The organism is Paenibacillus tyrphae, assembly GCF_027925525.1.
In the GTDB taxonomy this organism is placed as follows: domain Bacteria; phylum Bacillota; class Bacilli; order Paenibacillales; family NBRC-103111; genus Paenibacillus_G; species Paenibacillus_G tyrfis_B.
Genome location: NZ_BSDJ01000002.1, coordinates 230,686 through 346,028, shown reverse-complemented (window position 1 = coordinate 346,028; position 115,343 = coordinate 230,686). Strand labels below are relative to the sequence as shown.

The following is a 115,343-nucleotide window of genomic DNA, read 5'->3' as shown; positions in this document are numbered from 1 at the left end:
GGCGATGGGGGGAGCGAGCCGAGTCTGGAAAAGCTGAATCAATTGCCTTTGCTCGAAGGCGTGGTGAAGGAAAGCTTGCGCTTGCTGCCGCCTGCGCCGATCGGAGCCCGGGTGACGACGGCTTCGTGTGAGCTGGGAGAGATGACGATACCGCCGAAAACGAATGTTTACTTCAGCCAATTCATCACGCACCGGCTGCCCGAGCTCTATGAAGAGCCGAATCGCTTTATACCCGGGCGCTGGAGCACGATCAAACGGACTCCTTATGAATTCCTGCCGTTTAGCGCAGGACCGCACATGTGTATCGGCTGGGGCTTCGCCATGCAGGAGATGAAGGTGGTGCTGTCGATCCTCTTACGGCGTTACCGATTTTCCGTTGTGCCCCACGCCAAAATTAGCCCGAATCTGGTCATGCGTCCCGTGAACGGAATGCCGATACGCATCGTTCCCCAAGACGGCAAATTCGGGCGGGAGCCGGTTCGAGGAACCATTCGTCAGCTCGTCGATTGGTAGCCTCCTATCGCAGCCCTATTGCAGCCCAAGCTCTTGACAAAGCTCGACCAATTGATGGACGCCGTAAAACTGCTGGCGATTGCGGTGATGGATGCTTACCAGCGCATTTTCCGCGACCTTCTTCGCTTGCTCGATGCTATGATGCTCCACGGCATGAACGATTTCCTTCATATTTTCCAAGAAATAGACGGTCCGGCGCAGTGTGCGTATGAGCAAAATTTGCCGTACGTGTATCGGCGTGAAAATCCGGTAGCCATTCTCGGGATCGCGCTCCGGCGAGATGAGTCCTTCCTTCTCCCAATGCCGGATGGCCGAATCCTGTACTCCGGTGAAAGCAGCGACTTCGCCGATGCTCATGTGGGTTTTCAGCTTTTTGTTCGCTGCGAGCGGGAGCTCCGGATTTTGCAGCAACTCCAGCGTCTGGTCGGCAATGGTCTTTTCGTGATGCAGGTTCGCTTGCTCTTTGTTGACGAGCCAGAAGGCGGTGTCCACATCTCCGTTTTGAATGAGGCGAAGCACTTGGCAGGTGAGCCCAACGCCAAAGGCAGGGAACATCGCGCGAAGGCAGCGAAAGTAGGCCAAATGCACCTTAGTATACAGGCGGTATCCGTTGGGAGCGCGGTCAGGGGCCGGAACGATGCCCCAAGACTCGTAATGCCGCAAAGCGCTCGTGCTAATGTGCAGTTCCCTGGCAATCTCAATCGGCTTGTAATACCTCATCTCCGGGCCTCCTTCACGATCGAAGCAAAAGTAGATTTCTACTATATCAAAAGCGTCTCGTATAAGTAAACTAGGCTTTTTCTATACCAAATAAATGATCGGGCCCACGAAGGTAATGTTAAGTTAACCGCGTTGTTGAAATTTGAAAAATAAGGAATGTTCGTTCTATAATAAAGGCGACAAGCGCAGCAGGCCGCGACAACCCCTGCCAATACAGCATAAAGGAGTCGGGTACCGAATGAACGAACCGGACTGGAAGGAAGTAGAGGAAAGGCTATTCCAAGAGAGTGTTTCCGCCATAAAGCAGTTTTCTGCTGAGCATACAAACGAAGAAATCTGTTATTTCGCCTTTGATTCCGAGCCTTACTATGGTTACGTGCTCCTATGCTTTGATACAACGGAGAATTCTGTTATGGAGGCGAAACGTTCTGCCGAGAGGGCGCTTAACTTTACCGCTCAATCCATCGAGAAAGGCATGAATTGGCAAATGGCCAATTCGTACATGACCAGCGCCAATTTGCTGCCATTTACCAATAATACCGGCGATTTTAAATATCAGGGCTACACGCAGGTCGACTTTCAGGGCTGGCAGGAATTTGCAGACAGCGACGCATATCCGAAGGGATATTCGGAAGATCAGGATTATTTGGAAGGCAATCTGTCCATTGTTTTCTGGAAAGTGATTGACCGGCTGATCCGGGAGAACCATTTTTCCGTTCTGAAAATGGCCTCTCCATTTTTCGCAGGTTACGGGTTTCATGATCGGGACCAGGTTCTGCTTAGAATTATCAATTGGGGCAATGAAGAGGGAATCGGAAAACACGATTGAAAAAAGAACGCTCCCGGTTCCTATTAATAAAGTGTTGAGACCGGCTTATGCAGAGAATTTTCCATGCGAAGCGGGTATCTCAACAACGTCAGAGACCTTCAAATCCTCGAAGGTTTCTTTTGCGTTGTCCAACTTGCCAGTTCAGGACATATGTCCTTTCCCAATCCTTCGATCTGTCATTTAATAATGGAAAAATGTATAGTTGGGGAGAGGGAAAACATGCGAGGGAGTTTATTTGCGTTTTTGGGCGGGGGTTTTATTACCCTGCAAGGAGTGGCCAACTCCCGGATTAGTCAAGATATCGGCACATGGCAAGCGGCGACGCTCACCCAGTTCACCGGATTCGTTGCGGCGCTGCTGATCCTGATCTTTGTCCGCGACGGGAGTTTGCAGGGGCTCAAGCAAGTGAAGCCGCTATACTTGACCGGTGGCGCTTTCGGAGCGGTCGTTATTTTCAGCAACGTCACGGCGATACATCAGATCGGCGTTACCTTGACGATCGCCGTTTTGCTGATTGCGCAGCTAAGTCTGACCTTCGTCATTGACTGCAAAGGTTGGTTCGGCGTGGCGAAGCAGAAGATGGGGCTGCCGCAGTTCATCGGGATCGCGATGATGATCGCCGGTGTGGTTATCCTGAAATTTTGATTGCTGCAAGTTGAAGCTGGAGGCCGGAGTATGAAGGAAATTCAAGATCGTGAGCAATTGAATCATTATTTGCGGGCATTTCAGCTCGACTCCGTATTTCACGAACCGTTGCTGCCGCATTTGTCGCTGTACGGCTTCGAGCAGGGGGATCTCATCTGCACCCAAGGCCAAGCACCGGAGTATCTGTACGTGCTTGTGAACGGGAAGATCAAGATCTATACCACCTCGTCGGAAGGCAAAACGCTCGTTCTTTCTTTCAAGACGCCGCTTGAGGTGATCGGGGACGTCGAATACGTGCGCGGGACGCCCATTCTCAATACGGTTGAGGCCGTATCGTCCGTCCATATGATCGGCATCCATTACCGCTGGCTGCACAAATACGGAAAAGATCATGCGCCGCTGCTGCGGTTTTTGCTGGAAATCATTACGCAGAAGTTTTACATCAAATCCAATTCGCTCAGCTTCAATCTGATGCATCCGGTGGAAGTGCGTTTGGCCAGCTATCTATTGTCCGTCACCTCCGACGAATCCGCTTCCCGATTGGAAGGGCAGCAAAGCGCGGTCAGTCTGTCGGACGCGGCGAATTTTATCGGAACAAGCTACAGACATTTGAACCGGGTCATCCGGCAGTTCTGCATCGAAGGTCTCGTTGAGCGGGATAAAGGGATTATCGTGGTGAAAGACAGGAATGGATTAAGCGCGCTGGCAGGTCATAATATTTACGAGCACAATCGGGGAAAAGGAGAGACGCGATTATGATGGTAGGGCTGTCCTTGTCGCTTATCGCAGGATCGCTGGTCGGGCTGCAAAATATTTTTAACAGTAAGGTGAACGAGCGCGCGAGCTCTTGGGCTACGACGACACTGGTGTTGGGACTGGGCTTTCTGGCTTCGCTGACGCTCGGTCTGATCGCGGAGGGAACGCATTTATTTGCCCCGCATCCGATGCAGACCTGGTACTGGTTTAGCGGCTTGATCGGCGTAGGGGTGGTCACCTGTCTGGTGCAGGGGATAAGGCTGCTTGGTCCTACGTTTGCCGTCTCGATCGTTATGGCGGCGCAGCTCGGGTTTGCATTGCTGTGGGACTCGATGGGATGGCTGGGTCTGGACAAGGTTCCTTTTACGTTCAGCAAGCTGATCGGAGTGCTGGTTATCGTCGGGGGCATCGTTGTGTTTAAATTGGGCAGCAAACGCAGGGCGCCGCGGGCAGCGTCCAAAATGCCTGCGGGCCATTCTTGACAAGAAGCTCCCGCGGCGCCTTGGCGGAAACAGACCTTTGCCTGAGAGCGAAGGTCTGTTTTTTTTGGATTGAACGTCCCGCTGTATCAATCCGCTGCCTCCGGCTGCTCCACATGCATTCGAAATAGCTGAATATATAGCGCGATACTGACGCATGCAACCACCAAAATGATACTGAATATTCCCATAGGCGGCACCCAGCTGGACAGGAAAACCGTCATCGGCGCCAGAAATCTCCCGATCGTCGCCTGCAAGCTGTCGGCTGCCATGTACTGTCCTCTTGCATGATCGGGGGCATAGTCGCTAATAAAGCTCTGGGTGACCGGAGAGCGTACAATTTCACCAAAGGTGAAGATGATCGTTATGAAAAACAAAAACCATATATTAGTGCCCAGTCCGAGGGCGAATGTGCCTACTCCGGACAACAGCGACGACAGAATGAACACATTTCGCTCTTTCCAATGGCGGAACCATTTTGTCACAGGAAGTACAAACAGGACAAACAAAAGACCGTTTAGCCCCAGCACCCAGCCAAAGATCTCCGTACTCGACAGCAAAAGGGAATCATCCTTCCATGTGAACAGAGGCTGGGCAGGGACCTCATTGATCACGTATACGGCCAAATACAGATCCAATTGCATAATGGGGATCAGGGCAAAGATACCTGCCAAAATGTAAACCAGGAACACTTTGTCCCGAAAAATAATGCCATATCCCTTCAGTTGATCCTTGAAAACGCGGGTAATCGGGACGGAGCTTTCCGGGCTGCTTTTCGCCGAATGCGGCAACGTTTCATGGACTACGATATACATTGCGATGAAATACAGCAGCAGGACCAAGGCGCAGGTCCACAGCAGCTCTTGCCGGTAATGGAAGAAGAAGATCGCTCCCAGCGCAGGTCCGAGCACGGCACCAATGTTATTCGCCGTCACGAACGTTGCGAAGAGCTGGCGACGTTCGTGCGCGGGCACCAGATCGGCCACCATAGCGGAGCTTGCAGGCCTGTATATGGCTCCACCCAGCCCAATGCCGATAAACGCGATATAATCCATCCAATGGGACGACGACATCGCGAATAAGGCAAACATCACCGTCTGAAGCGAAGCGCCTAGCAGCATCACGGGACGCCGTCCTAACCGGTCGGCCAAAGCTCCTCCGAGCAGGCTTCCCATGATGCTGAATATCGGAGGGATGGCCATCAAAATGCCTGCAATATGGCTGCCTAATGCCGTGCCAAAATAGACAGTGATAAATGGAAAGTACATCCAAAATAGCAGGTTAAACAGCCCTTCGCCGATTAACCGGACTTTCAAATTGGGATTCCATAAACGGATATGCACAAGACCTTTTCCTTTCCACAACGAAACTTGTTAGGTTTCCCGGCCGGGTATACAAACTATAGAACGATATCCAGAAAAAGTATAGACTTATAATTACGAATGGTTTATACTAATAATAATGAAAATCGAATTCGCAGATTTTTATTTTAACTGCTTCAAAAATCGAACACTTGTTCTGAAATGTAAAAGACGCTTCCATCGGGAGCGTCTTTTTTGCCATAAAAGAAAGTATAAGTTTTGAGGGAGGGATTCAAGCTGCTGGTATGCAAAGGGTGCCAGGAGATGAAAGTGGTGCCCTATCGCTGTAAGGGACGGTTCTGTACTACATGCTCCTGCGGGGAAACAGAGGAATGGAGCCGTGTACTGGCGGAAGAGGTATTCCAAGTGAAACATCGCCACGTCAACGTAAAACCGTGACCGTAGAAGAATTTATAGCTCCGCGAAGCACGGAGATGGATTGTGAAAGCGAAACGGGTGATGAGACGTAGAACATGGAGTGAGAAGATCAAGGAGGACACAAGAAAAGATCCTATGGTCTGTCCAAAATGCGAGCAGCACAAAAAGGAGCGTCCGGCGATTTTTTCGGATGGTTTTTCTTATAAGGGAATAAATTGACAATTAACTGTTACAAGTGTAATATTAAATTCGCAAGGAAAAATTACAAACGTAATAGTTCAATTGGGAGGAGAGAAGAAGCATGAGCAACGTTCCGAAAATATCGGAAGCCGAATGGGAAATTATGAAGGTTATATGGAAGCAAAGCCCTTTGACCGCGGAGCAAATCGTTCTCCGGCTGCCCGCCGGGATTGAGTGGAGCGATCAGACGGTGCGGACGTTCATTAACAGGCTTTTGAAAAAAAAGGCGATCGGATTTGAAAAATCGGGAAGAAGCTATTTGTATTTTCCTTTATTGTTAGAGAAGGAATGCATTCGGGCCGAAAGTCAATCGTTTCTCAAAAGGGTGTTTAACGGTGCGGCCGATATTATGGTGACGAACTTTTTGGAGGAAACCGACTTGTCGCAGCAAGAGATCGATAAGCTTCATAAGCTTTTGACAGAGAAAAAAGAGAGAAAGACCAAGGAACGAGGATCAGATGAAGATCAGATAAAGAGGTAATCGCACATGAATATGGTGAGCGGCATTTTTTTATGGTTTTGTTACGCGACATTGGCGGCAAGCGTCGTCGGGCTGCTGGTTATGGCGATTCAAGCGTTGTTCCGCCGGCATATGAGCCCGCGAATGCGGCATGCGCTGTGGCTGATTGTGCTGATACGGCTTCTTCTGCCCGATTTTCCCAACAGTCCTGTAAGCTTGTTTAACGCTTTGCCATTTGCATCAAGCACAGAAAAGGCGGCTTCGGAAACGCAAAATTTGGAAGAAATTGAATCGCCCACATGGTTATCACAACAACACCGGGAGAAACAGCTTCCTGTTCAGAATGAGAACAACTTGCCGCTCCAGAGCCATGCTCCGTTTCCGATAGCTCCATTACCTCAAGAAACTGAAACCGCGGCACCGTCTTCTGTAAATACACACCCGCCGGCTTTACAAATCATTTCGATCGTATGGCTTGCAGTCGCGGTCGCCATCCTTCTTTACTTGTTGTTTTATATGTGGAAGCTTAGTAGCAAACGCAAGGCGTTCCAGATGGTAACAGATCCTCGTATCCTGTCCGTTATGAACGATTGCAGGAGAAAATTCGGCATTAAACAGGCAATTCCGCTGTATTCGGGATACGAAATGAAAAGCCCTTATATTTCCGGAATCATTGCTCCATGGATTTATATTCCCGAAGCGCTGGGGAGCCAACTGAACGATGCCCAGCTTAACCATCTTTTCTCGCATGAACTGGCTCATTACAAAAGAAAAGATATTGCCTGGAATACGATCGGCAGCTTCGTTTTGGCGATTCACTGGATGAATCCTTTCATCTGGATCTTCATCGCGAAAATGAAAGCAGACAGAGAGCTGGCCTGCGATGCCTATGCATTGGAGGTTCTTGGAGAAGACGAGGCCATACCGTACGGGATGACGATTGTTGAGTTTTTGAAGCTCTATTCTGCGAACCGCGATCAGCCGAGCCTGCTTTATTTCAATGGATCAAACAATCGGAATCTGGTGATAAGGAGAATTACGATGATCAAATCGTTCAAGAAAGGGACGTATAAGTTTTCAACCATTGCCGTTTTATGCGTCGCCGTCATGAGCGTCATGTCGCTAACGAATGCAGCAGAGCCGGAAGCGCCGAAAAAATATGCCGAAGGCGCGGTAGGAACCTTCCAAGAAGTCAATGCCGCTCCATCGCCGGATTTGACCGACAACCGGGAAAATGCGGTGCAGGCTGCAGATGCTATGGAATGGAAGATCCCTGAAGCTTTGCCTGCGGAAAGCCGTCGTGAGGAGGTTAAGGCGAAGCTGACTGAAGCCGGCCCGCATGCCGAAAGCGCGGCAGAAGCCGTTAAGGAAGGAAATGCCGTTCCATCGCCAAGCTTGGCCGACAACCCGGAACAACCGGAACCGCATGCAGAAAGTGTAGCGGCAACCGTCAAGGAAGAACAAGCCGCTCTCCCCGATCCGAAGGCAAACCGTTTGGAGAAAGCAGTTAAAGACGTCGGCTTCCAATTTAAAGTTCCGGATGCAATGCCTGCAGGGTATCGCTTTGAGCAGGTCAATGTTAATACGAAAGAAGTTAATGGAAGTAAGCGTACCGAAGCGGCAATACGCTTCGTTCAGCGCAAAGGAGAGACCGTTTCCGGGAATTTGGAGTTTTTCGCCATTCATGGCGGCGACGACTTGAAAACGGTATACAAACAGATTGAACAATCAGCGAATAAAAGCGGCGAATGGTCGGTAAGCTTAACGTCGCTGCAGATGAAGGAACAGTATGCGATGAAGGTGACTGAGGCTGTCTCGGGTCAAAGCGAAAAGCGGTACTATATTTGGGAAGATCAAGGAGTCCAGTATCAATTTCAAGTAACGGGCAGCGTAACGGATCAAGAAATCATAACGATAGTATCCTCTATGAAACAGCCGAATGCAGATATGTATAAACGATATGCAGACGATAAACATTCCGCTTAAGGAGAAGAGAAGGAATGAGTTGCCATCAAACAAACCCGTCGGGAAAGGATTGTTGTAAATGATACCTGTATTCAATGCGATGAAAAATAAAGTATGCCGTTTGGTCGCAATTTCTGCGGCTGCACTGATCGCTTTTACCTCATTTGGGGTCTCGTCCGTTACGCCCACAGCCGTGGCAGCAGAAGCTTCCGCCTCGGTGTACCCGTTTCAGTGTTTCTTCGAACGTGAGCAGGATCTTCTTGGCGAGAATGGAAAGGTGTCTCCATTTCATCATTCCATGGACTGCGAGCTGAAACAAGCCGTTAAAAACGGGACGGTGTCCCAGATCAATCAAAGCGTTACTAAAAACGGCGTTAAGATTACCGTGAAGGAAATCTTGTTCGATGATGCGCGATTGTCTGTCGGTTATGTGGAGCATCATGGTCAAGAACCTACTGCGACAAACCCGATAATTATGCTCGACGGCAAGGAGATCGGAAGTTCTATTCGCCACCGGTCCGAGCCGATTGACAAACAAACCACGATGCATAGCGTAACCTGGACCAATGCCGGCCGGTTTCCCGATGAGTTTGAGATGAAGTTCCAGGATTATCGTTCTCTGTACCTAACTTCGCCGAACAGTATGCCGGAGCCGTGGGAACTGACGATTCCTGTCAAGAAATCCGTTTATAAAGAAACCAAGGTGCTTAAGCCGATGATCATAAAGAAGTCGGGTGAATTCACGTACACGGTCAAGGAGATAGCGATGACCCCGAACATGACGGCGGTCAGGTCTGAGATTAGCTTTCCGAAGCATTTGGATAGCGGTTTTTATCAAAATCACATGAGAATAGAAGATGAGAAAGGAACGAAGTACCTGTCGGGAGGAGCAGGCTGGATCAAGTTCGAACCTACGGAAACCGGATATTCCTTAGAATCTATTGATTCATTCAGTCCTTTCCAGACGGTTCCCGAATCGATCAAGATTGACTTTACCCGAGAAGAATCGGAATATAATTTACCAGTGTTTCACAAGGCGAAAGTAGAGTATAAACCGACAGCCGAGAAGCCTATTGTATTGAAAAGAAGTACGTCGGGATTGGTGAAAATTACGGATATCAGCTATGGCAGCGATAAAACCGAGGTTCGTTTTCAAACGGAAGGTCCTCACCCATATTATATGGATTTATTTATTGAAGACGAAGCTGGACAGAAACTGTATGGACAAAGAAGACTGGTTGATAGGAAAACCAACTCGTATGTTGAGGTCTACCCTATCATCGATCCTCAATCGGATGTAACGTTCGTAACAACCGTCTTCGAAAACACCGAGCCGAAGTATGACCCGGAGCTGGAAATAACGCTCCCTCTCAAGCCTTAATCCATTGGCTGTCCCGATTGCGGGGCAGCTTATTTTTGTTCTTTTTTTACATTCAAAAAAACCGGAGGTTTCTGCCATGATGCAGTTGCATTAGGGGAGTGATATGTTAAAATTATCCTTATTCGGCATGGACATACATAAAGGGGGAACGTGAATGACGGCGGGAGTTTGTATGGAACGAGGTGATCCGGCGCATGCGGAGCATTCCGGCAAATCCATTGACCAGAATGAGCGTGAATTACCAGCTGATTTTGCTGTTTTTACTCATGGTTAGCCCTGTTTTTATGCTGCAATGGTACGGAAATATGAAGGCCGAGCAAATTTTGAAGCGGAACGTGACGAACGCCTATCTGGAATTAAACAAGCAGAATCTGAGTCTGCTCAATCGGGACATGGATTCGATCAATCGCATCACCATGACGATTATCCAAAATCCGCTTACGCAGCAGATGCTTCCGGACGGTACGGACACGGTTTTGACGCGGGTCGGCAAATACGAAGCATTGGACAAGCTGCTCAAAAGCTACTCGATCGGGGGAGACGGCGGCGGAGCCGTAGCTTTCTCCTTGTACGTCAATGATCCCAACGACGATTATTCGTTTGCTCCGAAAGTCAGGCAGGCCGCGCAAGCAGGCGTTTTTTTCGTTTCGGATCGGAATCAGCCGGAATGGTTTCGGGAAGCGCTTCAAAAGCAAGGCAAGGGCGAGCTGAAAATTATCGATCATTTCGATCCGTCGTCCGACCAAGGAACGCTAAGTTACGTCCGTGCCGTGAACAATATCTCGCATGGAAACGGCGTGATCGGCGTATTGGTGGTGACCAAGCTTGAACGGATGATCGAAAACGATTTTCGCAGCGTCCAATTGCCGGACGGAGAAATTTATTTAACCGACTGGTCCGACCGGATTCTTGCCTCAACGACGAAAGGCGCGGGAAGCACGCTGCCGCTTCCGCCCGCCGCCAAGGTGACAGCCATGGAAGGCATTTTGGACACCGTGCACTCGGATTATATTTACGTCGTCAACTACAGCTATTTGCTCCAGCAAAAGCTGGTTTACCGCATTCCGATCCACTCCTTGCTTCAGCAGCAAAACGAGCTGAAACGGGTCATTCAGCTAATTTCCGTCGTTTATTCGATGCTGGCGTTTATCGTCGTGATGTATTTCTGGAGATCGTTAATGAATCCGATGCAGAAGCTGGTTCATGTTATAAGGAGCTACGTTCCGGGCAAACCGGTGCGGAAAACGGCCGCGCGCAGGAGAAACGACGAGCTCGGCGTGCTGATTTCCTCCGTCTATGACATGGCCGATCGGCTGAATCATCTCGTGAAAGACAAGTATCAGCACGAAATTAAGCAGAAGGAAGCGCAGCTGCAAATTTTGTACCAGCAAATCAACCCTCACTTGCTGTATAACACGCTGGAGAGCATTTATTGGAAAAGCACACTGGAAGGCAAGGGCGAATCCGCCGAGATGATCAAGGAATTGTCCAAGCTGATGAAAATCGGGTTAAGCAGGGGCAGAGAGCTGATTACGATCGGTGAAGAGATGGAGCACGCCGCCGCCTATATCAGCCTGCAGCAGCGGAGATACGAGCATAAGTTTCGCGTGAAATGGAAGATCATGGAGGACGTGCGTCCGCTGCTGATCCCGAAGATTACGCTCCAGCCCTTAATTGAAAATGCGATTATCCACGGCGTGAAAAATATGGGGGAAGACGGGGAAATCGTCATATCCGCCGAGCAGCTGGGCGACGGCAAGGTGGTAGTCCGCGTGGAAGATAACGGCTTTCGGGAAGCGGATCTTGCCGCGATCCGCCGATCGCTGCACGAGGAGCAGCCGGATCCGTCCATGGGCTACGGCATACGCAACATTCATCAGCGGGTCCGGCTGCATTTCGGCGCTGCTTACGGGCTCGACTATACGAGAAATCAACCGCACGGAACGGTCGCCACGATCACTTTGCCCAAGTGCGAAGCCGTTCTAGCCGGACAATAAACTGACGAGGTGGCCTGGAATGTACAATATTTTGCTTGTGGACGACGAACCGCTGATTTGCCAAGGTTTAAGCCAGCTATTGGCTTCTTCGGGATTAAATATCGATCAGCTCTTTATTGCGCAAAGCGGCTACGAAGCGATGGACTATATCCGCATGGAAGAAGTGGACCTGCTGATCACGGACATCCAGATGGGCGAAATGAGCGGGATCGAACTGATGCATCAAGCGAAAATGGCCAAGCCGTCGGTGCAATCGATCGTCGTTTCCGCTTACGAGACGTTTCAGTATGCGCAATTGGCGATGAGATTGGGAGCCAAGGATTACTTGATCAAGCCGCTGAACAGCAGCCATTTTCTGGATACCGTGCGCAATGTACTGCTCAAAATGGACAAAGCGGCGGCTGCAGCCCACGATGAATTTATCGCCGAGCTGAGCGACCGGTTCCGGATGGAGGAGCCCGACCGGGCGAAAACGGAGGCGCTGAACCGGCTGCTGGCCGACCCCGATTCAGCCTGCGCTTCGGCTGAGCGGCTTGTGCCGATGGCCTCCTTGCAAGGGCCATATTTTGCCGTCCTTAAAATCAAGCCGGTTGTTCCACCCTCCCAAGAAGGGACTCGATTCCCCGAAAAGGATCTCGCCTTATTGCAGTATGCCGTATTGAACATTGCGAGCGAGCTGCTTGACAGCCAGTGGAATCATGTCGCTTTTTATTCGCCCGATCACGAGATTTCGATCATTCTGCAATGGGACGACGAAGCCTACGGAGATAAGAGCATCAACAAAATCAACCAACTCGACATGATTGGCAGATCGCTGCATGCGAATGTGCGGAAGTATTTGTCGCTGCAATGCGTGGTTGGCATAAGTCAGATTATGAAAGGAATCGAGTTTCTGGGCGCTTTGAACGAGCAGGCGCGGAAAGCGATCCGCTTTCACCGGGAGCATCAGGATCATTACGTGTTTTATTACGGCGATTTTAGCTGGAATCCGGCTTCCCATGAGGCGACTGAGGAGGAAATGGTCGTACATCACAATCAAATTGTGGACACGGCCAAGCAATATATTCATCAGCACTTTGGGCAAAAGGGGCTTACGCTTCAGGAGGTCGCTCAGCAAAGTCACGTGAGTCCGAATTACTTGAGCTATTTGTTCAAGAAAAAAACAGGCTACAACCTTTGGGATTATGTCGTGAAATTGCGAATGGAAGAAAGCCGGAGGCTCATCACAAGCACGGATATGCGCCGTTACGAAATCGCCGATAGAGTAGGGTACGAATCGCCGGAGCATTTCAGCAAAATATTTAAAAAATATTACGGCGTCAGTCCGAGCGAATTGAAAAAGTAAAATCGCCAATGATCCCGATAGGATCGCACATGTTCAATTTCCTTTCGTCTTCTTACAATGTGGGCAAGACCTGTGAGAAATGAGGGAAATCCGCTGTGTATCTAGTCGCGAAAAGACATCTGTGGGGTTATTTGTTTATTTTGCCGGCTGCCGTTATTTTCGGTTTGTTCTTATGGACGCCGATTGTCAAAGGCTTCGTCTACAGCCTGTACCACGTTGATTTTATGAAAGGCAACGCTTTTGTCGGTTTCGACAATTATGTCAAAGTGCTTCGCGATCCTGATATCGGGCGCGCGGTGAAGAATACGATATATTATATGTTTCTCGGTCTTGTCATCGGCTTCTGGGTGCCGATCGTCTTTGCGATCGCCATTTCCGAGCTGAGGAGGTTCCAAGGGTTCGTCCGCATCGCCGCTTATTTGCCGAATGTGCTTCCTGTGGTCGTCTTGTACGGGCTGTGGCGATGGATTTTTGACCCGGTCGGCCCGATCAATGCGGTGCTGAGCAAGCTGGGCTTCGAGCCGATTTCGTTTATGACCGATCCGAGCTGGTCCATGGCCTCGCTGGTCTTTATGGAAACCTGGCAGCAGTTCGGTGGCGCGCTGCTGATTTATTTGGCCGGCTTGCTCAGCATTCCCCGGGATTGGTACGAGGCGGCGGAAATCGACGGGGCCGGCGTCTGGCAGCGGATTCGATACATTACGCTTCCTTCGATCAAAAGCTTGATCTTGCTTTTATTAATTCTGCAAATCATCTCGACCTCGCAGGGTTATCAATCCCAGTATGCGATGCTTGACGGCGGTCCGAACAAAACGACGCTCACCTATGTTCTGCTTATCGTGAAGTATGCGTTTACGAGCCAGGATTACGGCGCGGCGTCCGCCTTGGGCGTGCTGATGTTTTTCGTGCTGGGCGGATTGGCTCTGGTTCAATCCAAGCTTACCGGCAAGGAGGGGGCTTGAGCATGAACAAGCACGAACGCGGCATTCTTTCGAGCCACGATTTGCGGCAGGGCTCCACCCGGATCGGCTATGCGATCATGATCGCGGTGATCCTCGTCATGGTCTGCACCATGATCTATCCGATTCTCATTACGTTTTTTAACGGGGTCCGGCCCAATACGGAGATGAACTCGTTTCCGCCCCGGTTTTTCCCTTCGGAATGGCATTTCGAAAATTTCGGGCAAGGCTGGAATTATATCCATCTGCTGTTGTTCCTTCGCAATACGTTTATTATTTTCGCGGGCAACTTAATCGTGACGGTCGCCGTGCTGGGGTTGGCGGCATTCAGCTTGGCGCACTTGAACGTGCCTTACCGGAAGCAGATCGGCGCCTTTTTCTGGATTACGCTCTTTATCCCGCCGACGACCTATATTATTCCGAATTTTATGAATTTGAAGGAGCTCGGGCTGCTGAATCAATTTGCGGCGTTCTGGATGCCTGCTGCGGCCAACGCTTTTTACTTGCTGCTGCTGAAAAACTTCTTCGGCGGCCTCCACCCGGAAATCTTCGAAGCGGCGAGAATGGACGGCGCGTCCGACGGAAAGTGCTTTTTCCGGATTGCCTTTCCTTTGTCCGTGCCGATTTTTGCGACGTTATCGATCTTTATTTTTTCCGCGGTGTGGAACGATTGGTTCTGGCCGTCGATCGTGATGCACAGCGACAACGGGTATCCTCTGGCGACAGCCATCTACAAGTATGTCCTGCAAGCCCGCAGAATGAATTTAAACCTGAAGTTTGCGATCTTGTTCATGGTGATGCTTCCGCCGGTCGTCGTATTTCTCCTGTTCCAAAAGTTTATTTTGCGCGGCGTGCAGTTGGGAGGCGTTAAAGGGTAGCAGGCGACTTTATCGTAAACCTGCGCATCATCCGGATAGGAACACGCCTCGTTTCGGAGGAAGGGTCCGATTAAGATGGAGATTAGATACACATCCAACAGTTGGAAAGGGGAATTCCAATGCGCGAGCGCAACGCACTACTGGCATCGCCGATGTCACTCTTTATGCTAGGTTTCATGCTCACTGCATGCAGCCCGGACGCAAGTCCGGCCACCGACGGCGGGAACAATTTAGCTTCGTCCGGCAAGGGAAAAATTACCATAAGCGTCTACTATCCGACGCCCGATCTTGTGGAAAAGCGGGCGCTGGAGGACGATAAAATCCGACGGTTTACGGAGAAGTATCCGGACGTGGAAATCGTAAAAAGCGACTGGCACTACGATCCGAACCAGATCGGCATCAAGATGGGCGCCAACGAAGCGCCGACCCTGTTCAATACGTATGCGACGGAGGGTAAGTTTTTGGCGGAAAAAGGCTGGGCGGCCGACCTTACGGGCCTATTCGACGCATATGAGTTCAAAGATCAGATGAACCCGATTTTGCAGCAGCAATTCGGCATCGGCGGCAAAATTTACGGGATCGCCCAGCAAGGCTATGTGACCGGGACCATCGTCAACAAAAAGATGCTGGAGGATAAAAAGATCGCGGTACCGCCGCTCGATTGGACGTGGGACGATATGTACAACACGGCCAAGGCGGCAGCCGATCCTGCCAAGGGCATCTCCGGCATTGCTCCCATGGGGAAGGGGAACGAAGCCGGATGGAACTGGACCAATTTCCTGTTTGAAGCGGGAGGAGACATCCAGAAGGTGGAGAACGGCAAGGTCACGGCGCTCTTTCATTCCGAGGCGGGTGTGAGAGCGCTGCAATTTTACCGAAGCCTGGCTTGGGAGGCGAAAGCGATTCCGAAGGACTGGGCGCTCGGTTGGGGCGACGCTGTCGGAGCTTTTGCCCAGAGCCGGACGGCCATGGTGATCGCCGGACCGGACGGTCCGATCGATCAGGCGCTCAACCAGGGCGGCATGAAGCCTGCCGACGTGCTCTTTTACCCGATGCCGGCTGCGGCCAAGGGTGGCAAGCATACCGGCGTGCTCGGCGGCGACTATCTTGTCATCAATCCGAAAGCGACGCAAGAGGAGCAAGAGGCGGCATTCCGTTACGCAACGTTCGACTATTTCTCGGACAAAGGGCTGGCTTCCATCGAAGCGAGCATCCAACAGCGGAAAAAGGACGACAAATATTTCGTGCCTCCGGTGATCGATTATTTCACTTCCGACTCCGCTTACGGCAAAAAAGTGAAGGCCGTCTACGACAAATACGATAACGTCTATCCGTACTCGCCCGACATCACGAAGTACCTCGACGGGAAGCCGGAAGCGCAGTTCAATACGCAGGATTACTACGCGACCATAACAAGTGTCGTGCAGGATGTCTTTTCGCGCAAAGACGCCGACCCGAAAACGGTGCTGGATGCGGCGGCGAAGCTAGTTCAGGAAAAATATTACAACTCGATCAAGGTGGAGTAGTAAGCCGCTAGATGATGAGGTTGGCCGGGATATCCGGTCAGCCTTTTTTGCTTTAGCCTGCGGCTGCCGGGCGCGCGAGGTCCGTAATATTGCGCCTGATCTTCATAACATGCAACCTTGAAACGAAGGCGCGAAATATTAGAATGGTAATCAGCACAGCCGCTTCTTCCTTGCATCTTGTACAGCCTGTCTGCTGTGTATCCAAGGGGAGGGGAGGTGCGGACAGACGGTAAGCTAAGCATGAAATCGTTGAGGGGAGGCGATAAAGCGCATTGAAGCAGAGGCCGAGCAAGCTGGTTCTGGATATTGAACAAGGAGGCAGGGTTATGAATATGGCGTTTCACTTAAAAGTAAGAACGTTTGTTCCTGTGTGGATACTCGTTTTTTGTTTGGTGCTTACCCAGTTCGGATGGGTTACTGAGAAGGCTGAAGCCGCAACGAATTTGGCAGCAGGTAAACCGATTACCGCAAGCAGCTCCGTCGATGTCTATCGTGCGGCGAATGCGAACGACGGCAATTCGTCGAGCTATTGGGAAAGCGCGAACAACGCTTTTCCGCAGTGGCTGCGTGTCGATCTCGGCGCCGTCAGCACGATCAACAAAGTCGTTCTCCGTCTGCCGCCCGCCTGGGAGAAGCGCTCCCAAACCTTGTCCGTCACGGGCAGTACGGACGATGTCAACTACAGCACGTTAGCCGCTTCTGCCGCTTATTCGTTCGATCCCGCCGGTGGAAACACCGTAACGATCTCCTTCGCGAACGCGGGCGTAAGATACGTGAAGCTGCATTTTACCGCCAATACGGGCTGGCCGGCGGCACAAGTATCCGAGCTGGAAGTATACGGCCAAACGACACCGCCACCGCCGGGCACCTATGAAGCGGAGTCGGCCCAATTATCGGGCGGAGCCAAAGTCAACACCGATCATGCCGGCTATACGGGGACGGGATTTGTCGACGGCTACGGGAATCAAGGAGCAGCGACGCAGTTCACGATAAACGTAAGCTCCGCAGGCAAATACAACGCCATTTTGCGATATGCCAACGCCATGGGAGGAGACCGCTCGCTCAGTCTGTACGTCAATGGAACGAAAATCAAGCAAACGGCACTGCCTTCCTTGGCGAACTGGGACACCTGGTCGACCAAGTCGGAGAGCGTGAATTTAAACGCCGGCAGCAATACGATAACGTACAAGTATGATCTCGGCGATTCGGGCAATGTGAACCTGGATCAGCTTCAGATCGCCGAAGGAACCGGATCGGAGCCAAGGTCCGCTTTTGCCACCATCGAGGCTGAAAGCTATGACAGTCAATCCGGCGTGGAGACCGAAAGCTCCAGCGAAGGGGGATTGAGTATCGGTCATATCGATGAAGGGGATTACGTCGTCTATAAAAATATCGACTTTGGAAGCGGAGCATCGATTTTCGAAGCCAGAGCAGCGAGCAATACCGGAGGTGGAACGATCGAGGTCCGGCTGGACGGCCTCACAGGGACGCTCGCCGGTACGTGCGTCTTGCCGGGCACGGGCGGATGGCAGACATGGATCACGAAATCATGCGGAATCAATCCCATCAGCGGGGTGCACGACCTGTATCTCAAGTTTACGGGCGGCTCCAACCTGTTCAATCTGAATTGGGTTAAGTTTTCCAATCCGACGACTCCGATCCCGACAAGAGGCGCAAACATGCCTTACGATATTTATGAAGCGGAGGATGGCGTGATCGGCGGCGGGGCGGCTATCGTAGGTCCGAACCGCAATGTTGGCGATTTGGCCGGCGAAGCTTCAGGACGGAAGGCGGTTACCCTGAATACGACGGGCAGCTTCGTGCAGTTCACGACGAAAGCCGACACGAATACGCTGGTGATGCGCTTTTCTATTCCCGACGCTCCCGGCGGCGGCGGAATCAATTCCACGCTCAATATTTACGTCAATGGCACGTATACCAAATCGATCGACCTGACTTCCAGGTATATGTGGCTTTACGGCAGCGAAACCTCGCCGGACAATTCCCCTGGCGCGGGTGCTCCAAGGCATATCTACGACGAAGCGAATATGATGTTCGATCAAACGATTCCCAAAGGAAGCACCATCAAGCTGCAAAAAGACCCCGCCAACACAACGACATACGCCATTGATTTTGTCAGCTTGGAGCAAGTATCGCCCATTGCCAATCCCGACCCGGCCAAATATGTCACGCCGGCCAACACGTCGCACCAAGCCGTCCAGAATGCGTTGGATCGGGTGCGTATGGACCCAACCGGCAAGCTCGTCGGCGTATATCTCCCTGCGGGAACCTACGAAACGGGCTCGAAATTCCAGGTCTACGGCAAACCGGTGAAGATTACCGGCGCCGGCCCCTGGTATACGAGGTTCGTGGCTCCGGCGAATCAGACGAACACCGATATCGGCTTTTATGCAGGCGCCGGCTCCAACGGCTCCACCTTTGCGAACTTTGCGTATTTCGGCAACTATGTTGCGCGGATCGACGGACCGGGGAAAGTATTCGGCTTCACGAACGTCTCTGACATGACGATTGACAACGTTTGGGTAGAGCACCAGATTTGCATGTTCTGGGGGCAAAATGTCGACCGCACGGTGATCAAAAACTCCCGAATCCGCAACGTATTCGCGGATGGTATCAATTTTACGAACGGCAGCACGAACAATCTCGTCAGCAATGTCGAGGCCCGCGGAACGGGAGACGACAGCTTCGCTTTATTCAACGCCATCGATGCGGGAGCGCCGGATGACAATGCGGGCAACGTATTCGAAAATTTAACCTCGCTGCTCACCTGGCGCGCAGCAGGCCTCGCGGTATACGGAGGCACCGGCAATACGTTCCGTAACATCCATATCGCAGATACGCTCGTTTATTCCGGCGTGACGCTCAGCTCCCTCGATTTTGGCTACCCGTTCCGGGGCTTCGGCGCTTCGCCGCAAACGACCCTCGAAAACATATCGCTGGTCCGCACGGGCGGGCACTTCTGGGGAAATCAAACGTTCCCTGCGATCTGGCTGTTCTCGGCCTCGAAAGAGTTCCGGGGCATCCGCATACGCGATATGGATATCGTCGATCCGACCTACCACGGAATCATGTTCCAGACGAAGTACAACGGTGCTTCCCCTGAAAATCCCGTCACGGACACGGTCTTTTCCAATGTGACGATTTCGGGCGTTCGCAAGAGCGGGGACGCGTATGACGCCAAGTCGGGCTTCGGCATCTGGGCCAACGAAATCGAAGGAGGACCGGCCGTAGGTTCCGCCGTATTCAACAATCTAAAGTTCCTCAATATGGGGCCCGGCACAACAAACATCAAGAACACGACTTCCACCTTTAGGGTTACAGTCAACCCGTAAACCTGAAAACAGACCTTTGCCGTACGTATGCAGGCGAAGGTCTGTTTTTTCCGTTGGCAAACGGTGCAGTCTGATGTGGGAAAATAAAGTTCTTTTCTTGGAATTTCTGTTTCCCGAGAACGGCACAAATGACGGTTGTATACTAGGGGGGAGATGTTATTTGGAAAAGTAAAGGCTCCCTCCTTCTCAATTAACATGATGATAGCCGAAATGGATTCGGTGTTGTGCGATTTCTTAACGAACGAAGACGAGTCAGCTTAATAAAGCAGCGGCAATCCAGGACGTATTTTTCCAGTCCAAGGCTGCCGCTGCTTTCGATTTTCGAGTCATTCTAATCCGGGCTTATCGAATTACGACTACATCCACTTTAAACGGCCAATCACAACAAATAGGGCAAACGCTAAGAAAATGATGTTCACGACAATTTCCCTATATTCGCCTCGCATAATATGGAATACGGCACCGAAAAGCACGATTGCGGCAAGTCCCGCCGCAGCAATCGGCGCCAAAACAGGGACGATTTTTGTAGCTTGAGGCAAAATTAAACCTATTGCTCCAAGCAATTCCACTAAACCAATAAAGAAAACGAGATCTTTGGGAACATCACTTACCCATGTCCAGGACGTTTTCGCTACTTCATACTGAAACGCCTTCAACCAACCGGAGTAAATAAATCCTAATGCTAATATCCCTTGTACGATCCATAAAACGACATTCATGAATTACGCCAACTCCTTGTCATTTTCATCTATTAATATCCCAGCCTAGCTAACGTTAATCCATACTGCTTTCTCTTCAATCGCCTCCTCTTGTGTCTATTGAGCTCTAGGTGCATAATAATCTATAGCAATCGCTTTAGGAAGTAGTTACTTAAAATAAACGTAGTATACAAAAAGAAACCTAAGGCCAGCAGAGAAGGGGAGGGTATATTCATGTCTACCTTTTGTAAATTCGAGACGGCGTTGGAGATCCTTGTCGGGAAATGGAAGCCGGTTATTCTGCTTCGCCTTTTTTCAAACGGAACCATGAGATTTAGCGAGCTTCAAAAAGCGATACCGGAGATAACCAAAAAAATGCTGACCCAGCAATTACGGGAGTTGGAGTATCACGATATTGTTCATCGTGAGATCTATCGCCAAATTCCCCCCAAGGTGGAATACTCCATCACAGAATACGGTAAAGGGATGGCAACCATTTTGCAGGCGTTAAATGATTGGGGAGTAGCTCATATCGAGCATTTAAATGAGTTATACGGTCCGAATCATTCCGTGGAACCGCATAGAAGTGATGCAATGGATAAATAGTATACGTGAACGGGTAACGTTAGTTGAATAAAGCAGCGGTAGTCTGGAACTTCATTTTCGTGTTCCAAGCTACCGCTTTCCCATTTCTCAGGGTCAGTCTAAAATTTGTCACCTTGCCGGTCAGGCGATTCGATTCGTTTGCAGAATGTTAACAAAGATTGTGAAAATAATCACTACCAAAATTACCCAAAGTAGATAATAATATGAATTACGGGCCCTGATCATTGTAGCATTCGGGAAGGAGGCTTTCGGTGAACATTGCAGTCTGCGTCAAACAAGTGATGCTGCAGGAGATGGCGGACGAAAGCAAAGAAACGGACGGTGCAAGCCGGGAAGCGAGCCGGTTGGTCAACAACGCGAACGATTACTATGCCGTGGAAGAAGCGCTGAAATGGAAGGACCGGTACGGAGGGACCGTGACGTGCCTGTCGATGGGACCGGAAAAATGCCAAGAGCAGCTTCGCGACATCGCCGCTTTGGGCGTCGATCGGATCGTCCTGCTGTCGGGCCGGGAATTTGCCGGGGCGGATACGTTGGCCACTTCGTATACGCTGGCGGCAGGAATTCGCAAACTGGGCGGCTTCCAGCTTGTACTGACCGGCGAGCAGTCGCTCGACGGAGAGACCGGCCAAGTCGGCCCGAGCTTGGCCGAGCAGCTCGGCATCGTGCATGTGGCAAACGTAAGCGAAATCTGCTCTGCGCATGACGACCGGGAAATGGTGGTCAAACGGGAGCTGGAGGACCGCGAAGTCACGATCAAGCTGCCTTTGCCGGCGCTCCTGTGCATCCGCAAGCATATCAACCAACCGCGGATTCCTTCGGTTGTGGGCCTCATGAAGGCAAAGACCGCGCAAATTACGGTTTGGGGCCCGGATGATCTGGGGATTGAGCCGGGACGAGTCGGTCTAAGCGGATCGCCTACCCGGGTCGTCGGCGTATACCACCCGGCCGGAAAGGAGAGGACGGTTAACGGAGAAATCGTCCGCTATGCGGACAATCGGCAATGCGCAGCCCGCATTTTGTCCAAAATCGGGGCCTGCGACGACAAAGGAACAGGAGTTTTCACATGAGCCAAATTCGCATTCTTCCATCAAATTGCATCGGATGCGGAACCTGTGTGCAGCTTTGTCCATTTGAAGCGTTGAGCTTGGCGGAAGGTCAGGCGCATGTCGACCACGACCGGTGCGTCGTATGCGGCTCCTGCGTGCCGGTATGCCCGGCGGATGCGATTGTCGACGATTCCTTGCCGGATGATTTTATGCCCGGAGATTCCATGGTCGACTGGTCCATACCGGATGAACCGGACGCTAAGCGTATCGTTAAAAGTAACGAAGCGTCGTCATTTAGCGGCATTTGTGTCTATGCGGAGCACATGGACGGAGCGCTCGTTCCTTCGGTGGCGGAGGTGATCGGGGCTGCGAGGCAGTTGACCGAAGGAACGGGGCTGCCCGTATCGGCTGTCCTCCTCGGCAGCGAGGTAGGCCATTTAACCGGCGAGCTGCTGGAGCTGGGCGTTGATGAGGTATGGCTGGTCGACAGCCCGAATCTTCAGCCCTATGCGGAGGACGCGGAAGCCCGCTGCATGAGCGAGCTGCTGGCCGAGCTGAAGCCGGCCATCGTGCTCGGAAGCGGCACCCGGCGCGGCCGTTCGATCTTCCCGAGAGTTGCCGCACGGCTGAACACGGGATTGTGCGCCGACTGCATCAGCCTGTCACTCGATCAGGACACGGGCAACCTGGTTGTCACGAGGCCCGCTTACGGAGGAAGCATCGTCGCGAAAATCGTCATTCCGCACCAAAGACCGCAAATGGCGACGATCAAGGAGCACGTATTCCGGCCGGCCTCGAAAGTAAACGCACCCAGCGGCATTGTGAGGGATATGAGCTCGCAGATTCGCGTGTCCAAGACGGTGCTTGAAATTTTGGAAATCGTGAAGGGGCGGGCGGACCCCGCCAATCTGCTGCAGGCCGATACAATTGTTGCGGTGGGGCGGGGGATCAAGAAGGCCGAGAACCTGCCGCTTATCTACGAATTCGCCGGAGCGATAGGGGCCAGCGTGGGAGCTACCCGGGCCGCTGTGGATCTGGGCTGGATGCATCCTTCCCATCAGATCGGCCAAACCGGAAGCATTGTGAAGCCCCGCGTCTATTTTGCCTGCGGGATTTCCGGGGCGCTCCAGCATACGGTGGGGATGGAGGAGGCGGAAACGATCGTTGCGATTAATTCCGATCCGAATGCACCGATTTTCGATCTCGCCACGTATGGGATCGTAGGCGATCTGTTGGAAGTGATCCCGGCATTTATGGAGACGTTGAAGGCGGAGAAGCAGCAAACGATGATGTAACGAAGCAGACCTGATTGTACCTTTATGGAAAATGGAAAAGTACGGGAGGCGCAGACCGATGACGGTACGAGAACAAATTTCCGTTTATATTCGCGAGCTGACCCACGAGCCTGTAACCGATCCTTCGCTGAATCTGTTCGAAGCAGGCTTGCTAACCTCGCTGGATGTGCTAGATCTGATTTCTTTTCTGGAAGATACGTTTCGTGTGACCATTTCCGAGGATGACGTGAACATGGAAAGCCTCGGAACGATGAACGGTGTCGTGTCGCTGGTCGAACGGTTAAGGGCATGAAGGTAGCCGTATGCTGATTCCTGACATGTTGTCCAAGGCTGCGGCAAACGATCCGCAGAAGGAAGCATTTATTGAGAAGCACAGGCGATTGACCTTTCGGGAAGCCGACGAGGCTTCGACCCGGCTCGCGCGATTTCTGCTCTCTCAAGGCATTCGCAAAGGCGACCGGCTGGGCATCTTTTCAGCCAAATGCCTCGAAGAAATTATCGTCATCCTGGCGGCGATGAAGATGGGGGCGATCTTCGTCCATATCAATCCGCATGTCAAAAGCGAGCAGCTTCGCCATATCGTCATGGATTGCGGGATGCGGGCGCTGTTCGTTCATGACAGCAGAATCGGCGTTCTGAACCAAGCCGGTCTGGAAGAAAGCAGCATCGAGCTGCTCGTAAGATTATCTCAGGCGCAGGCGCAGCGCAGAGACCGGTCGGAATATGAACATGATTATGCGCTGGAAGACATTTTACAGTGTGCGGATTTTGCAGGCAGCCTTCAGGTAGAAGTGCATGCAGACGATCCGGCAGCGATCCTATACACCTCCGGCTCCACCGGAAAGCCGAAGGGCATCGTGGTGACGCATCGGATTTTTAGCGAGGCGACGGTCACCTCCGCTCAGGTTTTGGAAAACCGGCACACCGACCGGCTGATCAGCGTGACCCCGTTTTCGTTCGACGGTGCGCTCAGTCAATTGTTCACCATGCTGTATGTAGGCGGAACCTTAGTTTTGCAAGAATCCCTTTTTCCTCATGATATCGTGGAAACGATGCTTCGCGAGCAGATTACCGGCTTCCACGGCGTACCGTCGCTTTGGAGGATGCTCCTCCAAAAACACTCTCCATTGGCGAAGCACCAATACCCTCACCTCAGATACATCTCGATTATCGGCGAACCTTTTCCCCATGACGAGCTAATGAAATTAAAGGCTCTGCTGAGGCAGACGAAATTTTATATGATGTACGGCATGACGGAGGCTTTTCGTTCCACGTGCCTGCTTCCCGAAGAGTTCGAACGCAAAATCCCGTCGGTGGGCAAGCCTTTGCCCGGCGTGGACATTACCGTCGAAGACGAGGACGGCCGCTTGTGCGGTCCGGGCGAGCTCGGCGAAATCGTGCACTGGGGCGCGTTCGTGTCTCCGGGCTACTGGAACGATCAGGCGAAGACGAACGAAGTGTTTCGGGGCGGAGCGCTGTATACAGGCGACCTCGGAAAGCTGGACGAGGAAGGCTACCTGTACTTTGTCGGACGCAAGGACAAAATGCTGAAATCGCAAGGCTTCCGGTTCAGTCCGGAGGAAGTGGAGGAGCGCTTGTGCCAGATGCCCGGCGTGATTGAAGCTGCGGTGATCAGCAGGCACGATCCGGATAAAGGCGGCAGCTTGAAGGCGCTGGTCGTCACGGAAGAGGGGCTTGCGTTGACTGAGAAGGAGGTCATCCGCTACTGCAAATCCGTTCTGCCCTATTACATGATTCCCGGCACCGTCCATTTTCGCGAGCCGTTGCCGAAGACCGCTAATCTCAAAATTAACCGATCCGAATTAAGCTAATTCAGAAAGGGGAACCCAACCGTGAAACGGTGCACCTTATGCGTGATGCCCGAAACCTACCCCGGAATCACGTTCGATTCCGAAGGCGTCTGCTCCTTTTGCAGCAAGCAGAGCGGGAAACAGCCCGTTACGTCGCTCCCCAAGCTTCAGGCGAAGCTGGATGAAATGATTCGCGAATGCAAGGCGCAGAACCGGAAGTACGATGCGCTGGTTGCCTACAGCGGAGGAAAGGACAGCACGTTCCTGATTCATACGCTCAAGGAAAAGTACGGGCTTCGCATGCTCGCTGTGACACTCGACAACGGCTTTATGTCGGAAGCTTCGTTTGTAAACATGCGCAAGGTGCTGAACCGCCTGAATGTGGATCATACGATTATCCGGCCCCGGTACGATCTGATGAAGCAAATTTTTTTGCAGAGCTCGGCGCCCGAGGTTTACCCGACCCATCTGACGCAGTTCGGCAGCGGTATCTGCATTTCATGCATCCGCATCGTGACGAACATGTGTTTGCGGGTCGCCATCGAAAAAGGAATTCCGATGGTCATGCTGGGCAACAGCCCGGGGCAGTTGATCCAATCCGAGAACGAAATTATGTTTCAGGACAACAAAATTCCGTACGAGCTGCGGAGAAATTTGTTCAAGCCGCTCGCGGAGCGCGTGGGGGACGACGTGTATACGGTTCTCATGCTGGATAAGGACGAGTACAGAACGAACCCGTTTCCTTATACGATCAATGCTTTCCCGATTATCGGGTACCAGGAGGACGAAATTTACCGTACGATCCGGGAGCTGGGATGGACCAAGCCGGAGGACGTCGATCCGAATTCGACGAATTGTCGGTTGAATTCGCTGGGGATCGTCAAGCACAAGCAGGTTCATCGTTTTCATCCGTACGATTTTGAAATGAGCTTGCTGGTGCGGCAGGGCATCATTACCCGGGAAGAGGCGCTGAAGCGCGTCGAGGACCCGGAGGAAAAAGCGCTGCGGCTCGCCGAGCAGGTGGAGGAGCAATTGCTGAGCTAAGCGTGGCCAATTCACGTTATGGGGCGGAGGCTGCTTATGGCTACTCATGAGAAAATTTCCGAGCTGCTGGACGCCAATCCGGATATTCTGCGATTGCTCGTCGACAGCGAGACGTTATCCGACGCCCGCAGCCGGATGTTCGGCTACTTGAACGAATGCGAGGACAAGGTGCGGCGCGCCGACTGCCCGCTGCATCCGTTGGAAAAGAAAAATACCCGGGACTGCATCACAGTATTCAAAAGCATTATTTCGGAAAGCAACGAACACAAGACGAAGCACAGCTGCCTGGACACTTTATGGAAGCTGGCTGCCGAGCATTGGCGGCGGCAGGAGTGGCCCGAGGTGACGGATGCGTTTCTTGTGGAAATGAAGCATTTGTTCAAGGGGGTGATCGGCCTTTCGGGAATTTATTCGAAATCGGGCATTTGCAAGCGCGAGGTTCCGGCTTTCATGCATCTGGAAGGGCGCGAGGCGGCCGTCGTCCGGTCCGAGCTGCTCAATGTGAAAGCGGACCAGTATGCCGGTTTTATCCGCAAGAACGGTTATAAAACCGGGCTGGACGACGAGGTCGTCCGGCGCAGGGAGGAACATCGGCAGCGGATTTTGCAGGCGCTGGGAGCGACGGAGCAGGACTGGACGAATTACCGCTGGCAGTTCAAGCACCGCTTCCGTGATGCCGGCAAAATCGGCGAAATCATCGAGCTGACCGCCGAAGAGAAGGCGTGTATCGATGCGGCGATGGCGCAGGGGATTCCTTGCGAGATCACACCGTTTTACCTGTCTTTGATGGACCCCGACCCCAAGGCGGACCGGCATCGGCACGACCGGAGTCTGCGGGCGCAGGTCATTCCGAACCGGATCTATCTGGACAAAATGCTGGAAGCCAGGCTGCTCCCGAAGGAAGAGCTGGATTTCATGCACGAGATGGATACCTCGCCCACCGACTTTGTGACGAGAAGATATTCACAGATCGCGATTGTTAAGCCTTACTTATGGTGCCCGCAAATCTGCATCTACTGCCAAAGAAACTGGGAGCTGGCGGAGGATTCCTGCGGCAAAGCCGATCCGGCGATTCATAATTTGGCGGAAGCGTACGAGTGGTTCCGGGCGAACCCGGGCATTAGCGAGGTGCTCATTACAGGCGGGGACCCGCTGGCCGTCAGCAACGACAAGATCGCGTCCATTTTGCAGACGTTCGCGGAAATGAAGCACATCAAGCGCATCCGTATCGGCACACGGACGCTTGTCACGGCGCCCATGCGCTTCGACGAGGAGCTGCTGGCGATTCTTCGGACGTATCACCGGCCTCCGGAGCAGACGATTACGCTGGTCACCCATGTGCAGCACCCGTATGAGATTTCACAAGAAATGGCGGACGCGATGCGGAACATCAAGTCGATCGGCATCGACGTATATAACCAGCAGGTGTTCACCATGCAAAATTGCCGGAAGTTCGAGACCTGCTTTTTGCGGGAATCGCTGAAGGGGATCGGCATTTCGCCCTACTATTTGTTCAATCTGAAGGGAAAAGAGGAGACGGCGGACTTCAAGGTGCCCGTAGCCCGGCTGCTTCAGGAACAGAAGGAGGAAGCGCGGTTAATGCCGGGGCTGGTGCGGACCGACAAACCGGTGTTTAATGTGCCTACGCTCGGGAAGAACGAGCTGAACGCTTGGCAGGACCATGAAATCATTATGATTTTGAACGACGGGAGCCGGATTTACGAATTTTATCCTTGGGAAAAATATATGGCCCCGGTCAATACGTACGTGTACAAGGATACGCCGATATACGATTTCCTGCGCCGATTGGAAGCCTTGGGGGAAAATCCGGACGATTACAAGACCATCTGGTATTATTTCTGACTTCTGATCCGCCACACGGAACCGAAAGGAGGGAACCCCAATGTGCGGCATTTGCGGAGCGTACCATTATGGGAAGGAATCGCCCGTCTCGGAAGCGGTGCTGAACCGGATGAACGAGGCGCTGGCGCATCGCGGTCCGGACGGCGAGGGCGTGTTCGTCGATACGTTTATCGGGCTCGGGCACCGGCGGCTGTCGGTCATCGATCTTCAGAACGGCAAGCAGCCGATGACGAACGAGGACCATACCGTCTGGGTCACCTACAACGGGGAGATTTACAATTTCCGCGAGCTGAAGCGCGATCTGGAGAACAAGGGCCACCGCTTCGTGACGGATTGCGACACCGAGGTCATCGTGCACAGCTATGAGGAGTATGGCCCGGACTGCGTACGCAGGTTCAACGGCATGTTTGCTTTTGCGATCTGGGACGAGAAGGCGGAGACGCTCTTCCTGGCCCGTGACCGGCTGGGGGTGAAGCCGCTTTACTACAGCTTGTCTGATCAAGCGCTGCTGTTCGCGTCGGAGGTCAAAGCGATCCTGCAGCACCCGGACATCCGGGCGGAGGCGGAGCCGGCGGCGATTCCCGAATATTTATTCTGCACGGCGCTTTTGAACGGGCACACAATGTTCAAGCACATTCAATCCGTTCCGCCCGGCCATGCGCTGCTGTTCCGCAACAAGACGAAGCGGCTTATTCCGTACTGGGATATCGCTTTGCGGCAGTCGGCGGAGGAGCCTCAGACGTTTGGTGATTACAAAGAGCATACGCTCGCGCTCCTTCAAGAGTCGGTGCGCATGCGGCTGATGAGCGACGTGCCGTTCGGCTCCCTGCTCAGCGGAGGGCTGGACTCCAGTTTAATTACCGCCCTCGCTGCGGGGCATGCGTCCCACCGGCTGAAAACATTTTCGATGGAGTACGGCAAGAACAGCGAGGTTGCGGGAGCAAACTCGGATACGATCTACGCCCGGCTGATGGCGGACGCCTTGCAAACCGAGCATAAAGAGTTTATTTTCCGGCCGGAGGACTACCACGACATGCTGGAAAAGACGACCTGGCACGTGGAAAAGCCGGTCGACCTGACGACTCCTTCCGTGTACCTGCTGTATCAGAGGTTAAAAAGCGACGTCACGGTCGTCCTGTCGGGCGAAGGGTCGGATGAGCTGTTCGGCGGATATTTCTTTTTCTTGAACCACAAGCCGGCAAGCCAGCTTACGGAATTCCCTTGGGCGCCGTATCTCCAGGAGGTGTCCGGCCTGCTGAATCCCGATGTCGCCCGACAAACCCGGTTCAAGGAAAACGTGTCCTCGGCCTTGCGCGACATGACCTCCCGGTTCGAGGCGGACGATGAGCTGAACAAAGTGCTGTACTTGTTCATCAAGCTCTATTTGCTGGAAATGCTGGAAAGGCAGGACAAAACGAGCATGGCTTGGGGCATCGAGGCGAGGGTTCCTTTTCTCGACTACCGGATCGTCGACTATGTGGCGAATATTCCTTCGGCTTACAAGCTTAAGGACGGCAAAGAGAAAATCATCCTGAAAGAAATCGCCCGAGAGCTGCTGCCGAAGGAAATCGTCGAGCGGAAGAAACGGCCGTTCCCGTTCCCGGTCGATCCGAAATCGGTCGTCGTCCAGAAAAACATCGCCAACGAGCTGATCCAATCGGGCAATTCCAAAATTTCCGCGTACTTCGACAAACGGGCGGCGAACGATTTTTTCAACAAAAAGAACGGGTATGAACACATGGACAATCTGGCGATTTTCAGAACGTCGCACGCTTTGATCGCGTTGGAATGCTGGCACAAAACGTTTGGAGTGTGAGGATATGGAACTGGAATACGGGGAAGTGCGGAAGGCGGTATTTGATACGGCCGAAACGTTCATTAAGCGGAAAGTCCGGCCCATCGCAAGCGAAACGGATGAGCGCGAGCAATTTCCGCTGGACAATATCCGGGAGATGGGGCGCCTCGGTCTGCTGGGCATTCCATATCCGAAGGAATACGGAGGCTTGGAGCTGGACTATGACACGTATACCGGCTTCGTGAAGGAGCTGGCCAAGGCGTGCGCCTCCACCGCCATGACCGTCGTCGCGCACGCCAGCTTAACCTGCAACCCGGTCAGCGCCTTCGGCACGGAAGAGCAGAAAGCGCGTTATTTGCAGCCCATGCTCTCCGGGGAAAAAATTGGCGCCTTCGCGCTCACGGAGCCCGGCAGCGGGTCGGATATGTCGTCGATGCAGACGAAGGCGGTCGAAGCGGACGATCATTATGTGCTCGATGGTTCAAAAATTTTTGTGACGAACGGCAACTATGCGGATTACTACATCGTGCCCGCCAAGACGGCGCCGGAGAAGAAGCTGCTCGGCATCAGCATATTTTTGCTGGAAAAAGGGATGCAGGGCCTGTCCACGTCCGGCAAAAAAGAGCGGAAGCTCGGGATGCGAAGCTCCGATACAGGCGAGTTGATTCTGGACGGTGTCAAGGTTCCGAAGACTTGCCTCATCGGGCGTAAAAATTTCGGTCTGGACATCCTGCACCAGACGCTCGTCAGCGCCAGGCTGGGGATGGCGGCGATCGCCGTCGGCATTGCGGAAGAAGCCAAGCAGTACTGTATCAGCTACGTCAAGCAAAGAAAGCAGTTCGATCAATATCTTTACCATTTTCAGTCGGTGAAAAATATGTTGGCCGATATGGAGATGAATATCAATGCCGCCGATCTGTTGCTGCAAAAAGCGGCCCGGATGAAGGACAACGGAGAGAAATATGCGAAGGAGGCGTCGGAGGCCAAGCTGTTCGCCTCGGAGGTCGCGACCCAAGTGACGAAGGATGCGATCCAGCTGTTTGGCGGGTATGGTTACTCCAGAGACTTGCCGTTGGAGCGATTTTTCCGGGACGCGAAGCTGACGGAGATCGGAGACGGAACGTCGGAAATTCAGCGGTTGATCATTGCGGACGAACTCATCAAGCGAGGAAGCCGAAGCTCTTAAGGAAACCAGGACGAAAGGATGAATCTCATGACGAAACGGGCAAAACGCAAGTACCCGGCGATTTCGCGTCAAAGCGAGCAGCCGAGCTATCCGCTTTCCTTCCAGCAGGAGCGGGTGCTGTACCTCTCCGAGCTGCTGCCGGGCAGCACGCTGTGGAACAAAATTTCCTGCAAGCGCGTGACGGGAGACATCGATCCGGAGGCTTTGCGCCAAGCGGTGGGCGACTTGATCGGCCGGCATACGGTGCTGCGGACGAGAGTGAGCTATGAGAACGGAGCTCCGGTTCAAACGTTCGATCAGACGCTGGAAGTTATTTTCCAACGGATCGACGGTTCGTCGGAGGAGGCGGGGCTGCAGGATGAAGCGGCGTTGCGGAAGCTGACGGACGTGTGCCGGGAGCCGATTGATGTGAGTGGCGACCCGCTGTTCCAAGTGATCGTCGTGCCGATGGGTGGCGCGGGAGCAGCCGAATGCCTCATCATCTTGAAGCTGCACCATATTATTTCCGACGAGACGACGTTCCAGCTCCTTTGGCGCGATCTAAAAGCATTCTACAACGCGCGCATGGGTGTGACCGGCGGGGAAGAGCTCAAGCCGCTCGCGGTCGATTACGCGGATTACGTGCACTGGCAGCGGGCGAATTTCGACGAAGCGCATACGCAGGAGCAGGAGGCTTATTGGCTCAAGCAGTTTCAAGGAGAGCTGCCGGTGCTCGACTTGCCGACGGATTTCCAAGAGCCTGCGCAGCTCAGCTTCCGGGGAGCGCTTGAAATCCGGGCGCTGCCGGCTGATCTGGTGAAAAAGCTGCGGTCGCTCTGCATGCGGCATAAGGTGATTCCTTTCTCGGCGTTGCTGTGCGCTTATTACGTGCTGTTGCAGAAGTGCTCCCGCCAGCAGGACGTCGTGGTCGGGACGGTATTTTCGGGAAGGCAATACAGCTCCAGCCTGGCCCAGGCCGCCGGCTTCTTCGTCAACACCGTGGCGATCCGGATGGACGTGGATGGGGAAGCGGCCTTTGACGAGCTGCTGAAGCGCGTGCATGACAAAGTCGACGAAGCGTACTACATGCAGGATTATCCGTTCGAACGGCTGATCCAGAAGCTGAACCCGGAGCGGCGAAGCGTGCGCAATCCATTGTATCGCGCGATGTTCAACCTCGTCAGCTCCGCCAAGGAAAAAGCGACGTTCGCCGGTGCGGAGGAGGTTTGGGAGGAGCCGGTGCTGGATGCGACCCAGGTGGACCTGCTGCTCAACATCCATCAGCAGGATGACGCGATGGAAATGCGGTTGGAATATAATACGGACCTGTTCCGCCGGGAAACCGTCCGGCACTTGATGGAGCTGTACGTAAACCTGCTGAGGAAGCTTGTGGAGCATCCCGAGGTGCAAGTGAAGGAATTGGATATGCTGGACCCGCAGGAGCGCAAGAAGCTGCTGAGCGAGTGGACCCGGACCGAGGCGGAATACCCCCGCGATGTTTGCGTTCACGAGCTGTTCGAAGCGCAGGCGAAGAAGACGCCGGAACGCGTCGCTCTGGCCTTCGGCGAGCGGACGATGACCTACGGGGAGCTGAACGCCCAGGCGAACGGGTTGGCCCGCACGCTGCAGGACAACGGAGTCGCTGCCGAAAGCATCGTCGGGGTGATGACGGAACGGTCGTTTGCCATGATGATCGGCATCCTCGCGGTGCTCAAAGCCGGGGGGGCGTATCTTCCCATCGATCCCGGGTTCCCGGAGGAACGCAAGCGGTTCATGCTGGAGGACAGCGGAGCCCGCGTCCTGCTTGTTCCGTCCGGCGAGGCCGAAACGGCGAAAGGCCTGCCCGTTCTGACGCTCGCGATCGAAGAGAGGGCTGAAGGGGATCGCTCGAATCTCAGCCGTGCGAGCGTCCCGAGCGATCTGGCGTATATCCTGTATACGTCGGGCTCGACCGGAAAGCCCAAAGGGGTCATGGTGGAGCATGGCTCGCTCGTCAATACACTGGCCCATTTGCAGAGATTGTTTCCTTTGGAGCAGGAAGACGCGTATTTGCTCAAAACGTCGTTTACCTTCGACGTGTCCATGAGCGAACTGTTCGGCTGCTTCTTTACGGGCGGTAAGCTCGTCATTCTGGAGCCGGGGGCCGAGAAGGAACCGGCAAGAATCATCGAGACGATTCGGCGTCATCAAGTGACGCATATGAATTTCGCGCCGTCCATGCTGCAATCGTTTATGGATGTGGCCGAGAGCAAGGATGCTGCTCCTGCACTGCAAAGCTTGAAATACGTGTTCGCCGCCGGAGAGGCATTAGGCGCTCATACGGTCCAGAAGTTTTATTCCTTGGGACTGCCGACGAAGCTCGTCAATCTGTACGGTCCGACGGAAGCAACGATCTATGCCACGGGCTTCGCTTTCACGGGTGGCGAAGAGCTGCACCGGGTGCCCATCGGGAAGCCGATCAGCAACATGCGGGCGTACATTGTCGACGAGCATATGAACCTGCAGCCGGTCGGAGTAGACGGCGAGCTTTGTCTTGCCGGGAAAGGGCTGGCGAGAGGCTATTTGAACCAGCCGGAGCTGACGGCGCACAAATTCATGGACCATCCGTTCTGCCCGGGCGAGAAGCTGTACCGGACGGGGGATTTGGCTCGTTGGCAGGAGGATGGCAACATCGTCTTCCGGGGGCGGATCGACCAGCAGGTCAAGCTGCGGGGCTTCCGGATCGAGCTGGAGGAAATCGAGAAGACGCTGCTGCAGCATCCGTCGGTACGGGGCGCTGCCGTTGCGGTGAAAGAAGATTCGTCCGGTCTCGAAAGTCTCGTCGCTTATGTCGTGACCGATGAGGAGAAGCCGGATGAGGAGTGGACCGTGCATCTCGGTCGTTGGCTGCCTGCCTATATGGTTCCGACCCGTTACATGAGACTGGAAAAGCTGCCTTTGAGCACAAGCGGTAAAGTGGACCGCAAAGCGCTGCCGTCGCCGGAAGCCGCCTTGTCGCCCCAACCGGCGGAAGAGGCACCTGTGACGGAAATTGAGAGAAAGCTGATCGAAATTACGGAAAACATCCTGAACATGCAAGGCATCGGCGTGAACGACAATTTCTTCCGATTGGGCGGCAATTCCTTATTAACGATCCGGTTCGTTACCGAAATCGAGAGCGCGTTCCAGATTAGCTTGACCTTGATGGATTTTATCGATTTGCCGGTGATTAAGGACATTGCCAAAATCATCGAGCCTATGCTTCCCAAGGCCGTACCGCAAGCTTAACGACAGGGAAGCCCGAAAGGTTGGTTGCTATGGGCAAACGCCTACGAAAATATCCGGACATCCCCCGTCAAAGGGCAAGACCGCATTATCCCCTTTCGTTCCAGCAGGAACGGGTGCTGTACTTGTCCGAGCTGCTGCCGGATAGCGCCGTCTGGAATTTGATTTCCTGCAAACGGCTGACAGGTCCCGTCGATTCGGACGCCTTATTGTGGGCGGCCGGCGATTTGACCGAACGGCACCCCGCGCTGCGGACGAAAGTAAGCTATGTGGGAGGTGCGCCCGTTCAATCGTTCGATGAAACGATGGACCGGATTTACCACTGGGTCGACTTGTCGGCGGAGCCGGAGGAGGAGCGGGAAGCGAAGGCCCAGCATCTGCTGACCGAAGCAAGCCTGAAGGCGGTCGATCTGCGACGGGGGCCGCTGTTTCAGATCACTTGGATACGTATGGGCGAAGCGGAAGGGATGCTGCTCCTGAAGCTGCATCATATCATTTCCGATGCTACGACCTTCCAGCGCATTTGGCACGACTTCAAATGGTTCTATAACGCGCATGCGGGCGTACCGAACGGCGAGGAGCTGCCGGCGCCGGGAATCCGGTATGCGGACTATGTGCTGTGGCAGCGGGAAACGTTCGATGAGACGCATACCCGGGAGCAGGAAGCGTACTGGCTGAAGCAATTTCAGGGAGAGCTGCCCGCGCTTGAGCTGCCGACGGACTTTCCGGCCCGGCCAGGGCTAAGCTTCGCAGGGGCGCTTGAAATTCAGCCGATCCCCCGCGAGGTGGTTCAAGGGCTGCGGACGCTTTGCATGCAGAAGCGGGTAATCCCGTTTTCGGCGCTGCTATGCGCTTACTATGTGCTGCTGCACAAATGCTCGCGCCAGCGAGATGTCGTCGTGGGCACGGTATTTGCGGGGAGGCATTACAGCCCGGAGCTGCAGCAAGCGGTCGGTTTTTTCGTGAACACCGTCGCCATCCGGATGGAGGTGAACGGGGAAGCCGCCTTCGACGATCTGCTCCGCCGGGTGCACGAGCAAGTGGACGAAGCTTACGATATGCAGGATTACCCATTTGAACGGCTTATTCATAAGCTGAATCCCGACCGCAGCAGCAGCCGGAATCCATTGTTCCGCGTTATGTTTAACATGGTCGTTACGGGCAAGGAAGAAGTGGCGTTCGCCGGGGCAAAGGAAGCCTGGATCGAACCGGATATGGATGCGACCCAAGTCGATCTGCTGTTCGATATCCATCAAGAGGATGACGAGATGGAAATCCGGGTGGAGTACAATACGGACTTGTTCCGTCAGGAGACGGTCCGGCGGCTGATCGGCTTCTACGTGAACCTGCTTCGTGCGGCGATTGAACGGCCCGAAGCCCGGGTGAAGGAGCTGCGGATGCTCGACCCGGCAGAACGGAACCGGCTGCTTGCAGATTGGAACCGCACAGGGGCGGAGTATCCGCGCGAGGCATGCATCCATGAGCTGTTCGAAGCGCAGGCGTGGAAGACGCCGGAACGCATTGCCGTATGGCATGAAGGCAAGGAGCTGACCTATCGGGAACTGAACGAGCGGGCGAATAAGCTCGCCGCCATGATCCGCAGCAAGGGGAGCGGTACGGAGCAGATCGTCGGTATTGCGGCCGAACGGTCCCTTGAGATGGTGGTCGGGATGCTCGCAGTATTGAAAGCGGGCGGCGCGTATATGCCCATCGATCCCGGTTATCCTGAGGACCGGATCAAGTATATGCTGCAGGACAGCGGAGCCAAGGTCCTGCTCGTTCAACAAGGGAAGCTGAATACAGGCAAACTGGAAGCGGGGATCATCGCCATCGAAATCGGGGAAGAAGAAAGGTGCCTACATAGCCCCGATTATTTGAAAAGCGATACGCATGCGCACAGCCTGGCCTATGTGATGTACACGTCCGGCTCGACCGGACGGCCGAAAGGTGTCATGGTGGAACACCGGAACGTCGTGAGGCTGGTCCAAAATACCGATTACGTCCGTTTCGAGGACAGCGACGCGATTTTGCAGACGGGAGCTCCGGCGTTTGACGCGACGACGTTCGAAATATGGGGCGCGCTCCTGAACGGAATCAAGCTGTATGTGACAAGCGATAACGTGCTGCTCAACGCGGACCATCTCGGCCGCTTCATAGCGAAGCATGGCATAAGCCATCTCTGGCTGACGGCACCGCTGTTCAACCAGCTTTCGGACATGAAGCCGGAGCTGTTCGCTCCACTGAAGGCCCTGCTGATCGGAGGCGACGCCTTGTCCGTCCGGCATGTCAACAAGGTGCTGGCGGCCGTTCCGGGCTTCCGCATCCAGAACATGTACGGTCCGACGGAAAACACGACGTTTTCCACTTGTTTTCCAATCACCGGGCCGCATGAAACGAACGTTCCAATCGGCAAGCCGATCCGGCATTCCACAGCGTACATTGTCGACGCTTACGGGGAGCTGCTGCCTGTCGGCGTGCCCGGCGAATTGTGCGTCGGGGGAGACGGAGTCGCCCGAGGATACTTGAACCAGCCCGGGCTGACGGCGCAGAAGTTCGTTGATAATCCGTTCGAACCAGGGACGAAGATGTACAGGACGGGAGACCTTGCCCGGTGGCTTCCCGACGGCCATATCGAGTTCATGGGCCGGATGGATAACCAGATCAAGCTGCGGGGCTTCCGCATCGAGCTTGGGGAGATTGAGGCGAAGCTGGCGGAGCATCCGTACGCGAAAGAAGTCGTCGTGACGGTAAGGGAAGATCGCCCCGGGGACAAAGCTTTATGCGCCTATTTTGTTGCAGACCGGGACATCCCGGCCTCCGAATGGCGGGCATTTCTCGCCAAGGCGCTGCCGGAATACATGCTCCCTACCGCCTTTGTCCGGATCGACAAGATGCCGCTCAAGGAAACGGGCAAAATCGACAAGCGGGCGCTTCCCGAACCGAACGGAGCGGTGTATGAAGCCAAATTCCGGCGACCGCCTGAAACCGAACTGGAACGGGAGCTGGCCGCTCTATGGATGCAGACGCTCGGTCTGACGGAAGTGGGCATCGACGATTCGTTCTTCGAATTGGGCGGGCACTCCTTGAAAGCGACGATGATCGTATCGCAGCTTAACAAGCAATTCCATACGGACCTGTCACTTACGGAATTTTTCGGCGGTCCGACGATCCGCGAGCTGGCACAGCGATTATCCGCAAGAGCGGATAGCCTCTATTCTTCCGTCGCTCCGGCGCCGAAGCAGGAGTGCTATCCCGTCTCCACGGCCCAGAAAAGGATGTATATCGTCAGCAAGCTGACACACAAGGGAACGGGGTACAACATCCCGCTCGTGCTTAGCCTGGAAGGGCGGTTGGACCGGGATCGGCTGGGATATGTGTTCCTCGAGCTGATCCGCAGGCACGAATTGTTCAGAACCTCCTTCCATATTGTCAACGGGGAATTGGTGCAGCGCATTGACGAGGAGGCGAAGCTCGATTTGGAATGCCTGACCGTGGAGACGGAGGAGGAAGCGAGCCGGATCACTCGGAACTTTATCCGGCCCTTCGACTTAAGCCAGGCGCCTTTAATCCGGGGGCTGCTGCTGAAGCAGCAGGAAGACCGTCACCTGTTGGTGCTGGATATGCACCACATTATTTCGGACGGCGTCTCGCTCGACATCTTGTTCCGGGAGATCATCGCCCTGTACCAAGGCGAGTTTCTGAACCCGCTCAGCGTTCAATACAAAGATTACGCCGTGTGGCAGCATGATTTCCTGGCTTCGGAGCGGGTCCGCAAGCAGGGCGACTATTGGGCCGACGTGCTGGCAGGCGAGCTTCCTGCGCTGCAGCTTGCGACCGATTATCCCAGACCGGCCACTCAGACGTTCGCCGGGACCCATGTCTCCTGCCAGGCGTCTCCCGAGGTGCTGGCGGGCCTGAAGCGGATCGAGGCAGAAACGGGCGCAACCTTGTATATGATTTTGCTGGCTGCTTATAATGTGCTGCTGTTCCGTCGCACCGGGCAGGAGGATCTTGTGGTAGGCACGCCGATCGCCGGAAGAAACCATGCGGATACCCAAACCATTATCGGCATGTTTGTCAACACGTTGGCGATGCGCAACAAGCCTTCCGGGAAGATGACGTTCCGGGAATTTGCAGACCAAGTCAAGCGCCGTGCGCTCGAGGCGTATGAAAATCAGGATTACCCGTTCGAAGACTTGCCGGAACGCATCGGTTACGTCCGCGATGCCGGGCGAAATCCGATCTTCGATACGATGTTCGTGCTGCAGCACTTCGAACCGCTTGAAGCGGAGCTCAAGCAGCTCAAGGTTCGCGAGTACCCGATCGATTACCCGGTCGCCAAGTTCGATCTCACGCTGTTCGCGATAGAACGGGATGGAGGCTTGCGGCTGGAGCTGGAATACAACACGGACTTGTTCCACAAGGAGACGGCGGAACGGCTGCTGCAGGATTTCTTGGCGATACTGCACCAATTGGCGGCGGAAGGAACGGATAAGAAACTGGCGGACTTCATCCTACGCTCCGAACCGGGATCGGCGCCTTCCCCAGGGGGACCGTGCAATCATGGGGGACGTTTCGTGTCGCCTCACGACCCAGGGTCTCATTCGGCCGCCTACGCCTCCACTGCACGGATAGAAGCGCAACTGATCGGAATCGTGGAGAACCTATTGAATACGAAGGGCATCGGGCCGGGCGACGATTTCTTCCTGTGCGGCGGCAATTCGCTGGCGCTCATCCGCTTGGTCGCGGAGATGGAGGCTGCTTTCGGCGTCGTCCCCTCGATCATGGAAATCAGGGAGACGCCTGTCATTTCCGAATGGGCCAGGAAGGTGGAAAGCTTGCAGAAGCAAGCAGCGCTCTGAACCGACCGTCGGTTTGGGGAGCTGTGTGAAGGAGGCATTACCATACGGAGAGAGCGCAGGAGGAGTCTTTCGGGAAAGGAGAGGAAGACCGTGAATATTCAATACCACTACAAAAAAGCGGCCGTTTTGTTGAAGCGGGGACAGCCACCCGGCGTGAGCCCCATGTTTTTCGTGCATGACGGAACGGGCCGAATCGAAGGGTACTTCAAGGTGGCTGAGCTTGTCGAACGTACGTTCTCTGTGTATGGAATTACATTGGACGAACGGGTGGGGTATGCGCCGCAAAATATTTCGATTGAAGAGTTGGCCATTAGCTATATCGAACAAATGAAGCAGATCCAGCCCGAAGGGCCCTATTGCATCGCGGGTTGGTCGATCGGCGGGACGATTGCGGCGGAGATGGCCCGCATCCTGGAAGCCGATGGGGAGGAGGTCGGCTGCTGCGTCCTGGTAGACGCGCCGCCTCCGGGCTATTACCCGTCGCAAGACGCGCAGCCGTTCTCGGCCGCCTCCGAGACGGACTACATCCGTCCGTTTCTGCGCAACGAGGAGCCGCTCAAGCGCTGGAGCCGGAGCCGGAGCGCTCAAGCGTTCTGGAACGCCGTCGCGGACACGCTTCAGCCCTCGGACTTCGATCGGCCTTCCTTTCTCCGCTATGTCCGCGAGGAATGGGCCGACATCTTCCCGGACGGAAGCGGACTGTCGCTGCATCAGCTATTTTGCGCGGTGAATATCGTTCGCACGCTGCACCGGGCGCGGTCAGCCTATGTTCCGAGGGGGAGCATCGATTCGCCCGTCCATGTATTTCAGGCGACCGAGTCGCCGCTGGAGGGAATGGACCGATGGGGACGGTATTGCGCGCATCCGGTGTATATTCCGGCGGAGGGGAGTCATTACACGCTGTTTGATGCAGAGCATGCGCCGGCCTTTGCCCGGCAATTCAACCGCATCCTGAAAGGTGTCGCCGCCACAAAGAAATCTGGTTAAAAGGAGAGCGCTTATGAAAGAAATGGTGGAACGGATTGTCGAACTGAATGTTAGCCGGTTGGATGCCTTGAAAGCTGTGGATAAGCCCAAGATCGGATGGACGTCGATCTATACGCCGGAAGAGATTTTATATGCGGCGGGCTTCATCCCTTTCCGGATTATGGGGAATACCGCCAGCAACACGTCGGAGGCGGGGGCGCTGCTGGGCAACAACTACTGCTCCTATCTACTCAATTGCCTGGGAGAAGGCATGAACGGCGTCTACGAATTTACGGACGGGATCGTGTTCGTCGATGAATGCGATTGGCGGAAACGGCTGCACGAGACGTGGACCCACCAGATTCAACCGAAATACAGCTTCTTCCTGGAGCTTCCGAAAGCTCTCAATCCGGTCTCCAGGGACTACTTCCGGATGCAGATCCGCCGTATGGTCGAATCGCTGGAGCAGCATTTCGGCTGCCGCATCACGGAGGAATCGCTGCGGGAAGCGATCCGCTTGTTTAACGAAACGCGCCGCTTGCTGCAGCGGATGCACGATTTGCGGAAGCAGGACGTGACGTCGCTCACGGGAAGCGAATTGCTGAACATTATGAAATCCAGCACGGCCGGCATGAGACAGCAGTACAACCAAGAGCTGTCCCTGCTGGTCAGCGCCATGGAAGCCCAGCGGGAAACCAAAAAAACCAAGCCGCACAAAGTGCTGATCTGCGGCAGTTATTTCGACCACGATAACATTGTCGACGCCATCGAGCAGACCGGGGCGAAGGTCGTATGCATGGATATCACCAACGGCGTCAAATATTTCGAAGGGGAGGTCGACGAGCACCGCGATCCGGTCGAGGCGATCGCCGATTACTATTTTGACAAAGCTACCTGCGCCCGGATGTTCGAATCGGATATACGGCTGAACCATTTGGTCAAGCTAATTGACGAATATGATATCGACTCGGTCATTTATTTTTCGCTGAAATTTTGCGACATTTATTCGATGGATTACCCGTATATCCAAAGCAAGCTCAGCGAGAAGGGTACGCCCGTGCTGCTGGTGGAAGGCGAGTGCAGCATGACGAATATCGAAAGCATCCGCACCCGGATTCACACGTTCCTCGAAACGATGATGTATTAGAAAAGGAGAAGAGCGATGAGCCAATTTAAAGTGGAAGCGAAAAGCCGCGATGAGCAGTACAAAAAGATGATGTCCGTCCTCGAAACGTACCGGGCCGAGCCGTCCGATCCGTCCTCAGCGCTGAAAGCGGCGCGGATGAGGTCGTTGTTCAACGGCTACCGCCTGACGCAAGCCTATAAGGAAGAGACGAAAGTAGCTTATGTCGTCGAGCAGTTTCCGAATGAAATCGTCTTCGGCTTTAATATGCTTTCTTGGAATATGGAGTCGATGGCGATCCTGCTGGCCCAAACCGTCAATGTGGACCCGTTCATTAATTTAACGCAGGAGAAAAGTCTTTCCCGGGACATTTGCTCGTTTCTGCGCGGGTCGCTGGGCGTCATGCTGGCGAACGGTTACCCGAATCCCGACCTGGTGATGGTGAACGATCAGCCGTGCGATTGCCTGGCCAAAGTGGGGAACATGTCGAGCAAGCTGTACGACTGCACGTTCCTCTCGATCAATACGCCGAACCAGATCAACGAAGACACGCTGGCCTATCTCGTGGAACAATTGAAGAAGTTGATCGCCGATATCGAAAGCACCCTGAATATCCCGTTCGACGAAGAGCTGTTCCGACAGGTCGTTCGATATTCGAATGAAGCGAGAGACTACTACTGCAAAACGGTCGAGTTGAACAAAACTTACGAGCTGCCCGGCGTGTCCAGAGAATTGCTCGAAATTTTCGGCATGAACGGCTTCGGCTTGAAGGAAAACGTGCAAATCTGCAAAACGTTGTACGAAGAAGCGCTCGAAATGAGTAAGCAGTCCGATCCGAAGAAAAAGAAGAAGCGCATTCTGTGGGCCGGCCAAGCGCCGCACAACGATCACGAATTAATCCGCTATTTCGAGCAGCAGGTCGAGATCGTCTACTGGGCGCCGCTGTGGGAGGCTAACCTGGTGTCGCTTGATCCGGAGGACCCGTTAACGAGCATCGCGGAACGGGCGATCTTATATCACTGGAACGCCAAACGGTTAAAAGAAAATATTTCTCAGGTTTGTACTTCATTTCATATCGATGGTGTTGTAATATCAAATATATGGGGTTGCAGGAACATGATGGGAATTAGTTCGATGATTCGGGAGATGTCCGGTGAACAAGGATTGAAGTACTTGACAATCAGCGTGGATTACGTAGACAAGAACAATTACGCGTTCAATCACGTGAAAAACCGCATCGACGCTTTTCTGGAAATTATGAGCGACTGATCATCCACTCATTCGGGATAAAGGAGAGTAACCCTATGATAACCTTAGGAATTGATATCGGTTCTTTGTCGACCAAATCCGCGATTTTGAACGACAACAGCGTCGTAGCCTACGATGTCGTGTACACCGGAGGCGATAACCGGCAGTCCGCGGAAACGACGTTCAACAATGTGTTGGCGAAAGCCGGATTCACGAAAAAGGATATCGACGTCATCGTCACGACCGGCTACGGCCGGGAGAACGTGCCATTTGCGGATAAACACGTATCGGAGATTACTTGCCACGCCAAAGGGATGCATTTCTTGAACCCTTCCATCCGGACGGTTCTCGATATCGGCGGGCAGGACAGCAAGGCGATTCAGATCGGGGAAAAGGGCAATGTCGTCAACTTTATGATGAACGACAAGTGCGCGGCGGGCTGCGGCCGGTTCCTCGATATTATCGCGAGGGCGCTCGGGGTCAAGCTCGAAGAGCTGGGCGGGATTCATCAAACGGCCACCTCGACGGCCCGGATCAGCAGCATGTGCACGGTGTTTGCGGAAACGGAAGTCGTGTCTCTGGTCGCGGTCGGTACGCCGACGCCCAGCATTATCAAGGGCGTGCACGAATCGATAGCGACCCGGGCGATCGCGCTGCTCAAGGCGGTAGGCATCAAGGAGCCGCTCGGCATGAGCGGCGGCGTCGCCAAAAATATCGGCATCGTTAGCGCGCTGCAGGATCTGTTAAACATGAAAGTGGAAGTGACGGATTACCCGCAAGTCACGGGGGCGATCGGGGCGGCTTATATCGGCCAGAGCGCGTAACCGGCGGGCGTTGTAAATCGGGAAACCATGAAAAGGGGAGTCGCTTGTGTCCATGTCACCGGAGACGGAAAAAGCGCACGATGCGGTTGTCATCGGGCCGGCAAGCCGGGAGCAGTCCATTTCGATCAAAACGATATTGAAAATTACGCTGCCCGTCATTTTATCGATGTTTTCGCTCAATTTGATGGTATTTGTCGACCGGGCCTTTGTCTCGATGTACGATCTGGGACAATTCGCGGCCGTCGTGCCGGCCGGTAACGTAGGGACGGCACTCTCCAGCATATTCATCGGCATCGTCGGCTTCGGCTCCACGCTCATCGCCCAATATTACGGGGCCGGCAAATACCCGAAATGCGCCTCATCGATGTGGCAGAGCGTCTATCTCAGCATCTTTTTTTCGGTGGTGCTGCTTCTGGTGTCTCCCCTTGCCGTCAATATTTTCGATTGGATGGGGCATACGGGTGAGCTGTTGGCTTACGAGAAGCAATTTTTCTTCCTGATTATGGTTTCCAGCTGCGTCCAGGTGTTCATTACGGCGTTTTCCGGCCTATTCCGAGGCGTGGCCAGCACGACGGTCATCATGATGGTCGGGATTCTGTCCAACATATTCAATGTGCTGTTTGATTGGTTGCTGATCTTCGGAAAGCTCGGTTTCCCGGAGCTTGGGGGGATTTGGGGCTCGGGACTGGCGATCATCGGCAGCTCCGTGCTCGCGGTAATTGTGTACATGATTCTGTTGGCAAGACGGGTCGTTCAAGCGAAGTATGAGATTTCGGCGCAGATGAAATGGGACGGCGCCTTGCTTCGCAAGCTGCTTCATTTCGGATTTCCCGCAGGCATTCAAGCGTTTCTCGGCACCGGGTATTTCAGCCTGCTGCTGCTGATCATCGGCAAGACCGGGGAGTTTCCCTTGTCCGCTTCCAACATCGCATTCACCATCGAAGGAGTATCGATCTTCCCCATCTGGGGGTTAGGCGCCGCTATCGCCATTATTGCCGGTCAAGAGAAGGGGGCCGGACGCCTCGATAATGTCCGAAGAGCCGCAAAACTGGGGCTGGGGATCGGGCTTGTGTTCAACGTGCTGATCATCTTTATTTTCAATTTGTTCCCGCAGGCTTTAATCTCGATCTTCGGCGGCGGGAAGGATCAGGAAACGTTCCTGAAGCTGATGGCGGTTACCGTGCCGCTCGTCCGGCTCACTTCGCTGTGGATCGTGTTCGATACGATGCAGATTATCATCGGCAATGTGCTGCGCGCGGTAGGCGACACGATGTTCATGATGGTCATCTATATCGTCGTTCCCATCCTGTTTTATATCGTGATTCCGTACCTGTTCAGCGTCGTCTGGGGGCTTTCGTTAATTTGGATATGGATCGCCTTGGTCGTTTATTCCATGGTGATGCTGCTTCTGGTGTCCGTCCGCTTTCTGGGCGGAAAATGGAAACGGATTGAAGTCATCTGAACGCAGGCGGTCCATCGTCCATTCATATATTATTCTTGGGAGAGGTGCAGGAGCACATGGAGTTTTCAAATGTATACGAGGACGCTGAACGGGCGGAAGCCTATGCCACCTTGGAGTTTCCGGGAACGTATTATTTGGCCTACCGGGATTTGCCGGAGATGCTGGGGAAGCATATTACCGGAACGAGCGCATTGGATTTCGGATGTGGAGCGGGGCGGTCGACCCGTTTTTTGCGGGATCGCGGCTTTGACGTGATCGGCATCGACATTTCGGCCGGCATGCTCGGCAAAGCGAGGGAAATGGACGCGGCCGGCGATTACCGGCTCATTCCGGAAGGGGATCTGCGTCTGCTGGACGGGGCGACCTTCGATCTGGTGCTGTCGATGTTCACCTTCGATAACATCCCGACCTTGGAGAAGAAGCTGCAAAATTGCAGACAGCTCGCCGCTGCGCTGAAGGAAGGCGGGAAAATCGTGATGGTCGTCTCCTCTCCCGATATCTACCTCCACGAATGGGCCTCCTTTACGACCAAGGCTTTTCCGGAAAACCGGAAGGCCCGAAGCGGGGACAAAGTCAAAATCATCATGAAGGATACGCACGATCAAAGGCCGGTAGAGGATGTCATGTGGTCGGACGCCGCTTACCGGGACATTTTCGATCAGACGGGGCTTCGCGTGATGGAAATGCACCAGCCGCTTGGCTGGGAGGATGAGCCTTACCCTTGGATTAACGAAACCCGCATTTCGCCGTGGGTCATGTATGTACTGGGGAAGAAATAAGCATGCGTGGGGGATGTTCCGTAGAGCTTGGGCGGCTCGGGGCATCCTCGATTTTTTTCTATGCGCAGCAGTTGGAGGTAAGCATTCATTAATTTGCATAATATATTTTATGTTAACTTATTTCGTTTTTGTGCGACTTGAAATAAATGGAACATATTTATTGACCGATCGGTCCGGAAATGATATGATCCCTTCGTGGAGGGAAGGGGTTGTAATTTTTTTTGTACATTCAAGACTGAATGGTCTGGAAAAACGTTTTTTTTGTTTATGTTTTGAAACGACTGGTCAAATTTTTTTAACCAAATCAGACTGTTTGGTCTGAAAGTTCGAGGTGATTGCGGTGACAACGGCGACAGCAATTATGGAGACGTTTATGAAATCTTTTATCGAACAGGATATGGACCACTGTATCGAGCTATTCGACGAGAACGTCGTGTTTGAATTTCCTTACGCCCCCGACGCTTACACCCGGAAGCTCGAAGGGAAGACTGCGCTTTACCAACATGTAGAGGAGCTGTTCGGGATGATTGAAATCGATCTCTTTACGGCGCATGCCATTCATCACCTCAATTCGCGTTCCAGTACCGTCAGCCGCTCTTCTAGGAAGCGCTCACATCATCCAAGTTACTAGCGAGACGATCCATGCTATGTACCACCACTACGTCTCCTTCGCGAACAAACGCGAGTAACGCTTCTAGTTGCGGTCTATGTGTATCTTTACCAGATGCTTTGTCCGTAAACAGCCGATCAATCTGAACTTGTTCCAATTGTCGTTCTGGATTCTGCTCGAAGCTGCTTACCCGGACATAACAATACGTTGTCCCTTCATAAAAAAGCTCGGCAGGAAGTTGCTTTCTTCTTCATTCTCACATTAATTCCTTCGAACCTCCGAATACCATCGGACGTTTTTGATTATGATCAACAACATTTTTTGGAAGAATGGCTTGATCCTTACGTAACGTAATGTTGTATAGTGAGGGTACCGGTAAAAAGCTAGCAACCAAGACAGGGGATGATCATGCTACGAGAATGGAAAGTTGGAGAACTTGCTAAAATGGCAGGACTGACGGTTCTAACATTTCGATTCCGGATATAATCTCTACACCGAAACGGACATTTCGTGTCTTGTGTACACGCTGATAACCTGCAGGAAATGGTATGGGGATTCGTCGCCAAAAACTCGGAGCCGGACCAGCAATTCGGCGGCCTTCCTTGCATTCGGATGGATAAGGGCGCGCTCCTGCATTGACGACAATTGTCTAAACCATTCTCCGAGAGCATTCTACAATAAACTGCAGTTGGATTTGCGTACGAATCTGATTCCCATCATTGAATCGCGCGATCTGGCTGCCGCATTGGATCATGTCCGTTCCAAGGGAGCTATCGGAGACAACGGGCTCGAGTCCAGACAAGGCGTTCAGTTCTTCACGTTTTTCAGGACCCGGATGGAAACGGATTAATGGTCGTACAGAAGGTAATTCCCAAATCATAGGAGGCAAAGACAATGAAAAAAGTAATTTCGAAAGACGGAACCGCCATTGCGTTTGATAAATCGGGGAATGGACCGGCGATCATCCTGGTATGCGCCGCATTTCAAACTCGTTCGGATCCGATGATGCCGCAGCTCGCTTCGCTTCTGTCACCCTACTTTACCGTGTTCAACTACGATCGTCGGGGTCGAGGGGATAGCGGCGACACGGCGCCGTACGCGGTTGAGCGCGAAGTGGAAGATATCGAAGCTCTCATCAACGAGGCTGGTGGATCGGCATTCGTATTCGGCATGTCTTCCGGTGGAGTCCTTGCCCTCGAAGCGGCTCGCAAACTTGCTATCACGAAGCTGGCATTGTACGAGCCTCCGTTCGTCGTTGACAATACGCGTCCTCCACTGCCGAAGGGTTACTTAAAGCAGCTCAAAGAGCTGACAACATCGGGTCGCCGAGGCGACGCAGTTGAGTATTTTTTGACGAAGGCAGCAGGCGTTCCTGCCAATTTCGTTGCTCAGATGCGAAGCGCGCCATTCTGGCCGGCGATGGAAAATGTAGCGCACACGTTGGTCTATGATGGCACCATCATGGGTGACACCATGTCGGGCAACCCATTGCCAGCCGAGCGGTGGTCTTCCGTCTCGATCCCTACGCTCGTGGTGGGTGGAGGGGCAAGTCCTGAGTACCAGCAAAATGCGGTGAAAGCGCTCGTGGACAGACTCCCCAATGCAAAGTGCCACATCCTGGAAGGTCAGGATCATAACGTGGCCCTGGATTTCCTCGCTCCCGTTTTGACTGATTTTTTCTCCATGTAAATTAAAGGAGACTATAGCAATGAGAAAAATCATTTTACTCATGCACGTATCGCTTGATGGATTCGTAACAGGACCTAACGGTGAAATGGATTGGATTATCTATACAAAGGAAGAACAGAACTATGTCACCGACTTGCTAGACACCGTAGACACCGTTTTATTTGGACGTGTGACTTATCAAATGATGGAAAGCTTCTGGCCGACCGTACCCGCGCATCCCGTCTGGTCAAAATCGAAGTACCATGCCGAACATGCTGGCTGGATCGAGAAAACAGAGAAAATTGTATTCTCCAAGACTCTGGAAAAAGTGGACTGGAACAATTCCAGACTGGTGAAAGAACATATTGCGGAAGAAATAGCAAAAATGAAACAACAGCTCGGCAAAAACATAGTGATGATCGCCAGTCCCGGCCTTGCGCAAACGTTTATGCAGCTCGGCTTGATTGATGAATATCGGATTAATGTCAATCCTGTTGTTGTTGGGGGAGGAAAACCTCTCTTTAAAGATATCAAGGACAGAATCGATCTTAAACTTGTGGAAACCAAAACGTTTAGTTCTGGAGTCGTAGGGCTTATCTACGGAGTGAGACGGGGTGAGGTGTAGATGGACAAATTGTGGAAATATGCTGGCTGGATAGGGCTTGCTGTGATAGCGCTGATCTTTATTCAGGCGGCGGTCCTTAAACTAATGGGTGTGCAAGCGATGGTAGAAGTCTTCAACAAGCTCGGTTATCCTGCATGGTTTCGTATCGTAATTGGAATCTTGGAAATTGCCGGAGCGATTGCGCTGCTTATTCGGTCTTCTTCGCGTTACGGCGCGATATTATTGGCGTTGATTATGATCGGTGCAATAATATCATCGCTTGTGAAGGGGACGGCTGGCGATGCAATCGTTCCAGTTATTATGCTTTTTCTACTTGTATGGATCGCAGTAGTTAGGGGACCTGTCAATCGTTACATAGCGGAACAACCGCCGGCGAGCAAGGTTAGATAAAATCTGCAAATTAAAGAAGCTGCCGCAGAGTTGAGCAGCAACCTCGCTCAACTAACGCTGACGTTAGTTTAATGAGTTCCACCAGAACCCCGGACTCCTCCAGTTCGGGGTCTTCGATGTTTCAACTACGCTTAGCGTACGATTTCTTCCGTTTCGTGAGGTGACCCCATGCCCATCAAGCTAACACCAACGAAACGGAGCGCAAAATGCAATCAAGTCCTTTCTCTTGGACTTTACCCAGAAAATTAAAATAATTGGCATACCCAAATAAGCCTTCTCAGACTTTCAATTTTTTCTAGGCGGCAGGTTGAGACTTCTGTGTATACTCATAGACTACACCCAGGATGTCAAACACAGTTTTCTTCTCATAACGATGCGATTTGCATCCATTCTTTTCGATCATCCGAAAAAGTTGGAGAAGAACCCTCCCGACATCCTGCACTTGTTTTTTTATGGCATTGTGCAGCGAAAGAAAATATTCTTTAACGATGCAGATTACTTTAAATTCACTGGCTTCTTTCTTAGATTTCATGGGAAAACCATCCTTTCTATGGAATAATGCCTATATAAAAAAGTATAACTTATTTTTCCATATTGGGGTATGGTTTCACCCTAGCTTGATGGGCTAACGGGCAGCATAGCTTAAAAAATTGGTTATTATAGTTCATCAAATTCTTTCCCTACCATCCGTTTCCGATAACGTTACCCGAGTTGGGGTACCACCCCTGATTGCCAGCGGGGTTGTGTTCTCCGTTTCCTTTATATCGATACCAACGCAGATTTCCGTTCTGCTCCACACCATAGATGACGATACCGCCCGGGTAAGAGTCGTTATAACCGCCAAAAATGTCTCGGAATCCGTGCCATCCGTTTCCGATGGTGTTGCCCGAGTTGGGGTGCCATCCCTGATTACCAGCGGGGTTGTGTTCCCCATTCCCTAAATAGTAGTACCACAGCAGATCGCCATTTTCCTTGACAGCCAGTATCACACCCGATATGGCGACAACATGCCGGAAGCTATGCCATCCGTTTCCGATGGTGTTGCCCGAGTTGGGGTGCCATCCCTGATTGCCAGCAGGATTGTGTTCCCCGTTCCCTAAATATCGATACCAGCGCAGATTGCCGTTCTGGTCTACTCCGTAGATAGCGCTTCTGTTTGGAACTTCCCTTCCTTCCCAGGGACTCGAAAAAATAAAACGAAAGTTGTGCCATCCGTTTCCGATGATGTTACCTGAGTTGGAGTACCATCCCTGATTGCCTGCGGGGTTGTGTTCCCCGTTCCCTAAATATTGGTACCAGCGCAGATTGCCGTTCTATTCGACGCCATAAAGGACACCATTACCTCCACTGAAAAGGTTACGAAAGCTGTGCCATCCGTTTCCGACGATATTGCCCGAGTTAGGGTACCATCCCTGATTGCCGGCAGGGTTGTATTCCCCGTTTCCTTTATATCGATACCAACGCAGATTGCCGTTCTGATCGACGCCATATATTTCTCCGACGCGTGGAAGTCCGCTGTCGACTGGTGTTGTACCGTTTCCGCCGTAGACTACGTGTATAAAACTCATCGTCATTCCTCCTAGTTGTCCAGATTAATAACAGCCATCACTAAAACGTAGAATTAATTTGAAATATTCGTAGGTTAAAGGCGGTTAAAGGCGGATTAGAATGGCAGGGTACTCGACCCCGACCCTTATGCTATAGATATTCCTTAGGGACTGTCCTATATACCTCAAAAATTTTGATAATCCTCAAGCGATGCCTTTTCTAGAATTTAAGCAGTACTTTTGCCATTCCTTGTGTTTAGATAACTGTTTTTCTGTACCAGCGAAGCTGACACAGACCGCAAAGTAAGAGCTGAAAAAGTTCCTAAAATTGTTGGTATCGGAACTTTATCCTGTTCCGAGGCGTGACTTGATCCAGCGTAGCTGTCATGAAGCGCAAACATTTGGAAACAGTTGGTGACTACTTTGCGGGTGGTGTCACGTTCGCTGGCACTGCCCCATAGCCATCAAGTTAAGAACTTAAAATACCCCCAAACAGGAAAAAATCAAATTTTCTTCCTTTTGGGGGTGCAAAATTTTCTTAGGTTGATAGGCATGTGAGGTGACCCCTTGCAGGGCGTGGACAACATTTATTTTGTCGGACCTGTCGCCGTAACACAGGCCCGTCTTCGGGTACGGAAGCGCTGCCTAATAAGACGATCCGGCGCACGCCGGATTTTACTTCTTTATCCAAAAAAAAGGAAGAATGATGTTGAACGGTTCCATCTCGAAGGGCCGGGCATTGTTTGTACGTGAACAAAGATTGTATAATGATTTATACAAGTTACGGTCTAAAACCTTACCGGGAGGACATGTCGATGATAGAAAAATATGTGTTCCGTTAAGTCCGAGGTCCCCCGCCGTATCCTAATTCGCCATCTTATAAAACTATAGCTTGGGAGGACGAATATGGATATTTTGATCAGAGAACTGACGGCGGGCGACGGAGAGCAGTGGATGGATCTCGATGGAAGCTTTATCGTGGATTCTACCCTTGTCCTGTCATTAACGGGACAGCGAATCGGATATACGGTGATAGAGATACCCGCTTATCAGAAAAGCTACGCCGACGAACCGTTGGAAGACGACACGGAAGCGGATTATTCGGATTACATCGGCAACCCGGATCAAATCGTCTATTTGGCGTTCGCGGACGATGAAGTCGCAGGGCACATGATTTTGAAACGAAACTGGAACAAATATGCCTATATCGAAGACATCAAAGTTGACGCCCGTTACAGAGGCTGCGGCATCGGCCGCAAGCTAATCGAGCGGGCCAAGCATTGGGCGAAGGACGGCGGCATGCCGGGGATCATGCTGGAGACGCAAAGCAACAATGTCCGCGCATGCAAGTTCTACGAAAGCTGCGGTTTCGTCATCGGCGGGTTCGACACTTATGTCTACAAAGGCATCGATCAACAAAGCGATGAAATCGCGATCTACTGGTATCTGATGTTTGAATAAAGCGCTTAGCGCCGGGTTTAGATGAGGATAAAGAACGCAAGGGAGGAGGGGAAGGCTTGCGCAGAGCAAGCACGCTCCCCCTTGCAGGGCTTATCCTCTTATTTCATTCAATTCCTTGCTCAAATGGTTGAGTGTCACAGCTCGTTCCTGTGCCTCTTGTCGGTCAAACAAGAGCTGCTCCACAAACTCCCAAATATCCTCCAATTTGCGTCTGTACTGATAAAATTGCAGCACATCGGGGTTGATTGCAAAATCGGGATGCACCTGCCGATAGATGTGTACAAAATCTTCGTAATAAGGCTCGTCAACGAAAGACATCAGATCGGCTTCGACAGGAGCCAGCTTCAGCCCTTCCCAGTCAATCAGCATCAGCTTCTGGTCGGTCTGCATCAGATTCCAAGGATGAAGATCGGTATGGCACAAGGCCATTCTTAAATTTCGGTTCTTCAACTCCGCAGACAGCTTCTCAACGGTATCCGTCAGTCCATTCAACTGTTTCAGGTGAGGGGTTATCAATTCCCTTACGTCAGAAGGAAGCTCATGAACCTCCCGTTCCAACGTATTCCTTAGCTGCGGCAAAAACGGAACAGTAAAGTCTTCCTTAATCGCCTTCGTTTCCACCGGAATTTCTTCACCGTATAAATGAAGCTCCGCAATCATGTTCGAGAGCTCGCCAATCTGCCCCGCGGTTAAAGCTTTCTCGCCAATCGTTTCCCCCTCGATATATTCGTACAGCAAATAAATCCCTTCGTCATCTTCACATTTGTAAGCGCCGGTTTGGGTTGGCACGGGTACGGGAAGCTTGCCTTTCAAGCCGCTATACTGCATAAGCCATATCGTGATCGGCACATATTGATCAATGAGCGCCGTCCATTTCGGAGTCGACGCCCGGCTTTTTTCATAAACTTTCAAGAAGAAGGCCTGCTTGCCGCAGTATACTTTAAAGGCAAGTGCCGCCCAGCCGCCCCGTTGTGGTAAAATGTTAGTAGCATCCAAATCGTAGTGTTCTTTCAAAAGGTTTGGGATATTGTCCATAAGCTCCTCCTGCAAAAATTTGTATCCTTATTATAAATCATGACACGGCACTGGGTCCAAATCTGATACAGGAACTTTACAAAGTGATGCATTAAGTTTACAAAAAAAGTTGACAAAAATGAAGGGAAACCATACAATTTTAAAATAATAAACTAAAAATTGGTTCGTACTACGGGAAGAAAGAGAGATCCGATGAAAAAACAAAAAGTAACTACCCACGATATATCCAAGCTCCTCGGCATATCGCGAAATACCGTGTCCAAGGCGCTCAACAATCATGCAAGCGTTTCCGAGCAAACGAAGCAGAAAGTTCGCGAAGCTGCCGCCAGTCTCGGCTACAAATCCGTGGATGCAACGGCAGCGGAGGAGACGGAGGCGGCAAGCATGACGGCCAGAGGCGGCATCGCTTTCATCACGAACATATTTACCCCTGCCAATAACGGCTTCTGGATGGGCGTTATCAAAGGGATCGAGGAGATCACGGCCAAGAACGGCTATGAGCTGCTGTTCGATTTCATCAAACCGGACGAGCTTGCCAAGCTTTCGCTGCCTTCGTGTGTTGTAAACCGGTCGGTGAACGGTTTGATCGTCAGCGGCTATCTCAGCAAGGAATATACCGATCTGCTGGCCTCCGTCGATTTGCCCAAAGTGTTTCTCGATGCCCGTCCGGACCTTTCGTTTTCCGCGCTGTACGCCGATATCTTGCTAGTGGAAAACGAGGACAGCGTATACGATATGACGTCCCATCTGATCGGGCGGGGGCACCGTCATCTGGGATTCGTAGGCGATATCACCAGCTGCCGGTCGTTTATGGAACGGTGGCTCGGCTTTAAACGGGCGCTGCTTGACGCGGGTTTAACTCTGGAGCCGGACTATTGCGCCACCGGGCCCAATCCGTCGCAGTATCATCATTACGACGATATCGAAAACGCATTCAAACGTCTCGAAGCATTTCCGACAGCTTTCGTATGTGCGAACGATACGATCGCCATCCGCGTCATTCAATATTTGCGCAACAAGGGCTTTCAGGTGCCGGAGCATATCGCCGTGACCGGGTTCGATCATTCCGAACATGCCGATTTCGTCACGCCAGCGCTGACCACCGTGCACTATGACGAGAAGGATTGGGGCCGCCGCGCCGCCGAAGAGCTGCTGTGGCGCATGAATAACCCTGCGCGGCCATACGAATTGGTCCGTCTGGGCACGAAAGTGATTTACAACGATTCCACCTCGACGGTACCGACATCCTTGCCGGTTGCGGCCGCCCCGAACGTTTCCCGATAAATCCATGTGATTTTACACACTGTAATATTACAAAACGCAATGATGTAAATGATAATGTAAAATTATTGTTTACAATGTTGCGTTTTTTGTTTATGATGAACCTAGTATAATTGTAAGGGTTTACATTCTCTTTTTACAGGAGGTCATCCGTTTGAAAAAGTTAAAGGCTTTTGTTCCTGTAGCATTCCTTACCGCAAGCCTCGTTGCCTGCCAGAACGGCGGGAATAACGGGACGGCGAGCTCCGCCGACGGCAGCGGGCAGTCCAAGCCGTCAGACGCCTCACTTAATCTTTCGATGGCTTTGATGGGCGGGGCGAAAACGCCGAATTCCTGGGCGGAAAAAGCGCTGGAAGAAGATCTGACGAAGGCGCTCGGTAAACCGGTTGCGCTTGAGAGCGTTTTCCTGCCGGGCTGGGAAGATGCACAGACGAAAATCAATTTGAATATGAGCGACAAAAGCACCATGCCCGACATTCAGTGGTGGTACGGCATGGACAAGGAATACACGAACTGGGTAAAATCCGGCGCGCTCGTTGACCTCGTTCCTTACCTCCAGAAGAATGGCAAGATGATTTTGAATTACTATTCTCCGGAAACGATGTTCTATTCCTATGAAAAAGGGAAGATGTACCGCCTGCCGGGAGACGTAGCGGAAGCGACCTCCATGACGACGATCATCCGCAAGGACTGGCTCGATAAGCTTGGGTTGAAGGTACCGACGACGGTGGATGAATACATCGAAGTTTTGAGAGCGTTTACGAAGCGAGATCCTGACGGCAACGGCAAGGACGACACGTACGGCCTGTCCGGCCCCGGAATCGCAGGCTCGGCGGAATACCGCACGTTCGCGCCGATTTTCTTCGCCTACAAGTCGATTCCGAACGAATTCATGGTGCAGCCTGACGGAACGGTCAAATACGGCGCGGTGCTTCCGCAGACGAAAGAAGCTTTGAAGGTTTTGCAGAGCATGTATAAGGAAGGGCTCATCGATCCGCGGACGATCAGCAATACGGACGCCAATAAGTTCGAGGAAATCGCCGCAAGCGGCAAAGTCGGCTCCTTCTACCGCTGGATCGCTTATTTCAACCCGTCCAGCACGCTGTACAAATCGTTCAAGGCGAACAACCCTTCGGGCGAGCTGCTCGCGATTCCGCCGATCAAAGGGCCGGACGGCTTCAGCTCAGATTATCCCGAAGCGGTCGGTGGCTGGTGCTTCATCGGCGTGACTAGCAAGACCAAAGATCCCGCAGGCGCGGTTCAAGTGCTGAACCGGATCGCTTCTCCCGAAACGTTCAAGCTGGTCAGCTTCGGCAAGGAAGGCGAGCATTACAAGATGGAGAACGGCCAGTTCCAATCGCTCCTGACTCCGGACGAACAGAACAAGCTCGGCATTGGCAACTACACCTGGTATTTGAGCCGGAAGGACGAAGCGAATATTTCCAACATTCCGCAGGTGATCGACCTGTTCAAGAAGGGCGAGGCAACGTCCAAGCCGCTACGGGAGCTGGTGGTCCGGTTCAAGACGAACGATCGTCCAGCTTTCAAGGAATACATCAAGGATATCGAGAAAGTGCGGGATGAAGTGTTCTACGGCATCATTTCCGGCAAGAAAAACATCGACGAATTCGATAAGTTTGTCGAGAAATATTATGCGATGGGCGGCAAAAAGGTAGAGGAAGAGGCGAACACCCTGTACAAAGCGCAAAAGCAGGAGTATGCGGAATTTTTAACATGGTATGACAAAGAAATCAAGCCTTACAAATAAGGGGGAAAACCTCTTGCTAAAAGATCTGGTCAGGGACAAGTACTTATATTTGCTGCTGTTGCCCGGCATGCTGTTCATCGTCGTGTTCAAATACATCCCGATGTACGGTTTGGTCATCGCTTTTCAGGAGTACAACATATTGCAGGGCGTCGGGGGCAGCGACTGGGTCGGGCTGTACCAGTTCGAAAAGCTGTTCACGATGCTGGACTTCACGAGCGTGTTCAAGAATACGCTGATCATCAGCACGCTGAAGCTGGTCTGGGGTTTTCCGGCGCCAATCGTGCTCGCTCTTTTGCTAAATGAGGTCAAGCAGCTCGTGTTTCAGCGGTTCGTGCAAACCGTCGTTTATTTGCCACACTTTATTTCGTGGGTTATTTTTTCCGGGATTATCATCATCTTTTTGAATCCGGTGGACGGCCTTGTCAACCAGGTGATGGGATGGTTTGGGGGAGAGCCGGTCGACTTTTTGATCGAAAAATCGTATTTCCGCTCCATTCTGGTCGCTACCGATATCTACAAGGAGGTCGGCTGGGGGACGATCATTTATTTGGCCGCCATTTCGGGCATCAACCCGCAGCTGTACGAAGCTGCCATTGTGGACGGGGCAGGCCGGTTCAGGCAAATGTGGAACATTACACTTCCGTCGATCCGTCACGTGATCGTTATCCTGTTCATTCTCAGTCTCGGCAATATTTTGGACGCCGGATTCCTGCAGACGCTGCTGCTGTACAATCCGCTGGTCATGGACGTGGCCGATATTATCGATACCTACGTATACCGCAAAGGGATCGTGGACGCGAGTTACAGCTTGGGTGCGGCTGCCGGGGTGTTTAAGTCGGTCATTGCGCTGATTCTGGTCGCAGCTTCGAATCAATTGGCGAAAAGGTTCGGCGAGGAGGGCCTATGGTGAGGAAGCTGAAAAGAAAGCCGTCTGCCGGAAGCCGGCTGTTCCAAGCAGCCAACACGATGTTCATGCTGGCGCTCGTGGTTATCATGCTTTACCCGTACTGGTACGTGATCATGTATTCGTTAAGCGATGCGAAACTGGCGGGAAGCGGCGGATTGTTCCTCCTGCCCAAAGGCTTCTCGCTTGCCGCTTATGAAACGGTGCTCGGCAATGCGGCTGTGCTGTCCGGCTTCAAGGTTTCGCTCATCGTTACGTTGACGGGCACCTTATTCGCCACATTCATTACGGCGGCGACTGCGTACGCGATCTCGAAATCGCGCTTGCGAGGCCGAAAACTGTTTACGCTGATGATTTTGTTTACGATGCTGTTCCACGGCGGAATGATTCCCGGTTATTTGCTCGTCAAGGAGTTGGGCATGCTGAACTCGTATTTGGCACTCATTCTTCCGTCGGCGATCGGGGCGTGGAACATTTTCATCATGCGCAGCTTTTTTGCCGGGATTCCGGCGGAGGTGGAGGAGTCGGCTTACATCGACGGGGCAAACGATCTGGTCATTTTTTTTCGGATCGTGCTTCCGCTTTCGAAAGCGGTGCTGGCCACGATTGCCTTGTTTATGGCCGTGATGTATTGGAACGACTTTTTTTCCACGATCCTGTATATTTCTTCGAAGGACAAATGGGCGCTGCAAGCGGTATTGCGGGATCTGCTGACCAACACGTCGACGGCGATGCAAAGCCAGGGCATCAGCATCGCCTACCAGCAGGAAATTAGCGAATCGACGATCAAAATGGCGAATATCGTGGTCGCCACGCTGCCGATCTTGATCGTATACCCCTTCGTGCAAAAATATTTCGTCAAAGGCGCGATGATCGGTTCCGTTAAAGGTTAGAAAGGAGTCAGCATGGACAACGTTATCGTATTGTATGATCCGGAGTTCCCTTTCCTTGGGGAACGAATGGATGAAGCCGGTCTCGAACGGCTGTCCGGCGTCTTCCGCGTGGTCCGGGCGGAGCAGCTGCCGCAGGTGCTCTTGGGCATGGACACCGGGTGTCTGGTGAATCTCCATGCCCCTTATTTCCCGAAAGACGCGTGGGGCGCGATCCTGGATTTTCTGCAAAGGGGAGGCGGGCTTGTCAGCATGGGCGGAGCCCCGTTCCGCATCCCGGTCTACCGAGAGAACGGAGCATGGCACGCCGAAGCCGAGCAATCGGCCTATCACCGCCAGCTCCGCATCCACGAAGCGGTGACGGTCGATTCCGCTCCGATCGCGAAGCTGGCGGCCAGCGAAGATATGCCTCTGCTGCGCGGTCAGGAGCCGCTCTTTGAGATTCAGCCGACCTGCAGCCTGATTCTCCACGTGACGCGCCATGACGATCAGCCCCACGAAAGCGGCTCGGCCGGACCGATGGATGCGCATCTGTACCCACTGCTAAAAGGCATATCGTCCGAGGGCCGAGAGGTTGCGGCTCCGGTGGTGCTGCTGGAAAATACGAAAGGCGAGTTCGCCGGAAGCCGCTGGCTGTTCATTCACCAGCTTGCGACAGCGTCGTTCTGGGAAAAGGGCGGGGCTACGGCTCTTGCGGAATGGGCGGCATACTGCGCGCTCGGCGTGACCGAGCTGACGCTGAAAACGAACTACGCCTCGTATGAGCCGGGCGAGCGTCCGAAGCTGAAGCTGCAAATGCAAGGCCTGCTGCGAACGGGCGAGACGGCTCCGGCTGGCCGCTCCTGGCGCTTTGCCATCGAAGTGTATCGGGAGAGTCGGACAATGGAAGGGGCGAGTGGTCCGACGGAGCCGGTGTGGATGGGGGAAATGCAAGCCATCGTCTCCCGGGAGCAGAGCTTCGCAGAGCTGCTGCTTCCGCTTTCCGTCGTGCCGGGGCTGTATGAGATTGTCTGCAGAGCGGAGTCCGAACTCGGTGAGGTGCGCGTGCTACGGCAAGGCTTCTGGGGAAGGGACGATGAGCTGCTTCGCACGGGCAGTCCTTTGCGCTGCGATCGGGATTATTTTTGGAAGGATGGCCGTCCGATGCCGGTGGTCGGCATGACCTACATGAGCTCGGATGTGGCGCGGAAATTTCTGTTTCTGCCGAACGTGTCGGTGTGGAACCGGGATATGGCGCAGATGCGGCGGGCCGGAATCAACTTCATCCGGACGGGGATCTGGACCGCGCACCGGCAGGTGATGTTCGTCGATGGTCATCTGTCCGAGGAGGCGCTGCGCGCGATTGATGCGTTTATTCTTACGGCGAAAAGGTACGGGCTGGAAGTGAACTTTACGTTTTTCGCGTTTGCGCCGGAAGCGTGGGAAGGGGCGAATCCGTATCTGGACCCGCGGAGCGTGGAAGCGCAGAAACGGTTCCTGGCCGGCATCGTATCACGGCATCGCCATACGACGAACGTGCATTGGGACTTGATCAACGAGCCGTCGCTGTTCGATCCGAAGCGGGTGTTCGCCGGTCCGCGTCCGGTGCGCGACCGGGAGGAGCGTGCCGCCTATTCCGCTTGGCTGCAAAGACGGCACGGCTCGGTACGGCGGCTGCAGGAGCGCTGGGGCATGACACCGGCCGAGCTGCCGACCTTCGAGGCGGCCAGTCCGCCCGCGCCGGAAGAGATCAACTTCGACGTGCACGATATGGCGAGAGGGAAAAGGGGAGCGCCATGGCTCGACTACACCTTGTTTACGATGGAGATGCACAACGAATGGGTGCGCAGCTTAAGCGGGACGATCCGTGCGCTGCATCCCGGCGCGCTTATTACGGTCGGTCAGGACGAAGCGCTTGGCGGCCAGCGCCCGTCTCCGCTGTTTTACGGCTCCGAGGTCGATTACACGTCGGTTCATTCCTGGTGGCTGAATGACGATTTGGTATGGGATGGCATTTTTACCAAAGTGGTGGAGAAGCCGAATCTGGTGCAGGAAACCGGCATTATGTATCTGGAGACGCCGGACGGGCGGGCGAAGCGGTCGGAGACCGAGCTGAAATATTTGCTGGAGCGCAAATATGCGTATGCGTTTGCTACGGGCGCCGCAGGCGCGGTCCAATGGATCTGGAGTACGAATTATTACATGAACAACATTAACGAGTCGAACATCGGTGCCCTGCGGGCCGACGGTACGGAGAAGCCGGAGGCGGATGTTTCGTACGATTTTGGCCGCTTCATGAACGAAATCCGCGACTTGTTTACCGGAAGGAAGCCGGAGGAAATCGCCGTTGTGTTTCCGTATTCGAACGACTTTTCGAACCGCAGGCTCGCCTGCGAAGCGACGGCACGGCTGACTCGGGTGCTAGCTTATGAGCTGAAATGCCCGTTTTTCGCCGTCGGGGAATACGACCTCAAGCCATTGTCCGAGCGCTGCCCGAAGCTGATCGTCGTTCCGAGCGCGCACAATTTCAGCGACCGGGCGATGGAGACTTTAGTCGAGCATATCCGTACCCGAGGCGGAACGCTGCTCTTCACGGGGCCGCTCGGGCTGGATGAATATTGGAGGCCGACCGGGCGTCTCGGCGAGCAGTTCGGTCCGTACCGGGAAGGGAACGTGTGCCGGGAAGAGCGGCTGATGATCGACGGGAACGCCTATTCCGTCTCGTTCGGACGACGCAAAATCGCCGAGCTGTGCAAAGGGATTCCGGAGGAGGATGCGGCGTCCGGCGGTACCCGGCTAACCGACGTTTTCCTGGGGATGGGACGCCTATTCTGGTGTCCGCTGCCGGTCGAATTGAACGACCGCACCGAACCGATTCGCGAGCTGTACAAACACGTCATCCAGGCCGCCGGTGTACAGCCCGAAATGGTGTGGCGGCAAGGCGGGGAGCTTGCAGGTATTTATGGACGCAAGCTCACGTTTGCGAAGGGGGCGCTCTTCGTCTTCGTATCTGAGTACGCTCATCCTGCAGATGTGGAGATTGAGGACCTGGTCAACGGCGCCAAGTACCGTTTTACGATTGAAGCGGAACGTTCTGTTTTGTTTGCTGCGGACGTGACGGGCAAGCTTATTGCCGTGTATCGCGATAATGAAGTGCGAATCGAGCCTGTGAACGAACAGGCGGCGTGGCTGTAAAGCCCGAATGGGATCAAGGCCATACGTATGCCATTGGAGGAATGAGACTGTGCGATAGTCACCGTTTTCAGCCTGTTGAGAAACCCCTCAACAGGCTATTTCTTTGTTTTCGTTATTTATCCATTCACCGCGTTAATATTGTGCAAAACAACTACGAATTCGTTTGTTTAGAAGAACTCGTTACTCAAAATCATTTGCTTCGCGAGATCCACAAACACATTGACTTTTCCTTTATTCTTGAAAAAGTGAAGCCATGTACCGTCTCCAGTACCAAACGATTGAGCGAAGTTTCGCGGATGCCAAAGAGCTCCATGGACTTCGCTATTACATAAATTCTCCATCTTAGTATTAGCAGACATTGATTTAATGATCAAACCGATTCTATTTGGTCTCATTCTGCATATTTTATATTTGAGTTCACATTTATAGAGAGGAGATTTATTAAATATGCCGTTTCAATTTACGCTTTCTAGTGGTCCCTTTTATTTGCCACCAACCGCAGCAGCGGTAGATTGGGTAGTGTTAAACCGCGGAATAATTTCTGAAACCTTTCAAGTCTCAATCTTCAGACTTGTTATAGGGGCACCGAAGGTTCTTATCCCTCCTGGTATACTTTCCTTTACAATTAACTCTGACGAATCGATGCATAACGCCAACTCTGTTGGTACGACAGGTCAACCTTTTACTCCCGGATTCTCCTACGAGGTTGTAGTAGAAACCGATAATATGGATGTTTTACCTTCCGTGCATGTCTGGTCTGGTTTCTCTGGCGACACTTACATTGCTGGTACACGTATTGGACCAACAGATTTCAAAATTATCTCATCAGGAATTTGGCAGCCTGTCAGTACCTAGGTTATTTGCCCATGGACAAGGAACACAAAAAATGTAAGTTGGTTATTCCCGAAATCCCCATGATATCAACATTCTGGAGACTGTGCGATAGTTACAGTCTTATTTTTGCTAGGCTATATTATATTTATTCCCGTTTGTTGAAGCTATTCTATATTCTAATAAAGCATCGGCTGACCGTTTGCGACTAAAATATTCATTGTCATGTTCTCAATTCTTGCAATATGCCAAAGATGCCATGTAATAGAGTTCTTGGTGTCCGGAGCATTTACTGGAAATTTTCTTAATGCTTTTCTTCCAGATTATCCAGCACCGAATCCTCAAAGGTATGGAAATTATCATTACTCATCTTAGAAGAGTATAGCAACGCATGTTGATTGAGAAATAGTTGAATTGCTATCCAAATATCGGAACTAGGCCAAGTAATCGTTTAAAGTAGACTTTTTATCGCAGGTTATCGTGCGGTGAGAGGTGTGTGCATGAACCCTTGTGCCCGGTACGGTCATTGAATTGTAAAGTCATTTTCATTACTATAAATAGGGGAGGAGGGGATTACGTTGATCGCTGCGAGTGAGATACTTTCGAGCCTGGGTGACGGCACGTTTATCGAGCGTGTTTTCAGCAAAGATGTGGATTGGGACGCCGAATTGGACGCTAGGGATGAAGCTGAATTCGCTGAAGCATGGAGTTCCAGTTATGACAAGCTGGAAGCAATGCATCCGTCTGAAGATGCGGTGATCCGCGAAATCAGGGAGACGGTGTTCAAACAAACGTTTCGGATCACTCAAAGCCCGGAGCTGGCAGGATATGTATCGGACGACTTTGGTTTGATGGCCAAGGCATTCGATCATAAGATCGATATCGAATTTGTCAATAACCTGTGGGATTCCTACACGAAAGGGAGCTTTCCGAGATAAGAGAAAGCGAGGGATTCTAAAAGCCCAAATCCCACCAAGACACGACCTTTTAAGGCACGTGTCTTTTTTATTTTAAAGCGGAACAAAAATCACCTCTTCACAACGTAACAATGTTATGTTACATTATTTTCGAAGGTACTGACTGACAGTAGAGTGATGGCTGCAGGATAGGAGGGAAGGTTAAGAAAACCATATTGGCCGGGACGGTTTTTTGTTGAAACTGAAAAACGTTCTGCCTCTCAGTGAAATAACAATGTGTATTTACCCGCAGATTCGGCAGAATGTCTCTACACAATGCGGAGTCCCGCCTGCATAAAGCAAACTAATATAACGTAACAATGTTTTATTTAAAAGAACTGAGCTTTTACATAGAGCAAGTAGGCGGCCCATCCGATTGGAGAGGTGGCCGCCGGAAATCACAAGGAGGTTGGCAATATGAATAAACAACGGGAAAACGCTAAAAGCCCGAATCTTTTTCGCAATCGTTTCATGCAGACGATTCTGCTATCCAACATGCTGCTGCAGATCGGCATTTGGGTACGTAATTTCGCGATTCTTCTTTATGTTGCAGATAAGACGAACGACGATCCGAGCGCCATTTCGCTGATCAGCGTTGCGGAATTTGCGCCTATCTTCATATTTTCGTTCATCGGAGGCACGTTCGCCGACCGTTGGCGGCCGAAACGCACGATGATCTGGTGCGATCTGCTGTCCGCGGTGTCGGTGTTCCTCGTGCTTGCGACCGTTCATTACGGGTCCTGGCAATCCGTCTATCTGGTCACCTTCATCTCGGCCATTCTTTCGCAGTTTACCCAGCCTTCGGCTGTTCGGCTGTTCAAGCTTCACGTGCCCGAAGAGCAGCTGCAGCAGGGCATGGCGTTGTTCCAGACGCTAATGGCGATCTTCATGGTGCTCGGTCCCATGCTTGGCACATTTGCCTACAGTACGTTTGGACTGGAAACATCCGTAGCGGTTATGGGGGTGGCATTTCTGCTTTCCGCGCTCATCCTGACCCGCTTGCCCAAGGATCGGCAGGAACCGCAGACGGAAGCCGGAAAAGGGCAATTCCGCGAGCAATTCGTCGAAGGTTTCCGTTATGTCTGGCAAAGTCCGGTGCTGCGGATGCTTGGAGTTGCGTTCATTCTGACCGGTCTCTCCATGGGCATTACGCAAACGCTCGGTCTGTTCGTCGTCACGGAGCGGCTTGGAAGCGACGAGAAATTTCTGCAATATCTGTTGATGGTGTACGGTGCCGCTATGCTGATCGGCGGCGGGCTCGTATCGGTTTTTGCCAAGCGTGTCGCGCCGCAGCTCTTGCTCGCAATCGGCATGCTCATCGGCGGCGTTTGTACGGTGATCGTCGGGTATTCGACAAGCATACCGGTTACGCTCGGAGTGCAGTTTTTGAGCGGGCTCGTGTTTCCTTGCATTCATATTGGCATCAGCACGATGATTCTGAAATGGTCGCCCGCATCCATCGTGGGAAGGGTAAATGGGGTACTGAACCCCATGTTCGTCGGGATGATGGTCATTTCGATGTCTTTCGCCGGGGCGTTAAAGGATGCATTTTCGTTAGTCTCGATTTACACCGGCGCGGGCCTGCTGCTCCTTCTCGGCGCACTGGCCATGATGCCGATCATGAACAGCAAAGCGCCGGAGCATACGCAGTCTGCACAGCCGGCAGCCGTCGATATGAACATGAATGCGCATTAAGCGGAATCCGAAACGGAATAGCTTGCAGAAATCCTGCCTGTTGGCAGGATTTTTTTCATCTTGTGATTGCAGTCACAAACTGGCGCTGCCGAATTCGCTACACTGTAGATACAGTGAAAATAATTCTCATTTGGACCGGCTTTCGATGCGGCAAATGGATTGGGGGAAGAGACATGAAGCGAAACGTAAACGTAGTGGAGCTGGATGTGCGGCCATTTTTGCGGCAAAAGCTGGAGCCGTTCAAGCAGATTATGGATGCGGTGAATGCGCTGGAGTTGGACGATGTGTTCGTGCTGCATGCGATATTTAAACCTACGCCGCTGCTAGGCATCATGAAGGCGAAAGGGTACGCCAATAAGGTCGAAAGCGTCAGCGACGATCATTGGATCACTGCTTTCGCCAAAGGAGCCGGGGCTCGGGCGAAGCTGGAAGCTATGTCCTTGCACTCCTTCATCCCTGCAGATGAGGAGGCCGGGTCATGAGCGGGAATATCACGGAATTGGACAACCGGGGACTGGAGCCTCCGCAGCCGATGCTGCTTACGCTGAAGGCGCTGGAGGACATGGGGAATGGAGACATTCTCGTTATTCACAATGACCGAGTCCCCATGTTTTTGATCGAGGAGCTGCGGCGGCTCCAGTATTCGTATGAGGTCGACCCGCAGCCGGACGGCACCGCCAAAGTCGCGATTACGAAAAAATAGCTTTTAGAAAAAAAAGCTTGCTGCCTGGAGGTGTAAAGCATGTTCCGTCTGCCGCTGTTATTTATTGCCACGGGAATTGCCAGCTTTGTCTTGTTTCATGTGGGATCGCTTTTCACCGCCGGAGGCTGGGCGCTGGACCATCCACGCAGTCCCGACGGCTGGTTTCGCATTCATTTGCTGGTGCTGGATTGGGCGACGATGGTCGCGATGGGGGCGGTCTACCAGTTGATCGATGTCGTGCTTCAACGCCGCATTTACAGCCGCATGCTTGGCTATGTGCATTATGTATTTTTCACAGGAGGGACGGTCATCCTGCTGGCCGGATTTTTACTGAGCCGGGTCGAATGGATCGCTGTAGGAGCCGTCTCGGCAGTCATCGGTATTCTGCTTTTTGTCTGGAACGTCGGGCGGACGCTGTGGGAGGCGAAGCGCTGGAATCCGATCACCCTGAGCACCGCCTGCGCGCTGTTGTATTTGGCATTGACCGGGCTGCTCGGCTTGGCCATGGGCTTAAACTTTGCGTTCCAACTCTGGGTTGACCTGCATGAACGATTGCTCGCCGCCCATATCTGGCTTGGGACGCTCGGCTGGTTCGGGCTGTTGATTACCGGATTCAGCTACAAAATGCTGCCGATGTTTTATTTGTCTCATGGCGCCTCTGACCGGCCCCAATATTATATCCTCGGACTATGGAATGCGGCTGTCCTGCTGGGCGTAGGGGCTTCTCTCGTTCCAGGCTGGTCCGGGCTGACGCTTGGGGTCATTTTGCTGCTCGCTGCAGCGCTGCTCGCCTATGATCGGCTTATTCGGGACATTCGCAAGCACAGCCATAAAGCCTCGCCGGGGCGCGGGATCGTCTGGACCATATGGAGCACCAAGGCATTGCTCGTTTTTTGCATCCTATCGCTTGGCATCGGGCTTGCGGCACCTTCGCTGCTGAGGAGCTTGACATGGATCGTTATCGCCGGTTGGGTATACCTGTGGGGATGGGTGGCGGTAACGGTTCTTGGATACATGTCGAAAATCGTGCCGTTCCTATGGTGGACGCACAAATACGGCGATCAAGCAGGGAGGTCTGGGGTGCCCGTCATGTCCGACCTCATAAGCGAGCGCAGCGTCGATGTGGGGATGTGGGTGATGGCTGCGGGGCTGCTGGTAGCTGTGGCGGGCATGGGATTCATGGAACCGCGAGCTATCGCTACAGGCATAGCGGCGCTATCCGCCGGAGCGCTGTTCTATATCGGCGTAATTGCCAGAGTATTTACAAGATAAATGGTACTTTTTGCCCATAAGAGAGGAGAAAATGTCATGACAACACAAGTAAACGAAGATACGGTCCAGCGTCAGCTGATGCTGGTGTTCGACCCGGAGCTCGGCGTAAATGTCGTAGACCTCGGTCTGATTTATGGTATTGACATCAAAGACGGACACATTGCGATCCGGATGACGTTAACCACTCCCGGTTGCCCGCTCCACGATACGATTATCGGCGGCGTGCGCCGTGCCCTGGAGGGAAAGCCCGGCGTCGCCGGTGTCAGTGTAGAGGTTGTGTGGGAGCCGCAATGGACGCCAGATCGGATGTCGGACGAAGCAAAACGTCAATTGAGTGCTTGGTAAGAGCTGTGGAGAAGGCGGCCCGGCGGGAACGCAGAAGTGACGAAACGGAGGAACATCAGATGGAAATCAAAAGGCTTGAGGCGCACCAACTGTTTCAAGAGGAGCGGTTTACGAAAAAAGTATTGTTCCAAGCGGACGGAACCATCATTTTTACGTTGAATTTCATGCCGGGCCAGCAGCTTCCTGTACACCGGCATTCGGGAAGCTAAGTCTACGTGCTGGTCGTTCAAGGCGGCGGTATGATGATCGTAGACGGCGTGGAGACGGATGATTATACCGATTCCAAAACAAACAACTTTGCTGTGCTATAGTAATGATGATTTCCCAACTTCCCACCGTAAGCCCCGCTGAAAGCCTCTTTGTCATTTTTTTTATTGCAAATGCAATAAAGTTGAGTTAAGTTTAATATAGTTCATTTTTATTGTATTTGCAACAAAATATGTGCTGCCAAGGAGTTCATTATGAAGGAAATTCTTCGTGAAATTGGAATGATAGCAAGAGCTTTAGATTCTATTAGTAATATCGAATTTAAAGAACACGACCTTACAAAAGGGCAGTATTTGTACCTTGTCCGGATATGTGAAAACCCGGGAATCATTCAAGAAAAGTTAGCCGAGATGATTAAAGTCGATCGTACGACAGCAGCTCGGGCGATACAAAAACTTGAAATGAATGGCTTTATTGAAAAGAAAGAGGATCAACATAACAAAAAAATAAAAAAACTGTTTCCAACGGAGAAAGGGAACAATGTTTATCCTTCTATAAAAAGAGAACACGATTATTCCAATACCGTTGCTTTAGAGGGATTTTCCGAAAAAGAAGCGGAAATCATGTTCAATCTTCTTCAAAGAGTAAGAAAAAATATAGAAAAAGACTGGGAATTGGTGAAAAAGGGAAGCAAGAGAAAATATTGATTATTATAAAGGAGCGACATATTTAAATGACTATAACTATAAAAAAGTGTGCCTTCGAAGATTTACGCAAACTTCAAGAAATTAGTTATGAAACATTTGATGAGACATTTAAGGATCAGAATTCACCCGAAAATATGAATGCCTATTTGGAAAGGGCATTTAACTTAAAACAATTGGAACAAGAATTATCCCATAGTTCTTCGCAATTCTTTTTTGTTTATTGTAACCATGAAGTCGCCGGATATTTAAAGGTCAATATCAATGATGCTCAGTCTGAAGAAATGGGGGATGAATCGCTTGAAATCGAGAGGATTTATATAAAGAGCAAATTTCAAAAACATGGGCTGGGTAAATATCTGCTAAATCAAGCGATAGAAATTGCGCTGGAATGTAATAAAAAGAAAATCTGGCTGGGCGTATGGGAAAGAAATGAAAATGCGATTGCTTTTTATGAGAAAATGGGGTTTGTTCAAACTGGAGCCCATTCTTTCTATATGGGTGATGAAGAACAAATTGATTTTATAATGACCAAAACACTCAACTAACAACTAGTGAACAACGGCTACTGTCCGATTAAGGGACAGGGCTGTTTTTTTATTTGCACAGGAGGAAAACGCTATCTTTTCTTGAATATATAAAATGTCCCTTTAAATGGACAATCGAGCTTCAACCACCATTTTCCAACGGCTGCCTGATCTGCGACAGTTGTATTTCTTCGTTTGATGTCATACAATTTTGTGGTATTGGAGGTGGTCGGAAAAATAAGGTTGAGCAAGAGAGGCGGTCTTTTTGCTGATCCGCTTTTGAAGGAACATACATAGAATGGGGGCGTTTTCTTGGAATCCAAGCAATTAGTCAGAGGACTGAAAACAAGGCATATTGAGCTGATTGCGCTCGGGGGCACGATTGGCGTCGGACTGTTCATGGGGTCGGCAAGCACGATAAAATGGGCCGGGCCTTCCGTATTGCTAGCCTATTTGTTGGCTGGCATCATTGTGTTTTTTGTCATGCGCATCATGGGTGAGATGCTGTTTCTCGAACCGGTTACCGGATCTTTTGCTACGTTCGCTCATAAATATGTCAGCCCTCTGGCCGGTTACTTGACGGCTTGGAGCTACTGGTTTTTGTGGCTCACGGTGGGCATGGCGGAAGTGACCGCCATCGGAATTTACGTCGGCTACTGGTTTCCCGACATTCCGCAATGGCTGCCGGCCTTGGCTGGCGTAGCTATCATTGCAGCGGCCAATTTAGCGGCTGTCAAATTTTACGGGGAATTTGAATTTTGGTTCGCCATGATCAAAGTCTTCGCGATTGTCGCCATGATTGTGGTTGGAACAGCCATGATCTTCTTCGGTTTGGGCAATGGAGGACAACCTATCGGCCTTTCGAATCTTTATGCGCATGGCGGCTTTTTCGCCGGAGGATTGAAAGGGTTTTTATTTGCCCTCTGCATCGTAACGGCCGCTTATCAAGGCGTTGAATTGGTTGGCATTACCGCCGGTGAAGCGGAAAATCCGAAGTTCACCCTGCGCAAAGCGATCAAAAATGTTGTCTGGCGCATTCTGATTTTTTACGCGGGCGCCGTCTTTGTCATCGTCACGATTTATCCATGGAACCAGGTCGGCGAGATCGGCAGCCCCTTCGTCATGACCTTTGCCAAGGTAGGCATTGTCGCCGCCGCGGGCATCATCAACTTCGTTGTTCTCACGGCTGCGATGTCAGGCTGCAATAGCGGGATTTACAGTGCGGGAAGAATGCTGTATACGTTGGCCTCCAACGGTCAGGCGCCTAAATTTTTCGGAAAAGTGTCCCGGAGCGGCGTCCCGCGGAATAGCATCGCTACCACGATTTCTTTGCTGTTGGTCGGAGTTCTGTTTAATTACCTGCTTCCTGACTCCAAATTGTTCTTGTATATTTACAGTGCCAGCGTTCTTCCGGGGATGGTGCCGTGGCTTGCGCTTGCCTTCAGTCAATTTAAGTTCAGACACCAATGGAAGGACAGCTTGAAGGATCATCCGTTCAAGTCTGTTTTGTTCCCGGTCAGCAACTACATCACGATCATTTTCTTGTTCCTGGTGCTAATCGGAATGTGCTTTAACCCCGATACACGCGTATCGCTAATTGTCGGAGCGTTATTCATTCTGATCGTCGTTGTGAGCTATTATGTCTTTGGCATGGGAAAGCGGCAAAAAGTCGAAGCAGAGAAGGAAGCGTAGAAGGCCGCTATAGCAAAATACCGCCGAGCGGGCTCAGGTCGTGTCCTGGGTCCGCTCGGCTTTTTTTATATCAAATCGGGTACATCGAAGTATTGATATAATTTCCAACTGGGGTTACCATGTTAGAAGTGTTTCTTGACACGCAAGACTAGCTTGACGGTGAAGGAACGGCAATAGCCAGTTACCCTCGAGGATTTTTTTTGCAGGGAACAGCGATGAAAGCTTGATGGGACATGTCTCCGAACGCCTGCTATGGCAGCATAGACTGAACTTTTGGGAGGGAACGGGAATTGAACGAAGAAGCAAACGCAGCGGGCTGGGATGCCATTGATCGGGAAATGTCGAGGCTTTACGGGGACCAGGAGCCGAAGCATTACGGAACGATCCTTCCCTATTCATTGGGGGGCCAAGACCCGCTGGACGGAATCAGTGTTTATAAGGCGGACAAGCCTGCGCCGCATTGGCATTTCGTGACTTATGGATTTACGGAGCTGTACGATAAGGAATCGGACAATGCCGAAGAGAGCGGCTATGGATTTGAATTGACGTTTCGGCTGACGCGCGGGGAAGAAGAGGAAGAACCTCCGGCTTGGGCGCTGAACCTGCTGCAAAATATGGGAAGATACGTTTTTAATAGCGGCAATATTTTTAGATCGGGCGATTACTTGGATGCCAACGGTCCGATCTGCCTGGGTGCCGATACGCTGCTGACCGCCTTGGCCTTCGTTGAGGACCCGGAGCTTCCGGCCATCGATACGCCGAACGGGCGGGTGGAATTTTTGCAGATGGTCGGCATCACGCGCGACGAGCTCGAAGCGATGCAAACGTGGAATACGCTTGGCGTGCTCTCCGTTTGTTTGGATCATATGCCTCATTACATCACGGATCTGTCACGGGCCTCGCATCTGGATATTCCTTCCATATCGGAAGCCGTGCAGAAAGGAATGAAGGAGGAAGGCTCGAATACCGGCTTTTTATATGTCGATCAATTGGCATGGGAGACTGGGAAAAAGGGCTGGTTCAGCAAGACGCCTTCCACGCTTAAGCTGGGGGCCAAGCAGGCCGGAATCATTGGGAAACTGCTTCAAGGGCGCATTCTGAAGGGGAAAGATCTGACACTGGTCAGCCGGGAAATCCGGGTCGTGTTTGAGGCGGGGGAGAAGCCGGGTTGCGAAGCCGGAGAGGACGAGGTCCGACTCACGCTGGATGAGGCGACGGCCGGGGAATTCAGCCGGAAATTGCTGCCCAAAGAAAGCGTCATTGAGCTCTCTGCTTTACCGGGAATCGCCATTCAGATTGTAAAAACACACATTAAGGATAACGAAGGAAACGTCGTAGAGGTTATCGGATAAAGCTGCCTGCTCCTGGCGGCTGCATGATCGAAACGGCGAAACGCACACCGTCAGCAGGACAATCGTCCTGCCGGCGGTTTCTTTTTTTTGCCGGTACAAGACCATCCTGACATAAGGTTGTCAGGGAGGGGCGTTTAAGATAGAGATGCAGCCGAACGTATGGAGGGGGAAGTGCAAATGCAAGAGTATATCGTGATAAAAGGTGCAAGGGAAAACAATTTAAAAAATGTGTCGCTCCGGATTCCGAAGCGGAAAATAACGATTTTTACCGGTGTATCGGGCTCGGGCAAGTCGTCGATCGTCTTCGATACCGTCAGTGCCGAAGCCCAGCGCCAGTTGAGCGAGACGTTTACGGCATTTATCCGTAACCGTCTGCCCCGGTACGGCCAGCCGGACGCGGATGCGATCGAAAACTTGTCGACGGCCATCGTCATCGATCAGAGACGTCTCGGCGCCAATTCCCGCTCGACCGTAGGGACGATCACGGACATTTATTCGCTGCTCCGGCTGTTGTTCTCGCGGATCGGCAAGCCGTATATCGGGTATTCCCACGCGTTTTCTTTTAACGATCCTGCGGGGATGTGCCCGGAATGCGACGGCATGGGCCGGAGTGTCTCGCTTGATGTGCACCGGCTGTTTGACAAATCCCGGTCGCTGAACGAAGGAGCGATCCTGTTTCCGGTGTTCGCGGTAGGCACCTGGTATTGGAAAACGTACACCTTATCGGGGCTGTTCGATAACGATAAGAAGCTGGAAGCGTACACGGAGGAAGAATGGCATACGCTCCTTTACGGGAAAGGCACCAAAATTGCTCTCCCCTCCAAAGGCGGTCCCGTTCACTCCGACTTCGAAGGCGTGGTCGACAAGTTTACCCGCTTGTTCATCAAGAGGGACAGCAGCGAGCTGTCGGAAAAGACGCAAAGTCAAGTGCAGCGGTTCATCCGGCTGTCGACATGCCCGCGGTGTGATGGTACCCGGCTCAGCCAAGCGGCCTTGAGCTGCAGGATCAACGGCCTCAACATAGCTCAACATGCCGCGATGGAGATCGGAGAGCTCATTCCAGTTCTCCGCGAAATCCGCGATCCGGTCGCGGCGCCGATCGTAACCAGCCTGACGGAGCGGCTGCAGCATATGGTCGATATGGGGCTCGACTATCTCAGTCTGAATCGTGAAACGGCCACTTTATCGGGAGGTGAATCGCAGCGGATCAAGATGGTCCGGCATCTAAGCAGCAGCTTGATCGACATGATGTATATTTTCGACGAGCCGAGCATCGGCCTGCATCCGCGCGACGTGCATCGGTTGAACGGACTGCTGCGGAAGCTGCGGGATAAAGGCAATACCGTGCTTGTTGTGGAGCACGACCGGGATGTCATTCACATTGCAGACCACATCGTCGATGTCGGACCGCGCGCCGGTGCCGAAGGCGGAGAGATTATGTACGAAGGCGGATTGCAAGGATTGTTACAATCGGATACGCTTACGGGACAAGCGATGAGGCAGGGGGTCCCGATGAAGGCCGATTACCGGAAACCGGCCGGATATATGAGGATTGCAGATGCCGCGCTGCACAATCTGAAAAACGTAACGGTCGACATTCCCGTCGGCGTTCTGACCGTTGTGACCGGCGTGGCAGGCTCGGGCAAGAGCACGCTCATCAACGGGGTATTTCTGCCCACACATCCCGATGCGGTTGTCATCGATCAATCGTCCGTCAATACGTCCATTCGTTCCAATCCCGCGACGTATACGGGCCTGATGGACGAGATACGCAAATGCTTCGCACGGTCGAACAAAGTGAACGCGTCGCTGTTCAGCTTCAATTCCAAAGGGGCATGTCCGGAATGTCAAGGGCTTGGCGTCATCTATACCGACCTCGCCTTTATGGAAGGCGTCGTAACCGTGTGTGAAATATGTGAAGGGAAGCGTTTTAAAGACGAGGTGCTGCAATACGCTTTTAAGGGAAAATCCATTTCGGATGTGCTTGCCATGAGTGTCCGGCAGGCGCTCCAATTCTTTCAGGATCACGCCACCATACGGCCCACGCTGCAGGCTCTTTACGATGTAGGACTCGATTATTTAACGCTCGGCCAGCCGTTAAGCACGTTGTCGGGCGGGGAATGCCAGCGTCTCAAACTCGCTTGCGAACTGCACAAGAAGGGGCGCATCTATGTGATGGATGAACCGACGACGGGGCTGCACATGTCGGACATTGGGCATTTGCTGGCTATTTTAGAACGTTTGGTAGAGGGAGGAAGTACGGTCATCGTGATCGAACATAATCCGGATATGATCAAGCAGGCGGACTGGATTATCGATATGGGACCTGAAGGCGGACATAAAGGAGGGGAAGTGGTGTTTGCAGGGACCCCGCGGCAAATACTTGACGCCAGCCATTCCGTTACAGGCTCTTATTTGCGCGAATCGTTAGGGAAGGGAGGGGGTTCGTTTGAGGCTTGACCGGCTGTTTTCGATTACGATGATGCTATTGAACCACAAAAGAATAAGCGCAACGGACTTGGCCGCCCGGTTTGAAGTATCGCTCCGAACGATCTACAGAGACATGGAAACGATCAACCGGGCGGGCATTCCCGTCGTTTCTTTTTCCGGTTCGGACGGCGGGTACGAAATTATGCAGAGCTACCGGCTGGACAGACAATACTTGTCGCTTGAGGATTTGTATTCGATCTACAATGCCTTGCGGGGGATGCAGTCCGCAACCGGCGATACGGGGATGGCGGAGCTTCTGGACCGGGTCGGCGCCCTGATCTCGGATAAGCTGCATGATCTTGATACGAGCGGGATGCTTCTTGACTTTGCTCCGGCATCCGGTGCCAAAGAGCATCTTCGTACGCTCCATCTTGCGATCAAGGAACACCGATTAGTCCAGTTGGATTATATGGATATTCACGGCGCGGAAACGCAGCGCATGGTCGAGCCGATGGGACTGTATTTGAAAAGCAATGCCTGGTACCTGTGGGGGTATTGCCGGGTTCGTTCCGCTTTGCGGGTCTTTCGGCTTTCCCGTATGAACCGGGTGCGGATGATGTCCGAAACGTTTAGCCGTCGCGGGCTATCGATAGAGGATGTCGATGCCGACCGCGTCCAGAGTGGTGCGGCTCCGTGCGTCTGTGTACGCTTTCGTTTTCAAGCCGCGGTAAAAACGAGGGTAAGAGACGAATTTTTACCGGATCAGCTTAAGAGCGGTCCGGACGGAACGATCTTGGCCGATGCCTGCTATTATACGAAAGAAAGCGCGATTCGGCATCTGATGAGCTATGGCACGAACGTAACCTTGCTGGCGCCTTCCGAATTGGTCGACGACTTTCGCAGACATATCGCCGAGATCGCCAAGATGTATTCTTAGAATCACTACAGGTGCGAGGTTTATAAAGAAATCTCGCAAAAACCTTGCACCTGATCCAATTTTGAATCTCGATTTCTCACATTTTTGAAATGCTGTCGGAGTGGCACCCATATCTACATATTGACAATAGTTTGATGTAAAACTATAATGTGGCCATGAGAAAAAAAGATGGTATATCATTAATTTCAAAAATACGAGAGAAGGTCAATCGACTCATTGTATCCGAGATGATGGAACACGGGGTAGAGGGTATTGTAACTTCACATGGTGATATCCTCCATGCTCTTTTTAAGAAGCCAAGACTTACTATGGCAGAGATTGCCGAGAAGATTGGCAGGGATAAATCAACCGTAACGGCACTTGTGGATAAATTGGTCAGACTCGGATATGTGGCAAAGGAAAGAGACACAGCGGATGCAAGAGTTGCTTATGTGACCTTAACTCACAAAGGGAATGAACTGAAACCTGTGTTCGAGGAAATATCCAATACAGTACTAGACGTTTTTTACTTAAACATCTCACAAAATGAACAGGAAGAGTTAGTAAGAATTTTAAATAAGATTTATAATAACTTTTAATTTTTTTTATCAATTTAGTTTGATATCAAACTATAACGAGTTATGGAGGGAAAATTGTATGAAAAAAATCAAAATCTACAGAAGCATTGCTAAGTTGAAGAGTATCGATATGTTTTACTTTGATACAAAAACCGAAGGGCCACCTATTCTTTGTCTTCATGGAAGAAGGGGAAGAGCAGAAACCTGGTTTGATTTTATCCAACACTATGGAGAACAATACAGAATTATCGCACCAGATCAAAGAGGACATGGATTGAGTAGTAAACCTATATCCAAATATACGGCTGAAGAAATGGCCGAGGACATCATTCAACTATTAGATTATTTAAAGATAGATTCCATCATTTTAGTAGGTCATTCCATGGGTGGAGCAGTAGCAGGATATCTGGCAGCGGTATATCCTGAGTACGTAAAAGCAGTAGCTATCCTTGACAAATCTGCATCAGGACCTGCAGAGCCAAACAAGGTAATGATAGATAAAAGCCAACTCCGTGACCCATTGACAAAAAATTGGCCCTTACCCTTTGCCACACGGAACGAAGCAATGAATTTTATTAGACAGGCTGCGGATTCAAATTTGGAATATCAGTATTTTATGAATAGTTTGGTGGAAACTGTAGAGGGGTATCAGATGATGTTCAGTTCACAGGCTATGGCTGCCAACATGGCGTATTATGAAAATTGGTTTCATCTATTACCGGGCATACAGTGTCTGGTATTGTTAATCAGAGCAAAAGGCAACCAAGCAATATCGGACGAAGATTTTATTAGCATGCAATCCCTGATTCCGAATTGTATTGCCCATGAAATGTCACATTCCGACCACAATGTCCATTTAAGTAACAAAGAAGAATTCTACGAATGGTTTGATGTGTTTTTGAAAGGAATTTATCAGGCAACAATATGCCCAAACGCGCTGGAAAGTGTATAACAAACTGGTAGAAACAAACACTAAAACGTCGGCTTGTATTTTATTTTTGAACGGTAAAAAGGAGATCCGATGACTGAGAACAAAGCAATCATAGATCCAGGATGGAATTTCGACAACAGCTATGCTCGCCTGCCGGATACGTTTTTTTCCAGGCTTGAGCCACCCCCTGTTCGCTCGCCGAAGCTGATCGTTCTGAATGATCGGTTAGCGGCATCCCTTGGCTTGAACGCCGAGGCGCTGCGAGGCAGCGAGGGTGCAGCGGTGTTTGCCGGTAACCGCATTCCCGAAGGGGCTGCGCCTCTTGCTCAGGCTTACGCAGGGCATCAATTCGGGCATTTCACCATGCTGGGAGACGGTCGAGCCTTGCTGCTTGGCGAACAGATCACCCCCGACAATACACGGGTAGATATTCAGCTTAAGGGATCGGGCAGAACGCCGTATTCCCGTGGCGGTGACGGTCGGGCGGCGCTTGGACCGATGCTGCGCGAATATATCATCAGCGAAGCGATGTATGCGCTCGGCATTCCGACCACCCGCAGCTTGGCGGTGGTGACGACCGGCGAGGAAATCTTCCGCGAAACCGAGCTGCCCGGTGCGATTCTGACCCGGGTGGCCGCCAGTCATATACGCGTCGGCACCTTTCAATACGCTGCCAATTGGGGCACCGTCGAGGAGCTCCGGACTTTGGCGGATTATACCATCCAAAGGCATTATCCGGAAGCCGGCGCGGCGGAGAACCGCTATCTAGCCCTGCTTCAGGAAGTGATCAAGCGGCAGGCTGCGCTGATTGCCAAATGGCAGCTCGTCGGCTTTATTCACGGGGTAATGAATACCGATAACATGGCCCTGAGCGGAGAGACCATCGATTATGGTCCTTGCGCTTTCATGGATGCCTATGATCCGGCAACGGTATTCAGCTCCATCGACGTTCACGGCCGCTATGCCTATGGCAATCAGCCGTCGATTGCCGCATGGAATCTCGCCAGATTGGCCGAAGCGTTATTGCCGCTGCTCCACGACGACGAAGATGAGGCGGTGCGGCTGGCGGAGGATGCCATTTCCGGTTTTGTCGAACAGTTTGCCGGTCATTGGCTTGCCGGAATGAGGGCGAAGCTGGGCCTCTTTAACGAAGAGCCGGAGGACGAAGCCCTGATGAAGGATCTTCTCGTCATGATGCAGAAGCATCGGGCGGACTATACCAATACGTTCCGGGCTTTGACGTTTGATAAGCACGAGAATTTGGCATTCAACGGAACGACGGAGTTCGTGCAGTGGCATGAGATGTGGCAGGCGAGACGGGGGAGACAGCAAGAGCCGCAGGCCTCTTCGCAGCAGTTGATGCGCAGCAGCAATCCCGCGATCATCCCGCGCAACCACCGGGTAGAAGAAGCGCTGGACGCTGCGGTGAAGCAGGGGGATTACAGTGTAATGGAGCGGCTTGTGCAGGCTCTTTCGAATCCGTACGAGCACACTCCCGAGCAAGCGGAATACTGCACGCTGCCCGCGCCATCCAATCGTCCTTACCGCACCTTTTGCGGTACGTGATCGTGTAAGTTCTTGACAATACGTTCCAATTCAGGTATAACTACTGTTAAATATCGTGCCACGAATTGAATAAGCCAACATAAATGAACGGGACAGTAGTTCAGGACGAACAGTCGCAGCGAACCGGGGGTGGTGAAAGCCGGTACGTTGGTCTTGGATGAAGCGGACCCGGGATATGCTTTGCCGAACCGGACTCGTCAAGCTAGGCTACAAGCCTTCGGGACGATGCGCAGTAGGCAGATCCGGTCACGGACCGTTACAAGAATAAGCGGCGAATCGCCCATTTTGGCGATTTGCACATAGAGTGGTACCGCGGGAAGCAATAGGCTCTCGTCTCTTTTTGGAGACGGGGGCCTTTTTGATTTTCATAAATTTATCCATATGGAGGTCGGGATAATGATTCATAAGCAGCTTCATCAAGCGCTTGAAGACATTGCAGAGCAGCTTCTTCAAGAAGCGGGGCATGCCGTACCGCAAGAACTGTCGATCGTGATTGAGCATCCGGCAAATGACCGGCATGGGGAGTACAGCACGAATCTGGCCATGAAGCTGGCGCGCGTGCTCAAGAAAAACCCCTTGACGATCGCTAACGAAATTAAGGCGAGGCTCGTTCATCATCCGGGGCTTGCGGGTTGGTTCGAGCATATTGAGGTCGCGGCGCCGGGGTTTGTGAATTTGTTTATCCATTGGGAGCACTGGATCGTTAACTCGCATCGCCGGGATGCTTTCCAGCCGGAAAATGAGCGCAAAAAAGTATTGATCGAGCATACATCGATTAATCCGAATAAATCGGCGCATATCGGACATTTGCGTAATTCGTGCATTGGCGATACTTTGGCAAGGATGCTTAAGCGGGTGGGCCATCAGGTTGAGGTTCACAATTACATTGACGATTTGGGCAACCAACTGGCCGATACGGTTGTCGGCGTATTGCGGACGTCGGTACAGCAGCAGCATACCCGGTTTGGCGATTTTTGCTGGGACGTCTATGCGGAAATCAACCGGAAGTACCGCGAACAGCCCGAGCTGGAGCAGGAACGGGCGAATGTATTGCATCATTTGGAGCTAGGTCACAACAATATTGCCTGGCTCGGTACGTTGGTAGCGGAGCAAATCGTCAAGGAGCATCTGGAGGACATGCGGCAGTTTGGAATTGACTACGATGTGCTGGTGTGGGAGAGCAGCATTGTTCGTGAAGGCTTCTGGCAGGAGACGTTTGAGAGGCTGCAAAAAACCGATCTGTTCCGGCAGGAAAGCGAAGGCAAGCTGGCGGGCTGTTGGGTGCTCAAGCAAATGGCGGAGGAGAGCGATCCAGCCGGACAGACGGAATTTCACAGCGACAAGGTGCTGGTACGTTCCAACGGGATACTGACGTATACGGCGAAAGATATCGCCTATCACCTATGGAAGTTCGGTTTGCTGGATAAACAATTCCGCTATCAATCCTTCGGCGATGGGGTATGGTCCACGCATGCGCAAGGCGTGGAGCAGGACATTGGGCGGGCGGATAGGGTCGTCAACGTGATCGACTATCGCCAGGAGTACCCGCAGCAGATGGTGAAGCAGGCATTGTCTGCATTGGGGTACGATAAGCAAGCTGCTCAACTGTATCACGTCAGCTATGGAGTGGTATCACTGAGTCGGGCGACGGCCGAAAGTCTTGGCGTCGATACATCCGACGGCAGGTCATCGTATCCGATGTCCGGGAGACAGGGGATCGGCATCAAAGTGGCGGATCTTGTCGCACACATGGAAGCCGTCATCGAAGCAAAGCGCTCGCAGCACGAAGGTTTGGACAGCCGTTCGATCGCAGCGGCAGCGATCAGGTACTATTTGCTTAAATTCCATCTGCAGACGGAAGTGGTGTTTGATTTGGAACAGGCAACGGAGGTGTCCGGCAATACCGGCGTGTATTTATTGTACTCTTATGCCAGTGCATGCAGCATTTTGGATAAAGGCCGTTCCCTGACGGACACGGCGATGAGCGACATCGCCAAGATTGCGGCATATCCGGTCGCAGAGGGGCTTGCGCCGCAGGAATATGCGGTTCTCAAGCAGCTCGCTTACTGGCCGGAGACCTTGGAGGAAGTTGTTGCCGGTTTGGCGCCAAATGTGCTTTGTACGTACCTGTATGAGCTGGCGTCGCTTTTCAACCATTTCTATGCGACGTGCGAGATTCTGAAAGCGGGCGAAGGCGCTAAGCGGTTCCGTCTATGGCTGGCCGGGCGGTATCGCGATACGATGCACGACGGGCTGTCCATCCTCGGCTTGCCTGCGCCGAACCGGATGTAGACATCGATATGTGATAGAGTCGTACAAATGTTCTCGGTCGTTCGCCATATATTTTGATTTCCACAAATAAAATTAAATATAATCAATTATATCTAAATATAATTAAGTATATTGAATTCCATATAATGGTGCGGATAATCACTTTAAATAAATCTATTTAATATTAATATGTATGATGTGGTTCGTACCAATAATGGAGTTGAAAGGGATGTGGATGGAATGGCCGGGATCATCAATTGGGAAAAGATGCTTGAACTCGCTTATGGCAAGACAACGGATGACAGGGACGTAGATCCGGCTAAGTTTTGGGATCAGTTCGGCTATATGTATGACAAAATGTCCAGAATGGAAAAAAGTTATACGAAACATCAAGTGGACGCTATGATTCTGGACCCCCGTGACCGTGTTCTGGATGTAGGCTGCGGGACAGGAAGATTGTGCGTGCCCATTTCCAAAAAAGTGAGCAGCGTTACCGCCATCGATGCTTCTCCGAACATGTTGAGTTATGCAAGAAAATACGCCGAAGAAGAGCAGGCGGATAATGTTCATTTTCATCTGGTGGATTGGAATAACGAAAGTGAAATCAACCAATTAGAACAGCATGATGTCGTTTTTGCATCACGCACCGTTGCGCTAAAAGATATTAAGAGACTAAATAAGCTTGCCAAAAAATATGTCTTTCTTTTGAGCTTTGCCAACGGGCCGTCCTTAAGATCGATACAATTGGATTTATTTCGCGGAGTAAGAGGCAATGTACAGCTGGACTTCAAGGAAAACCGCCAGCTCGGGTATAACATTCGGTTTAATATGCTGTACGACTTGGGGATTGATCCGAGCGTCGTCATCGTGAAAGACGGGTTTGAAAAAAACTTTCGGAATAAAAAAGAAGCCTATGATGATCTAAGAACTTTAGGAACGGTGGACGAGGATCAAGAAGATGTATTTAGGCACAATGTAGAGAAGTATTTGATCGAAGGTAAGGACGGTTCCGTTCGGTTTGTAAGAGAAACCTCCACTTATGTCATGTGGTGGAAGCCTGAAGACGTGGATTTTGCATACGAGGGAGTCTAACGATGAGACAAAGAAAGATGAACATCATGCTATGTTTACTTGCCATGACGATCGTTGTTGCGGGATGCGCAAAATCAACGGCAACGAACCATGCAGACGCTGAAGTTAAGGCTGCCGACTCCAAACCTGATGCGAATGCAACCACAACCAAAAAAGTCGTCAGCATGTCGGGGAAAGAAGTCGAACTGCCGGGCAAAATAACAAGAGTTGTTAATACTTGGCCGTCGTCTGCAACCATGATGATTTTCTTAGGGGCCGGCGATAAATTAGTAGGCGTACATAAATATGTGAAAACTTTGCCCTTTAATAAGCTTATTTATCCGAAGCTGGAGCAAATTCCAACAGCAGAAGAGAATGCCGAGGAACTGCTGAAACTGGACCCCGAAGTGATCATAACTGCCAGCGACGATAATATAAAAAGCTACACCCAAGTCGGTTTAAAGGGTGTTAATCTAATGTTTAACAATTATAAAACCATGAAACAATCCGTTTCTGCTTTAGGCGATATTTTAGGCAGCGATTACAAAAGTAAAACAGATCGATTGGTCGCCTACATTGACGGAAATCTAAACAAGGTTCAAGACACGTTTAAAAACTTACGGGAAGAAGATAAACCGGTCGTTTATTATGCGGTTGATAATATGTACTCAACAACTGGCGCCGGAACTATTATGGAAGAATGGGTGACCAACGGCGGAGGGAAATTTGCAACCTCCGATTTGGGGAAAGGCATGCGGGTGACCGTGACCCCGGAAGATATTTTAAAGAAAAATCCCGACATCATCGTAGTCAGTGGCGGAGAAGGGAGCAAGAAGGTTGTACAGAGCTTCAAAACAACTCCGGAGTGGAGTGAAATTAAAGCGGTAAAAAACAATAAAATATTCGTAATCCCATCCGGGTGCTTTGCTTGGGACCGCTTTGGGGCGGAAAGCGCCTTGCAAATTTTGTGGGCGGCAGCTACGTTCCATCCCGATTTGTTCGTGATGGATATGAAAGAGGAAACCAGAAAGTTTTATAAGGAATATTCGAATTTCGACATGACCGATCAGCAACTGGAGCAGCTGTTAAAAGGAGAAGTTGTTAAATAAAAAAACGGGTGAGCAGAAGATGGAAGCGATAAAGGAAAAGGCTGGTTCAAACAGCAAGGTTAGAGATTATATGCTTTTTTTAACGCTATGGCTCCTGCTGTTCGTCCTTTCGATCGCAGCGCTTTGCTTAGGGCGATATGGTATTCCGATTTCGGATGTCTTGGACGTTTTATCCTCGAAGCTGCTTGGAAAGCCGTCAAATGTAAATCAAACCATTGAAAATATTATTTTGAATTTACGATTGCCCAGGATCATCGCTTCCATTGTGATCGGGGGTTCGCTGGCATTGGCTGGGGCCGCTTACCAAGGGATTTTTAGAAATCCTTTGGTTTCCCCGGACATTTTAGGTGTTTCTTCCGGTGCGGGGTTAGGGGCTGCTCTAGCCATACTTTTTCATTTAGGGACATTCGGCTTACAAATCTCCTCCTTGGCCGGAGGCATATTGGCCGTTATGATCACAAGCGCGATTCCGAAGTTCATGAAAAATCGTTCAACCATCATTCTCGTTATGGTGATCTCGATGCTGTTACTACTCGCTATCCGATGGAGAGTCAATATTCTTGCTTTAGGAGAAAGCGAGGCCAAAAACCTGGGCGTCCATACGGAGTTTTATCGCGGTCTCGTCATCGTGCTGTCTACAGTTTTAACCGCTTGTGCCGTATGTGTTAGTGGAACCATCGGTTGGATCGGGCTAATCGTTCCTCATTTGGGACGAATGCTGATTGGGCCGGACAATACAAGGTTATTTCCTCTTTCTATCATCTTAGGAGGAGGATTTTTGTTAATGATTGATACGCTATCAAGAATCGTTTTCCCGGCAGAATTGCCCATCAGTATTTTAACGGGGCTTGTGGGAGCGCCTTTTTATTTTTGGATTCTCCATAAACAAAGGATGAACATGACATGAAACTGGAAGTAAGCAATGTCAGTTTTTCATTTAAACAAAAGAACGTTTTTTCCAATGTATCCTTCAGCCTGAACGAGGGAGAGATTCTTTCGATTTTGGGACCCAACGGGTCGGGCAAGTCTACCCTGTTGAACTGTATAGCGAGGCTGCTTAAAGGGGAGCAGGGGGATATTTTCCTGGACGGAAAATCGATTTATGACTATACCATGAATGAGTTTGCAAAAAATATCGGCTATGTTCCTCAAAACCATGTGCCTGCCTATGCATTTACGGTCAAGGAATTCGTTGTCATGGGGCGCTCGCCGTATATCTCGGCATTTTCAATGCCGTCCGACAAGGATTACAACATTGCGCTTGAGGCCATCGAGATGATCGGGATCGGTCATTTGTTAACCAAGCCATATACGGAGCTTAGTGGTGGAGAGAGACAGTTGGTCACCATTGCCAGAGCCATTGCTCAGCAATCCAAAATCATATTAATGGATGAACCGACCTCGCAGTTAGATTATGGAAATCAAATACGAACGATTGAAATCATAAAAAAACTGTCCCACAAAGGCTACGGCATCATCATGACCACGCATACACCGGATCATGCCATATTGCTGAACGATAAAATCGGAATCATGGACAAGTCAGGCCAATTTGAATGCGGCCATGCCGCACATATTTTAAGCGAAGAGAAGCTGAAAAAGATATATAACATTAATTTGAAGCTCGTGTATTTAAAGGAAAACGATAGAATGGCCTGTGTAGCCGAAGGGATCTAAAACATCCTCGCGATCTGCAAGGGATGTGCATAATATCATAGAGCGGACGGGGGAGACAATTATATGATGGTTATGCAATAAGGTGCGAGAGGAGCGACTGTCCCATGAAGAAGCGAACTATAGTGATTCCTCATGAACACGGCGGTTGGGCGATGGTCAGTGTTCCTTTTCTGCTCGGCCTGTTCGCCGGGAAGCCGCAGTTGATGCATCTGCCGTTATTTATGGGATGGTTGTTTCTCTATCTATCGTCTTATCCTTTTCTTCAATCCATGAAAAATAAAGCCAATCGGCGGCATTGGATCCAATGGGGGACGATTTACGGTTTAGTTGCGGCTTGTTGTTTGGTGCCATCGCTTATCAGCCATCCGGCATTGCTCTATTTCGGCCCGCTTCTTTTTGTGCTGCTTTCGGTGAACATATGGCATACGAGACACAAATCGGAAAGGGCGCTGCTTAACGATCTTTGTGCCATCCTTATGTTCAGCCTTAGTGGAGCAGCCGCTTACCTGGTGGGCGGTGGAGGCTGGGACCGGATGATGGCGATGGTCGTTCTGTTCAGCTTTTTGTATTTTACAAGCAGCGTCTTTTTTGTGAAAGCCATATTTCGCGAAAGAGAAAACAAACGCTGGATCGCTTATACGCGAGCATATCACATTTTGCTCCCACTCGTGCTGTGGGCGGCGGGCCATCCGTGGATGATCCTCGCTTATGTGTTTTCCGCTGCGCGGGCTTTTGCTTTCGCAGGCAAGCCGGTGCGTCCCTCGAAGGCGGGAATGATTGAAATTGTGGGTGCGGTACTGTTCGTCATTTTTTCCGCTGTGCTCATTCAACGATGAAGGGTGATAAGGATTGGCACAAGTGACAAACCGTTGGATACCTTCCCGCTATTCCACCATCGTGCGATGGAACGGAAAAGGAGGGATGATTTACAGCTCCTTATCCGGCGCCATGGCTGCCTTTGAACCGGACGAGGAGGCAGAAGTCCTTCGAGTACTGGGGAAGGGGGCACGCCATGAGGAGTTGTCCGGAATGGCCTCCGATCTGTGCGATGCCGGATTTTTGGTGCCGGACGGGACGGACGAGCTTGCGCAGGCGCAAAAGCTGCACGCTGCTCTGAACGAAGCGAAATCGATGCATCTCGTGATCATGCCTACAGAAGCGTGCAACTTTCGCTGCACGTATTGTTACCAGAGCTTTCCCTGTGGCGCCATGACGCGGGAGACGATCGACGGTTTAAAAGCGTACGTCCGGCAAGCTGCCGAAAACATGGATCATCTAGCAATTAGCTGGTTCGGCGGCGAACCAATGCTTGTTCCCGATACGATCGTTGAATTGTCGGATTCTTTCTTGGAAAGCTGCTCAAAAAACAGCATCAGCTACTCCGCAGACATGTCCACAAACGGATACTTTTTGACGAAAGAGCGGTTTATGGAGCTGCTCGACCGGAACGTGCGCCGATTCATGGTGACGCTGGATGGAACGGAAACGGTCCACGACAGGAGAAGGTGCCTTCGCGGAGGCGGCGGAACGTTCGAGAAAATCATCGGCAATTTAAAGGAGCTTCGTGATGTCGATGCTTCGTTTGCTGTCGATATTCGAATCAATTTTGACGAGGATAACGCGGATGAAGTGCCGGATTTGCTGACGAAGCTTTTCGCTTGGTTCGAGGGTGACAAGCGGTTTCAGCTGCTGATCCGGCCGGTCGGCCGGTGGGGCGGACGAAATGACGACCGGATTCCCGTGTGCGACCGGACCGCTTCGGATGCGCATCTATGGGAATTGACGGGCCTTGGGGTGGAGCAAGGGCTGCCACTCAGCGAGACGATCATCGATTCGCTTATGCCGTCCGGAGCCGTCTGTTATGCCGCCAAGCCCAATGCGTTCGTGATTGGGGCGGACGGACGGTTGTACAAATGCTCGGTTGCGCTGGACGACCCGGTGAATCATGTCGGGCAGCTTCACGCAGACGGAAGCATGGTTCTCGATATGGACAAAATAGCGAGATGGACCGGCTCCGGCGAAGAGCGGGACCCGGTTTGCCGCACATGTTATTTCCGCCCCGCCTGTCAAGGAAACCATTGCCCGTTATACCGGATGCGAACGGGGAAGCGTCCCTGTCCGCATGAGAAAAGAAAACTCAAGCACGTGCTGGAATTGATCGGGAAGAGCCAAGATCAAGTCAAAGGAGGTGGAGAAGAACATGAAATGGATTCGTCCGGCCATAACAACCGCGCAAGCGGTGAATACCGGTAAAATATTGAAGTCGGTACCTGGAAATCTTGCTTAAGACAAATTCAACCTCATTCTGGAAAAAGTCCAAGTTTTGTTGCTTACCGGCAACGAACCTTGGACTTTTCATTTTGGGGCTAGGAGCAGAAAAAACGTGATTGTAAACACAGTAGGCTTATGCTCGTTGCATTACAATTTAGACAAGAACATGATCATTAGGAACAACGGTCATGTCAAAAGGAGGTCAAGCTAATGAACACTTCTTTTAACGGTTCCGAAACGATCGGACAAATCGTGACCGCTTTTCCCGGGTCCAGTAACTTATTTCAGGAGCACTGCATCGACTTTTGCTGCGGCGGGGGCCGTCCTCTAATAACAGCGCTAAGACAGAAAAACATCGAGGAAGCAGCTTTCCTAGAGAAACTAAACCGGTTCTACGCGGAAGCGAACCAAAAAACCGATCCCAACACGGACTGGAGCAAGCTCTCGTCGAGTCGGTTGATCGATCATATCGTCACCACCCATCACGCGTATTTGGAACGGGAGCTCCCTGTGTTAAGCGAATTCGTCACCAAAATTTTGCGGGTACACGGTCCGGAACGCCGTGAGCTCGCCAAGCTTCATATGCTTTTTCATCAGATGAAAATGGAGCTTGAGCAGCATTTGATCGCCGAGGAAGCGTCTGTCTTTCCGTTAATAAGAGAATTGGAGCACGATCCTTCTCCATCCCTTGCGGAGAAAACGGCAAATGCGATTAGGGAGCTTGAGGCGGATCACAGTGGCGTCGGCAATCTCCTGCACGAGATGAGAGCCGTCACGGGCGATTATGAACTGCCGGCCGGCGCATGCCGGACTTACACGCTGGCGTTCCACAAGCTGCAAGAGCTCGAATCGGATTTGTTCCAGCATATTCACCTGGAAAACAACATTCTTTTCCAGCGTGTGAGCAATCCCGCCAACGAGTCTTAACAAGCAAGTTTCCAAGAAGAGGTCGTCTATGGAAGGCGACCTCTTTATGTGACTTGCATCACCGAAATATACTATATATGGTGATAAAATGATAACGAAAACACCATATATAGATAGTTTCGGAGAGGAGGTTAACGGGAAGGTGCTACGATTTTATCCAATCATGATTCGGACTTTTGACGATCTGCCGGGGAATACCTCTTTAGTGATTCATTCTCTTGCCGGCTGTAATTTGCACTGCTTCGGATGTCATAACTACGATGAATTGGTTGCATCCAAGCATGAGCATTATTTGTTGGCGGGTGATATTTTGCAACAAATCAAGATGAACGGATATTTATTCGATGCCCTCATCTTCAGCGGTGGAGAGTTTTTGATGGGAAATCTTACAGAAATCATCTTGTTTCTAGCGGAACTGAGGAAAGGGTTCCCGGGTAAAATCATCATTAACACGAACGGCACGTTTCCTGAGAAAATACGCCATTTGCTGGAGAGAGAGCTGGCTGACGGGATTCATATCGATATGAAATTGCCGTACCATGCTTTCAATAGGAACGTCGATATGGCCGCCTATCAAGCCGTTCTCGGCGTCGTTCCTACCCCTGCGCTGGTTCAAAACATGATGTCGGCGATCCAATTGGTCATTCGGCACAATAGTCCTTTCAGTCAGGTGCGTACCGTAAAATATCCTGTTTTAAGCGAGGAGTATTTTGAACAAATTCGCAGCTATGTCGATGAACTGAAGGAGCGTTACAACAGCGAGGTCACGTATAAATTAAACGAATTTTATTTTCCGGCTTGAACAGGAATGAAATCAAGACGATCGTAGTCAGGGAGGAACGGATGCATGTTTACTCATTTTAACGAAATCATCGAAAAATTCACCTCGGAGGTCGAAGACAAAAAATCGGACTATTTAAAACGCGAGAATAGCAATTTTGTGTACTCTCTGCCCCTGCTGCGCCACAATCTTACAAACTTTGCTGAAGAGGAATATTTGCTGTCGCACATATTGCCGTCCAAACTGACGGAGCTCTATAAAGAAGGCGTCGTATACATACACGATAAGCAATTAAGCCCGTACTGCATGAGCGTCGGATGCAAAGATATCGCGATGATGGGAATCCCCAATTTGGCCAAAAATATGCTGTCCTCCAAACCGACGAAAAAGCTGGATGTTTTGTTAAGACACGTCAGCAACGTCATCGTTCTAATGTCGCAGCAGGTGTCTGGCGCGGTGATGTTGTCCCAATTGACCACCATATCTGCATCCTACCTGTACTTTGAACAATTGGATAACGGTAAAGCGTATTCGGATCACGAACTGAAGCAGTTGTTTCAAGGCTTGATATGGGAAATGAACATGCCGCTGCGCGGAGGCTCGCAATCCGCATTTTCGAACATCACAATGGAATTCGGCAAACCGTCCGAGGAAATCAAAAACGAATACGTCATGATCGGAGGCGTTACCAAAAATATCAAATATCAAGATATTCCGCCAATCTATTTTGACCGGATCAACAAGGCGATTATCGATGTGATGAAAGAGGGGACGGGAACAGGGATTCCATTTACGTTTCCTTTAATTACCGTTCAAATTGACGATCATTTTAATTTTCAAGACGAGCTGTTTCTGTACTTGCTGGAGCAAATGTATTATTGGGGCGGCGTCTACTTTGAAAACTTCCGGACGGAGCCGTTTGAAAATGAATATTACAAAAAACGCAATCCTTTGTTGAAACCGCGCGATCCGGAAGCGAGCCGCAGTTTATGCTGCAGGCTGCAGATCGATTTGACCGTGCTTTCAAGAGCCGGAAGCGGCATTTTTGGCAGCTCTACCGGATCGACCGGCGCCGTGCAAGTGTTGAATCTTAACTTGAATCGAATGCTGATGGAATTTGGACATAACGATTCTCTACTTTTGGAAAAAATCAGAGAGAATCTCGAACTCATGCAGCAAGGCCATCAGGCCAAAAGGGCATGGATCGAAAGAAATAAAGAGCTGTACCCGACGTTTTTCGCCTTCAACAACGATCTGAAAAACTATTTTAACGTATTTGCCGTGACCGGGATGCACGAGGGATTGCATAATATGGGCTATGAAGGCGGATTGTTGAATGAGGACGGCAAGAGGCTGGCTCATCGTCTCATGCAAGCTATGACTGACATCATCAATGAGTTCATCGTGCGGGATAAAGTAGCCTGCGGGATTGAATATGCTCCCGGGGAGAACGCTGCCATCAAGCTTGCCCGGCATGATTTGAAATGGGGGAAACAGCATGGACGGCATGTCTATGTTCAGGGCAGCGGCGATAACGTATACCTGACGTCCGGGTGCATGCTTCCGTTTAGTGAGGAAGATTTCCTCAAGCAAATCGAAAACAGTGCGGAATTTCAGGGGTACGCCACATCGGGAAGCATCCTCCATCATTTTGTGGAAAGCAAGCTTGCACCGGGCCAACTTGCGCAATATCTCAGTAACATATTCGAAAAGCCGATTAACTACATCACGCTTACACCTACCCTTACAAGCTGCTTAAGCTGCAATCGGCAATTGGTGGCGCAGGATGGAAAGCATATCGGGAATTGTCCGGTTTGCGGCAGTGACGATATCGCCACATTCAGCCGTGTGATCGGTTATGTAAAGATGATCTCCAGAAAAAGCATCAAGGTGGATAAGGAAGGTTGTTATCACGGGGAGTTCAACTTTTGGAGCAAAGCGAGAAGGTTTGACTGGAATACGAGAAAGCGAGTTAAGGTTGAAGAGCTGTAACCGATGAACTGCGCACGTGGCAGCTTTCCTGCGAAGAAAACAATCATCTGGGCGCAGGATAACGGGATGCGGTATTCGTGTAATCTGTGTACATTTTGTGAAAGTGAGTTATTTTACGCTGTATAACTGCGGTTCATAATGATTTGGATCACAGTGATGAAATCGTGAGAAATGTTATTTTCAGGATGTTCCCATTGAAAAGAACATTCCGTAAAGGAGGCATCGTTACACTTGGGAAGGGGAGGCGGCGCGCCGGTTGCCGACTTGCGCCGCAGCCACGTCTTGTGCCCCAGGCATAAGCCCGAAATGAAATTTATGAAAATGGAACGATGACGATTGATTATGAAGTGGAGGGGAAAAGGATGGATGTTCGAAAGCTACAATTGCCGTTGCAGACGGTAAGTCTTATTCTCGGTTTTGCGGTTTGGGTGATTCTGTCTTCGCTCATGCCTTTCATCAAGTCGGACATCCCGATGACTCCGGGCCAGCTGTCCTGGGTAACGGCCGTGCCGGTAATTTTGGGGTCGGTCCTGCGCATTCCGATCGGTTTCTGGACGAATAAATACGGCGCGAGAAAGCTGTTCGCCATCAGCTTTGTTCTGCTGCTGTTTCCCGTCTATTATGTAAGCCAGGCAACGACGTTCGTCGATCTGCTGATCGGCGGTTTCTTCCTCGGCATCGGCGGCGCCGTATTTTCGGTCGGCGTTACCTCGCTGCCGAAATATTATCCGAAGGAAAAGCACGGTTCTGTGAACGGGCTTTACGGCATCGGCAACCTCGGGACGGCGGTATCGGCATTCGGCGCTCCCGTTATCGCAGGCTCGATCGGATGGTCTGCCACCGTCCAGCTGTATATGATTTTGCTAGCCGTGTTTGTCCTCCTTCATGTTTTTCTCGGTGACCGCAAGGAGCCGAAGGTCGTGACCCCGGTGCGGGAGCAGATGAAGGAAATTTACCGCAATCCGCGGTTATGGGCGATCAGCCTGTTTTATTTTATCACCTTCGGCTGCTTCGTCGCATTCACCATCTATTTGCCGAATTTTCTCGTCAGCCACTTTCAATTGGCCAAGGCGGACGCGGGCTTCCGAACGGCTATGTTTATCGCGATCGCGACGGCGGCACGGCCGATCGGCGGATGGCTGGGCGACAAGTTCAATTCTTTCATCATTCTGATGTTCGTATTCGGTGGGCTGACCTTATCCGGCATCTTGCTGTCCTTCTCGCCGGACATTCAGCTTTATACCGTCGGTTGTCTGCTGATCGCGGTTTGCGCAGGGACGGGAAATGGCACGATCTTCAAGCTGGTGCCCCTCTATTTCCTGAAGCAGGCCGGGCTTGTGAACGGAATCGTTTCCGCCATGGGCGGCCTTGGGGGATTTTTCCCGCCTCTGATTCTCGCTTCGTTATTAAGCTTGACGGGCCACTATGCAATCGGATTCATGGCCTTGTCCGAGTTTGCTTTAGTCAGTCTTGTCCTTGTGTTCTGGATGTATTATCAAGACCGGCTTCGTTTGGCAACGGAAATTATTGAAAATACGGCGGAAGCCATTGTTATCACAGATTTGAAGGGCACGATCCGGCAGGTGAATCCGGCGTTCACCAAAGTGACCGGCTATACGCAGGAGGAAATCGTCGGGGAAAATCCGCGCATATTAAAATCAGGAAAACAGCCATCGGATTTTTATGCCGCGATGTGGAAAACGATCAAAGAGAAGGGCTTCTGGCAGGGCGAGATATGGAACCGGAGGAAAAACGGCGACGAGTACCTTCAATGGTTGACGATCAGCGCGATCAAAAACGACGCCGGCGAAGTAAAGCATTACGCGGGGATGTTCAGTGACATTTCAGAGCTAAGAAGTAAATAAAAAAGAAGCTGAGAAAGCTTCGGACCTATGCAAGTCTGCGGTCTTTCTCAGCTTTCTTCTCATTCCCTACTTATACAGGATATCGTCTTTTAACTCGGCTACATGTGACAAGGCTTGCTCGATTTCCGGCTCGCTGACGCCGAAATGCGCAAGTGAATCGTGCAGATGCTTAACGATGGCATTAAAGTGAGCCGGCTGCAGGTTCATGCCTTCATGAGCTTTGGCCATGGATTTTCCCGAGTATTGGTTGGGCCCTCCTAACGCAAAACTGATAAATTTGGTCTGGTGGCGCCGTTGTTTTTCCATATCGGTGTTCTTAAAAAACTCGTTCACCGTATCATCTGCCAATACAAGTTTATAAAAATAATCGACGACTTTGGAAATGGCCTGTTCTCCGCCAACTTTTTCGTAAAGGCTATTTGTTGTTTCCATAGGAAACCTCCTGAGTCACAATATGTCAACAAATAGGATGCTTCGGATCAATAAAAATATTCTTGCTTTCTCTCCAGATGGCAAATGAGAAGGAGGGATCTTATTGAAGCCCCTTATAAAAGAAAGGGATTACAACGAAAATCCATTCATCGTCATATGGGAAGTCACCCGGGCCTGCGCTTTGAAATGTCTGCACTGCCGAGCGGAGGCACAGTATAGAGCGGACCCCGGACAGCTATCTTTCGAAGAGGGGAAGCAACTCATCGACGAAATCGCCAAAATGGATAACCCGCTATTCGTCTTTACCGGCGGAGATCCGTTAATGCGTCCCGATCTGTTCGAGCTTGCCCGCTATGCGATCGAAGAGCGAGGTCTTCCCGTCTCCATGACGCCGAGCGCCACGCCGAAGGTGACACGCGAAGCCGTCCGGAAGGCGAAGGAAGTCGGGCTGTCGCGGTGGGCGTTCAGTCTCGACGGCTCCTGTGCGGAGATTCATGACCATTTTCGCGGAACAAAAGGATCATACGATCTGACTATGAGAGGGATCGAATACTTAAAGGAACTGCAAATCCCGGTTCAGGTGAATACGACCGTATCCCAATATAATCTTCATGATCTGGAAGCGATCGCGGACAAGGTCAAGGAGATGGAAGCCGTGCTTTGGAGCGTATTTTTCCTTGTGCCCACCGGACGCGGGATGGTGAAAGATATCATCACCCCGGAGCAGCACGAAGAAGTGATGAAGTGGTTGTGTCACATCCAGCAAAAGATGCCGTATGGTGTAAAAGCAACGGAAGCGCCGCATTACCGGCGGGTTCTCCTGCAGGAGAAGCAGCGTTTAGGCGAGCAGGCTGCGGCCATGAGAACGAAACGCCCGGATCTTCTCGGACGCGCGCCTAAAGGGGTAAATGACGGAGACGGGTTTGTATTTATCAGCCATACCGGGGATGTATATCCTAGCGGATTTTTGCCTGTCGTATGTGGGAATGTCCGGGAGCGGCCGCTAACGGAAATTTATCGCAGCTCTCCGGTCCTGATCGCATTACGCGACAAATCGCGGTTAAAGGGCAAGTGCGGGGTTTGTGAATTCAAGGCATTGTGTGGAGGCTCGCGGGCGAGAGCCTATGCCGTTACCGGCGATTATCTGGAAAGCGATCCCTACTGCGCTTATGTACCGAAAGCCTTGGCAGCGGAGTCAAAGATGTTTTTTCAACAAAATTCGCTTCCTGGATCGAACTTGTGATTATCATCACAGTCAATGGGGAGAGGCCGATGCTTTAATGAAAGTGACCAAAAATGAATTATGGAGGTCATAACATGGACCGGGCGTTTGCATCTAAATTTGCTAAGAATTACTTCTTTACGGTTGTTTGTCTCATCATTTTGATGTATATCGGCTCCCGTTTTTTTACTCATATTGACTTGGCTTTATACGGGTATATGGTCGGTACGGTCGTTTTTATCGGCGGTTTTTTCTACCGGTTTATCGCCTGGGCCGAGCGACCGCCGACGAAGGTCATCATGAAGAAAGGCCTTCGGCTGCTGTTTCGCAGAAGCACTCCACAAACAACCGTTGAGCATTTGGCCACCTACAAGTTTATATGGAACCGCGGGGTCTACCGCTGGACACAGCACATTTTGCTGGGGTGGGGCTGTATCCTCTCTTGCCTGGTTACGTTTCCGCTCGTATTCGGTTGGATGTACTTTACGATGGAGGATAACAGAACCTACACGGTCGTGGGCTTCGGCCTTGACATCATGCGGGTCCAAGCGGACGGCTGGATTGCCTTCATGTTTTACAATGCACTGAACATTACAGCTTTCATGGTCATCGCCGGCGTGTGTATGGCGCTGTACCGGCGCATCAAAAACATGCAGGCAAGAGCGGAGCAAACGTTCGTATACGATTTTCTCCCCTTGTATCTGCTCCTGTTTATCAGCATTACGGGATTGATGCTCACGGGGGTGAATATTTTCTTGCACGGCTGGGGCCATCCGGTCATTACGCTGATTCATCAATGGTCCGTCATACTTACGTTAATTTACCTTCCATTCGGTAAACTGGCGCATATTCCGTTCCGGCCGATGAGCGTGCTGGCCCGCAATTACCGGGAGCACTATGGGGAGAAGGAAATGAAAGCCTGCAAGGTGTGCGGCGCCGGATTTGTTTCGGTCGAGCAGTCGAACGATGTCATCCAAGTGTTGAAGCAAAGCGGCGTCGAATTCAAGATGGACGAAGGCTTTCACCTCGCCGAGCTATGCTTGCCTTGTCGACGAAAGTATCGCATGTCGCGGTTTGCGGGTGTCCCAACCCACGAAATCAAGGTCAAGGAGGCGAACCAGAATGCAAAAGGATAAATTTTATCGCGAGATTGAGAATAAGCATCATCCGAAGGAAAAGCTGGTTCCGACCCACTGTTCTTACTGCGGCATGCAGTGCGGCATGAATTTAAGGGTGGATACGGATAGCAACAAGATTATCGGCGTAGAGCCACGGTACGATTTTCCGGTGAATCTCGGTAAAATGTGCCCGAAAGGCGTCACCGCTTACCAGCAAACGAACCATGACGACCGGCTGCTCCGGCCGTTGATCCGGGAAGATGCCTCGAAGAAAGGAACGAAGGAAGGCTTCCGCGAAGCGTCGTGGGACGAAGCCTATGACTTGATTGCGCGGAAGTTCAAGGAATTGCAGAACAACTACGGCAAAGATTCGTTGTCCGTGTTCAGCGGCGTATCCATGACGAATGAGAAATGTTACCTGACCGGCAAATTTGCCCGCGTCGGACTGCAGACGCGCTACATCGATTACAACGGCAGATTCTGCATGTCCAGTGCGGCAGCCGGATTCATGCGCAGCCTTGGGGTGGATCGCGGATCTACGCTGCCATGGACGGATATTCATCAGACGGATTGCTTGTTTATTGCCGGAAGCAATACGGCCGAATGCCATCCGACCTCGATGTTCCGGGTGTGGGAGGTGCAGAATCGCGGTGGGTATCTGATCGTTGCGGACCCGAGGGAAACCCCGATTGCGAGACGGGCCGACGTCCATCTCGATCTCAAGCCCGGCACCGATCTGGCGCTCGCGAACTGCATGGTCAATTTGCTTATCCAGCAAGGCTTTGCGGACGAAGCGTTTATCCGCGAGCATACGAACGGCTTCGAAGAAACGATGGAAGTCGTGAAGGCGTTTACCCCGGAATATACGAGTGAAATTACGGGAGTGGCGCCGGAGAAATTGATCCGGGCTGCGGAAATCTACGGCAAAGCGCCGAACGCCGTCGTCCTGTTCGCACGCGGGATCGAGCAGCAGCATAAAGGAACGGACAACGTATCGGCCTATACGAACATGTGCCTGGTGACCGGCAAAATCGGCCGGCCCAAATCCGGAGTCGCCACGTTTACAGGCCAAGGAAACGGTCAGGGCGGCCGGGAGCACGGACAAAAAGCGGATGCGCTTCCGGGTTACCGCAAAATCACGAACCCGAAGCACGTGCAGGAAGTGTGCAGCGTCTGGGGAATTACGCCGGAAGAAATGCCACAGCCCGGCGTATCAGCTTATGAGATGTTCGAATTGATGACCGAAAAAACGATTCGCGGCTTATATTTGTTATGCTCCAATCCTGCGGTTTCCGCACCGAATCAAAACTTCGTCCGCGCGGCGCTGAAAAGTCTGGATTTCATGGTTTGCTGCGATATGTTCTTATCGGAATCGGCGGAATTTGCCGATGTCGTCCTTCCTTCCGTGACATGGTCGGAGGATGAGGGCACCGTGACCAATCTGGAGGGCCGGATCATCAAGATCAATAAAGCCCAGGAGCCGCTTGGCGAGTCGAAGCCGGATTGGCAGATTCAGGTGGAGCTGGCCGAGCGTCTCGGCCGGGGCCAATATTTCCGTCATCTCACGACAGCAAGCAAAGTTGCAGATGAATTCAGGCTTGCTTCCAAAGGCGGGTATGCGGATTATTACGGAGCGACGTGGGATAAAATCGAGAAGCAAAACGGTGTTTTCTGGCCCTGCCGAGACGAGCAGGATCAAGGAACTCCCTATATGTTTTTGGATAAGAAGTTTTATCATCCGGACGGCAAAGCGAAAATATGTGCGCTTCCTTACCGGCCGCCTGCGGAGGAGCCGTGTGAACAGTATCCGCTCAGGCTGACCACTGGCAGGGTCGTCTATCATTACTTATCCGGGAACCAGACGCGAAGAATTCCCTTTTTGCGGGATATGTGCCCGGAGCCGTTCGTCGAAGTTCACCCGGAAACCGCCAAGCTGTACGGCATCGAGCACGAAGAAATCGTTCGTTTGTATACCCGGCGAGGCGAAGCGTACTTTAAAGTGAAGATCATCGAAGCCATTCGTAAAGATACTGTGTTTGTCCCTTATCATTTTGGACATGAGCAGTCGATTAATCTTCTGACCATTGCTGCGCTGGACCCGATGTCGAAAATGCCGGAATTTAAAGCTTGCGCAGCCCAGATTGAGAAGCTGGCGGATGGGACGAAGGGGGCACTGCTGTGAAAAAACTATTGTATATCGAAATGGACAACTGCATCGGCTGCCGAAGCTGTCTTGCGGCTTGTACACAATGCGGCGGTCACGACGAACGGAACCGCAATTACGTCTATGATGTCAACCCGTTGGTGGATCGGCAGACGATTCCGCTGATGTGCCTGCACTGCGTCAACCCGGCATGCGCCAGAAGCTGTCCGGCGCAAGCTATTCAGATCACGGAAGAAGGAGCGGTGCTGTCCGCTCTCGTCGAGAAATGTATCGGATGTCAGAACTGTACGATTGCGTGCCCTTACGGGATTCCGAAATTTGATGAAGAGCAGAATCTGATGTATAAATGCGATCTATGTTACGACCGTACGAAGGACGGCATCCCGCCGATGTGCGCATCCGTTTGCCCGACCAATACGCTGCAGTGGATTGACGAGAACGAGTTGGCCGAGAAGCGGGAGCAGCACCGACTAGGCAAATGGGTCGCCAGCCGGCAGCCGTTCGAGCCTCTGGAAGGGGAGACCCGTGTGCAGATCAGCCTTCCCGGTATTATCCAAGGAATACAGAAGCTATTCTGAACCGTCCGATAAAGGAAAGCGACTATGATTAGAAAGCGGGTGGACCGCATGGATAAAGAGAAGAACAACAAGGTTCCGTATAACGAAGACAATTATACGCATAACATTCGTAAAAATAATGAGCGAACCCTGGACCGGCGCGGCTTTATGAAGACGATGGTGGGGGCGGCAGGGGTGTTTGCCATTTCCACGCTTCCCTGGGGCGGACTGGCGGCCAAAGAGCTTGCGGGGCTCGGCCAAAAAAGCCATCCCAAAATGAAAATCGCCGATGTTCAAGCGTTGAAAGTAGGGGAGGCGGTCGAGTTTGCTTATCCGGGGGAACACGATTCGGCGTTGCTGATCCGCTTAGGCGAAAATGAATACAAAGCGTATCAAAATGCATGCACTCATCTGAAATGCCCCGTATTTTGGAACGGCGAGGAGAAAAGAATGGTTTGTCCTTGCCATCACGGCTTTTTTGACCCTAAATCGGGCGCTCCGACAGGAGGACCGCCAAGAAGGCCGCTGCCGGAAATTATCGTAGCCGTCGAAGGGCCGACTATTTATGCAACGGGAGTGAAGCGGTATGAAGCGTAGCTATCGGGGCGTCATCCTGCTGAGTATTGTGCTGCTGCTCAATATTATTTTCACGCAGTATACGATCAACAATTATTATTTTGAAAACTATAAGCTTGTTCTTCTGTTTGCTGCGTTAAACGTCGTTCTGTTTCCGATTGCCTTATTTATTTACAAGAAGGAAGTGAAAAATAGATGAAGAAATCTGAATTTTTCATGGATTTATGTTTCATTCGGGAACGTGCGGCGGATGCGTCCGGGCAACCTTTTGAGCAAACCATTGACGATCAGCTGAAAAGCTTGTTTCCGAAGCATGCGAAATGGAGCCTGGAGGAGAAACAGGCAGAAGGTCTGGAATACGTCGTAGCAGAGGTTACGGGGACAGGAGCTTGGGAAAAGGAGGAGGACATGCTCGCCTATCTCGAAGAGCGGGCAGATCCTCATTTCTGGGACTGGCTGCAGGGCTACCGGTTAGAGATCGAAGTGAAGGAACATGCGGAGTGCAGCCATTGCGGCAAAAATAACGTCAAAGCCGGGGGCTTATGATGGAATGGGACATGATGTTATCCAAGTATAAAGGAAGCCGGATCACCGTATGGATTGAAGATCTCTCGGGCGAAGAACAAACGCAGCCCAAGCCGTTCACCCTGTTCAAGACAGCGCTCACGGAAGACCGGGCCTATTTGAAGTTTTATTTCAATGCCGCTCAGTTTCTTTCCGTCCCTTTATTTGACGAATCATTGACCAGGCTGGAGCGCAGCCAAGCAAGAAACTGTTTTGTTTCGCATGATCCTCATGCCAACCTGTGTTATCATATCTACTTTGAAGAACGCGTATAGAAGAAGCGAAGCCATGCGCTATTCGATGATGTCATCGGGTAGCGCATTTTTATAGAACGGTACAAATTGGAGGATAGTATGGAACGTTTACAGCTTTCGAACTGCTTTCGGAGGAGCGCCATTCAGCCTGACGCGGCGCAAAAGATGATTCAGCAGCATATTCGGCCGGGAGACGTCGAGCGCGTGCCATTGGAGGAAGCTTTTGGCAGGAGATTGGCGGCGGATGTATTCGCATCGGACCCCATGCCGCATTTTTGCCGTTCGGGTATGGACGGGTTTGCCATACGGTGGGAATCGACAATCGGCGCATCTTCCGATCAACCGGTTGTTCTGGAAGTCATCGAGAGCATTCCTTGCGGCTCGACGCCGACGAGAGCCATAACGGGGAATATGGCATCGAGGATTATGACGGGAGCTATGGTGCCTGAAGGTGCGAATGCGGTCGTCATGCTTGAGATCGCGGAGTGCTTCGAGCAAGAAGGAAAAACGTTCATTTCGATCAAAAAAGAACAGAAGGAAGGTCAAAACATAACCTTAACCGGATTTGAATTGGCAAAAGGCGACCTTGTCCTGGAAAAGGGGAGGAAAATACATGCAGGCGAGATTGCCCTGCTAGCTGCCTTCGGCGCAGGAACGGTTATCGTATTTAAGCGTCCCAAAGTAGCCATATTCGCAACCGGCTCGGAATTGCTGGGCGTTCATGCGCCGCTTGAGCCCGGGAAAATCAGGAACAGCAATACGCATATGCTGGCAGCACAAGTCCGGGAGGCAGGCGGCACCCCGATCCTTCTAGAAACGATCCCTGACGATGCGGAGCGGGCTATGGAGCGAATCACCGACGCTTTTTCCATAGCGGATTGTGTCATTACGACAGGCGGAGTCTCGGTAGGCGATTACGATATTATGGTCGATATTTTTGATGCGTGGAAGGGGACGACGTTATTTAACAAGGTGATGATGCGTCCGGGCAGCCCTACGACGGTTGGCGTGATGAAAGACAAGTTTCTCTTCGCGCTTTCCGGGAATCCGGGGGCCTGTTTTGTAGGGTTTGAGTTGTTTGTTCGTCCGGTGCTGTGGGGCATGCAAGGGAAGAAGGACGTTCTCCCGCCGGAAGCAACCGCGTTCTTAGGGGAGGATTTTACGAAGGTCAATGCCTATCATCGATTCGTGCGGGCCAAAAGCTATATCGAAGACGGCAAGGTATATGTCAAAATGGCAGGACCCGATCAGTCCAGCGTGATGCTTTCGATCAAGGATTCGGATTGCCTCATGGTCATCCCACCGGGAGGCCGCGGCGTTCTCGCTGGAGAAAAGGTACGCATGATTCAACTCGGAGTTATGGACTAATGTAGGATTTGCAGGAATCTGTCCGTACAGCGCGAATATGAAAATGGAATGGTCGAATGTGCCAATATCTGGTTCAGTTCGGGTTTATAGGAAAGGGGGGAGAGAAGAGGAAATGAGGCTAGTGGCACTATGTCTTTTATTCGCAATACTAGCGGGATGCAATCCGTCCGGCCAGCAAAGCCGGCTCAACGAGCCCGCGAAAGCTTCCGATGCAAATTCGCCTCCGACCGGATCGGCGGGACCTGTTTCTCCTACGATCCCGTCGCAAGCCGTTCCTGCAAGCGGCGGCGCATCGGTCGAGGAAATTGCGGACCAGTCGTTTCAGGTTGAGCTGGAGTCGTGGGGCAAGGTTCGTTTTGTGTCCGCGAAACGCGTGAATGCAGACGGGCGCAAAGAGCTTGTGCTCAGCTTAAAGGATGCCGAAGGTCATACCTTGTATACGTTCCCGCAGCCGAAGCTCGTCGAGTCTTGGAATTTCGAATCCGTCAAAGCGGTATCCTTTAAAGACGTGGATGGAGACGGCAAGAAGGATGTGATCGTACTCGCGGATTACATTACCGGGAAAGGCTCGGGAAGCAGCGCCGCAGTGACCGCCCCGTCCATATTTATTCAAAAAAAGGACAAAAACTTTGTATCGGATGTTGAGATCGATAACCGGCTGAATGCCTCCGGGAAAATCTCGACGGTGAGCGACGTTGTGGCGTTCTTTAAAGCGAAAGCGAAACCAGAGGCTGCCCAGACTGCAACGGATTCCGACAGTAACGCCGCCTTGGAGAAAGTAAACCGGAACCTGTGCTCAAGAGTAGTTGCTTCCAACATGTCCGAGGATGAAATCGTTCGGACTTATGAGGACGAATATGACAAGCACGAGCTGGATCGCTCCGAACGCGGCCAGGATGAAATGTACCGCTATATCGGCGAGTGCTTTCAACAGGAGACGGACAAATTGCTTGCAAACGACAGCAAGCTGAAGACTCAGACGGATGCTATTCATCAAACGGTAAACGAAGCGATTTCAGAGCTGTCCAGTATCGATTATATCCGTAACGGCGGCGGTACCATGTGGATTCACGGTGGTAACAGGACCATTGGACTCTACGGGTACCGCATGAACATTTATGTCAAAATGAAATTAGCCCATCCCAAGTCCGCTGCCCCCAAATATGATGCACTCACCGCAGAGCTGGCTTCCAATTTGGCTAAGTTAAAGGAGCAGGGGGTTAAAGGGTTAGAGGAACTAACCGATGCTCAAGGGGTAAAAGAAGCACAGAAAGGTTTCGATACCGAGTTTCCGAAGCTGAACACCGCCCTGCAAAAGTTCAAGGAGCTAACCTCCGATAAAGACGAGGCGAGCCTCTATCTCCTGGAGTTTCTGACGAAACGAGTTGGCGCTTCGATTGACGAGCAGAGGAGCCTGAGATAACGATAGGCGCCTGTGAATACAAATTGTCGTAATTAACTTACAGACAGAGTGTTGAGGAAGTGGGTTTTCACAAAAATAGAGAAGCAAACGGAAGTGGATACCCCACCCCCTCGTAACCTTTATTATCTCAATTCAACACCTTCTCAACACTCTGGCCGTATTTACAATTGCGGTGTTTTGTGTCAAGAAAGTCAAGAGGATAAACTGCGACTTGACAGGTCCGTAATTCAAGGATATTATAGACACAATAAGTCTTTAATAGAGGTGTTGGCCATGAGATTTTCCAAAGCGACAAATTATGCTCTGCACACGATGCTCGCGCTGATTGAGACTTCACAAGTTAAACCGGTAGGCGTGCAGCAGCTGGCGGAATCCCAAGGCGTTTCACCGACCTATCTTTCCAAAATTTTAACGAGGCTCGTGAAGGCAGGGATGATCGAATCGGTATCCGGAGCTAACGGCGGCTATCGGCTATCCCGCAAAAAAGACGAAATTACGTTTCTGGATATTATCCATGCCATTGAAGGCAACGCCTCCTTATTCGAATGCGATTTTGTCCACGGCGACGAATGTCTGATTCAAGCGGTAATGAAGGAAGCGGAACAGAAGATGGAGTCGCATCTCAAAGAAGCGAAATTGGCGGATATGGCCCGAAAGCAAACTCAAGCCTAAGATGAGCTCCTTCGTTAAAAGGAAAAGCACGGTAAAGTGCATGAACAAGTTTTTTTTAAATTAATCATAGATATAATGAGTCTTTAATATCTAATTTGAGGGGATGAACATCATGATTTACGATTGCGCGATTATTGGCGGCGGTCCCGCCGGATTGAATGCAGCCCTCGTGCTCGGCAGGGCAAGACGAAGCGTGGCTATAATCGATAACAACAAGCCGCGAAATGCCGTTACGCATGCGTCACACGGCTTTATTACGAGAGACGGCGTGACGCCGGCCGAGTTCCGCCGCATTGCTTATGAGGAGGTTCTGCGTTATCCGTCCGTCGAACATCTGCAAACCGAGGCTGTCGGGGTTCACATAATCGAATCCGGATTTTTCGAGGTGCTGGATGTATCAGGGCGCAGGGTTCAAGCGCGAAAGCTGATTCTGGCAACGGGGGTAAAAGAAATATTTCCCGAAATCGAAGGCTTTTATCCGCTGTATGGGAAAAGCTTGTTTAATTGCCCTTATTGTGACGGCTGGGAGCTGCAGGATCAACCGCTTGTCGTCGTCTCCGAATCTCCGACCGTTTTTCATACGGCCAAGCTTCTCCTCAATTGGAGCAAAGACGTGGTCGTCTGCACGCACGGTAAGTCGTCCTTGTCGGACGAGCAGAAGACACATCTTCAATCCAAGGGAGTCGTGGTGATGGAGCAGCCTGTCACGGCATTCGTCGGACACAACGGACGGCTTGAGCATGTTCGTTTCGTGGATGGAACTGAGCTGTCGAGAGCCGGTGGTTTCGTAACGCCCAGATTTGTGCCGGCTGTACCGTTCGGAGAACGTCTGGGCTGCGAAAGGACGGAGAATGGCGGGCTCAAGACGGACGCATGGGGAAGAACCTCGATACCCGGATTATATGCTGCGGGAGACGCTTCGTACTTCATGCCTTCCCAAGTGGTTTATGCCGCAGCCGACGGCAGCCGAACGGCGATGGGCGTTAATTTGGACTTGACGGAGGAAGATTTCGGGGAATAAACGTCTGTTAGCCGCCGGAACCGCGGAGCAGGGTGGGGGAGGTGATGAAATCTCCGTCGGTTCGATTCATTTGAATTAAATTTAGGATAGGAATATAGGGAGGAAGCTACAAATGACCATTTGCCATACTACGGACACGACCTTTACCAACGATTTAAAGAGCGAAGGCTTGACTTTAGTCAATTTTTGGGCGACTTGGTGCGCGCCTTGCCGCTATTTCGGTACCATACTTGAAGCGTTTGACCGCGAACATAACAGCGACGTGAGAATTCTCAAGGTCAATGTAGATGAAGAAGCCAATACGGCCGCTCGGTTTGGAGTCATGAGCATTCCAACGACGATCTTATTTAAAAACGGTGAACCGGTCGAAAAAATCGTTGGCGCCATTCCTGTGGAAGAACTTAAAAAATTTATAGACGGTCATAAAAATTAATCGGAAGTCCCGGCATCACGACGTTTAGCCAAGTAGGCTAACAGATGAAGCTTTTCATTCGGAACGTGATAGCGCAAATAGCTTCCCGGATCGCTCATGTAACCAAGCAGCTCACGCTCGGATAGCTCCATGCCGATATGGGAGAAATTCTCGTCCAAATAATCCGGATAATAGGATCGCTCATGCGCTTGCGGAAACAGATGGCGAATTTGCGAAAGCGAAGCTGCGGGCGGCCGATAAAACAAATAGTTTCCGATTACACGGGCGTCCGGCTTGAGATAAGGCAGCATTGGGAGAAGCGGAAAGAGCCGGTTGTCCAACGAAAAGTCGTTGAACGAAAAGCTGTCGACGACCAAGTCGACGGTAGCGGGAGCAAGCGGAAGCCGCCAATCGCCGCTCTCGATGTAAAGCGCCTGCAAATCGGCACGACTCTGTGTAAGCCGCTCCTTGAGCCTGGAGAGCAGCTCGCGCGACGTACCGCAAAAAACGTACATCGTCTCCGGCGGGAGAGACGAAATATATTTAGGCAGAACCGTATACACGTCCGTATTGGCTTCCACAATCAGCCGATGCTTTGCAGGAGGCTCGCTCATAAGTCGGCCGGCCATCCACAAGCTACCTTTTTCCGTCAGGCGGATAAAAGCAGGGGAGAGCAATTGAAAGCGCTCGTGATCATAGCTATAGGTATAGGCGGAGCGAGCGTTTTCTTTATCGGCGGTGAGCAGGATGCCGCCCCTGACTTCTGCCCGATAAGAGCAGCGGCAGTACAATTGTCCGCTAAGCATATATTTTCCCTGAAGGTGGGCGTTGCGGATTTGCAGCGGGATCTGGCAGGAAGGGCAATAAAGCAATGGCAAAAAGGAGTAAGGCACCCCGGTCTGTGCTCCCGGCCCCGGTTCGTCTTGCAAGGCGAGCAATTTATTTTCGATCTGCCGCAGTGCATTTTCCAGCTGCTCTTTCTCTCTCTTCAGCTGCCGCTTCTTTTCGTTCAACAACCGCAGATAATGGCAGCGGACGTCTTCGACAACGGTAAAGTCGGTGATCCGCTTAAACAAAAGCATCTGACGGATCTCCTGGAGTGAAAAATGATACTGCTTCATCTCGTTGATGAGCACCATATCGTCTACGCACGAAGGAGTAAACTCATATTGGGCGCTTGCTTTTTTATCCGGAAGCAGCAGCCCAAGCTCAATGTAGTAACGGACCGTATCGACAGACACGTCAAATCGTTTGGCGAATGCCCCGATTTTCATGTAAGCAACCCCCAATTCTACCTTAATATATGAATATTACAATAAAAATGTGGGGGTACTCCAGATTTTTTTGGAAAAAGTGGTTTTTTGCGGGCTTGATCTCAAGGACGCTCCACCTCTTATGATAAGTGCATTACCAAGAAAGAGGTGAGTGACGATGAAGTTATCCGAGTATTCGAGTTATGACGGTCTGGGACTGGCTGAGCTGGTCAAGCGCGGTGAGGTTACACCCCGGGAACTGACGGCGTTAGCCAGCGAAGCTATCCGGCTGGTGAATCCGCAATTGAATGTGATGGCCGTCTCGATTCAGGAGCAAGCGGAAAAGGAGAGCGAGTCCTTGTTACCGGACGGCCCGTTTGCAGGTGTCCCGTTTTTGACCAAGGATTCGACGCTGCATGCTGCCGGAGTGCCTCTCAACAGCGGCAGCCGACTGGGAGAAGGGATGGTTTACCCGTACGACTCCGAGCTGATGAGGCGGTTCCGTCAGGCCGGTCTGGTGACGTTGGGGTCCACCACGGCGCCGGAATTTGGATTCAACGCGACGACGGAAGCGGTCTTGTACGGGCCGACGAGAAACCCTTGGAATCCGGAGAGGAGTCCCGGCGGTTCAAGCGGCGGCTCGGCCGCAGCCGTAGCGGCAGGCATCGTGCCGTTCGCCCATGCCAATGACGGCGGAGGCTCCATCCGCATTCCGGCGTCTTGCAACGGCCTGGTCGGCTTGAAGCCGACACGCGGGCGAACGCCCAACGGACCGGACAGCGGAGAAGTCTTAAGCGGCCTTGGAATTCAGTTTGCCGTAACTAAAACGGTTCGCGATGCGGCTGCGCTGCTGGATGCGGTAGCGGGTCCCGATCCGGGCGCGTATGCTTGGGCGGAGAGGCCGGGCCGACCTTTTTCCGTAGAAGCGGCCGCGGCGCCGGGGCGGCTGCGGATTGCATGGACGGCCAAACCGTTATCGGGCACGCCCGTTGACGCGGAATGCTTGCGGGTATTGCACGAAACCGTCAGCTTATGCGAGGAGCTGGGGCACGAATTGGTGGAGGCTTCGCCTGAGGTGGATTACGAGGCATTGTTCGTGGCGACGATGCACATCTGGGTGGCCAATACTTACCATGGGATCGAGCGGCTTGCGAAAGCCCTGAATCGTACACCGTCGGAACATAACCTTGAAGCGACGATCCTGAAAGCGTACCGGCACGGCGCGTCCTTGTCCGCCCATGATCTGCTGACTGCTGTCGATATCGGTGCGAAAGCCTCCCGATCAGTCGGCCGGTTTTTTGAGCGGTACGATGTGCTGCTTTCCCCGACGATCGCATCTCCACCGCTTCCGCTGGGCGTGCTGAATGCCAACGATCCGGAAATCGATGTAAGACGCTGGACGGAGCAGGTATTTACCCACGCCCCGTTCACGAGCCTCTTTAATACGACGGGTCAGCCCGCTATTTCACTACCGCTCGGTTGGAGCGCGGAAGGCCTGCCGATTGGGATGCAGTTTGCCGGACGATTCGCCGCCGAAGCTACGCTGCTGCAGCTTGCCGGACAGTTGGAAGCCGCCCGGCCATGGAGCCATAAGCGCCCCGGCATTCATGCGGCAAGTGTGCAATAAGTGGTTCATTTCCACGTACAGACGGTGAGAAAGCCAGGTCAACTTCTGCGAAGAAGAAGACCTGGTTTTTTTTCGGCCAATTCGTCTTTACAAAAGCTATAGAAATAACTTGCTGCAAAACTATTGAGTGGTAACTTATTATCAACTACAATAGAATAGGAATAATATTCCAAATATGAAATATGGAGGTAATCGAATGGTTAAGAAGCAGAGTAAGGCGTTATTTTCGATTGTATTCCTCATCTCGGTTTTACTGGCGAGTTTTTTTCCGGTTGCAGGCTCGAATCACGTTTCCTTTGCGGCATCATCGTATGACTACATTCTCATTTTTCCGAGAGACCGCTATCCCGAAACCGGAGCGCATATTAAGGATGCCATTGCAGCGGGTCAGTCCGATGTATGTACTATCGAGCGGGACGGCACCCGTGAGCGGCGCGAAGAGTCCCTGAAAGGATATCCGCCGAAGAAAGGTTACGATCGGGACGAATGGCCGATGGCGATGTGCTTGGAAGGGGGAAGAGGCGCGGATATTCGATACATTAATCCGTCCGACAATCGGGGAGCGGGAAGCTGGGTAGGAAATAAGCTTTCCAAATACGCGGACGGAACCAGAGTAAAATTTATCGTGAAATAATCGCAAGAGCGGTTCACGCTGTGTTATGTGATCAAATCGGTAGGGTAGAAGCAAACGAAGAGCCGTAGAAAAAATTTCTACGGCTCCATTCACGCGATCGGCTAGATGCTAGCGACAGACCTGCCGTTAACGCGCAGATTCGTGCCGTTAATAAAGGAGGCTAGAAACTCGACCGCGGCGGCGACCTCCTCGGAGCGTCCTTCTCGTGGGATGCGCTGAATAGTTAGAGAGGGGATTTGGGTAAAAAATCCTTGACAAAAAACGGAATTTGAATTAAATTTGTTTGTGCAAACAATTTTAGGTGAGAAATTGAGGTTCCAGCCATGTTGAATGTTTATCTTAAAGAGTGTCTCTATTTCACGGCAAATCGTCTCGGCAGGGTAATTAGCAAAATGGCGGAGGATGAATTTGCATCTAGCGGCTTGTCTCCGAACTCTGCGTTTTTGCTTATGGCGGTGTACGAAAATGACGGAATTTCGCAGAAAGAACTAGGACAAATTTTGCACCTTCAGCCATCCACGGTCACTCGCCTTATTGAGAAGCTCGCAGCCAAAGGCTTGCTGTACAACCGTGTAGAGGGCAGATTATCGCTGATCTACGCAACGGATAAAGGCAAGGCGCTCGAAGCCGCCATTAACGAGTGCTGGAATAATCTCCAGAGCCGGTATACAGCTATTCTCGGAGAAGAAAGTGACGCACTCTCGTTTCAATTAGATGAGGTAAGCGACCGGTTGGAAAAAATCGAATGAGTTTCATTTGATTTTTTCAGACAAACATTTGCTTGCGCAAACAATTTTGTAATTAACAAGGCGGAAACTCAATGAACAAGCAGGATGTAAAAGCAGCTCAGGATGCAAAAATTAGCGCAGGGCCCTGCGTATGGGAGGTGTGATCCGAATGGGGAACTTGTTGTTTGGTCTGACTTATGCTTCGGCATTGGGCTCCGGCTTGATTGCCGGATTGTTTTTCGCCTTTTCGACTTTTGTGATGTCGGCTCTGGCCCGTCTCCCGGCGGAGCAAGGCATTGCTGCCATGCAGTCGATCAACGTTACGGTACTTAATCCGTTGTTTAGCTTGGTATTCATGGGAACGGCCTTGGCGTGTGTCATTCTAGGGATCGCTTCATTGACGAAATGGGGAACGGCTAGCGCGGCCTATGTGCTGGCCGGGTGCATACTCTACTTCGTCGGATCTTTTCTGGTGACGATTATCTTTAACGTTCCGTTGAATGACGCTTTGGCTGCAGTTGCTCCCGGAAGTTCCGAAGGGGCTCAGCTATGGAATCTTTATCTTTCTAAGTGGGTCGCTTGGAACCATGTGCGGACAATTGCCTCCCTTGCCGCCTTGGCTTCGTTCATCCTTGCGATACGGAAATGGTGAGTCACGGACGCGGGAGTCCTTGAGCTGCTTGCCGCCATTTGGCGGCAAGCGGCATTTTCGCAGCGCGAGTTGTCCAAAGAAAATAAAGTTTTCTTAGTGTTTTACAGCTCAAACTAATAACTACATGCTACTATCGTAGAAGCTTAGATTAAAAAATGGAAATTTAATTTTCTAATTGTTTATGGTTTAATATAAATGAACCAGTTTTACCCCTGTCTACAACGTGTAGCCTCAAAAGGACTTCTGAATAAAGTTTGCGGAAAACTGGTTCAATTTCTTATGTAATGCAGGAAAAAAAGTATAGATGTTGAAATATAATTTGTGCAGTGACCTCTAGGGAAGCCACCGTCATAGGCATGGAGCCAGCTAATTAATATACTTGGACTTCTATTATAGATTTGGGGCACTCCATCTAATGGCACTGCACCATTACCTCAATATTCAAAACAAACTTGCCATGATCAGGCAAGTTTTATTTTTTATTTAAGAACCTTATAGAAGGAAAAATGAACTAGTTTGTCGAAACAAAGAACTTTATAGAAGAAAATGCAGTAACCCTTGAAATAATTGGGGCATATCATGACCTCTTTGTATAATGTGGGTCTTACTGCACTATCGTTAAATCCTGACATGCTACATTGGGCCCTTAGGAGCTCTAAAGAAAACTTGGATAGATAGTGCTTAACTGCAACAATCTTTGGAGGAGTTATGAACAATCAATTTTCCATTGAAGTTGAAAAGCACAAATCTGAAATTAATAAATGGTATCAATTTTATGTGGGTTTAGACATCGGTGCAGATTTTCATGTTGCTGCTTGTATTCCCTTCGAAAAATTCCGTAGTGAAAAAGGAATGGAAACGGCAAAAGACAATGAAGTTTTACTCTGATGGTAAAGGAATTATTGATTTCCTAACACAGTTACGGAATATACGAGAAAGTTTTGGGTTAGCTCCATCAGACTTTTTTATTTTGTTAGAGCCTACTGGTGGTCATTACTCGTATTTGGTGATGAAAGTTCTTTTGGACGAAGGGTATCATTTGTTCCAAGTAGAAAATAAATCGGTAAAGGATTTTCGTGAACGTCAATTAGGCCTTAATGAAAAATCTGATGAGATCGATGCAAGGATCATGGCCTACATGGGCTGGCATAAAACACTACACCCAGATATGAAGGGTATACGATTAGTAAAACCTGCAACCCCTACACAGATACTTTTTCGAACTTTAACGAGAGATAGATGGCTTCTTTCTACTCAATTAACTAGAAGGAAGAACCAGATACAACAGCTTTTTTCAGTTACGAATCCTGAGCTAAAGTGAGCATTTAAAAAGCCTGGCTCAACAACTGTTATGAAATTAGTTTTGCAGTATCCAACAGCAAAAGACATGTCTCAAGCAACACAAGAAGAACTACGGAAAGCTCTGATTTCTGTTGGGGCCAAAACGATAGCGACAAAGGCTTCAGTAACTTTAAGTGAATATTTACCGCACACCTTAGCTGTCCAAGTGCCACATTTGATTGAGAGACAAACATGGCTTATCGAGGAAGCCCTTCGAATTGAAGAAGCAATCGAAAGCATCGATAAACAAATTTCGGTTTTATTACGTGGAGATAAGGATAAGCAGATCCCTCCTCATCCATACACTGCTTTACTTAAGTCGTTTCCAATCATGAGTGATGTAATGGCTTGTACATTAATTGGTGCAATTGGTGATGTTGAACGGTTTTCGAATTATCTTGAATTTAAAAAGTACCTAGGCGTTGCTGCTGAAAATAAAACATCCGGTATTTCGGTCTCAAAATCTAGACAAACATACGAGGGTGTAAGGGATACTCGTCGAATTCTATTTTTAATGGTACTGGTGCTCATATCTCCCAATACAAAAATAAACCTATTTAAACATTACTACGATCGTCTGGTTAATGGACGGGGAATGAGTAAACGAAAAGCTATAGGGCATGTATGTGGTAAAATTGCACAGGTGATGTATTCTTGTTTGAAAAATAATCAGATGTATGATCCAGTTTTACATGCTAAACATCTGGGTGTCCCTTGGGATGAAAAATGCTTGGATATAAGAATGCCCAAAAACGTTGATGAATTAGAATCTAAAGCAGCTGAGTTTTCTGAAGAAATTGTATAAACTTTACAACACGGAAACGGCATACCGACACTACTCGGATGCCGTTTTCTCAACTAAAGGGCAGTTTAACGCAGCAAAACAAACGAGGTCCCAACTCAGTTGGAACCTCTCTGTGTTGCTGTTTTATTGAAATAAAACTTAAGTAATGGTGGTGCGATTAAGGTCGTTAATATTATGGTAATTACCACTGAAGTAAAATACTCATTAGGAAGTAATTTAGCCTGTAAACCTGTTGTTGCGATGATTAAAGCGACTTCACCTCGGGAGACCATACCTGAACCAACAGCAAAGGCAGAATTAAAGTTCATTCCTGTTATTTTAGCTCCAATGGCCCCACCAAATAGTTTCGTAAGAACTGCTGCGGCGGTTAAAGCAACTATAAAACCGACCTGGTTACCAATGCCTTCAAATGAAACATTTAGCCCGATACTAACAAAAAATACAGGGACAAAAATTGAATAAGCGATTGGTTCGATCTTTGACTCCACCGTATGTTTGAACGATGTTTGGGAAATTGAAATTCCGGCAGCAAATGAACCAATAATAGCTGCCATCCCCATCATATCTGCAAAATAAGCAAAACCGAAGCAAACAGCAAGGGCCATGGTGATGACAGGTTCAGTTACAGAAATACGCTCGAATAACTTCATAAATCTTGGAACGGCCAACCATCCAACCACGGCAGCAACGATGAAGAAAATAATTTTCTTGCTTATCAAGAGACCAAGTGAAATATCGTTACCGTTTCCTAAGAAACTCATCATGATCGCCAGAATAATGACAACTATTACATCATCAACAACGGCTGCTCCGAGGATCGTTGCACCTTCCCGCGAATTAAGCCGGTTCAAATCTTTCAGAACTTGTACTGTAATACTGACTGATGTTGCACTAAACACAACGCCCATAAAAAGAGCATAGGTGGAACCCAGTCCAAAAGCATCTGCTACGGCATAACCTCCTAAAAATGGAAGGATGATCCCGCCGATAGCAACAGCAAATGCGGACCGCCATGTTCGTTTTAGTTGTTCCAGATCCGTCTCCAGACCAGCAATAAACATGAGTAAAATGACGCCGATCCCCGCCATGTAATGTACGAAGTCATTACTTTCTATCCATCCGAGGACAGCCGGACCGATAATAATTCCAATGAGGAGTTTCCCAAGTACGGAAGGTTGTCCTAACAAAGTTGCAACATGACCGAAAACTTTAGTGAGTAACAAAATGAGAAATAAATAAAGGATAAAATCCAACCAAAGCACCTCAATAACTGGAGATCATCCGGATTGATGTCCATTTATTACCGAATTCGTACTCATAATATAACCCATGTAAACTAAGAATAAAATAGCTTTTTTAACGCCTATAATGACGTCAAATTTCAATTTTAACATAGTAGATAATCCCTAGGGATTAAGTCGGGGGTTAATCTCCTTAAAAACAAAATATGGACGTCTATTCCCGTTCAACTAACGGTACGTTAGTTGAACAACAATGCATGCTGCCACACAATTAGTGGCAGCATGCATTGTTAAATTCAGCAATTATAGGAGCACTCTACATGTCCTTATGTATGCTTAAACTAGAACATTTATTTGTAAAATTGGAAATCGTATAGATCTAAACGGCATGCTAGCAGTTGTTACTTTTGATCTTAAGGACTACACTACATTGTAGACTGAAAAGACTCACGCGGCGGCGCTGAACAAGCGGGCAGCAGTTAAAATTAAAACAAATCTCTCTAACGAAAAAGAAGCATCCAGACCCGGCTGTCTGAGATGCTTCTTTGGCTTCCCGTTTCATGCGGACACGGTCTTTCTCCTCACGAAACGTCCGTCTGCAAAATAAAGGAAGAACGATGACAACAAACCGACACTAATCGGTATGCCGAACGCTTCGTATGAAAACGGCGTTCCTTCAAGCTTAAGCTCGCTTCCGGCACGATACTCCAGCCGCTTGGCAGCAAATTTTGCTGTTCAGATATCCTCCTGCTTCGCCAAAAGAGTTGGACGCAAAGCGGCAGGAGGCAGGGTTCACATCCTTCTGTTGTTCGTTGTGTCTTTCGTATCGTCTTCTCATATCCTGATTCTACCGCTGTTTTTGCTTGTTTTATAGTTTGAAGACAAGCCCTGGCGAAGAAACCCTCGATACCAATGTACTGCGTGGAGATCGAAGGCTTCTTGGCTCAGCTTCGCATCTGGCGGCTAAGACGTTATCCGGTCATTATGGATGACCAGGAGGATGGGGGTGCTTATGCTGGACGGCATCGGCTGCACGAATGGCGACCTCCTGCTTGCGCGTCTCGTATTCGTCCCTCCAAATCAACTTCTCGCTCAGTTCCTGATCGAGTCTGCTGTTCAACGTCCGGGCCACCAGATCGATTACCTTCTGTACATCGACGCTTTTCGACGCAGCTACATCGGCCAACGATTGGCCGTTCTTCAGCAAGTTTCTCAGCTCATCCGAGGAAAGGCCGAGCGTCGATAGCAGAGCGTCTTTGTCTACATGCTTCAGACCAGGGCCGAAGTCCGGTTCAAGCTCGCCCGGTACAGGAGGCTGAGGGGGCGTGCGCTTCACAGTGCTAGCGGCTCGTTCAGCAACTTCGTTCAAACGGGAATTGTATTGATCCTGTGTTATACGCCCGTCCGCCAGCTCCCGATCAAGCCTTGCTGTCAGCGATTGCGCCGCCAGATCAACGATCTTCTGTACATCAACTCCCCGGCTTGTGGCAATTTCAGCCAAGGATTGACCTGCCCGCTGAGCCTGCCACAACTCGCTGGATGACATCCCTAACGTTTCCAGGAGCGCTGCCCGTTCAAGCTCGGCATGGCCCGGGCCGGGCGGCATCAGAGGCGGATTTGCGGACGGGGAAAGGAGGCCCGGCTGCGGCGGAGCCGGTTCGGGCGCGAGTTCACTGTAGGTAGCCGTGTAGACGGAACTGCGAGCATCGACAGTGAAATTGGCGGTCTCGGCCTGGACAGCAGGGAAGCCGGAGGCGCTTCCACCCAGCAAGAAGACGGCCGATAAAGACCCGGCCAGCAGCTTGCTTGTTTTCTTTCCCAAGAAGTTCGATTTGTTCATAGTTTCATAACCATCCTTTCGTAGAGAGGGGTAAGTGTTTCTGAGTTCAACTATAAAAGGCCGGGGTGAAAAAAGGGTGAAATCAAGACTGCGTCATTTTCATTCTTTTTTCTCTATTCTCGTGTATCCTGATATACTAAAACAAAAATACGGTATCTAGAATCGAGGGGGGACAGTCATGAAAATATTGCTCGCAGAGGATGATCAGCGGCTGGGAGAACTGACCGCCCACTTGCTCAGAAGAAAAGCGGGATACACCGTGGATTGGGTCACCAACGGAGAAGAAGCCTATGATTACGCCAGCGTCTCCAACTATGATGTACTGGTGCTCGACTGGATGATGCCAGGCATGGACGGACGAACGGTCTGCCAGCAACTGCGCATGGATGGCTTCGCCGGTGCAATTTTGATGCTGACCGCCAGAGATTCGGTGCAAGATCGAATAAAGGGACTGGATGGCGGAGCCGATGACTATCTGGTCAAGCCGTTCGAAATCGATGAACTGATGGCTCGGCTCAGAGCGCTAGGACGGCGAAGTTTTACTCCGCTACTGGAAGAGATATGCCGGATAGGCGAAATGGAACTGCATCGCACAAGCCATCTTGTCGTCTGCGGCGAAGACCAGGTGCAACTATCGCCCAAGGAGTTCCAACTCCTGGATTTGCTGCTGAAGAACAGAGGCCGCGCGCTGTCGCGCGAGCTTATTTTAGATCGAATCTGGGGCACTGATACGGAGGTTACACTCAAAACGATTGACGCTACCGTCAAGCTGCTCCGCAAAAAGCTATCACAAACCGATCCGCAATCGAACTTGATTCAGAATGTATGGGGGGTCGGCTATAAAATTGATGCCTAACCTGCACAAGTGGCGTAATCGTCTGTTCGGCAACGACCTTTTCGGCAAAACGCAGTTTAGGTTCACGCTGCAATACAGCTTATTGCTGAGCCTGCTTTTATTCCTGTTTATCGCGATCGTCTATACACTGCTGTATATTCTGATTTGGAATGATCAGGAGCAAAGACTGAATAAACTGCTGGACAAGGAGATTCATGCGCTTCAAGGGCCACTGTATGCAGAGGTGCTTAATAAGAAGTTCGATAAGCCGGGCGAACGCGCATTTGAGCTGAGCGGCGACCAGGCTTTCTACTATATCATCGATACGCTTGGCAATACGGTAACGGGCACTGAGATTCAAAAAGAGCTTCGCGCTCAGGTTTTTGACTTGATTCGCACGGGAGCGCTTAGCGCTTCGGCCCTCGAAAAGATCGAACTGCAAACCTATGACGAGCCGCTCCCTCATCTCCGAAAGGCAAACGACCGCCAGCAAAGAATCTTATACATGGTGGGCAGTCGTTTGCTTTACCGCGACGGGCAACTGGTCGGCACCCTGTATGCAGGCAAGAATGTTGATTTCCAGAAACATCTGCTGCAATGGCTGCCGGCTGTGCTGCTAGGCGTTACATTATTGTTTCAGACGCTGGTTGTATGGCTCAGTTGGTTGATGTCACGACAGGCGATGATCCCTATTCGTCAGGCTTACATGCGCCAGCAGCAATTTGTAACCGACGCTTCTCATGAGCTTCGTACACCGCTTAGTGTACTGCTCGCCTCCATCGAAGCGCTGCGTATCGAAGACGTACCTGCAAACGATTCCTTTGAACAGCGGGTGCTCGAAGGTATAAAGGACGAGGTGCAGCGTATGATCCGGCTGACCGGGAATCTTCTGTTGCTAGCCCGTAAAGATTCGGGGCAGGCGATGTTGCATAACGCGTGGTTT

The 115,343-nt window shown here is 51.3% G+C and carries 103 protein-coding genes, 2 pseudogenes and 1 other annotated feature (1 of these 106 running past the window's edge); of the genes and pseudogenes, 92 read left to right on the top strand and 13 right to left on the bottom strand.

Features of this window, described 5'->3' with window-relative positions:
* The first annotated feature begins 42 nt into the window (after window positions 1-42).
* Window positions 43-513: a cytochrome P450 gene (locus tag QMG93_RS03435; RefSeq protein ID WP_281933518.1), complete on the top strand. Its 471-nt coding sequence runs from the start codon at window positions 43-45 to the stop codon at window positions 511-513.
* A gap of 15 nt (window positions 514-528) precedes the next feature.
* Here QMG93_RS03435 and QMG93_RS03430 read toward each other — a convergent pair whose 3' ends face one another.
* Window positions 529-1,233: a TioE family transcriptional regulator gene (locus QMG93_RS03430; RefSeq protein ID WP_281933516.1), complete on the bottom strand. Its 705-nt coding sequence runs from the start codon at window positions 1,231-1,233 to the stop codon at window positions 529-531.
* Window positions 1,234-1,471: 238 nt separating this feature from the next.
* Here QMG93_RS03430 and QMG93_RS03425 point away from each other — a divergent pair, with 238 nt between their 5' ends.
* The 4 genes from QMG93_RS03425 to QMG93_RS03410 all read left to right on the top strand — a co-directional run bounded on the left by QMG93_RS03425 (window position 1,472) and on the right by QMG93_RS03410 (window position 3,945).
* On the top strand, window positions 1,472-2,062 hold the full coding sequence (locus QMG93_RS03425; RefSeq protein WP_281933514.1) for a hypothetical protein: 591 nt from the start codon (window positions 1,472-1,474) through the stop codon (window positions 2,060-2,062).
* Window positions 2,063-2,281: 219 nt separating this feature from the next.
* Window positions 2,282-2,707, top strand: coding sequence for a DMT family transporter (locus QMG93_RS03420; protein ID WP_281933511.1), 426 nt, complete (start codon window positions 2,282-2,284; stop codon window positions 2,705-2,707).
* 30 nt (window positions 2,708-2,737) lie between these two features.
* Window positions 2,738-3,466, top strand: a complete 729-nt coding sequence (locus tag QMG93_RS03415) for a Crp/Fnr family transcriptional regulator (RefSeq protein WP_281933509.1) — start codon at window positions 2,738-2,740, stop codon at window positions 3,464-3,466.
* Complete coding sequence (locus QMG93_RS03410; RefSeq protein WP_281933508.1) at window positions 3,463-3,945, top strand: DMT family transporter; 483 nt, start codon at window positions 3,463-3,465, stop codon at window positions 3,943-3,945. Before QMG93_RS03415 ends, QMG93_RS03410 begins: the two co-directional genes overlap by 4 nt.
* 86 nt (window positions 3,946-4,031) lie before the next feature.
* Here QMG93_RS03410 and QMG93_RS03405 read toward each other — a convergent pair whose 3' ends face one another.
* Window positions 4,032-5,285, bottom strand: a complete 1,254-nt coding sequence (locus QMG93_RS03405; protein WP_281933506.1) for an MDR family MFS transporter — start codon at window positions 5,283-5,285, stop codon at window positions 4,032-4,034.
* 237 nt (window positions 5,286-5,522) lie between these two features.
* On the opposite strand from QMG93_RS03405, the gene QMG93_RS03400 reads away from it, so the two are divergent.
* From QMG93_RS03400 to QMG93_RS03355, 10 genes are all read left to right on the top strand, one after another.
* The gene (locus QMG93_RS03400; RefSeq protein ID WP_281933504.1) at window positions 5,523-5,702 is read left to right on the top strand and encodes a transposase zinc-binding domain-containing protein; all 180 of its coding nucleotides are present in this window, start codon (window positions 5,523-5,525) and stop codon (window positions 5,700-5,702) included.
* A 280-nt stretch (window positions 5,703-5,982) separates the two neighbouring features.
* Entirely contained in the window at window positions 5,983-6,402 is a 420-nt protein-coding gene (locus QMG93_RS03395) for a BlaI/MecI/CopY family transcriptional regulator (protein ID WP_281933502.1), read from the top strand.
* A gap of 6 nt (window positions 6,403-6,408) precedes the next feature.
* A complete protein-coding gene (locus QMG93_RS03390; protein ID WP_309299648.1) occupies window positions 6,409-8,367 on the top strand; it encodes a M56 family metallopeptidase in 1,959 nt (652 codons plus the stop codon).
* A gap of 58 nt (window positions 8,368-8,425) precedes the next feature.
* Window positions 8,426-9,727, top strand: a complete 1,302-nt coding sequence (locus QMG93_RS03385; protein ID WP_281933500.1) for a DUF4179 domain-containing protein — start codon at window positions 8,426-8,428, stop codon at window positions 9,725-9,727.
* Between the two features lie 194 nt (window positions 9,728-9,921).
* Window positions 9,922-11,724: a sensor histidine kinase gene (locus tag QMG93_RS03380; RefSeq protein WP_281933498.1), complete on the top strand. Its 1,803-nt coding sequence runs from the start codon at window positions 9,922-9,924 to the stop codon at window positions 11,722-11,724.
* Between the two features lie 19 nt (window positions 11,725-11,743).
* Complete coding sequence (locus QMG93_RS03375) at window positions 11,744-13,069, top strand: response regulator (protein WP_281933496.1); 1,326 nt, start codon at window positions 11,744-11,746, stop codon at window positions 13,067-13,069.
* Window positions 13,070-13,164: 95 nt separating this feature from the next.
* On the top strand, window positions 13,165-14,031 hold the full coding sequence (locus tag QMG93_RS03370) for a carbohydrate ABC transporter permease (RefSeq protein ID WP_281933494.1): 867 nt from the start codon (window positions 13,165-13,167) through the stop codon (window positions 14,029-14,031).
* Between the two features lie 2 nt (window positions 14,032-14,033).
* Window positions 14,034-14,906 (top strand): carbohydrate ABC transporter permease, encoded by an 873-nt coding sequence (locus QMG93_RS03365; protein WP_281933492.1) that lies wholly within the window; start codon window positions 14,034-14,036, stop codon window positions 14,904-14,906.
* A 119-nt stretch (window positions 14,907-15,025) separates the two neighbouring features.
* Window positions 15,026-16,432 carry an ABC transporter substrate-binding protein gene (locus QMG93_RS03360; RefSeq protein WP_281933490.1) on the top strand — a complete coding sequence of 469 codons (1,407 nt, stop codon included), beginning with the start codon at window positions 15,026-15,028 and terminating at the stop codon, window positions 16,430-16,432.
* A gap of 326 nt (window positions 16,433-16,758) precedes the next feature.
* A complete protein-coding gene (locus QMG93_RS03355) occupies window positions 16,759-19,785 on the top strand; it encodes a carbohydrate-binding protein (protein ID WP_413789255.1) in 3,027 nt (1,008 codons plus the stop codon).
* 356 nt (window positions 19,786-20,141) lie between these two features.
* Here the strand turns inward: QMG93_RS03355 and QMG93_RS03350 are convergent, their stop codons facing one another.
* Window positions 20,142-20,504, bottom strand: coding sequence for a DoxX family protein (locus tag QMG93_RS03350; protein WP_281933488.1), 363 nt, complete (start codon window positions 20,502-20,504; stop codon window positions 20,142-20,144).
* A gap of 213 nt (window positions 20,505-20,717) precedes the next feature.
* On the opposite strand from QMG93_RS03350, the gene QMG93_RS03345 reads away from it, so the two are divergent.
* The 18 genes from QMG93_RS03345 to QMG93_RS35345 all read left to right on the top strand — a co-directional run bounded on the left by QMG93_RS03345 (window position 20,718) and on the right by QMG93_RS35345 (window position 46,270).
* Window positions 20,718-21,089 carry a winged helix-turn-helix transcriptional regulator gene (locus QMG93_RS03345; RefSeq protein WP_281933486.1) on the top strand — a complete coding sequence of 124 codons (372 nt, stop codon included), beginning with the start codon at window positions 20,718-20,720 and terminating at the stop codon, window positions 21,087-21,089.
* 251 nt (window positions 21,090-21,340) lie between these two features.
* On the top strand, window positions 21,341-22,159 hold the full coding sequence (locus QMG93_RS03340; RefSeq protein WP_281933483.1) for an electron transfer flavoprotein subunit beta/FixA family protein: 819 nt from the start codon (window positions 21,341-21,343) through the stop codon (window positions 22,157-22,159).
* Window positions 22,156-23,433, top strand: coding sequence for an FAD-binding protein (locus QMG93_RS03335; RefSeq protein WP_281933481.1), 1,278 nt, complete (start codon window positions 22,156-22,158; stop codon window positions 23,431-23,433). Before QMG93_RS03340 ends, QMG93_RS03335 begins: the two co-directional genes overlap by 4 nt.
* Before the next feature lie 58 nt (window positions 23,434-23,491).
* On the top strand, window positions 23,492-23,725 hold the full coding sequence (locus QMG93_RS03330) for a phosphopantetheine-binding protein (RefSeq protein WP_281933479.1): 234 nt from the start codon (window positions 23,492-23,494) through the stop codon (window positions 23,723-23,725).
* A gap of 10 nt (window positions 23,726-23,735) precedes the next feature.
* Window positions 23,736-25,265 (top strand): class I adenylate-forming enzyme family protein, encoded by a 1,530-nt coding sequence (locus tag QMG93_RS03325; protein ID WP_281933477.1) that lies wholly within the window; start codon window positions 23,736-23,738, stop codon window positions 25,263-25,265.
* Window positions 25,266-25,286: 21 nt separating this feature from the next.
* A complete protein-coding gene (locus QMG93_RS03320; protein ID WP_281933476.1) occupies window positions 25,287-26,288 on the top strand; it encodes a hypothetical protein in 1,002 nt (333 codons plus the stop codon).
* Window positions 26,289-26,324: 36 nt separating this feature from the next.
* Entirely contained in the window at window positions 26,325-28,151 is a 1,827-nt protein-coding gene (locus QMG93_RS03315) for a KamA family radical SAM protein (protein WP_281933474.1), read from the top strand.
* Between the two features lie 40 nt (window positions 28,152-28,191).
* A complete protein-coding gene (gene asnB / locus QMG93_RS03310) occupies window positions 28,192-29,967 on the top strand; it encodes an asparagine synthase (glutamine-hydrolyzing) (RefSeq protein WP_281933472.1) in 1,776 nt (591 codons plus the stop codon).
* 4 nt (window positions 29,968-29,971) lie between these two features.
* Window positions 29,972-31,132, top strand: a complete 1,161-nt coding sequence (locus tag QMG93_RS03305; RefSeq protein WP_281933470.1) for an acyl-CoA dehydrogenase family protein — start codon at window positions 29,972-29,974, stop codon at window positions 31,130-31,132.
* A 27-nt stretch (window positions 31,133-31,159) separates the two neighbouring features.
* A complete protein-coding gene (locus tag QMG93_RS03300) occupies window positions 31,160-34,378 on the top strand; it encodes a non-ribosomal peptide synthetase (RefSeq protein WP_281933468.1) in 3,219 nt (1,072 codons plus the stop codon).
* Between the two features lie 29 nt (window positions 34,379-34,407).
* Window positions 34,408-39,237, top strand: a complete 4,830-nt coding sequence (locus tag QMG93_RS03295; protein ID WP_281933466.1) for a non-ribosomal peptide synthetase — start codon at window positions 34,408-34,410, stop codon at window positions 39,235-39,237.
* Between the two features lie 90 nt (window positions 39,238-39,327).
* The gene (locus tag QMG93_RS03290) at window positions 39,328-40,224 is read left to right on the top strand and encodes an alpha/beta fold hydrolase (RefSeq protein ID WP_251597360.1); all 897 of its coding nucleotides are present in this window, start codon (window positions 39,328-39,330) and stop codon (window positions 40,222-40,224) included.
* Window positions 40,225-40,237: 13 nt separating this feature from the next.
* Window positions 40,238-41,350 (top strand): 2-hydroxyacyl-CoA dehydratase subunit D, encoded by a 1,113-nt coding sequence (locus QMG93_RS03285; RefSeq protein WP_281933461.1) that lies wholly within the window; start codon window positions 40,238-40,240, stop codon window positions 41,348-41,350.
* 15 nt (window positions 41,351-41,365) lie between these two features.
* Entirely contained in the window at window positions 41,366-42,595 is a 1,230-nt protein-coding gene (locus tag QMG93_RS03280; RefSeq protein WP_281933459.1) for a 2-hydroxyacyl-CoA dehydratase family protein, read from the top strand.
* A 35-nt stretch (window positions 42,596-42,630) separates the two neighbouring features.
* Window positions 42,631-43,398: an acyl-CoA dehydratase activase gene (locus tag QMG93_RS03275; RefSeq protein ID WP_010494759.1), complete on the top strand. Its 768-nt coding sequence runs from the start codon at window positions 42,631-42,633 to the stop codon at window positions 43,396-43,398.
* Window positions 43,399-43,450: 52 nt separating this feature from the next.
* The gene (locus QMG93_RS03270; RefSeq protein WP_281933580.1) at window positions 43,451-44,860 is read left to right on the top strand and encodes an MATE family efflux transporter; all 1,410 of its coding nucleotides are present in this window, start codon (window positions 43,451-43,453) and stop codon (window positions 44,858-44,860) included.
* A 56-nt stretch (window positions 44,861-44,916) separates the two neighbouring features.
* Window positions 44,917-45,639: a class I SAM-dependent methyltransferase gene (locus QMG93_RS03265; RefSeq protein WP_281933456.1), complete on the top strand. Its 723-nt coding sequence runs from the start codon at window positions 44,917-44,919 to the stop codon at window positions 45,637-45,639.
* A gap of 340 nt (window positions 45,640-45,979) precedes the next feature.
* A complete protein-coding gene (locus tag QMG93_RS35345) occupies window positions 45,980-46,270 on the top strand; it encodes a nuclear transport factor 2 family protein (protein ID WP_413789254.1) in 291 nt (96 codons plus the stop codon).
* On the opposite strand, the pseudogene QMG93_RS03255 reads toward QMG93_RS35345, so the two are convergent.
* A pseudogene (locus tag QMG93_RS03255) lies at window positions 46,251-46,468 on the bottom strand (recombinase family protein); the annotation flags it as partial. The gene QMG93_RS35345 and the pseudogene QMG93_RS03255 sit on opposite strands and share 20 nt — an antisense overlap.
* A 675-nt stretch (window positions 46,469-47,143) precedes the next feature.
* Here QMG93_RS03255 and QMG93_RS03250 point away from each other — a divergent pair.
* From QMG93_RS03250 to QMG93_RS03240, 3 genes are read left to right on the top strand one after another with little or no spacing between them, the layout of a single operon-like run.
* On the top strand, window positions 47,144-47,938 hold the full coding sequence (locus tag QMG93_RS03250; protein WP_281933453.1) for an alpha/beta fold hydrolase: 795 nt from the start codon (window positions 47,144-47,146) through the stop codon (window positions 47,936-47,938).
* A 19-nt stretch (window positions 47,939-47,957) separates the two neighbouring features.
* Complete coding sequence (locus QMG93_RS03245; protein ID WP_281933452.1) at window positions 47,958-48,542, top strand: dihydrofolate reductase family protein; 585 nt, start codon at window positions 47,958-47,960, stop codon at window positions 48,540-48,542.
* Window positions 48,543-48,932 carry a DoxX family protein gene (locus QMG93_RS03240; protein ID WP_281933451.1) on the top strand — a complete coding sequence of 130 codons (390 nt, stop codon included), beginning with the start codon at window positions 48,543-48,545 and terminating at the stop codon, window positions 48,930-48,932.
* A gap of 295 nt (window positions 48,933-49,227) precedes the next feature.
* Here the strand turns inward: QMG93_RS03240 and QMG93_RS03235 are convergent, their stop codons facing one another.
* The 3 genes from QMG93_RS03235 to QMG93_RS03230 form a co-directional block, all read right to left on the bottom strand.
* A complete protein-coding gene (locus tag QMG93_RS03235; RefSeq protein ID WP_413789253.1) occupies window positions 49,228-49,464 on the bottom strand; it encodes a hypothetical protein in 237 nt (78 codons plus the stop codon).
* Window positions 49,465-49,612: 148 nt separating this feature from the next.
* Entirely contained in the window at window positions 49,613-50,236 is a 624-nt protein-coding gene (locus QMG93_RS35340) for a tachylectin-related carbohydrate-binding protein (RefSeq protein ID WP_413789261.1), read from the bottom strand.
* A 9-nt stretch (window positions 50,237-50,245) separates the two neighbouring features.
* Window positions 50,246-50,500, bottom strand: a complete 255-nt coding sequence (locus QMG93_RS03230; RefSeq protein ID WP_281933450.1) for a tachylectin-related carbohydrate-binding protein — start codon at window positions 50,498-50,500, stop codon at window positions 50,246-50,248.
* Window positions 50,501-51,385: 885 nt separating this feature from the next.
* Between QMG93_RS03230 and QMG93_RS03225 the strand changes: the two genes are divergently transcribed.
* On the top strand, window positions 51,386-51,940 hold the full coding sequence (locus tag QMG93_RS03225; protein WP_281933449.1) for a GNAT family N-acetyltransferase: 555 nt from the start codon (window positions 51,386-51,388) through the stop codon (window positions 51,938-51,940).
* A 90-nt stretch (window positions 51,941-52,030) separates the two neighbouring features.
* Here the strand turns inward: QMG93_RS03225 and QMG93_RS03220 are convergent, their stop codons facing one another.
* Complete coding sequence (locus tag QMG93_RS03220) at window positions 52,031-52,975, bottom strand: phosphotransferase (RefSeq protein WP_281933448.1); 945 nt, start codon at window positions 52,973-52,975, stop codon at window positions 52,031-52,033.
* Window positions 52,976-53,167: 192 nt separating this feature from the next.
* Between QMG93_RS03220 and QMG93_RS03215 the strand changes: the two genes are divergently transcribed.
* From QMG93_RS03215 to QMG93_RS03055, 33 genes are all read left to right on the top strand, one after another.
* A complete protein-coding gene (locus QMG93_RS03215) occupies window positions 53,168-54,259 on the top strand; it encodes a LacI family DNA-binding transcriptional regulator (protein ID WP_281933447.1) in 1,092 nt (363 codons plus the stop codon).
* Window positions 54,260-54,410: 151 nt separating this feature from the next.
* Window positions 54,411-56,024 (top strand): extracellular solute-binding protein, encoded by a 1,614-nt coding sequence (locus QMG93_RS03210; protein WP_281933446.1) that lies wholly within the window; start codon window positions 54,411-54,413, stop codon window positions 56,022-56,024.
* Between the two features lie 13 nt (window positions 56,025-56,037).
* Complete coding sequence (locus tag QMG93_RS03205; RefSeq protein ID WP_010494781.1) at window positions 56,038-56,934, top strand: ABC transporter permease; 897 nt, start codon at window positions 56,038-56,040, stop codon at window positions 56,932-56,934.
* Window positions 56,928-57,821 carry a carbohydrate ABC transporter permease gene (locus tag QMG93_RS03200; RefSeq protein WP_281933445.1) on the top strand — a complete coding sequence of 298 codons (894 nt, stop codon included), beginning with the start codon at window positions 56,928-56,930 and terminating at the stop codon, window positions 57,819-57,821. The genes QMG93_RS03205 and QMG93_RS03200 overlap by 7 nt, the downstream gene beginning before the upstream one ends.
* 12 nt (window positions 57,822-57,833) lie before the next feature.
* Complete coding sequence (locus QMG93_RS03195; protein ID WP_281933444.1) at window positions 57,834-60,992, top strand: beta-galactosidase; 3,159 nt, start codon at window positions 57,834-57,836, stop codon at window positions 60,990-60,992.
* A 447-nt stretch (window positions 60,993-61,439) separates the two neighbouring features.
* Window positions 61,440-61,847, top strand: a complete 408-nt coding sequence (locus QMG93_RS03190) for a hypothetical protein (protein ID WP_281933443.1) — start codon at window positions 61,440-61,442, stop codon at window positions 61,845-61,847.
* Between the two features lie 554 nt (window positions 61,848-62,401).
* The gene (locus tag QMG93_RS03185) at window positions 62,402-62,761 is read left to right on the top strand and encodes a hypothetical protein (RefSeq protein ID WP_281933442.1); all 360 of its coding nucleotides are present in this window, start codon (window positions 62,402-62,404) and stop codon (window positions 62,759-62,761) included.
* A 435-nt stretch (window positions 62,762-63,196) separates the two neighbouring features.
* The gene (locus QMG93_RS03180; protein ID WP_281933441.1) at window positions 63,197-64,474 is read left to right on the top strand and encodes an MFS transporter; all 1,278 of its coding nucleotides are present in this window, start codon (window positions 63,197-63,199) and stop codon (window positions 64,472-64,474) included.
* A 173-nt stretch (window positions 64,475-64,647) separates the two neighbouring features.
* Complete coding sequence (locus QMG93_RS03175) at window positions 64,648-64,956, top strand: DUF2249 domain-containing protein (RefSeq protein ID WP_281933440.1); 309 nt, start codon at window positions 64,648-64,650, stop codon at window positions 64,954-64,956.
* Window positions 64,953-65,177, top strand: a complete 225-nt coding sequence (locus tag QMG93_RS03170; protein ID WP_281933439.1) for a DUF2249 domain-containing protein — start codon at window positions 64,953-64,955, stop codon at window positions 65,175-65,177. The genes QMG93_RS03175 and QMG93_RS03170 overlap by 4 nt, the downstream gene beginning before the upstream one ends.
* Window positions 65,178-65,216: 39 nt before the next feature.
* On the top strand, window positions 65,217-66,449 hold the full coding sequence (locus tag QMG93_RS03165; RefSeq protein ID WP_281933438.1) for a hypothetical protein: 1,233 nt from the start codon (window positions 65,217-65,219) through the stop codon (window positions 66,447-66,449).
* 36 nt (window positions 66,450-66,485) lie between these two features.
* Entirely contained in the window at window positions 66,486-66,794 is a 309-nt protein-coding gene (locus QMG93_RS03160) for a metal-sulfur cluster assembly factor (RefSeq protein ID WP_281933437.1), read from the top strand.
* Window positions 66,795-66,853: 59 nt separating this feature from the next.
* Window positions 66,854-67,003, top strand: coding sequence for a hypothetical protein (locus QMG93_RS03155; protein ID WP_281933436.1), 150 nt, complete (start codon window positions 66,854-66,856; stop codon window positions 67,001-67,003).
* 252 nt (window positions 67,004-67,255) lie between these two features.
* The gene (locus tag QMG93_RS03150; RefSeq protein WP_281933435.1) at window positions 67,256-67,708 is read left to right on the top strand and encodes a MarR family winged helix-turn-helix transcriptional regulator; all 453 of its coding nucleotides are present in this window, start codon (window positions 67,256-67,258) and stop codon (window positions 67,706-67,708) included.
* A gap of 26 nt (window positions 67,709-67,734) precedes the next feature.
* Window positions 67,735-68,253, top strand: coding sequence for a GNAT family N-acetyltransferase (locus tag QMG93_RS03145; protein ID WP_281933434.1), 519 nt, complete (start codon window positions 67,735-67,737; stop codon window positions 68,251-68,253).
* A gap of 291 nt (window positions 68,254-68,544) precedes the next feature.
* Window positions 68,545-69,924, top strand: coding sequence for an amino acid permease (locus QMG93_RS03140; protein WP_281933433.1), 1,380 nt, complete (start codon window positions 68,545-68,547; stop codon window positions 69,922-69,924).
* A 290-nt stretch (window positions 69,925-70,214) separates the two neighbouring features.
* Window positions 70,215-71,276, top strand: a complete 1,062-nt coding sequence (locus tag QMG93_RS03135; protein ID WP_281933432.1) for a suppressor of fused domain protein — start codon at window positions 70,215-70,217, stop codon at window positions 71,274-71,276.
* Between the two features lie 177 nt (window positions 71,277-71,453).
* The gene (locus tag QMG93_RS03130; RefSeq protein ID WP_281933431.1) at window positions 71,454-73,736 is read left to right on the top strand and encodes an excinuclease ABC subunit UvrA; all 2,283 of its coding nucleotides are present in this window, start codon (window positions 71,454-71,456) and stop codon (window positions 73,734-73,736) included.
* Window positions 73,726-74,643 (top strand): helix-turn-helix transcriptional regulator, encoded by a 918-nt coding sequence (locus QMG93_RS03125; RefSeq protein ID WP_281933430.1) that lies wholly within the window; start codon window positions 73,726-73,728, stop codon window positions 74,641-74,643. Before QMG93_RS03130 ends, QMG93_RS03125 begins: the two co-directional genes overlap by 11 nt.
* A 155-nt stretch (window positions 74,644-74,798) precedes the next feature.
* Window positions 74,799-75,221 carry a MarR family winged helix-turn-helix transcriptional regulator gene (locus QMG93_RS03120; protein ID WP_281933429.1) on the top strand — a complete coding sequence of 141 codons (423 nt, stop codon included), beginning with the start codon at window positions 74,799-74,801 and terminating at the stop codon, window positions 75,219-75,221.
* A gap of 58 nt (window positions 75,222-75,279) precedes the next feature.
* Window positions 75,280-76,152 (top strand): alpha/beta fold hydrolase, encoded by an 873-nt coding sequence (locus QMG93_RS03115; protein WP_281933428.1) that lies wholly within the window; start codon window positions 75,280-75,282, stop codon window positions 76,150-76,152.
* Window positions 76,153-76,221: 69 nt separating this feature from the next.
* A complete protein-coding gene (locus tag QMG93_RS03110; protein ID WP_281933427.1) occupies window positions 76,222-77,697 on the top strand; it encodes a protein adenylyltransferase SelO in 1,476 nt (491 codons plus the stop codon).
* A 74-nt stretch (window positions 77,698-77,771) separates the two neighbouring features.
* Window positions 77,772-78,038 (top strand) — a binding site (T-box leader).
* Between the two features lie 55 nt (window positions 78,039-78,093).
* Window positions 78,094-79,989: an arginine--tRNA ligase gene (locus QMG93_RS03105; protein WP_281933426.1), complete on the top strand. Its 1,896-nt coding sequence runs from the start codon at window positions 78,094-78,096 to the stop codon at window positions 79,987-79,989.
* A 219-nt stretch (window positions 79,990-80,208) separates the two neighbouring features.
* The gene (locus tag QMG93_RS03100) at window positions 80,209-81,060 is read left to right on the top strand and encodes a class I SAM-dependent methyltransferase (RefSeq protein ID WP_281933425.1); all 852 of its coding nucleotides are present in this window, start codon (window positions 80,209-80,211) and stop codon (window positions 81,058-81,060) included.
* Between the two features lie 17 nt (window positions 81,061-81,077).
* The gene (locus QMG93_RS03095) at window positions 81,078-82,148 is read left to right on the top strand and encodes an ABC transporter substrate-binding protein (RefSeq protein WP_281933424.1); all 1,071 of its coding nucleotides are present in this window, start codon (window positions 81,078-81,080) and stop codon (window positions 82,146-82,148) included.
* Window positions 82,138-83,055, top strand: a complete 918-nt coding sequence (locus QMG93_RS03090) for a FecCD family ABC transporter permease (RefSeq protein ID WP_281933423.1) — start codon at window positions 82,138-82,140, stop codon at window positions 83,053-83,055. The genes QMG93_RS03095 and QMG93_RS03090 overlap by 11 nt, the downstream gene beginning before the upstream one ends.
* The gene (locus tag QMG93_RS03085) at window positions 83,052-83,825 is read left to right on the top strand and encodes an ABC transporter ATP-binding protein (protein WP_281933422.1); all 774 of its coding nucleotides are present in this window, start codon (window positions 83,052-83,054) and stop codon (window positions 83,823-83,825) included. The genes QMG93_RS03090 and QMG93_RS03085 overlap by 4 nt, the downstream gene beginning before the upstream one ends.
* Before the next feature lie 104 nt (window positions 83,826-83,929).
* A complete protein-coding gene (locus tag QMG93_RS03080; RefSeq protein WP_281933421.1) occupies window positions 83,930-84,661 on the top strand; it encodes a YwiC-like family protein in 732 nt (243 codons plus the stop codon).
* Between the two features lie 22 nt (window positions 84,662-84,683).
* Window positions 84,684-86,078, top strand: coding sequence for a radical SAM protein (locus tag QMG93_RS03075; RefSeq protein ID WP_413789260.1), 1,395 nt, complete (start codon window positions 84,684-84,686; stop codon window positions 86,076-86,078).
* Window positions 86,079-86,306: 228 nt separating this feature from the next.
* Window positions 86,307-87,023 carry an iron-sulfur cluster repair di-iron protein gene (gene ric, locus QMG93_RS03070; RefSeq protein WP_281933420.1) on the top strand — a complete coding sequence of 239 codons (717 nt, stop codon included), beginning with the start codon at window positions 86,307-86,309 and terminating at the stop codon, window positions 87,021-87,023.
* Between the two features lie 142 nt (window positions 87,024-87,165).
* Window positions 87,166-87,825: a radical SAM protein gene (locus QMG93_RS03065; RefSeq protein ID WP_281933419.1), complete on the top strand. Its 660-nt coding sequence runs from the start codon at window positions 87,166-87,168 to the stop codon at window positions 87,823-87,825.
* 45 nt (window positions 87,826-87,870) lie between these two features.
* Entirely contained in the window at window positions 87,871-89,796 is a 1,926-nt protein-coding gene (gene nrdD, locus QMG93_RS03060; protein WP_281933418.1) for an anaerobic ribonucleoside-triphosphate reductase, read from the top strand.
* A 362-nt stretch (window positions 89,797-90,158) separates the two neighbouring features.
* Window positions 90,159-91,661 carry a nitrate/nitrite transporter gene (locus QMG93_RS03055; RefSeq protein WP_281933417.1) on the top strand — a complete coding sequence of 501 codons (1,503 nt, stop codon included), beginning with the start codon at window positions 90,159-90,161 and terminating at the stop codon, window positions 91,659-91,661.
* A 66-nt stretch (window positions 91,662-91,727) separates the two neighbouring features.
* On the opposite strand, the gene QMG93_RS03050 is transcribed toward QMG93_RS03055, so the two are convergent.
* Window positions 91,728-92,093, bottom strand: coding sequence for a group I truncated hemoglobin (locus QMG93_RS03050; protein WP_063177970.1), 366 nt, complete (start codon window positions 92,091-92,093; stop codon window positions 91,728-91,730).
* A 103-nt stretch (window positions 92,094-92,196) separates the two neighbouring features.
* Here QMG93_RS03050 and QMG93_RS03045 point away from each other — a divergent pair, with 103 nt between their 5' ends.
* From QMG93_RS03045 to trxA, 13 genes are all read left to right on the top strand, one after another.
* Complete coding sequence (locus tag QMG93_RS03045; protein WP_281933416.1) at window positions 92,197-93,336, top strand: TIGR04053 family radical SAM/SPASM domain-containing protein; 1,140 nt, start codon at window positions 92,197-92,199, stop codon at window positions 93,334-93,336.
* 74 nt (window positions 93,337-93,410) lie between these two features.
* The gene (locus QMG93_RS03040) at window positions 93,411-94,451 is read left to right on the top strand and encodes a hypothetical protein (RefSeq protein WP_281933415.1); all 1,041 of its coding nucleotides are present in this window, start codon (window positions 93,411-93,413) and stop codon (window positions 94,449-94,451) included.
* Window positions 94,438-96,615, top strand: coding sequence for a molybdopterin oxidoreductase family protein (locus QMG93_RS03035; RefSeq protein ID WP_281933414.1), 2,178 nt, complete (start codon window positions 94,438-94,440; stop codon window positions 96,613-96,615). Before QMG93_RS03040 ends, QMG93_RS03035 begins: the two co-directional genes overlap by 14 nt.
* Complete coding sequence (locus QMG93_RS03030) at window positions 96,612-97,175, top strand: 4Fe-4S dicluster domain-containing protein (RefSeq protein ID WP_281933413.1); 564 nt, start codon at window positions 96,612-96,614, stop codon at window positions 97,173-97,175. Before QMG93_RS03035 ends, QMG93_RS03030 begins: the two co-directional genes overlap by 4 nt.
* Window positions 97,176-97,199: 24 nt before the next feature.
* Window positions 97,200-97,751 (top strand): Rieske 2Fe-2S domain-containing protein, encoded by a 552-nt coding sequence (locus tag QMG93_RS03025; protein ID WP_281933412.1) that lies wholly within the window; start codon window positions 97,200-97,202, stop codon window positions 97,749-97,751.
* On the top strand, window positions 97,741-97,929 hold the full coding sequence (locus QMG93_RS03020; RefSeq protein WP_281933411.1) for a hypothetical protein: 189 nt from the start codon (window positions 97,741-97,743) through the stop codon (window positions 97,927-97,929). Before QMG93_RS03025 ends, QMG93_RS03020 begins: the two co-directional genes overlap by 11 nt.
* Window positions 97,926-98,276, top strand: coding sequence for a hypothetical protein (locus QMG93_RS03015; protein WP_281933410.1), 351 nt, complete (start codon window positions 97,926-97,928; stop codon window positions 98,274-98,276). Before QMG93_RS03020 ends, QMG93_RS03015 begins: the two co-directional genes overlap by 4 nt.
* Complete coding sequence (locus QMG93_RS03010) at window positions 98,273-98,569, top strand: hypothetical protein (RefSeq protein ID WP_281933409.1); 297 nt, start codon at window positions 98,273-98,275, stop codon at window positions 98,567-98,569. The genes QMG93_RS03015 and QMG93_RS03010 overlap by 4 nt, the downstream gene beginning before the upstream one ends.
* 78 nt (window positions 98,570-98,647) lie before the next feature.
* On the top strand, window positions 98,648-99,916 hold the full coding sequence (gene glp / locus QMG93_RS03005) for a gephyrin-like molybdotransferase Glp (protein ID WP_281933408.1): 1,269 nt from the start codon (window positions 98,648-98,650) through the stop codon (window positions 99,914-99,916).
* Between the two features lie 112 nt (window positions 99,917-100,028).
* A complete protein-coding gene (locus tag QMG93_RS03000) occupies window positions 100,029-101,339 on the top strand; it encodes a hypothetical protein (protein ID WP_281933407.1) in 1,311 nt (436 codons plus the stop codon).
* A gap of 273 nt (window positions 101,340-101,612) precedes the next feature.
* Window positions 101,613-102,011: an Rrf2 family transcriptional regulator gene (locus QMG93_RS02995; RefSeq protein WP_281933406.1), complete on the top strand. Its 399-nt coding sequence runs from the start codon at window positions 101,613-101,615 to the stop codon at window positions 102,009-102,011.
* Between the two features lie 112 nt (window positions 102,012-102,123).
* Complete coding sequence (locus tag QMG93_RS02990; RefSeq protein WP_281933405.1) at window positions 102,124-103,032, top strand: NAD(P)/FAD-dependent oxidoreductase; 909 nt, start codon at window positions 102,124-102,126, stop codon at window positions 103,030-103,032.
* 112 nt (window positions 103,033-103,144) lie between these two features.
* Entirely contained in the window at window positions 103,145-103,465 is a 321-nt protein-coding gene (gene trxA, locus QMG93_RS02985) for a thioredoxin (RefSeq protein ID WP_281933404.1), read from the top strand.
* On the opposite strand, the gene QMG93_RS02980 is transcribed toward trxA, so the two are convergent.
* On the bottom strand, window positions 103,462-104,718 hold the full coding sequence (locus QMG93_RS02980) for a MerR family transcriptional regulator (RefSeq protein ID WP_281933403.1): 1,257 nt from the start codon (window positions 104,716-104,718) through the stop codon (window positions 103,462-103,464). The two genes, trxA and QMG93_RS02980, sit on opposite strands and share 4 nt — an antisense overlap.
* A gap of 157 nt (window positions 104,719-104,875) precedes the next feature.
* On the opposite strand from QMG93_RS02980, the gene QMG93_RS02975 reads away from it, so the two are divergent.
* The 7 genes from QMG93_RS02975 to QMG93_RS02945 all read left to right on the top strand — a co-directional run bounded on the left by QMG93_RS02975 (window position 104,876) and on the right by QMG93_RS02945 (window position 110,484).
* Entirely contained in the window at window positions 104,876-106,324 is a 1,449-nt protein-coding gene (locus QMG93_RS02975) for an amidase (protein WP_281933402.1), read from the top strand.
* Between the two features lie 196 nt (window positions 106,325-106,520).
* Complete coding sequence (locus QMG93_RS02970; protein WP_281933401.1) at window positions 106,521-106,958, top strand: NucA/NucB deoxyribonuclease domain-containing protein; 438 nt, start codon at window positions 106,521-106,523, stop codon at window positions 106,956-106,958.
* 323 nt (window positions 106,959-107,281) lie between these two features.
* On the top strand, window positions 107,282-107,707 hold the full coding sequence (locus QMG93_RS02965; protein ID WP_281933400.1) for a MarR family winged helix-turn-helix transcriptional regulator: 426 nt from the start codon (window positions 107,282-107,284) through the stop codon (window positions 107,705-107,707).
* A gap of 148 nt (window positions 107,708-107,855) precedes the next feature.
* Window positions 107,856-108,338: a DUF1772 domain-containing protein gene (locus QMG93_RS02960; protein WP_281933399.1), complete on the top strand. Its 483-nt coding sequence runs from the start codon at window positions 107,856-107,858 to the stop codon at window positions 108,336-108,338.
* A 708-nt stretch (window positions 108,339-109,046) separates the two neighbouring features.
* Window positions 109,047-109,226 (top strand): hypothetical protein, encoded by a 180-nt coding sequence (locus QMG93_RS02955; protein WP_281933398.1) that lies wholly within the window; start codon window positions 109,047-109,049, stop codon window positions 109,224-109,226.
* On the top strand, window positions 109,180-109,659 hold the full coding sequence (locus tag QMG93_RS02950; protein ID WP_281933397.1) for an IS110 family transposase: 480 nt from the start codon (window positions 109,180-109,182) through the stop codon (window positions 109,657-109,659). The genes QMG93_RS02955 and QMG93_RS02950 overlap by 47 nt, the downstream gene beginning before the upstream one ends.
* A 30-nt stretch (window positions 109,660-109,689) precedes the next feature.
* Window positions 109,690-110,484 (top strand): transposase, encoded by a 795-nt coding sequence (locus tag QMG93_RS02945; RefSeq protein WP_281933396.1) that lies wholly within the window; start codon window positions 109,690-109,692, stop codon window positions 110,482-110,484.
* Window positions 110,485-110,579: 95 nt separating this feature from the next.
* Here QMG93_RS02945 and QMG93_RS02940 read toward each other — a convergent pair whose 3' ends face one another.
* From QMG93_RS02940 to QMG93_RS02930, 3 genes and pseudogenes are all read right to left on the bottom strand, one after another.
* Window positions 110,580-111,737, bottom strand: coding sequence for a cation:proton antiporter (locus QMG93_RS02940; protein WP_281933395.1), 1,158 nt, complete (start codon window positions 111,735-111,737; stop codon window positions 110,580-110,582).
* A gap of 546 nt (window positions 111,738-112,283) precedes the next feature.
* A pseudogene (locus tag QMG93_RS02935) lies at window positions 112,284-112,484 on the bottom strand (DJ-1/PfpI family protein); the annotation flags it as partial.
* 223 nt (window positions 112,485-112,707) lie between these two features.
* The gene (locus QMG93_RS02930; RefSeq protein WP_281933394.1) at window positions 112,708-113,565 is read right to left on the bottom strand and encodes a hypothetical protein; all 858 of its coding nucleotides are present in this window, start codon (window positions 113,563-113,565) and stop codon (window positions 112,708-112,710) included.
* 178 nt (window positions 113,566-113,743) lie between these two features.
* On the opposite strand from QMG93_RS02930, the gene QMG93_RS02925 reads away from it, so the two are divergent.
* The gene (locus QMG93_RS02925) at window positions 113,744-114,421 is read left to right on the top strand and encodes a response regulator transcription factor (RefSeq protein ID WP_281933393.1); all 678 of its coding nucleotides are present in this window, start codon (window positions 113,744-113,746) and stop codon (window positions 114,419-114,421) included.
* A protein-coding gene (locus tag QMG93_RS02920; protein WP_281933576.1) for a sensor histidine kinase crosses the window boundary here: on the top strand, window positions 114,414-115,343 show its 5' portion. The gene runs 474 nt beyond the window's last position; only the first 930 of its 1,404 coding nucleotides appear in the window; its start codon is at window positions 114,414-114,416; its stop codon lies beyond the right edge, outside the window. Before QMG93_RS02925 ends, QMG93_RS02920 begins: the two co-directional genes overlap by 8 nt.

Bases quoted from the DNA above. Each gene is read 5' to 3' on its own strand.
- QMG93_RS03430 (WP_281933516.1), bottom strand. From the start codon at position 1,233: ATGAGGTATTACAAGCCGATTGAGATTGCCAGGGAACTGCACATTAGC.
- QMG93_RS03425 (WP_281933514.1), top strand. From the start codon at position 1,472: ATGAACGAACCGGACTGGAAGGAAGTAGAGGAAAGGCTATTCCAAGAG.
- QMG93_RS03420 (WP_281933511.1), top strand. From the start codon at position 2,282: ATGCGAGGGAGTTTATTTGCGTTTTTGGGCGGGGGTTTTATTACCCTG.
- QMG93_RS03415 (WP_281933509.1), top strand. From the start codon at position 2,738: ATGAAGGAAATTCAAGATCGTGAGCAATTGAATCATTATTTGCGGGCA.
- QMG93_RS03410 (WP_281933508.1), top strand. From the start codon at position 3,463: ATGATGGTAGGGCTGTCCTTGTCGCTTATCGCAGGATCGCTGGTCGGG.
- QMG93_RS03395 (WP_281933502.1), top strand. From the start codon at position 5,983: ATGAGCAACGTTCCGAAAATATCGGAAGCCGAATGGGAAATTATGAAG.
- QMG93_RS03390 (WP_309299648.1), top strand. From the start codon at position 6,409: ATGAATATGGTGAGCGGCATTTTTTTATGGTTTTGTTACGCGACATTG.
- QMG93_RS03385 (WP_281933500.1), top strand. From the start codon at position 8,426: ATGATACCTGTATTCAATGCGATGAAAAATAAAGTATGCCGTTTGGTC.
- QMG93_RS03380 (WP_281933498.1), top strand. From the start codon at position 9,922: ATGCGGAGCATTCCGGCAAATCCATTGACCAGAATGAGCGTGAATTAC.
- QMG93_RS03375 (WP_281933496.1), top strand. From the start codon at position 11,744: ATGTACAATATTTTGCTTGTGGACGACGAACCGCTGATTTGCCAAGGT.
- QMG93_RS03365 (WP_281933492.1), top strand. From the start codon at position 14,034: ATGAACAAGCACGAACGCGGCATTCTTTCGAGCCACGATTTGCGGCAG.
- QMG93_RS03360 (WP_281933490.1), top strand. From the start codon at position 15,026: ATGCGCGAGCGCAACGCACTACTGGCATCGCCGATGTCACTCTTTATG.
- QMG93_RS03355 (WP_413789255.1), top strand. From the start codon at position 16,759: ATGAATATGGCGTTTCACTTAAAAGTAAGAACGTTTGTTCCTGTGTGG.
- QMG93_RS03350 (WP_281933488.1), bottom strand. From the start codon at position 20,504: ATGAATGTCGTTTTATGGATCGTACAAGGGATATTAGCATTAGGATTT.
- QMG93_RS03345 (WP_281933486.1), top strand. From the start codon at position 20,718: ATGTCTACCTTTTGTAAATTCGAGACGGCGTTGGAGATCCTTGTCGGG.
- QMG93_RS03335 (WP_281933481.1), top strand. From the start codon at position 22,156: ATGAGCCAAATTCGCATTCTTCCATCAAATTGCATCGGATGCGGAACC.
- QMG93_RS03330 (WP_281933479.1), top strand. From the start codon at position 23,492: ATGACGGTACGAGAACAAATTTCCGTTTATATTCGCGAGCTGACCCAC.
- QMG93_RS03325 (WP_281933477.1), top strand. From the start codon at position 23,736: ATGCTGATTCCTGACATGTTGTCCAAGGCTGCGGCAAACGATCCGCAG.
- QMG93_RS03315 (WP_281933474.1), top strand. From the start codon at position 26,325: ATGGCTACTCATGAGAAAATTTCCGAGCTGCTGGACGCCAATCCGGAT.
- asnB (WP_281933472.1), top strand. From the start codon at position 28,192: ATGTGCGGCATTTGCGGAGCGTACCATTATGGGAAGGAATCGCCCGTC.
- QMG93_RS03305 (WP_281933470.1), top strand. From the start codon at position 29,972: ATGGAACTGGAATACGGGGAAGTGCGGAAGGCGGTATTTGATACGGCC.
- QMG93_RS03300 (WP_281933468.1), top strand. From the start codon at position 31,160: ATGACGAAACGGGCAAAACGCAAGTACCCGGCGATTTCGCGTCAAAGC.
- QMG93_RS03295 (WP_281933466.1), top strand. From the start codon at position 34,408: ATGGGCAAACGCCTACGAAAATATCCGGACATCCCCCGTCAAAGGGCA.
- QMG93_RS03285 (WP_281933461.1), top strand. From the start codon at position 40,238: ATGAAAGAAATGGTGGAACGGATTGTCGAACTGAATGTTAGCCGGTTG.
- QMG93_RS03280 (WP_281933459.1), top strand. From the start codon at position 41,366: ATGAGCCAATTTAAAGTGGAAGCGAAAAGCCGCGATGAGCAGTACAAA.
- QMG93_RS03275 (WP_010494759.1), top strand. From the start codon at position 42,631: ATGATAACCTTAGGAATTGATATCGGTTCTTTGTCGACCAAATCCGCG.
- QMG93_RS03270 (WP_281933580.1), top strand. From the start codon at position 43,451: ATGTCACCGGAGACGGAAAAAGCGCACGATGCGGTTGTCATCGGGCCG.
- QMG93_RS03265 (WP_281933456.1), top strand. From the start codon at position 44,917: ATGGAGTTTTCAAATGTATACGAGGACGCTGAACGGGCGGAAGCCTAT.
- QMG93_RS03250 (WP_281933453.1), top strand. From the start codon at position 47,144: ATGAAAAAAGTAATTTCGAAAGACGGAACCGCCATTGCGTTTGATAAA.
- QMG93_RS03245 (WP_281933452.1), top strand. From the start codon at position 47,958: ATGAGAAAAATCATTTTACTCATGCACGTATCGCTTGATGGATTCGTA.
- QMG93_RS03240 (WP_281933451.1), top strand. From the start codon at position 48,543: ATGGACAAATTGTGGAAATATGCTGGCTGGATAGGGCTTGCTGTGATA.
- QMG93_RS03235 (WP_413789253.1), bottom strand. From the start codon at position 49,464: ATGAAATCTAAGAAAGAAGCCAGTGAATTTAAAGTAATCTGCATCGTT.
- QMG93_RS03230 (WP_281933450.1), bottom strand. From the start codon at position 50,500: ATGAGTTTTATACACGTAGTCTACGGCGGAAACGGTACAACACCAGTC.
- QMG93_RS03225 (WP_281933449.1), top strand. From the start codon at position 51,386: ATGGATATTTTGATCAGAGAACTGACGGCGGGCGACGGAGAGCAGTGG.
- QMG93_RS03220 (WP_281933448.1), bottom strand. From the start codon at position 52,975: ATGGACAATATCCCAAACCTTTTGAAAGAACACTACGATTTGGATGCT.
- QMG93_RS03215 (WP_281933447.1), top strand. From the start codon at position 53,168: ATGAAAAAACAAAAAGTAACTACCCACGATATATCCAAGCTCCTCGGC.
- QMG93_RS03200 (WP_281933445.1), top strand. From the start codon at position 56,928: ATGGTGAGGAAGCTGAAAAGAAAGCCGTCTGCCGGAAGCCGGCTGTTC.
- QMG93_RS03195 (WP_281933444.1), top strand. From the start codon at position 57,834: ATGGACAACGTTATCGTATTGTATGATCCGGAGTTCCCTTTCCTTGGG.
- QMG93_RS03190 (WP_281933443.1), top strand. From the start codon at position 61,440: ATGCCGTTTCAATTTACGCTTTCTAGTGGTCCCTTTTATTTGCCACCA.
- QMG93_RS03180 (WP_281933441.1), top strand. From the start codon at position 63,197: ATGAATAAACAACGGGAAAACGCTAAAAGCCCGAATCTTTTTCGCAAT.
- QMG93_RS03175 (WP_281933440.1), top strand. From the start codon at position 64,648: ATGAAGCGAAACGTAAACGTAGTGGAGCTGGATGTGCGGCCATTTTTG.
- QMG93_RS03170 (WP_281933439.1), top strand. From the start codon at position 64,953: ATGAGCGGGAATATCACGGAATTGGACAACCGGGGACTGGAGCCTCCG.
- QMG93_RS03165 (WP_281933438.1), top strand. From the start codon at position 65,217: ATGTTCCGTCTGCCGCTGTTATTTATTGCCACGGGAATTGCCAGCTTT.
- QMG93_RS03160 (WP_281933437.1), top strand. From the start codon at position 66,486: ATGACAACACAAGTAAACGAAGATACGGTCCAGCGTCAGCTGATGCTG.
- QMG93_RS03155 (WP_281933436.1), top strand. From the start codon at position 66,854: ATGGAAATCAAAAGGCTTGAGGCGCACCAACTGTTTCAAGAGGAGCGG.
- QMG93_RS03150 (WP_281933435.1), top strand. From the start codon at position 67,256: ATGAAGGAAATTCTTCGTGAAATTGGAATGATAGCAAGAGCTTTAGAT.
- QMG93_RS03145 (WP_281933434.1), top strand. From the start codon at position 67,735: ATGACTATAACTATAAAAAAGTGTGCCTTCGAAGATTTACGCAAACTT.
- QMG93_RS03130 (WP_281933431.1), top strand. From the start codon at position 71,454: ATGCAAGAGTATATCGTGATAAAAGGTGCAAGGGAAAACAATTTAAAA.
- QMG93_RS03120 (WP_281933429.1), top strand. From the start codon at position 74,799: ATGAGAAAAAAAGATGGTATATCATTAATTTCAAAAATACGAGAGAAG.
- QMG93_RS03115 (WP_281933428.1), top strand. From the start codon at position 75,280: ATGAAAAAAATCAAAATCTACAGAAGCATTGCTAAGTTGAAGAGTATC.
- QMG93_RS03110 (WP_281933427.1), top strand. From the start codon at position 76,222: ATGACTGAGAACAAAGCAATCATAGATCCAGGATGGAATTTCGACAAC.
- QMG93_RS03105 (WP_281933426.1), top strand. From the start codon at position 78,094: ATGATTCATAAGCAGCTTCATCAAGCGCTTGAAGACATTGCAGAGCAG.
- QMG93_RS03100 (WP_281933425.1), top strand. From the start codon at position 80,209: ATGGCCGGGATCATCAATTGGGAAAAGATGCTTGAACTCGCTTATGGC.
- QMG93_RS03095 (WP_281933424.1), top strand. From the start codon at position 81,078: ATGAACATCATGCTATGTTTACTTGCCATGACGATCGTTGTTGCGGGA.
- QMG93_RS03085 (WP_281933422.1), top strand. From the start codon at position 83,052: ATGAAACTGGAAGTAAGCAATGTCAGTTTTTCATTTAAACAAAAGAAC.
- QMG93_RS03080 (WP_281933421.1), top strand. From the start codon at position 83,930: ATGAAGAAGCGAACTATAGTGATTCCTCATGAACACGGCGGTTGGGCG.
- ric (WP_281933420.1), top strand. From the start codon at position 86,307: ATGAACACTTCTTTTAACGGTTCCGAAACGATCGGACAAATCGTGACC.
- nrdD (WP_281933418.1), top strand. From the start codon at position 87,871: ATGTTTACTCATTTTAACGAAATCATCGAAAAATTCACCTCGGAGGTC.
- QMG93_RS03055 (WP_281933417.1), top strand. From the start codon at position 90,159: ATGGATGTTCGAAAGCTACAATTGCCGTTGCAGACGGTAAGTCTTATT.
- QMG93_RS03050 (WP_063177970.1), bottom strand. From the start codon at position 92,093: ATGGAAACAACAAATAGCCTTTACGAAAAAGTTGGCGGAGAACAGGCC.
- QMG93_RS03040 (WP_281933415.1), top strand. From the start codon at position 93,411: ATGGACCGGGCGTTTGCATCTAAATTTGCTAAGAATTACTTCTTTACG.
- QMG93_RS03035 (WP_281933414.1), top strand. From the start codon at position 94,438: ATGCAAAAGGATAAATTTTATCGCGAGATTGAGAATAAGCATCATCCG.
- QMG93_RS03025 (WP_281933412.1), top strand. From the start codon at position 97,200: ATGATTAGAAAGCGGGTGGACCGCATGGATAAAGAGAAGAACAACAAG.
- QMG93_RS03020 (WP_281933411.1), top strand. From the start codon at position 97,741: ATGAAGCGTAGCTATCGGGGCGTCATCCTGCTGAGTATTGTGCTGCTG.
- QMG93_RS03015 (WP_281933410.1), top strand. From the start codon at position 97,926: ATGAAGAAATCTGAATTTTTCATGGATTTATGTTTCATTCGGGAACGT.
- QMG93_RS03010 (WP_281933409.1), top strand. From the start codon at position 98,273: ATGATGGAATGGGACATGATGTTATCCAAGTATAAAGGAAGCCGGATC.
- glp (WP_281933408.1), top strand. From the start codon at position 98,648: ATGGAACGTTTACAGCTTTCGAACTGCTTTCGGAGGAGCGCCATTCAG.
- QMG93_RS03000 (WP_281933407.1), top strand. From the start codon at position 100,029: ATGAGGCTAGTGGCACTATGTCTTTTATTCGCAATACTAGCGGGATGC.
- QMG93_RS02995 (WP_281933406.1), top strand. From the start codon at position 101,613: ATGAGATTTTCCAAAGCGACAAATTATGCTCTGCACACGATGCTCGCG.
- QMG93_RS02990 (WP_281933405.1), top strand. From the start codon at position 102,124: ATGATTTACGATTGCGCGATTATTGGCGGCGGTCCCGCCGGATTGAAT.
- trxA (WP_281933404.1), top strand. From the start codon at position 103,145: ATGACCATTTGCCATACTACGGACACGACCTTTACCAACGATTTAAAG.
- QMG93_RS02980 (WP_281933403.1), bottom strand. From the start codon at position 104,718: ATGAAAATCGGGGCATTCGCCAAACGATTTGACGTGTCTGTCGATACG.
- QMG93_RS02975 (WP_281933402.1), top strand. From the start codon at position 104,876: ATGAAGTTATCCGAGTATTCGAGTTATGACGGTCTGGGACTGGCTGAG.
- QMG93_RS02970 (WP_281933401.1), top strand. From the start codon at position 106,521: ATGGTTAAGAAGCAGAGTAAGGCGTTATTTTCGATTGTATTCCTCATC.
- QMG93_RS02965 (WP_281933400.1), top strand. From the start codon at position 107,282: ATGTTGAATGTTTATCTTAAAGAGTGTCTCTATTTCACGGCAAATCGT.
- QMG93_RS02960 (WP_281933399.1), top strand. From the start codon at position 107,856: ATGGGGAACTTGTTGTTTGGTCTGACTTATGCTTCGGCATTGGGCTCC.
- QMG93_RS02955 (WP_281933398.1), top strand. From the start codon at position 109,047: ATGAACAATCAATTTTCCATTGAAGTTGAAAAGCACAAATCTGAAATT.
- QMG93_RS02945 (WP_281933396.1), top strand. From the start codon at position 109,690: ATGAAATTAGTTTTGCAGTATCCAACAGCAAAAGACATGTCTCAAGCA.
- QMG93_RS02930 (WP_281933394.1), bottom strand. From the start codon at position 113,565: ATGAACAAATCGAACTTCTTGGGAAAGAAAACAAGCAAGCTGCTGGCC.
- QMG93_RS02925 (WP_281933393.1), top strand. From the start codon at position 113,744: ATGAAAATATTGCTCGCAGAGGATGATCAGCGGCTGGGAGAACTGACC.